Below are 115343 nucleotides of genomic sequence, written 5' to 3'. Positions count from 1 at the left end.
TTCGCCGCGGCGTTCGACCGCGCACTGGCCTACGCCGACCGCGAACAGCGGCCCGCGCTGCTGGAAATCCGCTACGACGCAGACGGCATCGCGCCCGGCCAGACGCTTACCTCCATCCGCACCGCGGCCCTGGCACGCCACGCCGCCGCGCCCTCCCACTGACCCGAACGAGGCTCATCCATGACTTCTTCCCTGTCCGTCAACGGCAACCGTCTCTGGCAATCCCTGATGGATCTGGCGCAGATCGGCGCCACCCCCAAGGGCGGCAACTGCCGCCTGGCCCTGACCGCGCTGGACGGCCAGGGCCGCGACCTGGTCACTGGCTGGATGCGCGACGCCGGCCTGACGGTGCGCGTGGACCAGGTGGGCAACATCTTCGCCCGCCGCGCCGGCCGCAACGACGCGCTGCCGCCGGTCATGACCGGCAGCCACATCGACACGCAGCCCACCGGCGGCAAGTTCGATGGCTGCTACGGCGTGCTGGCCGGGCTGGAAGTGATGCGCACGCTGAACGACGCGGGCGTGCAGACCGAGGCGCCGCTGGAAGTGGCCATCTGGACCAACGAGGAAGGTTCGCGCTTCGTGCCGGTGATGATGGGATCGGGCGTGTTCGCCGGCAAGTTCCCGCTGGAAACGGCGCTGAACGCGCGCGACGCCAAGGGCATCGCGGTGCGCGACGAACTGCAGGCCATCGGCTATGCCGGAACGGACCCGGTGGGTGGTCGCCCGGTGGATGCCTATTTCGAGGCCCACATCGAACAGGGCCCGATTCTGGAACATGAAGAAAAAGTCATCGGCGTGGTGACCGGGTCGCTGGGCCTGCGGTGGTACGACGTGACGGTGACCGGCATGGAAATGCATGCCGGCCCCACGCCGATGGGCATCCGCCGCGACGCGCTGTTCGCCGCCAGCTACCTGCTGCAGGCCGTGGTCAACATCGCCAACGCCAACCAGCCGCACGGCCGCGGCACCGTGGGCGAGATCCATGCCCACCCCGGTTCGCGCAACGTCATTCCCGGCCAGGTGCGCTTCACCACCGACCTGCGCCACGAAGACGAAGCCACGCTGACCCGCATGGATACCGCCTGGCGCGATGCCTGCCGCGAGATCGCCGACAAGCATGGCGTGACGGTCGACGTGAAGGACGTGCAGTACTTCCGCCCCACCCCGTTCGATCCGGACCTGGTGGACAAGGTGCGCCAGGGCGCCGCCCAGCGAGGCCTCGCGGCCATGAACATCGTGACGGGCGCCGGCCACGACGCCGTCTACATGGCGGCGGTGGCGCCCACGGCCATGATCTTCGTGCCGTGCAAAGACGGCATCAGCCACAACGAAATCGAAGACGCCCAGCCCGGCCACCTGGAAGCCGGCTGCAACGTGCTGCTGGACGCCATGGTGGCGCGCGCCAACAGCCCGCGCTGACTCGACAAGGACACCGCCATGACCCATTACACCTTTGACGACTGGCAGGCCCGGGCCCGCTCGCTGACCTTGCGCGGCCAGGCCTACATCGACGGCGCCTATGCCGATGCCGCCGACGGCGCCACGTTCGTCGCCACCAGCCCCATCGACGGCCGCAAGCTGGCCGACGTGGCCGCCTGCGGCCAGGCCGACGTCGACCGCGCCGTCGCCGCGGCCCGCCGCGCCTTCGACAGCGGCGTCTGGTCCGGCCTGCCGCCGCGAGAACGCAAGGCGCGCTTGCTCAAGCTGGCGCAGCTCATCACCGACCACAGCGAAGAGCTGGCCCTGATCGAAACGCTGGACATGGGCAAGCCGATCCGCGACGCGCTGGCCTTCGACCTGCCCGAAACCGCGCAGTGCTATGCCTGGTATGGCGAGGCCATCGACAAGGTCTACGACGAAATCGCCCCCACCGGCCAGAACGTGCTGGCCACGATGACGCGCGAACCGGTCGGCGTGGTGGCTGCGGTGGTGCCCTGGAACTACCCGCTACTGATGGCCGCCTGGAAAGTGGCGCCGGCGCTGGCCGCCGGCAACAGCGTCATTCTCAAGCCGGCCGAACAGTCGTCGCTGAGCGCGTTGCGGCTGGCGGCGCTGGCCGAACATGCCGGCATACCCGCCGGGGTCTTCAACGTCGTGCCCGGCACCGGCCCCATCGCGGGCCAGGCGCTGGGCCTGCATCCGGACGTGGATTGCGTGGCATTCACCGGGTCCACCGCCACCGGCAAGCGCTTCATGACCTATTCGGGCGAATCGAACCTGAAGCGGGTCTGGCTGGAATGCGGCGGCAAGTCGCCGCACATCGTGTTCGAAGACTGCCCCGACCTGGACCGCGCCGCGCTGATCGCCGCGCTGGCGATCTTCTCGAACCAGGGCGAAGTGTGCATCGCCGGCTCGCGCCTGTACGTGCACGACGCCATCTACGACACCTTCATGGAAAAAGTGGCGCGCCACGCCGCCGACATGCGGCCCGGCAATCCGCTGGACCCGGACACCACGCTGGGCGCCATGGTCGACGAGCGCCAGACGCGTTCGGTGATGGCGCGCATTGCGGCCGGCCAGGCCGACGGCGCCACGCTGCGCATCGGCGGCCGTCAGGTGCGCACAGACAGCGGCGGCTTCTACATCGAGCCCACCATCTTCGACTGCGTTGACGCCACCCACGCGCTGGTCCGCGAAGAGATCTTCGGGCCGGTGCTGACCGCGCAACGCTTTCGCAGCGAAGACGAAGCCATCGCGCTGGCCAACGATTCGGCCTACGGCCTGGGTGCGGGGCTGTGGACCGCCAACCTGGGCCGCGCGCATCGCCTGTCGCGGCGGCTGCGCGCCGGCCTGGTCTGGGTCAATTGCTATGCCGACGGCGACATCACCGTGCCGTTCGGCGGTGTCAAGCAATCGGGCTTTGGACGCGACAAGTCGCTGCATGCGCTGGACAAGTACAGCGACCTGAAGACCACCTGGATCGACATCAGCCTGTAAGCCCCGGGCCGTGCACTGTTTTCGCCGCATTGGTGCGCGGCGCCGTACTTGCACCTGAACGAAGCATTGTTGTAGCAGCTCCACCCGCAGTTCCCTGAGAAACCCAGGTGGCACGAGGTTTGCTTGTCATAGCCGGCACGCGCCGCGTAAACAGGCGCCCACCTGATTGACACTCTTCCAGCCCGGAGGCTCGCAGTGAAATCGAAGAAATGGTTCTCCCTCAGCATCGGCGCCCTGCTCCTGGCCGCCGCCTTGCCCGCCACCCAGGCCCTGGCCCAGACCAAGGGCGGCACGCTGAACATGATCGTCCAGCCCGAACCGCCCGTGATCGTCACGGCCATCAACCAGCAGGGCCCGACCCAGTTCGTCGCCGGCAAGATCTATGAAAGCCTGCTGACCTACTCGACCGACCTGAAACCGCAGCCTGGCCTGGCCAAATCGTGGGAAGCGTCGCCTGACGGCCTGACCTACACCTTCCACCTGCAGGACAACGTCAAATGGCATGACGGCAAGCCCTTCACCGCCGACGACGTCGTCTTCACGCTGTCGGACATGCTGCCCAAGACCCATGCGCGGGCCCGCGTGATCCTGAACAAGTTCGTCGATTCGGTGCAGGCGCCCGACCCCAAGACCGTGGTCATCAAGCTGAAGTCGCCCTTCCCGGCCTTCATGCTGATGTTCGAGCCGGGCTTTGCGCCGATGATGCCCAAGCACATCTACGCCGGCACCGACTACATGACCAACCCGGCCAACCAGAAGCCCATCGGCACCGGCCCCTTCATGTTCAAGGAATGGAAGCGCGGCGAATACATCAAGCTGGTGCGCAACCCCGACTACTGGAAGCCGGGCATGCCCTACCTGGATGAACTGGTGTTCAACGTGATCCCGGATGCGGCCTCGCGCGCGGTGGCGTTCGAGCGCGGCAGCGTGGACGTGCTGCGCGGCGGCGACGTCGACAACGTCGACATCAAGCGCCTGCGCGCCCTGCCCAAGGTGGAATACACCACGGCCGGCTGGGAGATGTTTTCGCCCCAGGCCTACCTGATCTTCAACATGCGCAAGCCGCCGTTCGACAACCTGAAGGTGCGCCAGGCCGTCATGGCCGCGATGAACCGCAACATGGTGGTCAACAACATCTTCTTCGGCCTGGGCAAGGTGTCCACCAGCCCGTTCGTGACGACCGAGATGTTCTATGACAAGAACATGCCGCCCATGGCCTTCGACATGAAGAAGGCGCGCGAGCTGATCAAGGAATCGGGCATCAAGCCCGGCGACTACACCATCCGCCAGTTGAGCTTCCCGTACGGCTCGACCTGGGACCGCCTGGGCGAATACACCAAGCAGGCGCTTGAGCAGCTGGGCTTCAAGGTCAACCTGGAATCGACCGATGCGGGCGGCTGGGCCAGCCGCACCGGCAACTGGGACTTCGACCTGACCACCAACTTCACCTACCAGTACGGCGACCCCGCGCTGGGCGTGCAGCGCCTGTACATCTCGTCCAACATCGTCAAGGGTTCGCCGTTTGCCAACGTGCAGGGCTACAGCAACCCCGAGACCGACAAGCAGTGGGAAGCGGCGGCGTCCGAAGTCGACCCGTCCAAGCGCCAGGCGCTTTACACGCAGCTGCAGACCACGCTGGTCAACGAGGTCGCCAACGGCTTCCTGGTGGACATGGAATTTCCCACGCTGTATCGCGCCAACGTCAAGAACCTGGTCAAGACCGCCATCGGCCTGAACGAGTCGTTCGACGACGTCTACATCGAGAAGTAAGCGCCGCACACCGCCACCGGGGCCGGCACCCCGGCGGCGGCGCCCGGCCGCGCGACGGACACCCGCGCCCGTCCACGGAGGACCTTGAGCATGAAATTCCTGTCTTTCCTCGTATCCCGCATCGGCAAGGCCCTGGTGGTCGTGCTGGGCGTGGTGATCATCAATTTCTTCCTGATCCGCCTGGCGCCCGGCGACCCCGCCGCCGTGCTGGCGGGCCAGGCGGGCGCGGGCGATGCCGCCTATGTCGAACAGTTGCGCGTGGCGTTCGGGCTGGACAAGCCCGTGCTGACGCAGCTGTTCCTGTACCTGAAAGGCGTGGTCCAGCTGGACCTGGGCTTTTCCTACCGCAACCACGTGCCGGTGCTGGACCTGATCGTCGAGCGCCTGCCCGCCACCTTCCTGCTGATGTCCTGCGCCTTCGTGTTCTCGATCGTGCTGGGCGTGCTGCTGGGCGTGGTGGCCGCCAAGGCGCGCTACCGCAACAAGCGCCGCTGGATCGACAGCTCGGTCATGACCGGCGCCCTGCTGCTCTACGCGACGCCGCTGTTCTGGCTGTCGCTGATGGGCATCCTGCTGTTCTCGGTGGTGCTGGGCTGGCTGCCGGCCTTCGGCATGGAAACCGTGGGCGCCGGCCTGACCGGCTGGGCCCGCGCGGCCGACATCGCGCAGCACCTGATCCTGCCGACCGTCACGCTGGGCTGCTTCTTCATGGCCGTCTATGTGCGGCTGACCCGGGCGTCGATGCTGGAAGTCATCGGCATGGACTTCGTCAAGACGGCGCGCGCCAAGGGCGTCAGCCCCAGCCGCGTCATCCGCGCCCACGTGCTGCGCAACGCGCTGTTGCCCGTCATTACGTTTGCCGGCATCCAGCTGGGCCAGATGGCCGGCGGCGCGGTGCTGACCGAGACGGTGTTCGCGTGGCCCGGCATCGGCCGGCTGATGTTCGATGCGCTGCTGCAGCGTGACTACCAGCTGCTGCTGGGCATTTTCCTGGTGACCTCGATCATGGTGGTGGTGTTCAACCTGCTGACCGACGTGCTGTACCGGCTGATCGATCCGCGCATCGGCGCGGGCGCGCAACAAGGAGCCGCCGCATGAGCCCCTTTGCCCGACGCTATATGCGCAACTACGGCGCGGTGGCCGGCCTGGCCATCATGCTGGTCGTCGTCATCGTGGCCCTGGCCGCGCCGCTCCTGTACCCGGATTCGCCGTGGATGATGGTGGCCGACCCGCTGATCCCGCCGTTCACCGACGCGGCCTACCCGTTCGGCACCGACATGCTGGGCCGCGACATCACCGCCGGCCTGGTGTGGGGCGCCCGCGTGTCGCTGATGGTGGGCTTGCTGTCCACCACCGTGGCGCTGGTGTTCGGCATCGTGGTGGGGTCCATCGCCGGCTATTGCGGCGGCCGCGTGGACGATGCGCTGATGCGCTTCACCGAGTTCTTCCAGACCATTCCGCAACTGGCCATGGCCGTGGTGCTGGTGGCCATCCTGAGCCCGTCGGTGTATTCCATCATGGGCGCCATCGCGGTGGTGTCCTGGCCCCCGGCGGCGCGCCTGGTGCGGTCTGAATTCATGACCCTCAAGCAGCGCGAGTTCGTGCAGGCGGCCATCGTCATCGGCCAGACGCCGGCCCGCATCGTGGGCACGCAGATCCTGCCCAACGCCATGTCGCCCATCATCGTGTCGGCCTCGTTCATGGTGGCGACCGCCATCCTGACCGAATCGTCGCTGTCCTTCCTGGGCCTGGGCGACCGCAACCTGATGAGCTGGGGCTTCATGATCGGCGCGGCCCGCACCATGATCCGCGAAGCCTGGTGGATGAGCGTGTGGCCGGGCGTGGCCATCCTGCTGACCGTGCTGGCCATCAACCTGATCGGCGAAGGCCTGAACGACGCCCTCAACCCGCAACTGCGCAAGCGCGGCGAATAGGAGACCGGCATGAACGCATCCACGCCCCTGCTTTCCATCCAGAACCTCAGCATTGCGCTGCCCAGCGGCGGCGACCGCCCGTTCGCGGTGCAGGACGTCTCGTACGACATCCATGCCGGTGAAATCCTGTGCATCGTCGGCGAATCCGGCTCGGGCAAGTCCATGAGCGCCAACGCCATTATGGGCCTTCTGCCCGACTACCTGACGCCGCAGCAAGGCCGCATCCTGTTCCGCGGCACCGACCTGCTGCGACAGGACGAAGCCACCCTGCAGGCCATGCGCGGCAAGGACATGGCCATGATCTTCCAGGAACCGCTGTCGGCCCTGAACCCGCTGATGACGGTGGGCGAACAGATCAGCGAAGTCATGCGCGTGCACAACGCCTACCCCGGCGCTGAGCGCATGAAACGCACGCTGGACCTGCTGGCGTTCGTCGGCCTGCCGGACCCGGCCACGCTCTATCACGTGTACCCGTTCCGGCTGTCCGGCGGCCAGCGCCAGCGCGTCATGATCGCCATGGCCCTGGCGCTGGAGCCCGCGCTGCTGATCGCCGACGAGCCCACCACCGCGCTGGACGTCACCACCCAGGCCCAGATCCTGGCGCTGATCGCCCGCATCCAGAAGGAAAAGGGCATGGGGGTGATGTTCGTCACCCATGACTTCGGCGTGGTGGCCGAGATCGCGCACCGGGTGGCCGTCATGGAAAAGGGCATACTGGTCGAACAGGGGCCGGCCGACGAGGTGCTGAACCGGCCGCGTCATCCGTACACCCAGCGCCTGATCGCCGCCGTGCCGCACCGCCGCGGCGAAGAGCGCGCCGCGGCCGCCGACGACGCGCCTGTGCTGGAAGTCAAAGACCTGAAGAAGACCTACGTCATCGGCCACGGCTGGCTGGGCAACAAGCGCGAAGTGCACGCGGTGGACGGCGTGAGCTTTACTGTGCGCCGCGGCGAAACGCTGGGCATCGTGGGCGAATCCGGGTCGGGCAAGTCCACCATCGGCAAATGCCTGCTCAAGCTGGTCGGCATCAATGGCGGCCAGCTGATCTTCAACGGCCAGGACATCGCCACCCTGCCCGAGTCGCGCTTTCGGCCGCTGCGCAAAGATATCCAGATGATCTTCCAGGACCCCTTTGCGTCGCTCAACCCGCGCCACACCGTGGGCCGCATCATCAGCGATGGCCCGGTAGCCAATGGCGTGCCGCGAGCCCAGGCCGAGGCCCGGGTGCGCGAGCTGCTGTCGCTGGTGGGGCTGGACCCGTCGGCGTTCGACCGCTATCCCAACCAGTTCTCGGGCGGCCAGCGCCAGCGCATCGGCATCGCGCGCGCGCTGGCGCTGGAACCCAAGGTGCTGGTGGCCGACGAATCCGTGTCGGCGCTGGACGTATCCGTGCAGGCCCAGGTGCTGCAACTGCTGCACGACCTGCAGCAGCGCCTGAAGATCGCGCTGGTGTTCATCACCCATGACCTGCGCGTGGCCGCCCAGATCTGCAATTCGGTGCTGGTCATGCATCGCGGCAAGGTGGTGGAATACGGCTCACCCAGCCAGATCTTCGACAACCCGCAACACGCCTATACGCAACAACTCATCGCCGCGGTGCCCGGCCAGCACTGGGATCCCACCCAGGCGCAGGCCGCCGCCTGAAAGCGGCATCAACCAGGAGACTCGACCATGCAACGCCCCGCTGCCATCCCGACCGTCCAGATCGACAACGCCCAGGTCACCGTGACCGAATGGCGCTTTCCGCCGGGCGGCGAGACCGGCTGGCACCGTCACGGCATGAACTACGTGGTCGTGCCGCAGACCACCGGCCCGCTGCTGCTGGACACCCCCGACGGCCCCATCACCAGCCAGCTCACCACCGGCGTAGCCTACTACCGGCCGGTGGGCGTCGAGCACAACGTCATCAACCCCAGCGACACCGAATTCGTGTTCGTCGAAATCGAAATCAAGCAGGCGGCCTGACGCCCCCTCGACAAGGATCATCATGAAGGCGTTTTTCTCGGAAGAACAGCTGCTGCACTCGCCCCAGCAGTTCATGCGGCTGGGACGCATCAGCGCGCCGACCGACCTGCCAGCGCGCGCCGAAAGCCTGCAAAGCGCCCTGGCGGCGCGCGGCATCACGGTCCAGGCGCCGTCGGATTACGGCCGCAAGCCGCTGGAAGGCATCCACAGCCAGGACTACCTGGACTACCTGGAAACCGCGTATGCCCGCTGGCAGGCCTTGAAGGCACCCGGCGTGGACCCCGGCCCGGAGGTGCTGCCGAACCTGTCGCCCTACTACAACGGCCGCGTCGAAACGGCCGGGCGCGGCCCCTGCCCGTCGCCGTCCATCGTGGCGCAGACGGGGTATTACCTGAGCGACCTGTCGTGCCCCATCGGCCCGCAGACCTGGCGATCGGCGCTGCGCTCGACCCACAGCGCCGTGGCCGCGGCCGATCACGTTGCCGCGGGCGGCAAGCTGGCCTATGCGCTGTGCCGGCCGTCGGGCCACCACGCCCACCGCGACCGCGCCGGCGGCTTCTGCTACCTGAACAGCAGCGCCGCGGCCGCCAGCCGCCTGCTGCAGACCTGGTCCAAGGTGGCGGTGCTGGACGTGGACGCCCACCACGGCGACGGCACCCAGAACATCTTCTACCAGCGCGCCGACGTCATGACCGTGTCGCTGCACGCCGATCCCACCGGCTATTACCCGTTCTACACGGGCTATGCGCACGAACGCGGCCACGGCCCGGGTGAAGGCTACAACCTGAACCTGCCGCTGCCGCACGGGTCGGGCAACGACGTCTTCCTGAAGGCGCTGGACACGGCCCTGGCCGCGCTGGCCGGGTACGCGCCCGAGGCCCTGGTGCTGGCACTGGGGTTCGACACCTACAAGGACGACCCCATCAGCGTGCTCAAGCTGGACATCGGCGCCTACCGCGACATCGGCGCCCGCGTGGCCAGCCTGGGCGTGCCGACGGCGGTGGTCCAGGAAGGCGGCTACATGGTCCAGGCGATCGGCCCGGCGCTGGACGCTTTCCTGCAAGGCATGAGCCAAGGCGGCGCCTGAGCGGACCATGACCCTTCCTTCATCGGCGGCGCCCGTGCCGGGCGCCGGGGCGGCCGCGGTGTCGCCCGCCGCAGCATCGGCTGCCGCCGCAACGCGGGCTGCCGCCACGCCGGGCGGATCGCGCCGCGCCGGCATCCTGCTGTTCTTCGCCGCGCTCATGGCCTTCGCCACGTTCGACGCGGGGTCCAAGCAGCTGCTGGCCTACTACCCGGCGCCGTTCCTGAACGTCATGCGCTACATCGCCGTGGCCACGCTGGCGCTGGCGATGCTGTGGCGCCACCGCGGCCAGCGCCTGCGCGATGCGCCGCAAAAACCACTGCTGGTACTGCGCGGCGTCATGTTGGCCACGGTGGCCAGCTGCTTCATGACGGCGCTGATCTGGATGCCGCTGTCCGAGGCCACGGCGATCTACTTCACCTCGCCGCTCATCATGGTGGCGCTGTCGCCCTGGCTGCTGGGCGAGCGGGTCAAGGCGGCGCAATGGACGGCCGTGGCGGCGGGCTTTGCGGGCATGCTGCTGATCGTGCGGCCGGGGTCCGACCTGCCGGTCCTGGGCACCGTGCTGATGGCGATATCGGCCGTCAGCTATGCCTTTTTCCAGGTGCTGACCCGCAAGCTGTCGGGCAAGGTCGCCGGGCCAGTGCAGTATGCCTACACCGCCTTCATCTGCCTCATCGCCACGGCGCTGCCCGCGCCGTTCTTCCTGCCCGATCCCTGGCCTCCCGCCATCGACATGACGCTGATCGTGGCCCTGGGCGCGTGCAGCGGTCTGGCGCAGATTCTGCTGATTGCCGCGTTCCAGCGTGTGTCGGCTGCGACCCTGGCGCCGCTGAACTACTTCCAGCTGCTGCTGGCCGTAGGTTTCAGCACGTTCTGGTTCCAGCGTCCGCCTGACGGCCTGGCGCTGGCCGGCATGGGCCTGATCATGGCGTCGGGCGTGTTCCTGGCGTTACGGCGGGCGGCCTAGGAGGCACGGATCGCCGCCGCGCAGATCAGGTGGTTTCGCGCTGGACCAGCGTGAAGCCCAGGTCCACGTGAGGCTGTTCGATGTCCTGCCCCGCCAGTTGCCGCAAGAGCAGTTGCGCGGCCTCTCGGCCGATCTCGTAGCGTGGCGTGGCGATGGTGGACAGGGGCGGCGTGGTCCACGCCGTGCCTGCCAGATCGTGAAACCCCACGATCGCCACCTGTGCCGGCACGCTCACCCCCAGGCGCCCGCATTGAAACACCGCGCCCTGCGCCAGGTCGTCGTTGCAGAAGAACACCGCATCGCAATCGGGATGCGTCGCCAGCAAGGTCTGCAACAGCGTCGCGCCCAGGCCGATGGACGATTTCTCGGGCGTCATGATTTCCAGCGACGCGTCGTACAGGCCAGCATCGCGCAGCGCCTGGCGGCCGCCTTCGCAGCGGCGCAGCGAACGCGGGTCCAGTTGCGCACCGACGATGGCAATGCGCCGGTAACCGCGATCCACCAGATGCCGGCACGCCGCGTAGCCCGAATCGGCCTGCGAGAAGCCCACGCTCATGCCGTCGTCCGCGGCCAGCGTTTCGATCGTGTGGACGGTGGGCATGCCCTGCGCCCGCAGCAGGTCCCACACGCCCGGATTGTGATCGATGCCGGTCAGGATCAGGCCGTCGGGCAGATGCTGCAGGTACTTGCGCAGCAGCGCTTCCTCGGCGTCGGGCGAATAGCCGGTCACGCCGATCAGCAGGTGGTAGCCCTGCGCGTCCAGCACGTCCTTGATGCCCGTGATGATGTCGATGAACACCACGTTGCTGAGCGAAGGGATCAGCACCACGATGGTCTGCGAACGCGACGACGCCAACGCGCTGGCCGCGTGGTTGGGCACGTAACCCAATTCCTGGCAGACCTGGGCGATGCGCAGGCGCAACCCCTCGGCCACCTTGTCGGGCGTGCGCAGCGCGCGGGACACCGTGATGGCGCTGACCCCGGCGCGGTCCGCGACCTCTTGCATGGTCACTCGCCCGGCTCGGGTGCTGCGCGGCTTTCGGATGGACATCGATCTTTCTGACCCAGTTGGCGAGCCCGTAGTCTGACGCAAAGCGGGGGGCTTGCCAAACCAAAAATGTTAGCGCTAACATCAGCACCGCACGACCTCATAAAAATCCGGAAGACGGAAACTGGAGACAAGAATGCATGGTTCCCCCAAGGGGCGGCCTGGCGGCACGCCGCTGGCCCGCGCCGCAGACTGGTGCGCCCGCCTGCAGACGTGGCTGATGGTCGCCTGCCTGGCCGTCATGGTGGTGCTGCTGTTCGGCAACGTCGCCATGCGCTATCTGTTCAATTCCGGCATCAACGCGTCCGACGAAGTGTCGCGCCTGGCGTTCGTCTGGATGATCTTCCTGGGGTCGGTGCTGGCGCTGCGCGATCACCAGCACATCGGCGTCACGATGCTGATGGACCGCTTCGGCCCCGCCGCCCGCCGCGTCTCGCACATCTTCTGTCAGTTGCTGATCCTGTGGGTGCTGTGGCTGATGGCCGAAGGCAGCTGGGTGCAGACCGTGATCGGCCTGGACACCCGCCTGCCCGTCACGGCCATGTCGCTGGCCGTCTTCAACGCCGCGGCGCTGTATGCGGCCGTGGCGATGGGCCTGTTGACCCTGGTCGACCTGATACGCGTGCTGACCGGCGGTCCATTGCCGGCGGAATCCAGCCCCGAAGACCCGTCGGTCTGACCGGCCGCCCCTTCTCCCTTTCCGCCCTCCCGCCCGGACCCGCGCCATGATCCTGACCGTCTTCCTGCTCGTGCTGCTGGGGCTGATCGCCCTGGGCATGCCGATTGCCTTCGCGCTGCTGCTCAGCGCGATCGCCATGATGTTCCAGCTTGATTTCTTCGATACCCAGATCCTGGCGCAGAACATGCTGTCGGGCGCCAACAGCTTCACGCTGATGGCGGTACCGCTGTTCATGCTGGCCGGCGAACTGATGAACGCCGGCGGCATCTCGCGCCGCATCGTCAACCTGGCCAGCATGTTCGTGGGCCACATCCAGGGCGGCCTGGGCTACGTGGCGATCTTCGCCAGCGTGCTGCTCGCGGCCCTGTCCGGTTCGGCCGTGGCGGACGCCGCCGCCCTCGGTTCCCTGTTGATCCCCATGCTGCGCGAAAAAGGCTACGACGCCGGCCAGGCCTCGGGCCTGATCGCCGCGGGCGGCATCATCGCGCCCATCATTCCCCCGTCCATCTCGTTCATCATCTTCGGCGTCGCCACCAACGTCTCCATCACCAAGCTGTTCTTCGCCGGCATCGCCCCCGGGCTGATGATGGGCCTGACGCTGGTGGCGGTATGGACCTGGGTGGCGCGCAAGCATGGCGCCATCAAGCCCGCGCCGCGCCAGCCGTGGCGGGCCCGCCTGCGCGCCCTGCGCGAATCCGCCTGGGCGCTGATGCTGCCGGTCATCATCATCGGCGGCCTGCGCGGCGGCATCTTCACGCCCACCGAAGCCGCCGTGGTCGCCGCCGTGTATGCGCTGCTGGTCAGCCTGTTCGTCTACCGCGAGATCGGCGTGCGCGACCTGCTGCCGCTGTTCGTCAACGCCGCGCGCACCACCGCCATCGTCATGTTCCTGGTGGCTGCCGCCATGGTCTCGTCATACATGATCACCCTGGCCGACATGCCGCAGGACCTGATTGCGCTGCTGGAACCCGTGCTGGACCAGCCCAAGCTCTTGATGTTCGCCCTGCTGGTGCTGCTGACGCTGGTGGGCACCGTCATGGACCTGACGCCCACCATCCTGATCCTGGCGCCGGTGCTGATGCCCGTCGTCACCAAGGCCGGTATCGACCCCGTCTACTTCGGCGTCATGTTCGTCATGGTCGGCTGCGTGGGCCTGTTGACGCCGCCGGTGGGCACGGTGCTGAACGTGGTCTGCGGCGTTGCCCGCATCAATATGGAAACCATCTGCAGGGGCGTGTGGCGCTACGTCGTGGCCTACACGCTGCTGCTGGTTCTGCTGGTGATCTTCCCCGAGCTGATCACCGTTCCCGCAAGCTGGATGCACTAGGGTCCGCGACGCACGCCCGCGCGCCCCTGACAAGAAACCAAGGAGGAACACCATGTACAAGCCTTTGAAGACCCGCCTCATCGTGCTGGCCGCCGTACTGTCCTGCACCGTTGCCGGCGTCGCGGCCGCCGCCGACGTCAAGCCGCGGCTGATCCGCTTCGGCTACGGCCTGAACGACGAAAGCGTCCAGGGCCGCGCTGCCCGTTACCTGGCGCAGGAACTGGAAAAGATCAGCGGCGGCAAACTCAAGATGAAGACGTTCGGCTCGGCCAACCTGGGGTCGGACGAGCAGATGCAGGGCGCGCTGGCCGGCGGCGTGCAGGAAATGATGGTCGGGTCCACCGCGCCGCTGGCCGGCATGGTCAAGGAATTCGGCGTCTTCGACCTGCCGTTCCTGTTCAACAGCGAAAAAGAGGCCGACGCCGTGCTCGACGGCCAACTGGGCCAGGACCTGCTCAAGAAGCTGGAAGCCAAGGGCCTGGTCGGCCTGGTGTACTGGGAAAACGGCTTTCGCAACATGACCAATTCCAAGCGCCCCATCGTGCGCGCCGAAGACATGCAGGGCATCAAGCTGCGCGTGATGCAGAACCAGATCGCGCTGGGCGTCTTCAACACGCTGGGCGCCAACGCCGTGCCCATGCCGTTCTCGGAACTGTTCACCGCGCTGGAAACCCGCACGGTGGACGGCCAGGAAAACCCCATCACCACCATCCAGAGCAGCAAGTTCTACGAAGTGCAGCCCTACCTGACGATCACGCGGCACGTCTACACGCCCTGGGTGGTGCTGGCGTCCAAGAAATGGTGGGACAAGCTCTCGCCCGACGAACAGCGCCTGGTGCGCCAGGCCGCCGAGGCCTCGCGCGATTTCGAGCGCCAGGACAGCCGGGCCGATTCGCTGAAAGCCATGGGCACGCTGGAGCAGGCCGGCATGAAGATCAACACGGTGTCGCCCGAGGAAGTGGCCCGCATGCGCGAAAAAGTGCAGCCGGTGGTCGACAAGTACACGCAGGAGCTGGGGCCTGACCTGATCCGGCAACTGAACACGGAAATCGGCAAGGCGCGCAACTAGCCCCCCGGCCCTCTGGCTTACCGCGCGCCCGCCGCGCCGCAAGCCTTCGAAGCACACGAGACGCATCCATGACCGACACTCCCCGCAAGCTGCGCAGCCAGAAATGGTTCGACGACCCCGCCCATGCCGACATGACGGCCATCTACGTCGAGCGCTACCTGAACTACGGCCTGACCCGCGAGGAACTGCAATCCGGACGGCCCGTCATCGGCATTGCGCAAACGGGCAGCGACCTGGCGCCCTGCAATCGCCACCACCTGGCCCTGGCCGAGCGCATCAAGGCCGGCATCCGCGACGCGGGCGGCATCCCCATGGAATTCCCGGTGCATCCGCTGGCCGAACAGGGCCGCCGCCCGACCGCCGCGCTGGACCGCAACCTGGCCTACCTGGGCCTGGTCGAGATCCTGCACGGCTATCCGCTGGACGGCGTGGTGCTCACCACCGGCTGCGACAAGACCACGCCCGCCTGCCTGATGGCGGCCGCCACCGTCGACATCCCCGCCATCGTGCTGTCGGGCGGCCCCATGCTGGACGGCTGGCACGACGGCCAGCGCGTGGGTTCCGGCACCGTCATCTGGCACGCCCGCAACCTGATGGCCGCGGGCAAGCTGGACTACGAAGGCTTCATGACCCTGGCCACGGCGTCGTCGCCGTCGGTGGGCCACTGCAACACCATGGGCACCGCGCTGTCCATGAACTCGCTGGCTGAAGCGCTGGGCATGTCGCTGCCCACCTGCGCCAGCATTCCCGCGCCCTACCGTGAACGCGGCCAGATGGCCTACGCCACCGGCCTGCGCATCTGCGACATGGTGCGCGAAGACCTGCGGCCGTCCCACATCCTGACCCGCCAGGCCTTCGAAAACGCCATCGTCGTCGCGTCCGCCCTGGGTGCATCCAGCAACTGCCCGCCGCATTTGATCGCCATGGCGCGCCACGCCGGCATCGACCTCAGCCTGGACGACTGGCAGCGCCTGGGCGAAGACGTGCCGCTGCTGGTGAACTGCGTGCCAGCCGGCGAGCACCTGGGTGAAGGCTTTCACCGCGCCGGCGGCGTGCCGGCCGTGCTGCACGAATTGCTGGCCGCCGGACGGTTGCATGCCGACTGCCCCACGGTATCCGGCAAGACCATCGGCGACATCGCCGCCAGTGCCAAGACCCGCGACGCCGATGTCATCCGCAGTTGCGCGGCGCCGCTCAAGCACCGCGCCGGCTTCATCGTGCTGTCGGGTAATTTCTTCGACAGCGCCGTCATCAAGATGTCGGTGGTGGGCGAGGCGTTCCGCCGCACCTACCTGTCCACCGAGGGCGACGAAAATGCCTTCGAGGCCCGCGCCATCGTGTTCGACGGCCCCGAGGACTACCACGCCCGCATCGAAGACCCGTCGCTGGACATCGACGAACACTGCATCCTGGTCATACGCGGTGCCGGCACCGTCGGCTACCCCGGCAGCGCCGAAGTCGTGAACATGGCGCCCCCGTCGCACCTGATCAAGCGCGGCATCGACTCCTTGCCCTGCCTGGGCGATGGCCGCCAGAGCGGCACGTCGGGCAGCCCGTCGATCCTGAACATGTCGCCCGAGGCTGCGGTGGGTGGCGGCCTGGCGCTGCTGCGCACCGGCGACCGGATACGGGTCGACCTGAACCAGCGCAGCGTCATCGCGCTGGTGGACGATGCAGAAATGGAACGGCGCCGGCAAGCGCCCGGCTACCAGCCCCCGGCGTCGCAGACGCCCTGGCAAGCGTTGTATCGCCAATTGGTGGGCCAGCTATCCACCGGCGGCTGCCTGGAGCCAGCCACGCTCTACCTGAAGGTGGTGGAGACGCGCGGCGATCCCAGGCACTCGCACTGAACGCGAGCGACGGGGCGGTGGATCAGGCTTGGGCGATCACGGGCGAAAGATCAGGCCTTGAGGGCAAGGCCTGCAACATCACGCCTTGAAGAACTGATTGAAGGCCGCCCATTTGGCGAACAGCTCGGGCCAGGCCTGTACCAGCGAACCCGGCTTGCCCATGCCCCAGCCGTGCTTGCCGGCCGCGAAGATGTGCATCTCGGCCGGCACGCCCAGGCGGCGCAGCGCCCCGAACATCAACAGGCTGTTGTCCACCGGCGAAATCGGATCGTCCTGCGCCTGCGCCAGGAACGTGGGCGGCATCTGCGCCGTGACCAGGTGGTCCACGGAAAACGCCGCGCTTTCCTCGGCCGTGGGGTGCTCGCCGACGATCTCGCGACGCGCATGGGTGTGGTCGAACGGCGGCATGAACGTCAGCACGGGATAGATCAGCGCCGCGAAGTCCGGCCGCGAAGATTGTTTGTCGGTCTCGTCCAGCAACGGGTAGCGGGCCACGCCCGGCGTGGCCGCGGTGATGCCGGCCAGGTGCCCACCCGCCGAAAACCCCATCACGCCGATATGGCCGGTATCCAGCCCGAATTCCTGGGCCGACGCGCGGATCACCCGCATCGCACGCTGTCCATCCTGCAGGGGCGCCACCGCGGGCCAATGCTCGCCCGGCAGGCGATACACCAGCTCAAACGCCGTCACCCCTTGCGATTGCAGCCACAGGCAGGCCGGCGTGCTTTCCGTGCCACGCTCGATGTGGGCATAGCCGCCACCGGCAATCACCAGCATGGCCGTGCCGTTGGGGCGTTCGGGCCGGTAGACCACCAGGCGCGGCCGCGACACCTGCGTGACCGAGCCCTTGGCGCTGACCTTCTCGGCCTCTTTCGGGCCGGGTCCCCCCGGGGCCCGGTTGCCCGGCCACAGATCGAGGGTGGGTTGGCCCGTGGGCGCGGCAATCGCCATCGCGGGCTCGGTCATCAGCCCCAGCGCGGCGCTGGACAGGCCGGCGAACAGGAGTTCTCGTCGTTTGATATGCATGGGTCGTCCTCGCGGGCCGAAATGTCAGGGCGGACGAGGCGACCGCCGGACAGGGCCTGGCAACAAAGACCATGGCCGCGCTGCAGGCAATTTAAGCAGAGATTTGCAGGCCCGGCGGCGACAAAATGGACACGCCCGTTTCGGTGCGTTACGCGCGATGCGCGGCGTTCAAGCTGGCGTCAGGCGCCTGGCGCGGGATCATCCGGTTGCGCCGATGCGGCAACGGCCGGATCACGGATTTGCGGGCTGGGCCGGCTCAACACATAGGCAGCGCTTGCCAGGAAAAACACCCCCACGCCCAGCGCCAGCCAGAACGACGGATGCGCCCCCCACCAGAACAGGCCATACCCCACCGCCATGCCCAGTGACGCATACAGCTTGCCCTTGCGCGACACCGCGCCCTGCTCACGCCAGGCGCGCAGCGACGGACCGTAAGTGGGGCTGTCCAGCAGCCAGCGCTCCAGCCGGGGCGACGAGCGCGAAAAGCAGCCCACCGCCAGAATCAGGAAAATCGTGGTCGGCATCACCGGCAGAAAAGCGCCGATCACGCCCAACGCCAGCATCACGCAACCCAGGATCAGCCACAGTACTCTCATCATGATGGGGTGCAGGATAACGCACGCGGACGGGCGCGCCTGCGCCGCCCTTTACCTGAGCGGCACAATCTGCCAATTGCTGCCATCCTGGTACACCCGGAAATCAGCCACCTCGCCCGCTCGGGTCGTCACATCCAGATAGGTCACGGGATAAGAGGCATTGAACGCCTGCATCCCGACCTTGTGCGCGCCCGGCGGCACCCAGATCTGCAAGACGCGATTGGCGTTGATGCTGGCAATATGCCTGCCGTCGAGGTAGATCAGAATGTCGATCGCGCTGCCCCAGGTGCCCGAATCGCGCACCACCCGGATCGAACTCTTTTCCGTCGACGATTGCAGCAACGAGGGGTCCATGACAAATGACGATTCCAACTGCGGCGCCCGATTGGGATCGACGGGCGTGGTGCCGCAGGCCGCCAGCATCGACGCGAGCAGTCCGGCCACAAGGATTCTGGACATAGACACCTACTTGATGGGTTCGAAAATCGTCATGGTTGCGCCCACATACGCGCGCAGCCCTACGGGTTGGCCGTCCTTGACCTGGACGTCGAGATAAACGATCGGGTGCGCCCGGTCCACCATCTGCAGGCCCACTTCGTGCGGCCCCACGGGCAGATTCAGTTCAAGCACCGTATTTTCGAGAACATTCGCCACATGCCGGCCGTCGACATAGATCAATGCCGGCTGATACTTGCCCCAGCCGCCCTTGTCCCTGGCAACACGCACCAAACCCTTGCCCGGGCCACTTTCGCTGACCTGCGGATCCAGATAATAGTTCTGCGCCGCGCGCGGCGCGGTCGTGGCATCGATGGGCACGCCCATGCACCCCGCAAGCAGCGATATCGCCAGGCAACACCCCAACATTTTCAACACGATCAGCTCCCGGATTCTGGCTTGGACCAGCCGCAATATACCGTGGACTAACCAGGACTAGACCGGCTCCGGCATTTTCTCGCGCAGCATTTGCAGGAACCGCGCACCGGGTTGTCCGCCGGCCCTGCGCGCCTTGGCCACCATCGCCCAGGCATCCGCATACTGGCCGTTCCAGTAATACGCGCTGGCCCACGCGTTATACAGATAGGCCTTGTCCGGCTCGACAGCTTCGCCATTGCGGAACAAGGCGTCGGAACGCGTGATCATCGCGGCGCGTTCCGGGCCCGACAAGGTCTGGTCCGCGGCGGCACAACGTGCGGCAATACGGCCCGCATCGGCATAAATGCCCTGGAATGACGGTGGCTTCAGGCTCAGCGCCGTCTCCATCATTTTCATGGCGTCGCAATACTTGCCCTGGTCATGCAGCACCGCGGCAAAACCGGTATAGACCTCGGGATTATGCGTATCCATCAGCCATGCCTGATTGAATCGCCGCGTCGCCATGCCGAGTTGATCCGCGCGGTAAAAGCGATAGCCCTGCTCGATCCAGGCCTGCGCTGCGCGGGCCGGCGACCCAAACGCGCGGCTCGCGTCCGCCGTGAGCTTGTCGTCGGCGGCCTTGATGTCAGGGGCCGACCGATCCATGCCCCCGTACATCGGAATCTCGTCCACCCGCGACTGCGGCGCAACCGGCGCGGTCGCCAGACAGCCGGCAAGCGCCAGGCAGGCAATCAGGGGAGCAACGCTAAGGGGCAGTCTGTGCATGAATCATCCCGGGTGAAGCCCAAGACTATCATCGATAGTGGTCGCGCCAGGGCGGGCAGGCTCGGTCTACATGACGTGATCTCATAACGTGCTCTAGTCATCTAGATGTCACCACCAAGCGCTATCGTCTCGTGCAACTTCCCAACGCCGAGGCTGTTCCATGCTGACCCTGCCCACTATCGAAAACCTGTTCGCCCATCACGGCGCCGCCTACTACGGCGGCGAAGCCATCAGCCAGACCGAACACGCGCTGCAATGCGCGCAATTGGCCGAACAGGCCGGCGAATCCGAGGCCGTGATCGTCGCCGCCTTCCTGCACGACGTCGGCCACCTCATGCTGGCCGAGAGCATCACCACCGACATGCGCCACCAGGAAGTCGCCGCCGACGCCCTGGGCACGCTGTTCAGCGACGACGTCACCACGCCCGTGCGCCTGCACGTCGCCGCCAAACGCTACCTGGGCGCGATCGAACCGGCCTACCTGGACACCTTGTCGCCCGCCTCGGTGCAGAGCCTGGCGTTGCAAGGCGGCGTATTCACCGCCGAACAAGCCGAGGCGTTCTCCTGTCAGCCGCACGCGCTGGCCGCGGTGCGGCTGCGCCGGTATGACGATCTGGCGAAGGTGGTGGGATTGGATACGCCGCCGATTGCGCACTATATGGAGATGGCGCGGCGGTGTTTGCGGGTGGAATAAGGCGACGTCGCCGCCGGGCGCCATCAGTACTGAAGACCGCTGATTCCAGCTCGCCCTGATCGAAGGAATCAGCGTCAGAGATATACCGTTGGCAGTTGACAGATCGCCACGACACATAATGCCTTCATACTTGCCGAATGATGGTTTCTCTACGCGGCAGGAGTATCTATCTGCCTGTGGGCAACGCTTTACCTGATCAGCAGGTATGCAAGCAAAACCAGAACCGCGAAAACAAAAAGCACCGCCGCAGCCTTCACCCACTTGTTTGTATTCTTCGGCCACGGCAGTATGCCCAAGTCGCCGGACAGCAGACCCAGCCCGACGGCGACAATCAGGCCCAGGCCGGCCGTCACAATCGCAATACCGCCAAAAAACACTTCCACTAGGCGGGTTTGCCAGGAAGGCCGCTGCGGATGTGGCACGGGATCGGACGGTGGATTTGGGCGTAACCCCATGCTTGAATGCTCTCCAGGCGACGTAGAAAGCAAAAAGCCGCGAAGTCTTAGACTGTCGCGGCTTTTTTGGGCGGTGCTTGACTAGCTCTATCAAGCACCACTTTGCAGGAATTTGGTAGGCGGTATTGGAATCGAACCAACGACCTCCACGATGTCAACGTGGCGCTCTAACCAGCTGAGCTAACCGCCTGCAAAGAAGAAGAATTATATAGTGCTTTTTTAAACTGTGCAAATCGTCTTTTCAAACTTTTTGCTGTTTTTGTTGCGTTCCAGAATCTTCGCTTTGGTATTCACCTGCGCCTGATTCTTCATCTGCAACGACCTGCCCAAGGGCACGCCAAGCACTAAAAAACCTTCCTACTTTTTCGCGTCTGCGGCATGCACCGCAGCAACGAAGAACGAGATTCTATCAGAACTTTTTATTCCTTGCTCGACCTCGACGCCGCTGCTCACATCAACGGCCCACGGACGCACGGATTGGACCGCGGCGGCGACGTTGTCGGGGGTCAATCCGCCGGACAGGATGAGCGGGCGCGACACAGGATCGGCCTTCACGTCGGACAGCAGCGCGTGGTCAAAGCCGTGGCCGCTGCCGCCGTAGCCGGCGCTGTAGCTGTCGAACAGCCAGCCAGCGGCTTCGCCGTAGGCGCGGCAGTAGGATGCCAGGTCTTCGGCGGTGGCCAGGCCCGGGGCGCCAGCGCGAAAGGCGCGCAGGTAGCGGTGGTGGTAGCGCGCGCAGTCTTGCGGGGATTCGTCGCCATGGAACTGCAGCAGTTCCGGGCCGACCTGGTCCAGCACGGCCTGCACGTCGGCGGGATCAGGGTTCACGAACAGAGCCACCACGTCGACAAACGCCGGCACCGTGCGGCGCAGCTGCGCGGCGCGGGTGGGCGTCAGGCAGCGCTTGCTCTTGGGGTAGAAGACAAAGCCGATGGCGTCGACGCCGGCCGAGACGGCGGCGTCGATGTCTTCTTCGCGGGTCAGGCCGCAGATCTTGATGCGTGTGCGCATGGAGTTCATTGCTTGCGTCGCCCAGCGCGACGGATGCAGTCAGTATATATAAGAGCGCGCCGTCAGCCGGCCGGCTGGCCCGCCGTCGCCATGAAGCTGTCGAAACTGCCTTCGGCCACGCGGAACCACGGGATTTCCTTGTCGCGAAAGGCCGTCATGCTCTCGTACAGCTTCTTGAACATGGGGTCTTTGGCGCTCAGTTCCTGGTAGAGCTTCAGCGACGCTTCATAGGCGGCCTGCAGCATGGGCCGCGGAAAGGCCTTGAGCTGCGCGCCGCGCTGCACCAGCCGGCGCAGCGCATCGGGATTGCCGGCGTCATACTTGGCGATCATGTTGGCCGTTGCCATGCGGCTGGCCAGGCCCAGCGCCGCCTGGTAGGGCTTGGGCAGTTCGTCGTGCGCGTCCTGGTTGACGTACAGCGACAGTTGCAGCGTGCCCGCCCACCAACCGGGAAAGTAGTAGTTGCGAGCGACCTTGTAGAGCGCCAGGCTTTCGTCGTCATGCGGACCGATCCAGGCCACGGCATCCACCCCGCCCTGCTCCAGCGCCGCGTAGGTATCGGCGATGGACAGGTCCACAGGTTCAGCGCCCAGGCGGGCCAGCACCTGGCGCGCAAAGCCGCCTGCCTTGATCTTCAGGCCACGCAGGTCGTCGACCGACTTGACCTCGCCGCGGAACCAGCCGCCCATCTGGGCGCCCGTGAAGCCGCAGGGGTAGTTGACGATGTTGTACTTGTCGAACAGCACGCGGGTCAGCGCCAACCCTTCGCCCTGGATCATCCAGGCGTTCATCTGGCGGGTGTTCAGGCCGAACGGCAGGCCGGCGTCAAAGCATAGCGCGGGGTCGGTATCGAAAAAGCGGGTGGATGCCGTATGGCCGCATTCGACGATGCGGTGCTGCACGGCGTCCAGCACCTGGCCGGCGTCGACCAGGTCGCCGGCCGAGAAAATCTCGATGCGGAACTTGCCGTCGGTGACGTCGCTGACGTAGCGGGCCACGTCTTCGGCGCCGGCAAACAGGGTGGGCGACTCGTTGGGGAAACTGGAGGCCAGCTTCCAGGACACGGCCGGCGCCTCTTGCGCATAGACCGGGGCGGCGATGGCGGCCCCGCCGGCGGCGGCGCCCAGGGCGGTTCGCTTCAAAAACGCGCGGCGTTGCATGAGACTGGCCTCCTTGGGTGCCGACGGCCGCCGGGCTATGGCGGGTTGCCCGACGGTTGCGTGGCGTATTGCGTGAAGGGCGACAGCAAGAGCGCCCCGCCATCCAACTCGTCCAGGCCGAACTCGTCGGGGTATTCGATGGCCGACAGGTATAGGCCGTCGGGGGAAAACGTGGGCGCGCCGCGCTTGCGGTCGCGCCAGGACAGCAGCTGCGCCATCCAGTCGACGGATTCGCGGCCCTGGCCGATCTGCAGCAGCGCACCCATGATGTTGCGCACCATATGATGCAGGAAAGCGTTGGCCCGAAGCGTAAACACTAGAAACGGACCGCGCTCTTCGATGTCCAGCCGGTGCATGACGCGCACCGGATGCTTGGCCTGGCACTGCGACGAACGAAAGCTGGAGAAATCGTGTTCCCCCAGCAAGGCGCGTGCGGCCGCGCGCATGGCATCGACATCCAGCGGCTGGTAGCACCACCCTGCCCGGCCGGCCCACAGCGCCGGTCGCACCCTGCCCCGCCACAGCAGATAGACATAGGTACGGGCCCGGGCGGAAAAACGGGCATGGAAATCATCCGAGACCGGCTTGGCCCACTGCACGGAAATGCTGGGCGGCAGGAAGGCGTTGACGCCTCGCACCCAGGATTCCATGCGACGGTCCAGCGAGGTATCCAGATGGATGACCTGCATTGCGCCATGCACACCGGTATCGGTGCGGCCGGCGCAGAGGGTGGCCACCGGTTCCTTTACGTCGCAGAAGCGCGCCAGCGCGGCTTCCAAAGTGTCTTGCACCGTCTGCCGGTGCGGCTGGGTTTGCCAACCCTGCCAGGCGGAGCCGTCGTAGGCCAGCCCCATTGCAACTCTGGACATCTGTCAGACCCGTGGACCGCCGACCCGGCGCGGTTCGTCCGTGGGCGGTTCGTCCAGGTCGAGATTGATCGAATCGAGCTTGCGGTTCAGCGCTGCGGTATCCAGCGCGGGCTCGTTGTAGGCGTAGGTTTCCTCGTCGTCGTCGCCACGGCGCGCACCCGCGCGGCGCAGCACCCAGGCGATGGCGAACGCGATCAGCGCCAGCACCGCGGTGACGATCACCAGAAGATTGTCGGCCAGCCAGGCCGGCATGGAAGAAGTCAAATCCTTATCCTTGTTGTTGCTTGCCGCCGCATCCGCGGCGGCCTTGTCTTGTGCGGCGGCGGCCGTCGGCGCCGTGGCACCGGGGGTACCGGCTGCGCCAGGGCTGCCTGGCGCACCTGCTGCGCCTTGTGCGCCCGCTGCGCCGGCAACGCCAGGCGTTCCGGTGGCGCCTGCCGCGCCTGTGGCACCTGGTGCGCCAGCGGCGCCCTGAGTACCTGGAGTTCCTGCCGATCCGGCGGCGCCAGGCGTGCCGGTCAAGCCTGCGGCGCCGGTGGCGCCCTGTGTTCCTGATGCCCCGGTCGAGCCTGCGGCACCGGCAGCGCCTGGCGTACCCGCAGCGCCGGTTGCCCCTGCGGCTCCCGTTGCGCCTGCAGCCCCGGCGGCACCCGGCGTACCGGATGCCCCGCTGCCCCCCGTGGCGCCGGCAGCGCCCGGCGTGCCCGATGCCCCATTTGCTCCTGCGGCGCCCGCGGCACCTGGCGTGCCCGCAGCGCCCGCCGCACCGGGTGCACCCGGCGTACCGGATGCCCCTGCCGCGCCCGCAGTACCCGCGGCCCCGGCAGCTCCGGCCACGCCCGGCTTACCCGTTCCGCCCGCCGCGCCCTCGGCACCGGGCGCACCAGCCCCCGACGCCCCCTGCCCGGCCACGGCCTTGTTCAATTCGTCGACGTTGCTTTGCAACTGGTTCACGCGGCCCTCGGCATCGGCGATGGCGCGTTCGTTGGACGTGCGTTGATCCGCCTGGGCTTCGGCTTGCGCCGCCGCGCCGCCGGCCGCCTGGCCGGACGACAGGCGCACCCGGTCTTGCGGCGGCGATGCCGTCGCCACCCCGGTGTCGCCCGGTCGGGCCACGGTGCCGGAAGACGCGTCCTGGCCCTTGACCACGGACGGGTTCGCGCCGGCCGCGGCGCCGATGCGGGCACGGTAACGGGCGAAGGCTTCGGCGTGTTCGTTGAAGATGCGGCGCGCTTCGGCCGGATCCACGGCCCGCACGGTGGCGGCGTCGGGAATCGTGAGCGTCTGGCCGGCGCGCACCAGGTTCATGTTGTTCTGGATGAAGGCTTCGGGGTTGGCGCGCCACAGCGCCACCAGCATCTGGTACACCGAGGCGTTGGGCACTGCGTTGCGCTGGGCGATGGCAAAGAGGTTGTCGCCCGACTTGACGTTGACACTGCCCGCGCTGCCGCCCGTGCGGCCCGGCGTGCCCACGGCGGCCGGCGTGACGTCGGCGCCCGCGCCCCGCAGCGGTACAAGAATGCTGACCTGCACCTGCCGCTGGCCCGAACTGGAGCTGATATCCAGCAGCAGGTCGACGGCCCCGCTGGCCGGCGCTTGCGCCGACCGTACCCGCAGGTTCTTGCGAGTGGCATCCATGCCGTCTTCCACCCTGACCACCATGCCGGCCAAGGGCGCGGGCGGCTTCAGGCCCGCGCGTTGCCAGGCGGCTTCGTCCGCGATCGAGACCCGCAGCGACGACACTTCGTCGGGGGTCAGTTCCTGCAGCCCGACCAGCGCCTGCAGCGGCGCGCCCGGCGCCGACACCACGCGTGAATGCCCCACCCGCATCGCCAGCGCCTGGCTGCTGATGCTCGCGCCCAGCGCCAATGCGATCGCCCACTGGAGGGCCTTCAAACGGCGGGCATGCTTCACTTGGCGCGAACGCTGGGTCATAAGCTGGAATTCCGTTCTTGTAGTCGAATTACGGGCTAGGGCTTGTTCATGGCGATCTTGTGATAACAAGCCTCAATTCACCCGAAAAGTGTAATAGATGCAGCGCGTTTCACAAACCTGAAAGGCGCATCGGCGTTGGCTGGCGGGCACATTGCCCAGCCCCGCGGCCGCGGCGCAAATGACAAAGGCACCCGAAGGTGCCTTTGCAGGGACTGCCCTGGCGGATCGGGCGGCTTGCGCCGCCCGCCGGGCATCAGGCTTCGGCCAGCGCGATGCGCAGCATGCGGCGCAGCGGTTCGGCGGCGCCCCACAGCAGCTGGTCACCGACGGTGAAGGCGCTGAGGTACTGCGGGCCCATCGACATCTTGCGCAGGCGGCCCACCGGAATGTCCAGCGTGCCGGTCACGGCCACGGGGGTCAGGTCGCGGATGGTGGCTTCCTTGGTGTTGGGAATGACCTTGGCCCATTGCGTGCCCTGGGCGATCAGCGATTCGATCTCGTCCAGCGGCAGGTCGCGCTTGAGCTTGATGGTCAGGGCCTGGCTGTGGCAGCGCATCGCGCCGATGCGCACGCACAGGCCGTCGATGGGCGTGGGAGCCGAACCGAAGGCCGCGCCGCGGCCGAGGATCTTGTTGGTCTCGACCTCGCCCTTCCATTCTTCCTTGGTCATGCCGTTGCCCAGGTCTTTGTCGATCCAGGGAATCAGGCTGCCGCCCAGCGGCACGCCGAAGTGGTCGCGGGGCAGCGCGTCGTCTTTCTGCTTGGCCAGCACGCCGCGGTCGATTTCCAGGATGGCCGAGGCGGGGTCGTCCAGCAGCGGCTTGACGGCGTGGTTCAGTTCGCCGAACTGGGTCAGCAGTTCGCGCATGTGCTGCGCGCCGCCGCCCGATGCCGCCTGGTACGTCATGGTGGTCATCCACTCGACCAGGTCGTTGTTGAACAGGCCGGCCAGGCCCATCAGCATGCAGCTGACGGTGCAGTTGCCGCCGATGAAGTTGCGCACGCCGCGCTTGAGCGCCGCGTCGATGACCGGACGGTTGACCGGGTCCAGCACGATGATGGCGTCGTCGGCCATGCGCAGGGTGCTGGCCGCGTCGATCCAGATGCCGTTCCAGCCCGCGCCGCGCAGCTTCGGATAGACCTCGGACGTGTAGTCGCCGCCTTGGGCCGTCACGATGATCGGCAGTTTTTTCAGAGCATCAATGTTGTAGGCATCTTGCAGCGGGCCTGCGCCAGTCGCCCAAGTGGGGGCGGCGCCGCCAGCGTTGCTGGTGGAGAAGAACACCGGTTCGATCAGTGCGAAGTCGTTCTCGTCGCGCATGCGTTGCATGAGCACCGAGCCGACCATACCGCGCCAGCCGACAAGGCCTACTGCTTGATTCATTTCAATCGCTCTTTAAAGGTGGGGACAAGGTCTGGTGAATAAAAACGTGCAAGAACCCAACAATTTATCAGAATGCACGCGCAGATGTTGCGGCGCAGCTTGAAAAAACGGGGCCACAAGCAACGCCGCCCCGCTTTCGCGGCGCGGCGGCAACAACCTATATGGAAAAGGGCCGCCCCACGGGCGGCCCCAGGCGCCGGGGCCGCGCCGCCAGGGCGCGCCCGCAGCGACATCGATCAGGCCAGGGCCTTGAGGACGGCGTCGCCCATGCCCGAGGTGCTGACTTTGGTGGTGCCGGGTTCGAAGATGTCGGCGGTGCGCAGGCCATCGGCCAGCACGCGGCGCACGGCGGCTTCGATGCGGTCGGCCTGCGGCGCCAGGTTCAGCGAATAGCGCAGCAGCATGGCGGCCGACAGGATGGTCGCCAGCGGATTGGCGATGCCCTGGCCGGCGATGTCGGGGGCCGAACCGTGGCTGGGCTCGTACAGGCCCTGGCCACCGGCGTTCAGCGACGCCGACGGCAGCATGCCGATCGAACCGGTCAGCATGGCGGCTTCGTCGGACAGGATGTCGCCGAACAGGTTGCCGGTCACGATGACGTCGAACTGGCGCGGGTTGCGCACCAGCTGCATGGCGGCGTTGTCGACGTACATGTGCGAGAGCTCGACGTCCGGATATTCGCGGGCCACTTCGATGACGATGTCGCGCCAGAACTGCGAGGTTTCCAGCACGTTGGCCTTGTCGACGCTGCACAGCTTCTTGTTGCGCTTGCGAGCCGATTCGAAGCCGATGCGCGCGATGCGGCGCACTTCGGATTCGGCATAGCGCATCGTGTCGTAGCCTTCGCGTTCACCGGCGAAGACGCCGTCCGGCGACGAACGCACGCCGCGCGGCGTGCCGAAATAGATGTCGCCGGTCAGTTCGCGGATGATCAGGATATCCAGGCCGGAGACGATCTCGGGCTTGAGCGACGAGGCGCTGGCCAGCTCGGGATACAGGATGGCCGGGCGCAGGTTGGCGAACAGGCCCAGCGCCTTGCGCAGGCCCAGGATGGCCTGTTCGGGGCGGAATTCGCGCGGCAGGCTGTCGTACTTCCAGTCGCCTACGGCGCCGAACAGCACGGCGTGGGATTCCTTGGCCAGGTTCAGGGTGGCCGGGGGCAGCGGGTGTTCGAAGGCATCGAACGCGGCGCCGCCGACAGCGGCCTCTTTGATGTCGAAGGGCACGTCCAGCGCCTTCAGGACGCGCACGGCCTGTTCGACGATTTCGGGGCCGATGCCGTCGCCCGGCAAGACTGCGATGTTATGGGTCATGGAATGAAACGGTCCTGTGGTCGGTATGGGAATGCGGTCAGGCGATGGGCCGGCTTTCGAGCCAGGGGTGGCGAGCCAGGCGTTCGGCCTCGAAGGCGCGGATCTTGTCGGCATGGCGCAGGGTCAGGCCGATGTCGTCAAAGCCGTTGAACAGGCAATACTTGCGGAAGGGTTCGATGTCGAAACCCATTTCGCGCCCGTCGGCGGCCACGACCACCTGGCGTTCCAGGTCGATGCGCAGCTTGTAGTTGGGGAACGCCTTCACTTCGTCGAACAGGCGGGCCACTTCCAATTCAGACAGCACGATCGGCAGCAAGCCGTTCTTGAAGCTGTTGTTGAAGAAGATGTCGGCGTAGGACGGGGCGATGATGGCGCGGAAACCATATTGCGTCAGGGCCCAGGGCGCGTGCTCGCGGCTGGAGCCGCAGCCGAAGTTCTTGCGCGCCAGCAGCACCGAGGCACCTTGGTAGCGTGGCTGGTTCAGCACGAAATCCGGGTTCAGCGGACGCTTGCTGTTGTCCATGCCGGGTTCGCCGTGGTCCAGGTAGCGCAATTCGTCGAACAGGTTCGGGCCGAAGCCGGTGCGCTTGATGGACTTGAGGAACTGCTTGGGGATGATGAGGTCCGTGTCGACGTTTTCGCGGTCGAGCGGAGCCACCAGGCCTTCGTGAGTGGTAAATGCTTGCATGATGTGTACTCGGTGCGCGTTGCTTAACGGAAGGTGCGGACGTCGACGAAATGGCCTGCCACGGCGGCGGCCGCGGCCATGGCCGGGCTGACCAGGTGCGTGCGACCGCCCTGGCCCTGGCGGCCTTCGAAGTTGCGGTTCGAGGTCGAGGCGCAGCGTTCGCCCGGTTCAAGACGGTCGGCGTTCATGGCCAGGCACATCGAGCAGCCCGGCTCGCGCCATTCGAAGCCGGCCTCGATGAAGATCTTGTCCAGCCCTTCGCGTTCGGCCTGTTGCTTGACCAGGCCCGAGCCCGGCACAACCATGGCCTGGCGCACATTGGACGCCACGTGCTTGCCACGCGCCACGACGGCGGCGGCGCGCAGGTCTTCGATGCGCGAGTTGGTGCACGAACCGATGAACACGCGGTCCACGCGGATGTCGGTCAGCGGGGTGTTGGGCTTCAGGCCCATGTATTCCAGCGCACGCTCCATGCCGCTGCGGCGCACGTCGTCTTTTTCGCGATCGGGGTCCGGCACGCGGGAATCGACCGGCAGGACCATCTCGGGCGAGGTGCCCCAGGTGACTTGCGGCTTGATGTCGCGGGCGTTGACTTCGACCACGGTGTCGAACTTGGCGCCTTCGTCGGTGTGCAGCGTGCGCCAGTAGGTAACCGCGTGGTCCCAGAGCACGCCGGACGGCGCGAACGGACGGCCGCGGAAGTATTCGACGGTCTTGTCGTCGACGGCGACCATGCCGGACCGGGCGCCGGCTTCGATGGCCATGTTGCAGACGGTCATGCGGCCTTCGACGGACAGCGAACGGATCGTGCTGCCGGCGAATTCGATGGCGTGGCCGGTACCGCCGGCGGTGCCGATGATGCCGATGATGTGCAGGACGACGTCCTTGGCCGTACAGCCGAAGGGCAGTTCGCCTTCGACCTTGATGAGCATGCTCTTGGCTTTCTTCATGAGCAGCGTCTGGGTAGCCAGCACGTGCTCGACTTCGGACGTACCGATGCCGAAGGCCAGTGCGCCCAGCGCGCCGTGCGTGCTGGTGTGCGAGTCGCCACAGACGACCGTCATGCCCGGCAGGGTAGCGCCCTGCTCCGGCCCGATCACGTGGACGATGCCCTGGCGCAGGTCGTTCATTCGGAATTCGGTGATGCCGTGCTTGTCGCAGTTGGCGTCCAGCGTGTCGACCTGCAGGCGCGAGACCGGATCGTCGATGCCCTGGGCGCGGTTCAGCGTGGGCACGTTGTGGTCGGCCACGGCCAGGTTGGCGCCGACTCGCCACGGCTTGCGGCCGGCAATCGCCAGGCCCTCGAACGCCTGCGGGCTGGTGACTTCATGCAGCAGGTGGCGGTCGATATACAGCAGACAGGTGCCGTCGGATTCCTGGTGAACGATGTGGGCGTTCCAGAGTTTGTCGTAAAGGGTTTGGGCCATGGATGCGCTCTGCAAATAGACAGTCCGGCTTGGGCCTCGCACGCTTGAAGGCAAATCGCCCCACGCGCCGGCCACTGCGGCATGAGGGGAATTATGCACAGCCTCTGAACCTAGTACAACCACACCAAAGATACTAGTACCAGAACTACCATGGAACCTGGCACCGGGCTGCCTGCCGGGTCCATTCCCGGCGTTGCGCCGCAGCCTCGCCCAGATAATCAAAAGTTGACGAACTTAAAAACAATTTAGATACAGAAGTCGCAAACGGATATAATCGAGTTTCAATGTGGCAAAGCAGAAACCGACATAATGCGCAATAAATCGCATTAATAGTTTTTGATTAATCCGTCCATATTGAATTTCGCCTAAATCACGTAATTTTCCGACATTTTTCGTGATTTTATTCGAAATAAATCCGACGGGCCGGTAAGTTTGGTCAAGACTTTACAAATCTTGAATCGCCAATTCGGGCGACTGCAAACAATATGCCGGCCACTAATCCAAAACTCGACTCGCGAATAATCCCTATGGCTTCGTTTCTGCTTAAAACCACGGTTTCGGCCCTGGCCTTGGCATTCGTTCCTGCCGCATTTGCACAGCCCGCGACTGCGGAATCCCCTGCCCCGGCCACCGCACCGGGCGCCACCACCCTGAACCAGATCGTCGAGCAGACCCTGCTCAGCAATCCCGAGATCCAGGCCAAATACCACGACTTCCAGGCGTCCCTGGAAGGCCAGGCAGTGGCTCGCGGCGCCTTCTTCCCGCAAGTCAACGCCCTGGGCTATGTCGGCCGCGAATACCGCAACAACGTGCCCGGCGCGGGCTCGCAGAACTGGAACCGCCCCGGCTACAACTTCGAACTGCGCCAGCTGATTTTCGACGGCTTCCGCACCAGCAACGACGTCAAGCAGGCCGGCTTCGACAAGCTGGCGCGCTTCTATGACGTGTTGGCCACCAGCGACACCACCGCCCTGGCGGCCGTGCAGGCCTACATCGACCTGCAGCGCTACCGCGACATGGAATTGCTGGCCCGCCAGAACTATTCGCTGCACGAGGAGACCCTCAAGCAGATCGGCCAGCGTGCCGAGTCCGGCGTCGGCCGGCGCGTCGACCTGGAACAGGCCGGCGGCCGCCTGTCGCTGGCCCAGACCAACCTGATGACCGAAACCGCCAACCTGCTGGACGTGCAGCAGCGCTTCCAGCGCGTCACCGGCGCGTTCCCGCCCGAAGCGATGCAGCCCGTGCCCGACGTGTCGGACAAGCTGCCGGTCAAGCCCGGCAACTTCAACGAGTCGCTGCGCCGCAACCCCACCTTCCTGTCCAAGCAGGCCGCCCTGCAGGGCGCCGAAGCCGGCGTGGCCTCGTCCAAGGGCGCGTTTTCGCCCAAGTTCGAATTCGTGGCCGCCACCGGCCGCGACCAGAACGACCCCACGCCCGAGAACCGCAACATCCGCAGTTCCAGCGTGCAGGTGGTGATGAACTACAACCTGTACCGCGGCGGCGCCGATTCGGCGCGCGTGCGCCAGACGGCCGCCCAGTCGTATGCAGCGCGCGACGTGCGCGACTACACCTGCCGCAACGTGCAGCAGGAACTGGCCGTGGCCTGGAACAACATCTCCAGCCTGCAGGAAAAGCTGCCCTTCCTGCGTGACCACGAACTGGCCACGTCCAAGGTGCGTGACGCCTACCGCCAGCAATTCCAGATCGGCCAGCGCACGCTGCTGGACCTGCTGAACACCGAGAACGAGCTGTTCGAATCGCGCCGCGCGCTGACCAACGCCACTTATGACCTCAAGCTGGCGCAGTACCGCTGGCTGGCCCTGTCGCACAAGCTGCTGCCGGCGCTGACGCTGCAACCGGCGCGCAACGAGATGCCCGAGGAAAACGGCAAGCTGGTGGTGTCGGACGACGTCATCAAGCTGTGTAATTCCACGGTGCCCGATTCGGCCCGCCTGACGCCGGTGCGCGTGCAATACAACGAAGGCACACTGCCGCCGACGTTCGTGCCGGTGAACGCGCCGGCCAACCAGCCGCGCTCCTGATCGGACATCGGGATTCGGGCGCACGGAGGCCGCATGGCGAACCAGAACAACGATTTCTCGCAGTTGGATGCGGACTTTGTCCGCGTATTGGAAGACTTGATCGACGCGTTGATCGCCAATGGCACCTTGCGCCTGACCGATTTGCCGATACAGGCCCAGCAAAAGCTCAACCAGCGCAAGCAACAGCGTGCGCGCCTCTCGGAACATCTGGACCTGCTGGATGACGAAGATGGACAAGTTATCTGACATGGAACAGGCGTCCCGGGAATGGCGCGCCGACGCGCGCGCCGCGCATGACGACCCGCTGCTGGACTGCCTGGTCGAGATCACACGCCTGCACGGCGTGGCCTCGACCGCGCAGGCCCTGTCGGCCGGCCTGCCGCTGGAAGCCCACAAGCTGACGCCCGCGCTGCTGCCCCGGGCGGCGGCGCGCGCCCAGCTGTCGGCGCGCGTGGTCAAGCGATCGCTGGACAGCCTGCCGTCCGACCTGTTGCCGGCCATCCTGCTGCTCAATGGCGAGCGGGCCTGCCTGTTGCTGAAAAGAGACGGCGACAGCTATGTGGTCAGCCACCCCGAGCTGGGCGGCAGCGCGGTCACGCTCAGCGCCGACGAGCTCGCCCGCCAGTACACCGGCCTGGTGTGCTTCGTGCGGCCGCAGTTCCGCTTTGACGCCCGCGCCCCGGAAGTCGCCAAGGTGCGCGAACGCCATTGGTTCTGGGCCGCCATCATGGAAAACCGGCGGCTGTACCGCGACGCGCTGGTCGCCGCCCTGCTGATCAACGTGTTCGCCATGGCGATGCCGCTGTTCACCATGAACGTGTATGACCGCGTGGTGCCCAACAACGCGGTGGAAACCCTGTGGGTGCTGGCCATCGGCATCACCCTGGTGGTGATCTTCAACATGATCCTGAGCACGGCGCGGTCCCATGTGGTGGACAGTGCCAGCAAGCGGGTGGACGTGCGCCTGTCGGCCCAGATCATGGAACGCGTGCTGGACCTGCGGCTGGAAGGCCGGCCGGTGTCGGTCGGGTCGTTCGCCGCCAACCTGCGTTCGTTCGAGTCGATCCGCGACTTCATCGCGTCGGCCACCATCACCGCCCTGGTGGACCTGCCCTTCATCCTGCTGTTCCTGGCCGCGCTGGCCTGGATCTCGCCGTGGATGGTGCTGCCGCCGGTGGTCGCCATCGTGCTGATCCTGCTGGTGTCGCTGGCCGCCCAGGCGCGGATGGAAGCGCTGACGATGGCCACGTTCCAGGCGTCGTCGCAGCGCAACGCCACGCTGGTCGAGGCCCTGACGGGGCTGGAAGCCGTCAAGACCCTGAACGCCCAGGGCGCCATCCAGCGCAACTGGGAACGCGCCACCGAATTCATTGCCCAGAACGGCGGCAAGCTCAAGCTGATCTCGTCGTCCACCGTGGGCTTCGTGCAGGCGATTCAACAGCTGGTGTCCATCTCGGTGGTCATCATCGGCGTGTACCTGGTGCAGGACGCGGCGCTGTCGATGGGCGGCATCATTGCCGCGTCGATGATCGCCGGGCGCTGCCTGGCGCCGCTGGGCCAGGTGGCCGGCCTGCTGATGCAATACCAGAACGCGCGCACCTCGCTGGGCTCGATCGACAGCTATATGAAGCTGCCGATCGAACGCCCGCCCGAGGCCGAATTCCTGCACCGGCCGGTGTTCCATGGCGCGCTGGAATTCCGCGACGTAAGCTTCACCTACCCCGGCGCCACCCAGCCCGTGCTCAAGAAGGTGTCGTTCAAGCTCAAGCCGGGCGAGAAAGTCGGCATCATCGGCCGTATCGGCTCGGGCAAGACCACGCTGGAAAAGCTGGCCCTGGCCCTGTACCAGCCGACCGAAGGCGCGGTGCTGCTGGACGGCGTGGACGTGCGCCAGATCGATCCGGCCGACGTGCGCCGCGCCATCGGCCACGTGCCGCAGGACCCGATCCTGTTCTACGGCAGCCTGAAGCACAACCTGGCCATGGGCGCGCCCTATGCCGACGACGCCAGCATCCTGGCCGCCGCCAATCTGGCCGGGGTGACCGAATTCGCCAACCTGCACCCCAACGGCTTTGACATGATCATCGGCGAGCGCGGCGAGTCGCTGTCGGGCGGCCAGCGCCAGTCGGTTGCCGTGGCGCGCGCCCTGATCAACGACCCGCCCATCCTGCTGCTGGACGAACCCAGCAGCAACATGGACCACCAGAGCGAGGCCCAGTTGCGCCGCCGCCTGGGCGAAGCCAGCGCCAGCAAGACCATCCTGCTGGTGACCCACCGCACGGCCCTCTTGGACCTGGTCGATCGACTGATCGTCATCGACAACGGCCACATCGTGGCCGACGGCCCCAAGGAACAGGTCGTCGAAGCGCTGCGCCAAGGGCGCGTCGGACGGGGAAGCTGAGGCAAGCATGCAGAAAATTCCAGGTCAAAAACGGCCGAGCCTGCTCGGCGCGCCGTGGCGCAAGCTGCGCGGCGTCTTCATCTTCTTCTTCGACCGGCTGCTGGACGGCGCCGAAAAGGGCAAGCCCGAACAGCGTACGGACTACGTCGGCAACGCCGAATGGGTCATCCATGAATCCCAGGCCCGCGGCGCGCGCATCCTGCTGTGGATGAGCCTGCTGGCGCTGGCCGCCCTGCTGGTCTGGGCCGCGATCGGCAACATCGATGAAGTCGTGCGGGGCGAAGGCAAGGTCGTGCCGTCGCGCCAGGTGCAGATCATCCAGAGCCTGGACGGCGGCATCGTCCAGGAACTGCTGGTGCGCCCGGGGCAGGAAGTCGAGGCCGGCCAGACGCTGCTCAAGATCGACAACACGCGCTTTGCCTCGTCGCTGGGCGAGAACAACGCCGAATACCTGTCGCTGCTGGCCAAGTCCGCCCGCCTGCACGCGTTGGCGACCGGCGAGCCGTTCGTGGCGCCCGAGGAAGTACTGGCCCAGGCCCCCGGCCTGGTCGAGATGGAGCGCAACGCCTGGCAGGCCCGCACCACCGAGCTGAACGCCACCATCAACGTGGCGCGCGAACAGCTCAAGCAGCGCCAGGAAGACCTGCGCGAAACCATCGCCAAGCGTGACCAGGCGTCGGCCAGCTGCAGCCTGACCTCGCGCGAACTGCAGGTGACGCGGCCCTTGCTCAAGAGCGGCGCGGTGTCCGAAGTGGACTTGCTGCGCCTGCAACGCGACGTGGCCCGCTATTGCGGCGAGCAGAAAGGCGCCGAAGCCCAGATCGACCGCTTCCAGGCGTCCATCAAGGAAGCCCAGAGCAAGCTGGAAGAGTCCGAGCTGAACATCCGCAACCTGGCCCGCAACGAGTTGTCGGAAACCAACACCAAGCTGGCCACGCTGCGCGAAGGCAAGCTGGCGCTGGCCGACAGGGTGAAGCTGGCCGAAGTGCGGGCGCCGGTGCGCGGCACGGTCAAGACGCTGTTCAACAACACCGTCGGCGGCGTCGTGCAGCCAGGCAAGGACATCATCGAGATCGTGCCCAAGGACGACACCCTGCTGCTGGAAGTGCGCATCCTGCCGCGCGACATCGGCTTCCTGCATCCGGCACAGAAGGCGGAAGTGAAGTTCACCGCCTACGACTTCGCCATCTACGGCGGGCTGGAGGGCAAGGTCGAGCAGATCGGCGCCGACACGGTCACCGACGAAAAGGGCAATTCCTATTACGTGGTGCGGGTGCGCACCGACCGCAGCACCGTGGGCGAAAAGCTGTTGCCGATCATCCCCGGGATGGTGGCCGAGGTTCATATCCTGACCGGCAAGCGGACCGTGCTGCAGTACCTGCTCAAGCCGATCCTGCGGGCCAAGGCCAATGCCTTTACCGAACGTTGAGGAGTGCTGGAAGGCGTTATGAAATCCGTTCCTGTCTTGTTGGTTACGCACGACGACCTGCTCTGGCAGCACTGGCGCGCCCTGGACCCCACGCGCTGGCTGGCCGCCCGCGGCCGCGGCCTGGCGGATCTGCAGCGCTGGCGCGAACAGGGCCGCATGCTGGCGGTGGTGGACACCGGCCTGCCGCGCCTGCCTTCCTGGCAGGACCCGTCCTGGCTGCCGCTGCTGTCCGGCCTGCAGGTCGTGGTGGCCAGCCCCAGCCCCAATGACGAGCAAGGCGCCCAGGCCCTGGGCGCCGGCGCCCTGGGTTACTGCCATGGCTATGCGCCGGCCCAGGCGCTGGCCCAGGCGCTGGAAGTCGTGGCGTCCGGCGGCATCTGGATGGGCCGTTCGCTGGTGACCCGCCTGCTGCGGCTGGTGACCGAGCGCGCCCAGGACGCCTCGACCTGGGACAACGGCATCCTGACCGAACGCGAAACCACGGTGGCGCGCTACGCGGCCAGCGGCCAGTCCAACGCCCAGATCGCCGAGGCGCTGGGCATCACCGAGCGCACGGTCAAGGCGCACCTGTCGGCGGTGTTCGAGAAACTGGGCGTGACCGACCGCCTGCAATTGGCGCTGCGGGTGCATGGCATTTCGGCGCCCGTCGACGCGCGCGGCAAAGTTCCTTCGTGAACCTGTCCTTGAGGACAATACCGCCGCCCGCGCGCCCTCTCTAGTATCTGGCCATCTTGGATAAATCCCTGAAACGGAACCGACATGGCCAACTCCTCTCCCGCAGTCGTCACTGAACTCACCGGTCGCGCGTGGATACGCAATAGCGACGGATCCCTGACCGAACTGCGTCAAGGCAGCAACGTCCCCGCCGGCAGCGACATCGTCACCGCCTCCGGTGCGACGGTGGCCCTGCAGGTCGAGAACGGCATGCCGATCGTGATCGGGGAAAGCCGTGAAGTCGCCGTTAACGGGGACATGGCTGGCCCGCTGGCCGACCCGTCCGAAGCCGCGGTGGCCGCGCCCAAGGGCACCGATTCCGACCGCCTGCTGGCGGCCCTGCAAGCCGGCCAGGACCCGTTCGAGGTACTGGACCCCACCGCAGCCACCCTGACCGGCGGCAGCGGCGATGACGGCGGCGGCAGCTTCGTGCGCCTGGCCCGCATCCTGGAATCCACCAGCCCGCTGGACCTGGCCTACCCCAACCCCGGCCGCGGCGCCGACACGATAGACCGTGCATCCAGCGGCACCGGCACCGGCGACGGCACGGGTGACGGCACTGGCACCGGCACCGGCCCGACCACGCCCACCAACAATGCCCCCATCGCGGTCAATGACACGGCCCGCGTCGGCGAAAAGGCCACCGCCAGCGGCAACCTGCTGGCCAACGACCGTGACCCCGACGGCGATCCCCTGACCATCGCCTCGGTCAGCGGCCGCCCCATGACCCCGGGCGGCGTCACCGTCACCGGCTCGAACGGCGGCACTTTCGTGGTGCAGCCGGACGGCAGCTATACGTTCGTGCCGGGCACCAGCTTCCAGCACCTGCCCGAAGGGCAGACCGCCACCACCACGATTTCCTACGTGGTCACCGACCCCAGCGGCGCGACGTCGACCGCCACCGTCGAAATCACGGTCGTGGGCGCCAATGACCCCGCCCAGATCACCGCGTCCAAGCCGGGCGACGACGCCGGCACGGTCACGGAAGATGATGTCTCCACCGCCAACGGCAAGCTCAACGTGGTGGACCCGGACGACGGCCAGTCGTTCTTCGTGGCCGTGGCCGACCGCCCGGGCACCTACGGCACGTTCTCGATCGATGCCAACGGCAACTGGGTCTACAGCCTGAACCAGACCGATCCGCGCGTGCAGGCCCTGGCCGCGGGCGAAAAGCTGACCGAGACCTTCACCGTCACCACCGCCGACGGCACCACCGGCCAGGTCGTCATCACGATCAACGGCACCAACGACGCGCCGACCATCACCGGCGCCGCGACCGGCGACGTGACGGAAGATGCGACCGTCGCGACCGTGTCCGGCCAGCTGACGCAACACGACGTCGACACCAGCGACACCCACACCTGGTCCGTCAACAACGACGGCAAGGGCACCTACGGCACGTTCACCGTCGACCAGAACGGCAAGTGGACGTATACGCTGGACAACGGCAGCGACAAGGTCCAGGCCCTGGCCGAAGGCACGAAGGTCACCGACACCATCACCGTCACGGTCGATGACGGCCACGGCGGCACCGCCACCCAGGTCATCACCATCGAGATCACCGGCACCAACGACGCGCCGACCATCACCGGTGAAGCCACCGGCGGCGTCAAGGAAGACGCGGCCGACACGACCGTGTCCGGCCAGCTGACGCCGCACGACGTGGATGCGACCGACACGCACACGTGGTCGGTCACCGACGGTGGCAAGGGCCAGTATGGTTCGCTGACGATCGACGAGAACGGCAAGTGGACCTATACGCTGGACAACACCAGCGCCAGCGTCCAGGCCCTGGCCGAAGGCCAGAAGGTCACCGACACCATCACGGTCAAGGTCGATGACGGCCACGGCGGCACGGCCCTCCAGACCATCACCATCGAGATCACCGGCACGAACGACGCCCCGACCATCACCGGTGAAGCCACCGGCGGCGTCACGGAAGACGCCGTATCCAATTCGGTGACCGGCCAATTGGCCCAGCACGACGTCGACACGACCGACACCCACACCTGGTCGGTCAACGACGAAGGCAAGGGTACGTACGGCACGTTCAGCGTAGACCAGAACGGCAAGTGGACCTACACGCTGGACAACACCCGCGCCAACGTCCAGGCGCTGGCCGAAGGCCAGAAGGTCACCGACACCATCACCGTGACGGTCGATGACGGCCACGGCGGCAAGGCCACCCAGACCATCACGATCGACATCACGGGCACCAACGACGCCCCGACCATCACCGGCGAGGCCACCGGCGGTGTCAAGGAAGACGCGGCCGACACCACCGTGTCCGGCCAGCTGACGCAGCATGACGTCGACGCCACCGATAAGCACGCCTGGTCCGTCGACAACGACGGCAAGGGTACCTACGGCACGTTCACCGTCGACCAGAACGGCAAGTGGACCTACGTGCTGGACAATGACAGCAAGAACGTCCAGGCCCTGGCCGAAGGCCAGAAGGTCACCGACACCATCACCGTCACGGTCGACGACGGCCACGGCGGCAAGGCGACCCAGACCATCACCGTCGACATCACCGGCACCAACGACGCCCCGACGCTGTCGGGCACGGCCACCGGCAATGTGACCGAAGACGGCACCACCACCGCCACCGGCAAGCTCGACGTCGCCGACGTCGACACCAAGGACACGCACACCTGGACCGTCGGCAACGACGGCAAGGGCGAATACGGCACGCTGAAGGTCGACCAGAACGGCAACTGGACGTACGAGCTGAACAACGACGACCCCAAGGTCCAGGCCCTGAAGGCCGGCGAAAAGGTCGTGGACACCATCACCGTGACCGTCGACGACGGCCATGGCGGCAAGGTCACCCAGGAAATCAAGGTCACCGTCACCGGCACCAATGACGCCGCCGGGATCACCCCGCACGAAACGGGCGACGACGCGGGCAGCGTCACCGAAGACGGTACCCTGGTCACCGGCGGCAAGCTGGACGTGACCGACAAGGATGCGGGCGAAGCGAACTTCAAGCCGCAGACGGGCGTCGTGACCGAACACGGCACGTTCTCCATCGATGCCAATGGCACCTGGACGTACGAGCTGAACAACAAGGACCCGAAGGTCCAGGCGCTGGGCCAAGGCGAAAAGCTGACCGAGACCATCACGGTCACCACCGCTGACGGCACCACCAGCATCGTCACCATCACGATCAACGGCACCAACGACGATCCGACGATCACCGGCGAAGCCAAGGGCGGTGTCAAGGAAGATGCCACCGACACCACCGTGTCCGGCCAGCTGACGCAGCACGACATCGACACGACCGACAAGCACACCTGGTCCGTCAACGATGACGGCAAGGGCACGTACGGCACCTTCACCGTCGACCAGAACGGCAAGTGGACCTACACGCTGGACAACGCCAGCAAGGACGTCCAGGCCCTGGCCGAAGGCCAGAAGGTCACCGACACCATCACCGTCACGGTCGATGACGGTCACGGCGGCGAGGCCACCCAGACCATCACCATCGAGATCACGGGCACCAACGACGCCCCGACCATCACTGGCGAGGCCACCGGCGGCGTCAAGGAAGACGCCACCGACACCACGGTGTCCGGTCAACTGACGCAGCACGACGTCGACACCAACGACACCCACACCTGGTCCGTCAACAACGACGGCAAGGGCACCTACGGCACGTTCACCGTCGACCAGAACGGCAAGTGGACCTACGTGCTGGACAATGCCAGCAAGGACGTCCAGGCCCTGGCCGAAGGCCAGAAGGTTACCGACACCATCACCGTCACGGTCGATGATGGCCACGGCGGCAAGGCCACCCAGACCATCACCATCGACATCACGGGCACCAACGACGCCCCGACCCTCACGGGCGCCACCACCGGCAGCGTCAAGGAAGACGCGGCCGACACCACCGTGTCCGGCCAGCTGACGCAGCATGACGTCGACGCCACCGATAAGCACACCTGGTCCGTCAACAACGACGGCAAGGGTACCTACGGCACGTTCACCGTCGACCAGAACGGCAAGTGGACCTACACGCTGGACAACGACAGCAAGAACGTCCAGGCCCTGGCCGAAGGCCAGAAGGTCACCGACACCATCACGGTCACGGTGGACGACGGCCATGGCGGCAAGGCGACCGAGACCATCACCGTCGAGATCACCGGCACCAACGACAAGCCGACGCTGTCGGGCACGGCGACGGGCAACGTGGCCGAAGACGGCGCCACCACCGCCACCGGCAAGCTGGTCGTCACCGACATCGACACCAACGATACGCACACCTGGACAGCCAACAATGGCGGCAAGGGCGAGTACGGCACGCTGACTGTCGACCAGAACGGCAACTGGAAGTACGAGCTGGACAACGCCAGCGACAAGGTCCAGGCCCTGAAGGGCGGCGAGAAGGTCACCGACACCATCACCGTGACGGTCGACGACGGCCACGGCGGCACTGCCACCAAGACGATCGTCATCGACATCACCGGCACCAACGACGCCGCTGTGATCACGCCGCACGAAACAGGTGACGACAAGGGCAACGTCACGGAAGACGGCACCCTGGTCACCGGCGGCAAGCTGGACGTGACCGACAAGGACGCGGGCGAAGCCAACTTCAAGCCCCAGACCGGCGTCGTGACCGAACACGGCACGTTCTCCATCGATGCCAATGGCACCTGGACGTACGAGCTGAACAACAAGGACCCGAAGGTCCAGGCGCTGGCTCAAGGCGAAAAGCTGACCGAAACCATCACGGTCACCACCGCTGACGGCACCACCAGCCAGGTGGTCATCACGATCAACGGCACCAACGATGCGCCCACCATCACCGGCGAAGCCAAGGGCGGGGTCACGGAAGATGCCGTGTCCAACACGGTGTCCGGCCAGCTGACCCAGCACGACGTCGACACCAACGACACCCACACCTGGTCCGTCAACAACGACGGCAAGGGTACTTACGGCAGCTTCACCGTCGACCAGAACGGCAAGTGGACCTACACGCTGGACAATACCCGCGCCAGCGTCCAGGCCCTGGCCGAAGGCCAAAAGGTCACCGACACCATCACCGTCACGGTCGATGATGGCCACGGCGGCAAGGCCACCCAGACCATCACCATCGACATCACGGGCACCAACGACGCCCCGACCCTCACGGGCACCACCACCGGCAGCGTCAAGGAAGACGCGGTCGACACCACGGTGTCTGGCCAGCTGACGCAGCACGACGTCGACACCAACGACAAACACACCTGGTCCGTCAACAACGACGGCAAGGGCACCTACGGCAGCTTCACCGTCGACCAGAACGGCAAGTGGACCTACACGCTGGACAATGACAGCAAGAACGTCCAGGCCCTGGCCGAAGGCCAGAAGGTCACCGACACCATCACGGTCACGGTCGATGATGGCCACGGCGGCAAGGCGACCGAGACCATCACTGTCGAGATCACCGGCACCAACGACAAGCCGACGCTGTCCGGTACGGTTACCGGCAATGTCACCGAGGACGGCACCACCACCGCCGCCGGCAAGCTCGACGTCGCCGACGTGGACGTGAACGACAAGCACACCTGGACCGTCAACAATGACGGCAAGGGCGCGTACGGCAAGTTCACCGTCGACCAGAACGGCAACTGGAAGTACGAGCTGGACAACGCCAGCGACAAGGTCCAGGCCCTGAAGGGCGGCGAGAAGGTCACCGATACCATCACGGTCACGGTCGACGACGGCCATGGCGGCACGGCCACCAAGGACATCACCGTCACCATCACCGGCACCAACGATGCCGCCGTCGTGACCCCGAGCAAGCCGGGCGCCGACGCGGGCATCGTCACCGAAGACGTCACCGAGACGGCCTCGGGCAAGCTGAATGTGACGGACAAGGATGCCGGCGAAGCCGTCTTCAAGCCGCAGACCGACTTCCAGGGCAAGTACGGCACGTTCTCGATCGACGCCAACGGCAACTGGTCGTTCAAGCTGGACAACAACGCCACGGCCATTCAGCAGCTGGGCGCCAAGGACAGCCTGAGCGAAACGTTCACGGTCACCACCGCCGACGGCACCACCAGCAAGGTCGTCATCACGATCAACGGCACCAACGACGTCCCGACCATCACCGGCGCCACCACCGGCAACGTCAAGGAAGACGGCACGCAGACCGCCAACGGCCAGCTGACCCAGCACGACATCGATGCGACCGACAAGCACACCTGGTCGTTCGATAACGTCGGCAACAGCGGCAAGGGCCAGTACGGCACCTTCACGCTCGACCAGAGCGGCAAGTGGACCTACACGCTGGACAATGACAGCGCCAAGGTCCAGGCCCTGACCGAAGGCCAGAAGGTCACCGACACCATCACGGTGCTGGTGGACGACGGCAACGGCGGCAAGGCCACCACCACCATCGTCGTCGACATCACGGGCACCAACGATACCGCCGTGATCACGCCCAGCAAGCCGGGCGACGACAAGGGCACGGTCAAGGAAGACTCCACGCTGACCGCCGTGGGCAAGCTGAACGTGACGGACAAGGACGCGGGCGAAGCGGTCTTCAAGCCGCAGACCGACTTCCAGGGCCAGTACGGCAAGTTCTCGATCGACGCCAACGGCAACTGGTCGTTCAAGCTGGACAACAACGCCGCGGCCATCCAGCAGCTGGGCGCCAAGGACAGCCTGACCGAAACGTTCACGGTCACCACCGCCGACGGCACCACCGGCAAGGTCGTCATCACCATCAACGGCACCAACGACGACCCGACCATCACCGGCCAGGCCACGGGTGACGTGAAGGAAGACGCAACCAGCACCACCGTGTCCGGCCAGTTGGCCAAGCACGACGTCGACGCGACCGACAAGCACACCTGGTCCGTCAACAACGACGGCAAGGGCACGTACGGCACCTTCACTGTCGACCAGACCGGCAAGTGGACCTATGTGCTGGACAACAACAGCGCCAAGGTCCAGGCCCTGGCCGAAGGCCAGAAGGTCACCGACACCATCACGGTCACGGTGGACGACGGCAACGGCGGCAAGGCCACCCAGACCATCGTCGTCAACGTCACCGGCACCAACGACGCCCCGACCCTGAGCGGCGCCACCACCGGCAACGTCAAGGAAGACGGTACGCTGACTGCGACCGGCCAGCTGACGAAGTCGGACGTCGACACGAACGACACCCACACCTGGTCCGTCAACAATGAAGGCAAGGGCGCGTACGGCACGTTCACCGTCGACCAGAACGGCAAGTGGACCTATGTGCTGGACAACAACAGTGCCAAGGTCCAGGCGCTGACCGAAGGCCAGAAGGTCACCGACAGCATCACGGTCACGGTGGACGACGGCCATGGCGGCACGGCCACCAAGACGATCGTCATCGACATCACCGGCACCAACGACGCCGCCGTCATCACCCCCAGCACGCCGGGGGCCGACAAGGGCACCGTCAAGGAAGACACGATCGACACGGCCAGCGGCAAGCTGAACGTGACGGACAAGGATGCCGGCGAAGCGGTCTTCAAGCCGCAGACCGACTTCCAGGGCCAATACGGCAAGTTCTCGATCGACGCCAACGGCAACTGGTCCTTCAAGCTGGACAACACCGCCACGGTGGTGCAACAGCTGGGCGCCAAGGACAGCGTGAGCGAGACCTTCACGGTCACCACCGCGGATGGCACCACCAGCAAGGTGGTCATCACCATCAACGGCACCAACGACGCCCCGACCATTACCGGCCTGGTCACCGGCAACGTCAAGGAAGACGGCACGCTGACCACGAGCGGCCAGCTGACCAAGCAGGACATCGACGCCACCGACAAGCACACCTGGACGGTCAACAACGGCGGCCAGGGCACGTACGGCACCTTCACCGTCGACCAGACCGGCAAGTGGACCTATGTGCTGGACAACAACAGCGCCAAGGTGCAAGCCCTGACCGAAGGCCAGACGGTGAACGACGTCATCCGGGTCACGGTGGACGACGGCAACGGCGGCACCGCGTACAAGGACATCACCGTCACCATCACCGGCACCAACGACATTGCCAAGATCTCCGGCCAGACCTCCGGCACGGTGATCGAGGACAACACGCTGCTGACCTCGGGCAAGCTGACCGTGTCCGATGCCGACGCCGGCCAGAGCAGTGTCATCGCCCAGAACAGCGTGGCAGGCAAGTACGGCACGTTCTCGATCGACGCCAACGGCAACTGGACCTACTCGCTGAACAACAGCCTGAAGGCCGTGCAGGACCTGGCCCCCGGCAAGGTGCTCAAGGAAAGCTTCGAGGTCACGTCCGCCGACGGTTCGGCCAAGCAGACCATCACGGTCGACGTGGTGGGCACCAACGACGCCCCGACCGCGGCCGACAACGCCACCACCGTCAGCGCGGGCGCCGGCCATGCATTCACCACGGCCGAGTTCAACTTCAATGACGGCGCCGAAGGCAATTCGCTGCAAAGCGTGATCATCACCCGCCTGCCGACCGACGGCACGCTGACCCTGAACGGCCAGCCCGTGACGGTGAACGCCGTGATCTCGGCAGCGGACATTGCGTCGGGCAAGCTGGTCTACACCCCGTCGGCCGCCGGCCAGGACACCTCGTTCGGCTTCCAGGTCCGCGACAACGGCGGCACGGCCTACGGCGGCAAGGACACGTCGGGCGAATACAACTTCGCCATCAAGACCAACAACTTCATCTCGGGCGACAACGACGGCAGCGGCACCGGCACCAAGCCGCCCATCAACGGCGGCAGCGGCGACGACATCATCCTGGGCGACAAGGGCGGCACCGTCACCACGGTGGAACCGGGCAAGAACTACAACATCGCGATCGTCGTCGATACCTCGGGCAGCATGTCGGACCCGTCGGGCACGAAGGGCCTGTCGCGCATGCAGCTGACGATCGACGCGCTCAAGAACCTGGCCAACAGCCTGAAGGGCCACGACGGCATCGTCAACGTGGCGCTGATCGGCTTCGAGTCGTCGGCCAGCACCAAGTACACGATCAACGGCCTGAACTCGACCAACGTCAATGACCTGATCAAGGCCATCGAGAAGCTGAGCGCCAGCGGCGGCACGAACTACGAAGGCGCCTTCAAGGAAGCGCTGACCTGGTTCAACAAGCAGCCCACGACGTCCAACGGCAAGACGTTCGAGAACGTCACGTACTTCCTGACCGACGGCGACCCCACGTTCAGCAACAACGGCAGCAACGGCAGCGGCAGCAGCACCGACTACCGTGACATGAAGGACGCCGTCGACGCCTTCAAGGGCCTGAGCGGCAAGAGCACGGTGCATGCCATCGGCATCGGCACCGGCGTGAACGAGGGCTACCTGAAGTTCTTCGACAACTCCAGCGTCACCGGATCGGGCACTGTCTCGTTCCCGGGCGACTACTGGTGGAGCCCCAACCAGACCGTCACGGGTTCGGTTGGCCAGCCCCAGATCGTCAACACCGCCAAGGACCTGGCCGCTGCGCTGCAAGGCGGCTCGTCCAGCACGGACCCGGCCGCCGTCGGCAACGACATCATCAACGGCGGCGCCGGCAACGACATCATCTTCGGCGACACGCTGAACACGGATGGCGCGGTGCTGAACTGGAGTTCCGTGGGCGGCCGCCCCAGCGACCTGCTGCAGGGTTCGGGCCTGAAGGCGCTGCAGGTGTTCCTGGAAATGCGTGACGGGCACCCGCCGACCAACAGCGACCTGTACGACTACATCAAGGACCATCACGCCGACTTCAACCTGGCCGATGACCCGCGCGGTGGCAGCGACACCATCCACGGCGGCACGGGCGACGACATCATCTACGGCCAGGGCGGCGACGACATCCTGTACGGCGACGATGGCAACGACATCATCTACGGTGGCGCGGGCGACGACAAACTGTACGGCGGCGACGGCAACGACCTGCTGCACGGCGGTTCGGGCAACGACACGCTGGAAGGCGGCAACGGCAACGACATCCTGATCGGCGGCAAGGGCGATGACATCCTCATCGGCGGCGCCGGCAGCGATACCTTCAAGTGGGAACTGGGCGACCAGGGCACCACTGCCAAGCCGGCGGTCGACACCATCAAGGACTTCTCGCTGGGCAAGCCTGCGGACGGCGGCGACATCCTGGACCTGAAGGACCTGCTGGTCGGCGAAAAGGACGGCACCCTGACCCAGTACCTGAACTTCCACAAGGAAGGCAACAACACGGTCATCGACGTCAACACGCAAGGCAAGCTGGGCACGCAGGGCGCGGACCAGAAGATCGTGCTGGAAAACATCGACCTGACGCAAGGCGGGCAGATGAACAACCAGGCGATCATCAACGACCTGCTGCAAAAGGGGAAGCTGAACGTCGACCACAGCTAAGGCCGTACCCGGTCAGGGCCGCCCGCGGCCCTGACCGGTCTGAAGCACAGGGCGCGGCGCGTTGGCGGCGCGGGGGATTTTTTCCGGATGACACCTGAATCATCCGGAAAAATGTGAAAATCCGTTTCATGCCATCAACCCGCCGTTTCCGCGTCACGCTGAACCTGTGCCGATGGGTTTTGCTTTGCCTGGCGTGCGGCTGGGGCGGCAGTTTCGCCCTGGAGATCAATGCCGACAAATTGCAGAGCCTGTCGGCCAGCCGCTATGGCGCCAAGGGCGCCAAGGCGGTGTCGAACTGGCTGCAACTGCTGCACACCCCGCCCCCCGCGCTTGAGAAAGACAGGCTGACGGTGGCGAACGATTTCTGGAACCGCGCCCTGCTGTCGGGTGACGACATCACGATCTGGGGCAAGGACGATTACTGGGCCACCCCGCTCGAATCGCTGGGCAAGGGCGCGGGCGACTGCGAAGACTACGTCATCGGCAAGTACTTCACCCTGCTGTCCATGGGCGTGCCGGCGAACAAGCTGCGTTTCATCTATGTGCGGGCACGGGTCGGCGGCCCGGCCAGCAGCAGCCAGATCGCCCACATGGTGCTGGGCTACTACGACACCCCGAACGCGGTGCCGCTGGTGCTGGACAGCCTGATTTCCACCATCCTGCCGGCATCGCAACGGCGCGACCTGACGCCGGTCTTCAGCTTCAACGCCGACGGCGTGTACGTCGACGGCAAACCCGCCGCACCGGTTGACCGCCTCAGCCGCTGGCGCGATCTACTTCAACGCATGGAACGGGAAGGCATACGCCCCTGATGTCCGGAACCAAGACTATGTCCATACTTCGACAGCTCCTGCTCAGCGTCACCCTGGCAATCGTGGTGATCCTGCTGGGGACCCTGGCGCTCAGCGTCAACGCCGCCCGTGAATACCTGTCGGGCCAGTTGCAGGTGCAAAGCACCGATGCCGCCGTGTCGCTGGCCCTGTCGCTGTCGCAACCGGCCAACAACGACCCGGTGGTGCAGGAACTGCTGGTGTCGGCGCTGTTCGACGGCGGCCATTTTTCGCTGGTGCGCCTGGCCGACCCCGAAGGCAAGGTGCTGATCGAGCGCCGGGCCGCCGCCACCGGGGCGTCCGTGCCGCGCTGGTTCCAGGCCCTGGCGCCGCTGGACGCGCAGTCGGCCTCGCACGCGGTCAGCGACGGCTGGCGCCAGATCGGCGAAGTGACGCTGGTAGCCAACGACGCCTATGCCTGGGAAGCCCTGTGGCGCAGCAGCTTGCGCATGATTGCGCTGGTGGTGGGCGCGGGCCTGATCTGGGCGCTGTTCGCCTTTGCCCTGGTCGGCTGGATCAAGAACCGGTTGCTGCGCGAGATCAGCGACCACGTCCGCAGCATCGGCCAGGACACGCCGCCGCAGCAGATGCAGGCGCGCGTGTCGGAATTGACCGACGTGGTGCAGGCGCTGAACCAGACCCGCGAACGCGTCTACGCCAGCGTCGAGGAGCAGAACGCCAAGATCGAATCGCTGGAACTGGAACTGAACCAGGACCCGGTCACGCGCCTGCCCAATCGCAAATACTTCGTCAACGAATTCCGCCGCGCGCTCGAAGCCGGCCCGGTCCAGGGCGGCTCGCCAACCCGCGCGCCCATCGACGGCGGCCATGTGCTGGTGTTCCGCCAACGTGACCTGGCCGACCTGAACCGCCACATGCCGCGCGAATTCATCGACCAGTGGCTGCGCGCGGCCTGCGAGCGCATCCAGGGGTCACTCAAGTCGCTGCACGTGGCCAACCCCCTGCTGGCGCGCCTGAACGGGTCCGACTTCGCCCTGCTGCTGCCGGGTTGCGCGGCGCCGCAGGCGATGATGATCGCCGAACAGCTGCGCGCCGACCTGCATGCCTCGCGCATCCCCGTCGGCGAAGGCCACCTGTGCCGCTGGGCCCAGGCCATGGCCGACTACAGCCACGGCAATCCGGCCGGCCCGGTGCTGGCGCGGCTGGATTTCGGGCTGATGCGGGCGGAAAGCGCCGGCAACGACCAGGTCGTCATCGCAGGCGCCGCCGATGCGCAGTCGCCGTCCGAATCCGGCGAACGCGCCTGGAAGGACGCCATCCTGTCGGCCCTGGAAGGCCGCCGCTTCGAACTGGCCACCGAACCGCTGCGCGCCGCCGATGGCACCGTCCTGCGCACCGAAGCCATGCTGATGCTGCGCACCGCCCCCGACCAGGCGCCTATCCCCGCCACCCTGTTCATTCCGCCCGCGGTGCGGCTGGACCTGGTGGCCGAATGCGACCTGCAGGCCGTGGAACTCGGCCTGGACTGGCTGGCCGCCCACGAGGGCGAACTGGCCCTGCGCGTGGCCCTGCCCTCGCTGCGCGGCCAGAAATACCTGCGCCAGCTGGCCCTGCTGCTGACCGAACGCCGCGCGCTGGCTCGCCGCCTGTTCCTGGAAATCGACGCGCACGGCCTGGTCGAATGCCACGAGCAGATCGCGGCGCTGGCACGGGTGGCCTCGGAATTCGGCGCGCATATCGGCGTGCGCCGCCTGGCGCAGCAATTCGGCGCGGTGGCGCAGTTGCACACCCTGCCGCTGTCGTACGTGAAGCTGGGCGGCGGCTTCGTGGGCGGCATGTCGCAAAGCCCGGGCAGCCAGCAACTGACCGCATCGGTACTGGAAACCGCCCGCAAGCTGCACATCGCCGTGTACGCCGAAGACGTGCCGGACAGCGAAACGCGCCGCATCCTGGCCGACCTGGGCATCACCGTCATGCGCGGGCCCGGCGTCAAGCTGTCCGCCTAGCCATCCGCAGCAGGCGCAAAAAAAGGGCATCCGCGGCAACGCGGATGCCCTTTTTCTCTGTCAGGTCAGCGAGCCGCGCGGCCCTTGGACTGTTCGTACAACGGCAGCACTTGCTGCGCAGCGGCCTGCAGATCGGTGATGCGCGACGCGGCCGACGGGTGCGTCGACAGGATTTCAGGCGGCGCATTGCCGCTGTCGGCCGCCCCCATCTTCTGCCACAGCGTCACGGCGGCGCGCGGATCGAAACCGGCCCGCGCCGCCAGCTCGACGCCCATGCGGTCGGCTTCGGTTTCGTGGGTGCGGCTGTTGGGCAACGTGAACATCACGCTGGTGAGCTGTCCGCCCAGGTCCGACGCGGCGCTGGACCCGGTAGCGATGGACAGCACCTGCAAACCCAGGCTGGTGGCCATCTGCTGCGACACGCGCTCACGAGCGTGTTCGCGCAGCGCATGCGAGATTTCATGGCCCAGCACGGCAGCCAGTTCGTCGTCGGTAGGCTTGATCTTGTTGATGAGACCCGTGTAGACCGCGATCTTGCCGCCGGGCATGCACCAGGCGTTGATCTCGTCGCTGGTCAGCACGTGCACTTCCCATTTCCAGCCGGAGGCATCCGGACGGAACACGCCCGCCTGCGCGATCAGGCGCTGCGAGATGGCCCGCACCCGCGCAACCTGCTGGGCATCGCGGTCCAGCAGGTTCTTGGCCTGGGCCTGCTTGAGGATGTCGGCGTATTGCTGGTTGGCCTCCTGCTCAAGCGCCTGCGAGGGCACCATGCTGGACATGTACTGCGTCCGGTTGACGCCGATGGCGCCCGACTGGGTGGTGTTCATGCCCGTGCAGCCGGCCAATACGGCCAGGCCCAGGACGGCCGCCAGGCGGCGCAGCGGATAGCGGTTACGGCTCAATGTCGGCCTCCAACAGTGGCTGAAATCGGGGTCCCGACGGGCCTCAGGCGCGATCGCCGCACTGCCCGCGGTGGCGCAGGGCGTGGTCGATCAGCACCAGGGCCAGCATGGCTTCGGCGATGGGCGTGGCGCGGATGCCGACGCACGGATCGTGGCGACCCAGCGTCTGCACCGTCACCGGCTCGTTGGCGCGATTGACCGAACGGCGCTCGACCCGGATGCTGGACGTGGGCTTGATGGCCAGCGACACCGTCACCGGCTGGCCAGTGGAAATGCCGCCCAGCACGCCGCCAGCGTGGTTGGTCAGGAAACCGTCGGGCGTGATTTCGTCGCCGTGCTCGGAACCGCGCTGCGCGATGCAGTCAAAGCCGGCGCCAATGGACACGCCCTTGACGGCGTTCAGGCCCATCATCACGTGGGCGATGTCGGCATCCAGGCGGTCGTAGATGGGTTCGCCCCAGCCGGCCGGCAGGTTTTCGGCCACGACCTCGATGCGCGCGCCGACCGAATCGCCGTCGCGGCGCAACTGGTCCATGTAGGCTTCCAGTTCGGGCACGACATCGGCGTTGGGCGCGTAGAACGGGTTGTTCGGCACTTCGTCCCACGACACGAACGGAATCGGGATGGGGCCCAACTGGCTCATGTAGCCGCGCACCTTCACGCCGTACTGTTCGGCCAACCACTTCTTGGCCACGGCGCCTGCGGCCACGGTGGGCGCGGTCAGGCGGGCCGACGAACGGCCGCCGCCGCGCGGGTCGCGCAGGCCGAACTTGCGCCAGTAGGCGTAGTCGGCGTGGCCCGGCCGGAACGTATCGGCGATGTTCGAATAGTCTTTGCTGCGCGCATCGGTGTTGCGGATGAGCAGGCCGATGGGCGTGCCGGTGGTCAGGCCTTCGTAGACCCCCGACAGGATTTCGACCTGGTCGGCTTCCTGGCGCTGGGTGACGTGGCGCGACGTGCCGGGGCGGCGGCGGTCCAGTTCAAGCTGGATATCGGCGGCATCCAGGGACAGTCCCGGCGGACAGCCATCGATGACGCAACCGATGGCCGGCCCGTGGGATTCGCCAAAATTCGTGACGGTGAACAAGGTACCGAGGGTATTGCCGGGCATAGGAAGTCAACAGGTCGTGAGGTTGCAAGCAACCCCGATTATGACACCGCCGAGGCCAAAGCCTGAATCTCGGCGGCCGGCGCGGGTCGGCCCAGCAGGAACCCCTGCATCACGCGGCAGCCCAGCGACTTGAGGATTTCGCGCTGGCCCTCGGTTTCGACGCCTTCGGCCACGACCGGCAGGTGCATGGCCTGGCACAGCCCGAACAGGGCGGACACCACTTCGCGGCTGCCGGCATCGGATTCCAGCGCGGAAATGAAGCTGCGGTCGATCTTGACCCAGTCGATCGGCAGGTGGCGCAGGTGGTTCAGGCTGGAATAGCCGCAACCGAAATCGTCCAGCGCCACGCCGATGCCCTTGGCGCGCAACGTGTTCAGGATCTTCACGTGGCGGTCGTAGTGCATGATGAAAATGGACTCGGTGATCTCCAGCACCAGCTTGCGCGGCGCCAGGCGGGTCGAGGCCAGCACGTCGGACACCAGCTGCACCAGGCTGTCCTCGTTCATCTGCTTGACCGACAGGTTCACGTGCACCCGCCAGGCCGCCGGCCACAGCGCGGCCTGCGAGCAGGCCCGTTCAAGTATCCAGGCGCCCAGCGGCACGATCAGGCCACTGCGCTCGGCCAGCTCGATCGTCACGGCGGGCGACACGCTGCCCAGTTCCGGGTGGTGCCAGCGCAGCAGCGCCTCGCAGCCCTGCACCACGCCCGTGCCGCTATCGCAGACCGGCTGGTAATACAGTTCGAACTGATCCATGGACGCGGTGGTCAGTGCCAGCCGCAGGTCATTTTCCAGGCCTTGCTGGTCACGCTGGCGGGCCAGCATGCGAAAGTCGAACATGTTCCAGCCCGGACCGCCCCGCTCTTTCAGCGGCACCATCGCGACCTGCACGCAGCGTTGCAATTCTTCCACACTGCGGCCGTGGTCCGGATACAACGCCGCCCCCACGCGAAACACCGCGATCAGGGGCCGGCCGCCCAACTCGTAGGGCACCGACAGGTCTTCGAGCAGCTTGGCCGACACCTGCGCCGCACCTTCTTCGTCGACCTCGGGGATGCACACCGTGAACGTATCGGTGCCGCTGCGGGCCACCATGCCGCCCAGCGCGCGCGTGATCAGGCTTAGCCGGTCGGCCACCATCACCAGCAGGGTCTGGTCTTCGCCCGCCCGCAGCATCGCGCTGATCTCGGCGTACTGGTCAAAACTGACCAGGAAGAACGCACCAATGCCGCGCGCGCCCGTGCGGGTGCGCGCGATGTCCTGGGGCTCGCGGTCCGCCTGCGCGGCGCCGCCCGGCCCGAAGGCGCCCCGGCCGGACTGCTTGTCGGCCTGGTTCAGCCAGGCACGGGCGCGCCGATGCAGCTCTCGCTGGCTCAGCACGCCGGTCAATTCGTCACGCGTCAGTCGACCGCGCAGGACGCGTTCCCTGCGGACGAAAAACAAACTTATCGCTGCAAGTGCGCCCGCGAGCGTCAGGCACAGTGCGAGCAGGTAACTCTCACGCACGGAGCCCCCTATCTAGAAACCCTTGGCGTTGTGGTCCGGAAAGAAACCCAAGGGCTGTAACATTTTTTAAATTATGCATTATTTTCGCAAAAAAACGCCACACTTCAGGAGCAACGCGCTCCTTTTCCTTCGATTCCTGCACTGATCTGATTGCTCGCGTGGGGTCATGACGGTCCTTGGATAGCAGTCGCTGGCCGGTCCCTTGCGCCATGCCGTGCCCTTACTACGACAGCCAGAGCCGGAAAATTAATACGGCCTGTCTCAATAGTTATCATCCGGGCAATTATCACGAACGAAATAATTGCACAGGTTGTCTGATATCGCAGGTGATTTCGTAATATTCTGTATGTTCTGTGACATGCGGAATTACAGCGTACGCGACGACACTGAGGTATTAGTAACGTGTGTCACGTTTCCTATCCAGCATTTTTCCCGATCGGGCACTTTCGCTGCCTGACGTTCCCCCTTTTACTGGCAGGCCGGCATTGCACGGCACCGGCAACGGTGCGGGCCACGAAGGGAACCTTTATTACATGTCCACATTACGCCGGCTGATCCTCTGCACCGCCCTCCTGATTGCCTTCATTTTGCTCGGTGCACAGGCGCTGGGGATGCTGGCCGCCCATCGTTACCTGAACACGCAGCTGGCCCAACAGGGTCAGGCCGGCGCCAGCGCCCTGGCCTGGGCCCTGTCGCACGATGCCGGTGGCACGCAGGACAAGACTCGGCTGGCCGATGACCTCTTCGGGGCCGGCCTGTATTCGTTGGTGCGCATTGCCGCAGCCAATGGGGACACAGTCGTGGAGCGCCGCAACCCGCCCGCCGACGCGCCTGCCCAGGCGCGCGACTGGCGCGACAGCTGGCTGACGATGACCGCCCCCGCCGCCACCCGACCCATTGTTTCGGCAGACGGCCGCCCCCTGGGCAGCGTCACTGTCCAGGCCGATTCCCGGCTGGCCCGCGACACGCTCTGGCAAGGCGGCGTGCGTGTGATCGGCCTGGTGCTGGCCGCCGGCGTCTTCTGGACGCTGTTTGCCGTCAACCTGCTGCGCTGGATCGAAGCACGCACCTCGCGCGACATCTGCGAACGGGTTCGGGCGCTGGCCCCGGGCGGCGACCCCACCCCCGGCCACGCCTGCGAACTGGCCGGCGTGGACCAGGCCCTGGTCGATGCCCAGCGCAAAGTGGCCGCCACGGTGCAGGAACAGAACGCGCGTATTGAATCGCTGCAAAGCGAGATCTCGCGCGATGCCGTCACCCGCCTGCCCAACCGCAAGTACTTCATCGACCATTTCCGGCTGGCGCTGGCCGACCAGGCGCCCGACGCGGGCGGCCACGTGCTGCTGTTTCGCCAACGTGACCTGGCGCAGATCAACCGCCACCTGTCGCGCGCCTTCACCGACCAATGGCTGCGATCGGCCTCCGACCGCCTGCGCAAGCTGGTGGACGGCTCGGGCGGCCCGACCGCCGTGCTGGCCCGCATCGGCGGCTCGGACTTCGCGCTGTTGATGCCCCGCACCTCGGCCCCCCAGGCCGGCCTACTGGCCGAGCGCGTCCGCCGGGAACTGCGCTCGCTGCGCGTACCGATGGACAAGCGCGGCTGGTGCCGCTGGGCGTTGGCGATGGCCGCCTATGCCCCCGGCGACAACATGAGCGACACGCTGGCGCGGTTGGACCACGCCCTGATGTGCGCGGAAAGCGGCGATGACGACCAGATCGCCCCGGCCAGCCAGGCCGCCGACAGCACCCGCATCGGCGAATACAGCTGGCACGATGCCCTGTCCACCGCCCTGGAGCAGCACCGGTTTTCGCTGTCGGTGCAGCCCCTGGCGGACGTCTCGGGCGACCTGCTGCACCACGAAGCCAGCCTGACCCTGCACGACGCCGCGGATGCGGACCCGGTGCCGGCTTCGATCTTCATGCCGCCCGCCGTGCGCCTGGGCTTGTCGGCCGAATGCGACATCCAGGCCATCCGCCTGGGCCTGGACTGGCTGTACACCCACACGGATGCGCTCACGGTGCATCTGTCGCGCGCCTCGCTGGCCCAGGCGGCGTTCCTGTCCCGGCTGGAACGCATGCTGGCCGATCGCCCCGCCCTCACGGCGCGGCTGATCGTCGAAGTGGATGCCGCCGCGCTGGTGGAACACGGCGCCGAAATGCGCCAGCTCTGCCATATCGTCACCCAGGCCGGCGGCCGGGTTGGCCTGTCGCGCCTGTCACAGCAGTTCGGCGCCATGGAACACCTGCATGAATGCCCCCTGTCATACGTCAAGCTGTGCGGCGGGTTCATCACCGGCATCCTGCACAGCCCCGGCAGCCAGCACCTGGCGGCCACCGTCGTGGCCACGGCCGTTTCCCTGAACATGGCCGTGTACGCCGAAGACGTGCCCGATGCCGCCACCCGCGACATCCTCGAGAAAATCGGCATCCGCGCGATTCGCGGCGCTGTCGTAAACTTCGCCCGCGCACACGACCTCGCGCCTGACCAACAATGGGTTCCTAGTTGACGGAAGGATTGTTTCTTCGCACCCTCTGGCGCGTGCGCCATCGCCGCGCTAGCCGCGCCCGCCTTCAGCGCCCGGTGCGATCAAGCTGGCCGGCCTGGCTGATGGCGGCCCTGTCCTGGCCCGGCCCGTTGCTGGCCGCCAGCCCCGCCAACCCCTACCCCGACCTGCACGCCGGCCTCGTTGCCGGCGTCGCGCTGGCATGTGCGGCGGCATTTGCCGCCGCCTGGGCCTACACGCGCACCGCCCGCTATGGCGCCGCGCTGGCATTCGTGGTGGTGGAAGGCGTGCTGCGCGTGCAGCCCCAATTGTTTCCCGCCGGCGCCTTGCAGGCCGGCTCGTTCGCCGCACTGCTGGCCTTGACCGTCCCGCTCATGGCCGGCAGCCCTGCCGCCGCCCGGTTGGCCGCCGCCTGCCGTTGGGCCTGCATCGGGCTGACGGGCCTGGCAGCGCTGGCGCTGATCTTCGTCTATGACGCCGATGGCGGCCCGCTGCCCGGCCTGATCGCCGCCGTCTGCGCGGCGGCCAGCGCGGCGCTGGCCGCGTGGTTCCTGGCGGCCGCAGCCAGGCGCGGCCCGCACCGGGCCTCTGCGCTCGCGCTGGGCGCTGCCTACGCGCTATCGGCCTGGGTGCTGGCGCAGGACGCCTGGTCCCCCACCGTCGGCGGGGCGCTCGCGCCCGAACTGGCCCGACTGCTGCTGGTGCTGGCCGCCCTGTTGCTGGCCAGCCTGGAACACCAGCCGCGCCAGGACCCGGCCCGCACCGATCCCGCCGGGGTCGACCATCAGATCGAAGGCGAATTGCGGCTGGTGGAAATGGCCGGCGCCCTCGACACCCAGCGCCAGATGAACGCCCTGATCTCGCACGAACTGCGCGCGCCGCTGGCCACCATCAGCGCGGCGGCCCAGTCGCTGGACATGATTCTGTCCGGCAGCGGCGAAGCGGTCGACAACCGCCTGGCCCGCATCCACCGGTCCGTCACCCGCATGACCGAATTGATGGAACAGTTGCTGAATCAGGACCGCCTGGGCGGCGAGGCCTGGACGCCGCGCGGTGAACTGACCGACATGTCGGAACTGGTGAGCGACGTGGTGGCCGCCATGCAGCCGGACACGGCGCACGCCCTGTTGCTGCAGACCGACGCCGACACCCTGCCCGTCTATTGCGATCGTCCGCTCACCAGCGTCGTCGTGCGCAACCTCATCCACAACGCCATCAAGTATTCGCCGGCCAGCGAACCCATCCGCATCGACACTGGTCGCACCCTGGAAAACGGCGTACTCATGGCCTGGATGGCGGTCACCGACAGCGGCCCCGGCATCGGCCAGGACGAACAGGCGCGCATCTTCGAGCCGCATTTCCGCCGATCGGCGCACCGCGAAACACAGGGAATGGGGATTGGCCTGTACCTGGCCCGGCGCATCTGCCAGACCCAGGGCGGCTCGCTGACCATGCAAAGCCAGGTCGGCGTGGGCACGCGCTTTGTCATCACCCTGCCCGCCCGGCCGCCGGCAGCGGCCGACATGGATCAGGCCGCGAACACGTAGCCCTGGCCGCGCACGGACAGCACGGGCAACTTCAGGCCCGCGCTTTGCGCCTTGGCGCGCAGGCGGCTCACCAGCACGTCGATACGGCGCAATTCGAAGCCGCCGGGGCTGTCCGGCAGGAACAATTCCGCCAGCGCCTGACGGCTGACCGCCGACCCCGCCGCATCCATCAGGGCCATCAGGAACGTGCGTTCCTGGGCGCTCAGGTGCAACGACGCGCCATCCGGCGCCACCAGGATCCAGCCGCCATCCTGCAGCGACCAGGCGGTATCGGCCGATGCGCGCGTCTCGGCGTCGGCCGGACGCGGCACTTTGGCCAGACGCATGCGACGCGCCAGGCTGCGGATGACCGAACTGAGTTCCAGCAGGTCCACCGGCTTGGTCATGTAGACGTCAGCGCCGCCTTCCAGGCCGCGCACCCGGTCTTCGAGCGCGCTGCGGCCCGTCAGCATCACGATGCCGACGGGGCTCAGCGCGCGCAGGCGCGTAGCCACCGAGAAGCCGTCTTCGCCAGGAAGATGCGCATCAAGAATCACGATATCGCAGGGCTGCTCCTGCAGGCGACGGTAAAAGGCCGCGGCGTTGTCACAGGCAAACGCCACTCGGAAACCGTACCCGCCCAGGCCCAACGCCAACTCCTCCCGGAAGTCCGCATCATCCTCAAGCAGGCCGATACACAGCAAACCATCTGCGCCAGGCATATTTAGAGTGCTTTATATTGAAAATTGTCGACAAATGCCCCAAGGACGGGCGTACCGTCCTGAGTGTCCCGCAGGCGACAATCTTACGACTTTTACAATGGAAACGAATGATTGCAGAGAAAAAAACCGCGATTTTTCGTCTCAATGCGCCAATTTTCTACGGTATCCACCTCTAAAAAGACGTTTTGTCGTCAAGAATCGCTCAAAACGAACATCAAGACGAACAACTGACTTCAATGCCATTGGCCCAATCCGGTGGCAGGCTGGCATATTTTTCGTAGCCAGCCTGTTCCGTGAACGGCGCACGCAACAGTTTCATCAGCGTATCGATCTCGCCGGCGTCCCCCGTCTTCGCAGCACGGATCGCCTCTTCGGCCAGATGATTGCGCAATACATATAGCGGGTTGACCCGGTTCATGGCCTGCGCGACTTCGCCAGCCGGCCGGCCATCCTGCGCGTGGCGCGCCAACAGCCGATCCAGCCAGGCCGCGGCGGCGGGCCGGTCGATGAACAAGTCTTCGAACGGCGCGCGGCGGCCCGACACCGCATCGGCCAGACGGCGCCAGGTCAGGGTGAAGTCCGCCTGGTTGGCGTCCATCAGCTTGAGCAGGTCGTCCAGCAGCGGTTCGTCTGCCGGACGCCACGCCGCCAAGCCCAGCTTGGCGCCCATGCGGTCATGGAAGGCGCGCGTGAACACGCCTTCATACTCGTCCAGCACGGCGCGCAGGCCGTCGACGTCCTGCACCAGCGTGTGCAGGCTGCCGCCCAGGCGATACAGGTTCCACAGGGCTACCGACGGCTGGCGGTTCCAGGAATAACGGCCTTCGGAATCGGAATGGTTGCAAACGTGCCCCAGGCGGAAGCCGTCCATGAAGCCATAGGGGCCGTAGTCCAGTGTCAGCCCCAGGATCGACATGTTGTCGGTGTTCATGACCCCATGGCAAAAGCCCACCGCCTGCCAATCCGCCATCAATACCGCCGTGCGGCGGGTCACTTCGCGCAGCAGGCCCATGAAGGGTGCGGCGGCATCCTGCGGCTCGCCCGCCGGCGCGGCCCGGCATTCGGGATAGAAGCGGTCGATCACATAGTCGGCCAGCGCCTTGAGCATGTCCGGCTGGCGGCGCGACGACCAATGTTCGAAGGAACCAAAGCGCACGAAGCTGGGCGACATCCGGGTGACGATGGCCGCAGTTTCCACGGTTTCGCGCCACACCGGGTCGTCCGAGGTCACCAGCGCCAATGCACGCGTGGTCGGCACGCCCAGGCCGTGCATGGCCTCGCTGGCCAGGTACTCGCGCACCGACGAGCGCAGCACCGCCCGGCCATCGCCCATGCGCGAATACGGCGTCAGGCCCGCCCCTTTAAGCTGCAATTCCCAAGCGCCCGACGGCCCCTGGATCTCGCCCAGCAGGTGGGCGCGGCCATCGCCCAACTGGCCCGCCCAGACGCCGAACTGGTGGCCGCTGTACACCGCGGCCAGGGTATCGCCGCCCGGCAGCGGATCGGCCCCGGAAAAGACACGCAGGAATTCCGGCGTCTGCAGCACCGACGGGTCCAGCCCGATCAGGGCGGCGGCCTCGGCGTTGGCGTGCAGCAAACGGGGATGGTTCAGCGGCTGCGGCGCCAGCCGCGTGTAGAACGCCTCTGGCAAGGCCGCGAACGAGTTGACGGCCTGCAATTCGGACAAGGAATGGGCGCTCATGCGCGTTGGCTCCTGGCGGCCCGCTTGGCCGGCCGCACGTAGAAAATGGCGCTAAGGAAAAACACGGTGGACAGCACGATCTCGCCCCAGGCCATCAGGACCGACAGCCGCGACGGGTCCGACATCGCCCGCACCGCGCCTTCCATCAGGTACAGCAGCGACAGCATCGAGGCCCACTGGTACGTATAGAGATTGCCGCGCAGGATGCCCCGCAGCGGCAACACCAGCGGCAAGGCCTTGAGCAGCATCCAGGAACCGCCCGGGCGCAGCGGCGCCACGACCGTTTCCCAGGTCACGCACAACACGATCAAGGCGAACAGCGACACCGATGCCGCCAGGCGCAAGCGGGGGTTGAGTTCAGGGTTCATGCTGCTATTATCGCCTGATGAACCGCCCCGCCGAGCCTGCCGCCGCCGCGCCGGCGGCCACCGAGCCCCCGCCCCCACGCGCTTCGTGGGGTGCCCGCGTGGGCCGCGCCTTCCTGTTCACCGCCCAGCGCGCCGACGAAGAAAAGCTGCTGCAGGTCGCCTCCAGCCTCACCTTCACCACGGTGCTGGCCATCGTGCCGATGCTGGCCGTGGTGCTGTCGCTGTTCACCGCCTTTCCCGTCTTCCAGGAATTCCGGGTCGCCCTCGAAGACTTCCTGACCAACAGCCTGATGCCGCCGTCCGTGTCGGACAACATCATGGAATACCTGAACCAGTTCGCCCGCCAGGCCTCGCGCCTGACCGCGATCGGCGGCGGCTTCCTGCTGGTCACGTCGCTGCTGCTCATCATGACCATCGACAAGGCCTTCAACGACATCTGGCACGTTACCCGGCAGCGGCCGCTGCCGCAGCGCGCCCTGGTGTACTGGGCCGTCATCACGCTGGGGCCCGTGGTGGCCGGCGCCAGCCTGTGGGCCACCTCGTTCGTGGCCCGGGAATCGCTGGGGCTGGTGCGCGACGTGCCCGAGATCGTCAGCGTCGCCGTCTCGTTCATCCCGCTGGTGCTCACCGGCCTGGGGTTCGCGGCGCTGTTCGTGGTGGTGCCGAACCGCGACGTGCTGTGGCGAGACGCCTTGGTGGGCGGCTGCGTCACCGCCGTGGCGCTGGAAGTCATGAAATCGGCGTTCGCCTACTATCTGACCCGCTTCCCGACCTATACCGTCATCTACGGCGCATTCGCCACGCTGCCGATCTTCCTGCTGTGGATCTACCTGTCGTGGCTGGCCGTGCTGCTGGGGGCCACCCTGGCCGCCAGCGCCCCCCTCATCCGGCTGGGCCGCTGGGAATTCAACCGTTACCCCGGCGCGCCGTTCGTGGACGCCCTGGACGTGCTGCGCGTATTGCGCCGGGCCCAGTCCGAAAGCCCGCCCGGCCTGCCCGCCAACCGGCTGGCTTCCGGCCTGAAACTGCACCAGGACGAACTGAACGAGGTCCTGGAACGGCTCAGCGACATGGGCCTGATCACCCGCAGCCCGGACGACCTCTGGGTGCTGACCTGCGACGCCCGCGAGACGTCCCTGGCGCCGGTCGTGGACCGTTTCCTGCTGGACCGCAGCCAGCCGCGGGTCCGCGACGACGCCGAAATCCTCAAGGTCGCCTCGGCCGTGATTTCCCAGCAAAACACGCCGACGCTGGAAGAACTTTGCGGAGAGGCGCAAAATACCGCAAATGGCATCGCCCCGGTCTTGCAGCTGGAAGCGAACAAGAAATAGCAAATAGCATCAGGGCGCGCGGCGCCCAGGAGAAACCGATGTTGAAGGTCAGCGAGATTCTGCGCGTCAAAGGAGACACGCTTTACACGGCATCGCCGGACATGCCCGTGTCCCAGGCCGTGCAAACCATGAGCGAGCAGGATATCGGCTCGCTCGTCATCATGGAATTCGGCACCCTGACGGGCATGCTGACGTTCCGCGAGATCATCCGCCACATGCACGCGCATGGCGGCGCAGGCGAAACCACCATCCGGTCCATCATGGACGACGCGCCGGTCAGCGTGTCGCCCAACACCAGCGCCGACGAAGTGCAGCGCCTGATGCTCGAAAAGCATGCGCGCTACATTCCGGTCATGGACGGCCCGACCCTGATGGGCGTGATTTCGTTCTACGACATGGCCCAGGCCATCGTGGCGGCCCAGCAGTTCGAAAACAACATGCTCAAGGCCTACATCCGCGACTGGCCCGCCGAAAGCGCCGAACCGGCCAAGTCCTGAGTCCGGCCCGCGGACACTTACCGCGGACAGAGACGGCCCCTGCTCAGGGGCCGTTATTTTTTGCCTGGATGCCTGGGTTGAGTATCTGGCTTGGATATCCGGATCAGATACCCGCCGGCGCCGCCGTCAACGCGGCGCCGCGCATGTCCGGCGCGTGCCGTTGGCTGCGCCAGGCGTCATAGATCAGCGCCGGATTGTTCGCGGCCAACAAGGCCGGGTCCGACAGCATGCGGCGCCAGCGGCGCGCGCCCGATTGGCCATTCACCAGGCCCAGCATGGGCCGCGTCATGACGCGCAGCGGCACGCCCTGCGCCACCTGGCGCGCGGCATATTCCATCATGGCGTCGACCACCTGCGCATCGCTGGGCAGCCGCACCGAAGGCCACAGCTGCAACGACACTTCGGACAGCACGCGCGGCGTGTGCCAGGCGGCGCGACCCAGCATGACGCCGTCGAAATCGGCGGCGGCGGCCACGGACTGGTCGGCATCGGCCAGCCCGCCGTTCAGCACGAACACGCAATCCGGGAAGTCCTGCTTGAGCTGGCGCACCACGTCATAGCGCAGCGGCGGAATTTCTCGGTTGTCCTTGGGCGACAGCCCCTTGAGCACCGCATTGCGGGCATGGGCCACGAACACCCGGCAGCCAGCGTCGTAGATCTTGCCGACGAAATCGCGTACGAAGGAATAGGACTCGTCGTAGTCCAGCCCCAACCGGTGCTTGACGGTGACAGGGATATCCACGGCGTCCTGCATGGCCTTGATGCAATCGGCGACCAGGTCCGGTTCGGCCATCAGGCAGGCGCCGAAAGCCCCTTTTTGCACGCGTTCCGACGGACAGCCGCAATTCAGGTTGATTTCGTCGTAGCCCCACTGGCGCCCCAGCTTGGCCGACTGCGCCAATGCGTCCGGCTCGCTACCGCCCAGTTGCAGGGCAACCGGGTGTTCGGCCTCGTCGAAGTCCAGGTGGCGGGCGACATTGCCATACAGCAGCGCGCCGGTCGTGATCATTTCGGTGTACAGACGTGCACGCGGGGCCAGCAGCCGGTGGAAATAGCGGCAATGCCGGTCGGTCACGTCAATCATCGGGGCGACGCACAGCCGCCAGTCGGGGGAGTCCAAGAATCGCTCAGTAAAACAAGGGGATGCGGTATTTTACGGTGCTTGGCCGGTTTGTGTCCGGCAAGCGGATTGCGCGGGCAGTGAACCCCTGCCCGCCATGTGGTCTAAAATTGCGCCGCCGCCGCGTACAGCCATGTCCGCCCGCCCGTTAACTCCCCCTCTTTCCGTACATCAATGGCCGTATTCACCCCCGTATCCGACGACGACGCGCGCGCCCTGTTGGCGCATTTCGACCTGGGCGAGTTCGTCTCGCTGCGAGGGATCACGGCGGGCATCGAAAACACCAATTATTTCCTGTACACCAGCCGCGGCGAGTACGTGCTGACGCTGTTCGAAGTGCTGACGCAGGCGCAATTGCCGTTCTACATCGAGCTGATGTACCACCTGGCCAGCCGCGGCATCCCCGTGCCGCAGCCGCAGACGCTGCGCGACGGCACCCGCCTGACCACCCTGCACGGCAAACCCTGCGCGATCGTTTCGCGCCTGCCCGGCGGCTACGAGCCCGCGCCCGGCGCCGCGCATTGCGCCCTGATCGGCGCTACCCTGGCCCGCGCCCACCTGGCCGGGCAGGACTTCCCGATCCAGCAGCCCAACCTGCGCGGCCTGTCCTGGTGGGTCGAGACCGCCCCCAAGGTCATGCCCTTCCTGGAAGCCGGCCAGGCCCAACTGCTGCAGACCGAACTGGCCGACCAGCAAGCCGCCGCCGCCACCCCGGCATGGCAGACGCTGCCCGCGGGCCCGGCTCACTGCGACCTGTTCCGCGACAACGTGCTGTTCGCCGGCACGTTCGAAGATCCGCTCATGGGCGGCATCATCGATTTCTATTTCGCCGGCTGCGACACCTGGCTGTTCGATGTGGCCGTCAGCGTCAACGACTGGTGCATCGAACGCGATACCGGCGAATTCATCCCCGAGCTGGTCCAGGCCTGGCTGGCCGCCTACGCCCAGGTCCGGCCGTTCACCGACGCCGAACGCCAGGCCTGGCCGCTGATGCTGCGCGCGGCGGCCCTGCGTTTCTGGTTGTCCCGCCTGTACGACTATTTCCTGCCGCGGCCGGCCCAGACGCTCAAGCCGCACGACCCCCGCCATTTCGAAAGAGTGTTGCAGGCGCGCCACCGCGCGGGCCTGCCAGTATTGCCGTAACCGTTACGCCCCCCATAATGGGGGTAGCACGTCCCTTATTGAGAGATCACTCCCCAAGAGAGCCATGCAAGCAGCATTCCTACCCGCGTCCTCCGGCTGGCAATGGGTCCGAGACGGCTTCCGTCTGTTCCGCAAGCAACCCCTGGCCATGTACACCTGGGCGCTGGCCAACAGTCTCCTGGTCATCTTCGCTTTTGCCGCACAGATCGTCGGCCCCATCCTGTTCATTGCCCTGATGCCGTCCGTCACGCTGATGAGCCTGGCGGCCTGCAAGCACGTCGAGGCAGACCGCGTGATGCTGCCCTCGATGTGGGCCAAGCCCCTGAAACAGCCTGGCGTCTTCAGGAAACTGTTTCTGATGGGCCTGCTGTACGCCGCCGTCAGCCTGATCGCCGGCCTGGCCACCTTCCTGCCCTTCTCGGCCGCCTTCGCCGAAGGCATGCGCATCGCGTCCATCGAAAACAGCATGGAACCCATCTTGCAGGCGTTGCGCACGCCGCTCATCATCTTCACGGTGCTGTACGTGATCATCGCGGCGCTGTTCTGGTATGCGCCCGTGCTGGTGGCCTGGCATGGACTGCGCCTGATGCAGGCCCTGTTCTTCTCCGGCATTGCCTGCTGGCGCAACAAATGGGCCTTCCTGGTGTACGCCGCCACCTGGGTGCTGATCGCCCTGTTCCTCGATCTTTGCTCGGGCCTGCTCGTCTACATCGGATTGTCACCGCAGCTTGCCAGCACGCTGCAGATTCCGTTCACGATCGCGGCGGCCGGCGTGTTCTATTGCAGCTTCTATCCGTCGTACACCGCCGTGTTCGGCATCAATAACGCCAGCCCGAACCTCGACAACGGCCACAGCGCCCAGGCATGACGCCAGCCTGCGGGGCGCCAGCGCCCTGCAGACCTTCATCACCCGCCCCTCGCGCGACACGAAGGCCACGTCAATGGCGTGGCGCATGCCGAAGGTGTGCACCGCCCAGCAAGGCGCCAGCAAAATGCCCGACCGCGGCCCCGGCGGGCGACGTCCCAACAGGCCGCGCATCCTGCCCATCCAGCCCGACACCCGCAAGAGGCGCAGCCGCGTGCGCGGCAAAGGCGTGCGGCCGGTCACTGCGTCCCCTGCAGCAGTTCAATGGCGATGGGAAATGCCAGCACGATGAACGTGCACGGGAAGATGCAGGCAATCAGCGGCAGCAGCATCTTCACGGGCGCCTGCATCGCCAGTTGTTCGGCGCGCACCTGACGATCATTGCGGCTTTGCGCCGCCTGGGCCCGCAGCACCGGCCCCAGGCTGATACCCAGGGCGTCCGCCTGGGCCAGCGCCGCGGCCCAATTGCGCGCCAGCGGGCTGTCGCAACGATCCGCCAACGCCTGGATGGCGGCCGTGCGGGAAACGCCCGCGCGCATGTCGGCCAACGCCCCAGCCAGCGCATCGCGAAGCGGCCCCTTGGGCCCATTGGCCGCGGCCAGCTGCAAGGCGCCATGCATGCTCAGGCCGGCCTCGACGCAAAGCGTCATCATGTCGAAAACGAACGGCAGGTCGCGCTCGACACTGCGGCGCCGCTTCGCACCCAGCCCCCTCAACCACAGGCCAGGCACACTGCCGGCCACCGCTGCGGCGCCCCCGGCCCACGGCGCCCAGGCCAGCAGGCCGCCGTCCGTCAAGGCCCACGCCAATGCGGCCGCCGCCCCTGCCCCCGCCAGCGCAGCGGTCACCCCAAAGGCGGCCATATGTTCGTAGCGAATCTCCGCGGGCAAGGCGGCCCGCTCGATGGCCCGGTCCAGGCGGCGCCGCCACCGCCAGGAACACAGCGGTGCCGCCAAGGGCGCCACCGCGCTGATCCAGGGCCAGGCCATGCGCCACCACCATGGCATGGCGCTGGCCACCGCCGGTTCGTCCAGCAACAAGGGGCGAAGCACAATCCAGGCCCACCAGGCCGCGCCCAACGCCGCCAATACCATTCCCAGATACAGCCACATGGCGCGCCTCTCAGAAATCAATCCGGACGATGCGCCGGATCAATAGCACGCCCGCGGTTTCCAGCACCGCCACGATGGCCAGCACCGCCCACCCCAGCGGGGTACGCCACAACAGCCCCATGATCTCCGGCTCCATCCGGTCCAGCACCGCCAGCAGCAACAAGGGCAAGGCGCCCACGATCCAGGCCTGCATGCGCCCTTGCGACGTCAAGGCCCGCAACTTGGCCTGCAGTTGCAGCCTGGCGCGCACCGTCTGGGCGATGCTTTCCAGCGCTTCGGCCAGGTTGCCGCCCGTCTGTGCGGCGATGCGCATCGCGGCCACGACCAGCGCGGTGGAATCGGCCGCCATGCGCACATTCAGGTTCTCGAGCGCCTGGTCCCACGGCACGCCCAGCCGTTGCTCGCGCAGCATCAGGCCGAATTCCTGGGCCAGCGGCGCAGCGCCCTGATCCACCATATGGCGCAAGCCGGTCGTCAACGCCACGCCCGCCCGCAGCGCCGACGCCAGCATCAGCAGCGCCATCGGCAACTGCTGCTCGAACCGGCTGGCACGCCGGCGCCGCAGGCCGTCCACCAGCATGCGCGGCACGCGCAGCGCGGCCAGGCCGACCACGGCGGCAATGAGGCCGCTGGCGGTCGCGGCGAACGCCAGCAACGCCGCCAGGGTCGCGCCGACCATCGCCCCCACCCACAGCTGCGCCGGATCGATGAACAGGAACAGCTCACCCAGCTTGACGCCGGCTTCCTGCGTGTAGATCGCGCGGTACCGCCGCAGCGCCGGTGCGAACCAGCCCTGTGCCCACCAGGCCAGCACCATGACGCACACCATTGCCCCGCCTGCGGCCAGCCAGATCATGCCAGGCCCGCCGGATAGCCGGGCGCCGCAGTGCCCGAATTGCCCATCTCGCCCACACCGCAGAACCAGGCGGGGTCCAGTCCCGCGGCGGCGTCCCGCCATTCCTGTGCGAAGCTGGGCACCGCCCCACACCCGACGAAGCCGCCCGACCGCTCGTGCCGGAACAGCTCCTGCAACTGGATGCGGCCGCTTTCCATGCCGGTCACTTCGGCCACCGAGGTCACCACGCGACGTCCGTCCGCCAGGCGCGCCTGCTGCACGATGATGTCGATGCTGGCCGCGATGTGTTCGCGCACCACCGCCAAGGGCAGATCCATCCCGGCCATCAGAATCATCGATTCCAGGCGGGCAAGCGCATCGCGTGTGGAATTGGCATGCAACGTGGTCAATGACCCCTCGTGCCCCGTATTCATGGCGGTCAACATGTCAAAGGCCTCGGCGCCACGGCATTCGCCCACCACGATACGGTCGGGACGCATGCGCAGGGCATTGCGCACCAGTTCGCGGATGTCGATGCGGCCCCGTCCTTCCTGGTTGGCCGGCCGCGCCTCCAGCGCCACCAGGTGTTCGTGGTTCAGCCGCAGCTCGGCAGCATCTTCGATGGTGACCACGCGTTCGCCGTCCGGGATCTCGTTGGACAGGATGTTCAGAAGCGTGGTCTTGCCCGAGCCCGTCCCGCCGGAGACCACCACGTTCTTGCGCATGCGCACGCACAGCGCCAGAAACCGCGCCATGGCCTCGCTCAACGAGCCTGCCGCCAGCAGGTCGGGCATGCCGGGCCGGCGCTGCGGAAACTTGCGGATGGTCAGGCTGGCGCCTTTCAGCGCGACCGGCGGAATGATGGCGTGCACCCGCGAACCGTCCGGCAAGCGGGCATCCACCATCGGCGAACTTTCGTCGATGCGGCGCCCCAGCGGCGTCACGATGCGTTCAATGACCCAGCGCACGGACTGCTCGCTGGTAAAGGCGCCTGCGTGCCGCCAGAGCCGGCCTTCGCGTTCGATGTAGATCTCGTCGTACCGGTTGACCATGATCTCGGTCACGCCCGGCGCCGCCAGCAAGGGTTCGAGCGGCCCCAGCCCCACGGCCTCGTCCAGCACATCGCGACAAAGCGCGACGCGATCAGCACCGGGCGGCAAATCGACGTCGTCGGCCACGATCTGCGTCAACAGCCGCTCGGCCTCGGCGCGCAGCATCGCATCGCTCATGCCGGCGACATCGCGCCGACGCAAATCCAGCGCGCCCAACAACGCCGCATGCAATCGTCGGCGTTGCTGCAGGGACGGCAGCGCCGCCACGACCAAGGGCGCAGGCATGCCTGCATCCGGAACCAGCGCCGTGACAGGCTGCGCCAATGTGGCGGCATCGGCCGGCTCGCCCTCCGCCCCACCCGGCTGCGCCCACGCCACACGCAGGCGGCATGGCCCGATCAGAATCTCGTCGTCAGGCATGACAGGCGAATGGCGCACCACCCGCTGGCCATTGACGAGCGTGCCGCCCAGCGTACCCAGATCCTCGAGGACGATCATCGACGCCTCGTGCAGCAGCCGCGCGTGTTGGCGCCCGACCCGCCAGTTGGCGATGCGCAGCCCGCACTGCGTGCCCCGGCCGATCAGAATCGGGGCGGCCACGGTGATCTTGCGCGTCGCCGCGTCTTCATAGGTCATTTCGATTTCAAGCATGGCGCTATTCCTGGTTGATCGCGGTCACACCGCGGCTGCCATCGGCCCACTGCGAACCGGCCCCCGCATAGGGGTCCCATCCCCCCGCCGTCGGAACCGCCGTCCCCAGCCGCGGGGATTCGGGAAACGCGGCATCCACCACTTCACGGCCACGCCGCACCCGGTCCGCCATGGCGGGTTCGTGGCGCGAGACGATCTTGGGCGTGACGAAAATGGCCAGTTCGGTTTCGCGCAGTTGATAGCGGCGCGATGAAAACAGCGCGCCGAGAATCGGGATGTCTTTCAGTCCGGGCAGACCGGTGTGCTCGTCGGAACGCTCGCGCGACAGGAAGCCGCCGATGACCAGCGTGTCACCCGACCGCACGTTGAACTCGGTGGATGCGCGGCGGGTGCGCAATGCCGGCCCGCTGGGCGACGTCAGCGCCATATCGACGGAACTTGCCTCGACCTCGATCAACGAACGGATGACACCGTTGCGATCGATGCGCGGCGTGATCCGCAGGGACACACCATAGGGCTTGAACAGCGTCGTGGGATTGCCGCGCGAATCAGTGGACGTATAAGGCACCTCGCCCCCGGCCAGGAAGGTCGCGCTGGCGCCGCTGCGCGCCAGCAACTGGGGCTGCGCCAGCATGACGGCCTCGCCGTTCTGGGCCAGGGCGGCAATGCGCGCCGACAGCAGCGCATTGACGCCGAAATAGCCCGCCGCCGACGACACCGGCGCCGGGGTCTCGATCACCTGTTCTCCAGGGCGGCTCATCCTGCCGCGCGACCCGCCATCCCAAGCCAGGCCGGCATTCACGCCCCCCTGCGTCATGCCGTCCCAGCGCACGCCAAACTCGCGCAGCCTGGAACTGGGAATCTCGACCACCTGCACGTCCAGCAACACCATGCTGTCCCAACCGACCTGCCCGGTGAAATCCAGCACATCCGGATAACGATCCGCCAAGGCGGCAATGCGGGCGCGGTCATCATCGGACAGATCGTCGCCTTCGATGACGATGCGGCCGCCCACCAAGGTGCTGCGAGTTCCCGGAATGCGCGCCAGCAGGGATTCGACCTCGGCCCGCAAGCGCGGCGCCCCCGCCGGCACCACCCGCACGTCGTAGGCCTTGACTTGCCCCGCCGCCCAAAGATGCACCGAAGACACGCCCTCGGCACGCGCAAAGACGACAACCTCGCGGCCTTCGGTCGCGACGGCGCTGAGCACCTGGCCATTGCCGATGGCGACGCGCGTCACGCCCGGCTGTGACAGCACGCGGGTATCACCGACCTGCATTTCCAGCGCCTCGTCGGCAGGCCAGGCCGGTGCACAGACCAGTCCCAGGCACAGCGCGGACACTGCCGTCACGTATCGAATGATCATGGATGCTCCGATTCGAAACGGGCTGCGCCAGCGCCCTGCACGCTGCTCTGCGCGCCCAGCTGGTCGCCGTACAAGATGACCACGCCCGGCTTGCGGCGAGGTTCACGGTTCAGGCCGATCAACGAAGCCAGGTCGCTTTGCGGCGCCGCACTGACGGCCGCGTCGTCGTCGCGGCTGCGCAGCATCGCCGTCAGCGTTCCGGCCTGCCTGGCCGCGATGTATCGCATGGCTTCGTCCGGACTGGCGGCCAGCGTGACATGGGCCGCCCCATCCCCCCCAGCCGTGTCCACCGCCGTCAGCACCCGCATGCCTTGCAACAGCGGCACCGTCACCTCGCGATCGCGATACGAGAAGGACACGTAGATGTCGATGGCGTCTCCTGCCCTCAGCATGTCCGACAGACCGCCCAGGTCGCCCGCGGCAACCATCAGCGCACGCTGTCCGGGTTTGAGCCGCGAGGCCAGCGCTGGCACAGGCAGGGTGAAAGCCAGATAGGCCTTGAGCACCGGTTCGCCCTGGGCCAGGTCGGCAGTCAGCTGGGCGCCCAGCACGCCGTCGATGTCCGATGGCTCGACGCTGGCGGCGGGCGCCCATTGCGCCGGGATGTCTCGTATCGCCAGATGCGATTCGTCCAGCGTCGTGCCGGCGGGCAGATCGTAGGCCGCCACCAACCGGCTGACCTGCGGCGTGCGCGCCTCGGCTTCAAGCGCCAGCACGCGTTGCTGCACGTGCTCGCGCACGGCCCAGGCGGACAACAGGCCCGCCGCCAGCGCCAGCAGATACACGGCGGCCTTGCGCAAGCGCCGCAGACCTTGCGTGAAGAAGCCGTTCATGGCGTCCACCGCCTGACCCACAAGCCGCTGCCTGCATCCAACGGCACCAGCAACCATTGCAATTGGCCCCCCTGACGCCGCCACGACTGCCGCCCAGCGCCGGCCGGCTCGCTTTCAACACGACGCCATCCATCTCGTAGCAGCCCCTGCTGCAACAGCAACGCCAGGCGTGCGGGTGGCAGAGGATGCTGCCAAATATGTTCAGACACCTTCATGCCCCCTTCCAATACGGTGAAATCCAATCTGAGACGGGCGTTGGCCGGCAACCAGGCCGGCGGGACCGAGGCGGGCAACGGTTGCGCATGAATCGCGGAAATGCTGCCGACACAGCGTCCGGCTTCGGGACTTTCCATCTGCGCCACCCACCAGGCATCGCCGACCTGGCCGGACAAGATGGCCTGCCCCGGCAGCACCTGAAGATCGCCCAGCGCCGGCTGCTGGCGTGACAGCTCGCGAATCAATTCAGGCGCATTGACCGGCGCATCAAATACGACCACCTGAACGGGTGCACCGCTCAGCCACATGCGGTCGGCCAATGGCTCGACTCGCGAACCCGGCGGAAAGCGCAGCGCCGACAAGGACGCCACGCCGGAAGCCACGTGTAGCCCCGTTGCCTGCGGTACGGCGCCCGCGGCCACGCCAGACCCGGCAGGCCAGGCCAGCCAGGCAGCGGCGATCCACACACGCCATGAACGACGGGTGCAGCCCCCCGCCATTGGGCCGCCACGCCAACCGCATCGCGTCAGGGAAGGCGTGCTCATGGCGTCATCCTGCCGCGCTTGCCCAGGCGATCGGCGGGAACCAGATCCGCCCAGGACGACAGCCAATCCGTGGTGATCGCAGGCCGCCCCCAGGGCGCATCCACGCGTCCCACCTTGCCCCCGATGCTGCGAGCCAAGGGCAACGAACGATCAGCCGCCCGCCTCCAGGCCGTCGGGGCGGCCCCGATGCGACGCTGCGCATCGTCATCGCCATGCGCGTATCCCGCCCCCGCGGCGACACTGGTGCGGCGCGCGATACGCGCGGCATCCCAGCGCGCCGAACCGGGCAATGCCGTCCGCGCCGTGATGGCCAACAGTTGCAGGTCTGCCCCGAACCATTCCGCTTGCAGCCCGGCGTTGCCGGACGCTGCGACGCCCGGCATCGATTGCGAGCGGCCCGCCTGCCCCCCGGGCCCATTCGGGCGTGCCAGGGGCGCCCCGGCCGCCGATGCCATCACTGCCCGGCGGCTGGCCTGCGCCATTTCCTGGGCGGCGAACTGCAACTTGCCCACCCACGCCACGGCCAGGAAGGCCATCGTCAGCAACGGCAACATGAGCAGCGCCTCGACCAGAGCCTGGCCGCGCTGACGAAGATAGGCGGGCATCATGGCGCCCCCTTGGCCGCCAGGGCCTCGGCCGGGGTGACGGCTGACAGCCTTGCCTGCCAGTACGGACGGAACAGCGTGGCCCATTCGCCACGCCCGTCGCCCCGGGCCTGCGGACGCGCGAAATAGGTTTCGGCGGCACTGGTGACCGTCAGCGTTCCGCCCCCGCCCAAAGCGGCATGACGAAACCGGCCGACAGGCGCAGCGACCGTACTGGCGGCGTCAGTGGTGGGCAACGCACGCCCTGCAAGGCTGACCGCCACGGCAAAGCGCAAGGGCGCCTCGCGACGCGTGAATGCGACTTCGCGATACCCGGGCAGCCCCAGTCCGGGCCAGCGCTGCACCTGCGCCATGGCATAGGAATTGGCCATGGGATTGGTTGCGCCATCGAAGATGTTCCAGTTCGTGGACAGTTCCACCCAGCGCCAGAAATCCTGCGCGGAAAAATCCTCGGGTGGCGATTCCACGTAATCAAGATCGGGCGGGGGCCTGGATTTCTGGCCTTGAGCCGTGCCCCAGCCCATGGCGTATTCACGGTAATAACACCCGACCCACCGGTTGGACCGCAAGGCATGAAACGACTGCGTGTCCAGCGCCCCCCACCGGCCGTCCGGCCCCAGCCAGGTCGATCCACGCCGCCGCAGTTCATGGCGCAAGATCGGGCAATACATGCTGACCGGCCAGAGGTTGCGGCGCGTCTCGTTGCGGCGATCCAGGAAGCCGAAGCGTCCTGCTGCCTGCTCCACCGCCGGACGCAAGCCACCCTGACGCGTGGCGGCGTGGCGCGCAACGAATCCCGGCCAGCCGTCGCTCAGCAGCCGGATGACGGGCTCAGCTCGCGCCGACGAAGACAGGCCAAAGCTGCCGGCCGCATCGGCGTAGTTGTCGCGCAGCACGGCGCGCATGAGCCGGTCACGCGATGCCGGCAGATGCTTCACCGCCACGGCCGCGCCGGCATCCAGCACCCGGTGCACGATGCGGTCGTGCTCGGCATAGGCGCGCGCCAGATCGGCCTCTGCCCCAGGCTGACCCCGAGCCATCGCGTAGGCCAGCCCGGCATCGGGGCCGAACAGCATGGATATCAGCGCCATGGGCGGGTTGTTGCGGGTGCGCTGGTCCGCCAGCGTGCGCAGGTACTGCGCCCCCGCCCCCAGGGTGACCAGGTGCGCCATCGCCACCTGGTGGGCGATCTGGGTACGATTGACGTAGGCCAGGAAATTCAGCTGGCGCGCCTGTTCCAGCGCACCGCTGTAAGCTGCCGCGTCCGCGGCGTGGGTCAGGCTCGAGCGCGATTCCACCGTGCGCCCCAGGTTGTAGAGCATGACCAGCGACACCGATACCGCAGCCGCCAGCAGCAAGCCCAGCACCAATACCTGGCCTTGCTGCGAGGCGAATGGCGCAACGCGCTCGAGCCTGGCGTTCACTTGTCGGCCGCGGCGTTGCCGGTAAAGGACTTGAGCGACCGCGCCTTGGTCTGCGCGGCGGCCTTTTGCGCGGCCTTCTGTGCATCGCCCGACTGCTTGGTGCCGTCTTCGCCGGCCAGCTCGCGCGCCATTGCCGCGGTCTGCGACCGCACGACCTGTCCGAAGTACTGGTACACGGCGATAGCCGCCACCGCCACCAGGGCCACGACCACGATGTATTCGGTCATGCCCTGCCCTGTCTGACGCCTGCGAAATGCCAACATTTTCAACCTCTGCTCGCTGTGAATGAGGGTCTCAGTGTCGGCTTGGCCGCAGGGGCCAACAATTCGCGGATGCCGAGGCGGACAAATGCGGCGCGACGGCCTTGACGAACTCGCCGCGCGAGTCGCCCGCCTCGGGGCCACACTGAAAAAAATGTTGTAACCCCCTAATTTCACTGGGGTTTTCCCTATTGCTCGAGCATAGGGGCAGCAGTAGATTGGACTTGCCGGGCTGTCTGACACCCATCGCGTGCGAAGCCGGGCAGGAGCGCCTCAGACTCATCTCGAGCTGAGGCGCTCTTCCATTTCCAGGGCTGGCAAACATGCTCCGGCCCCTGCCGCGGCATTACAAAATCTATACACAGTCGCCCAATTCCCTGACAGGCCCGTGGCTAGCATGGCGGTTTTCCCCTGAACAGACCGACTCATGCCCGCCTACGCCCCAATGCCCAGGGCCAAACGCCCCGAGCCGGGCGAACCCCGCAACCCCGCCATCGATGCCTTGCGCGGCCTCGCCATCCTGTGCGTCGTGCTGCTGCACGTGCAGATTCACATTCCGCAAGAACAAAGCCTGCTGGGCAAGGTGTTGCCCGCGCCGCTGTTCAACATCGTCTTTCGCAGCGGTTACTACGGCGTCATCATTTTCTTCGTCATCTCGGGCTTTCTGATCACACGCACTTGCCTGGCCCGCTGGGGCAGCTTGGCCGCTGTGCCGTGGGCGCCTTTTCTGTGGCGCCGGTTCGCCCGCATCTATCCCTGCCTGCTGTTGCTGCTGCTGGTGCTGGCGGGCCTGCATTGGGCACAGATGCCCGGCTTCGTGATCGAAGACACGTCCCTGGCACGCGCCACCGCCGCCGCACTGACGCTGCACCTGAATTGGCTGGAGGCCCAGGTCGGCTATCTGCCCGCGGCCTGGAACGTGCTGTGGTCGCTATCCATCGAAGAGGCCTTCTATCTGGCCTTTCCGCTGCTTTGCCTCGTGTCGCTGGCGGTGGGGCCGCGCGCGTTGCGGTTGACGCTGCTCCTGTTCGTCGTGCTCGGCCCGTTTGCCCGCGTTGCCTTTACCCAGAACGAGATCTGGGCCGATCACTCGTATCTCTCCGGTATGGACGGCATCGCCATCGGTTGTCTGGCCGCGCTGGCCGCAGCCCGCCTGAACCGCGCTCGCCACTCGTACCGCCGCGGCCTGCTGCTCACGGGCATCGCCTTGTTCGCGCTGGTGTTCCTGCTTAGAAAGACGACGTCCTGGCTGGGGCTGACCGCCTTGGGACTGAACGTCACGCTGCTGGAAATCGGCGTGGCCTGCCTGCTGATCGGCTGGAGCCTGCGCACATCCCACCCGCCACGGCACAACCCCGCGATGGCCGCGCTGCGCTGGATCGGTCACAACAGCTACGAGATCTACCTGACGCACATGTTCCCGGTGCTGCTCTTGGCGGCCGCTTCGTGCCGCAATTCCGGTGGCGCCGTATCGACCTGGTGGCGCGCGGGCGCACTGACGGCGGCCAGCGTGCTGGCGATCCTGCTGGCCGCCATGCTGGGCGGCCTGGTAGCCCGCTATTACTCGGCCCCCATGCGGCGCTGGCTGATGCGGCCCGCGTGGGTTGCCCTGCGGTGAAATCACCGCCGCGCCATCGCGAGCAGTCGTCAGCCGGCTGCGGCGCGGCCGCCCGCAGAGCCGTTCAGGCGGTCGGCATCCAGGCGCCTGAACACCAGCGCCGACAGCAACGTGATCGCGCCCACGCACAGGAAGGTCAGCGTGAATGCCCAGCCCAACGCGGCATTGCCCGGCCCGGAAAACACGCCCACCAGGCCACCGCCGATCGTCACGCCCAAGCCGATGGCCAGCATCTGCACCATCGAAAACAGGCTGTTGCCGCTGCCCGCGTCGCGCGTGCTCAGTCCCTTGAGGGTGACGCTGTTCATGGCCGCGAACTGCATCGAGTTGGCCGCGCCGAACAGGGCCAATTGCGCCACTTGCAGCGCCATGGGCCAGCCGTGCGAGATGGCCGCGAACGACATGATGGACGCCCCCACGAGCACCGTGTTGGCAAGCAGGAACGTGTCATAGCCGAACCGCCGCACCAGCGGCGCGATCCAGGGCTTGGACACCGTGCCGGCAATCGCGGCCGGCAGCATCATCAGGCCGGACTGCAGCGGCGTATAACCCAGCTGCAACTGCAGCAGCAGCGGCAACAGGAAGGGCACGGCGCTGCTGCCGATGCGGCACACCAGGTTGCCGATCAGCCCCACGCTGAAATTGGGTTCACGAAACAGGCGCAGTTGAAACAGCGGGTTGTCGCGCCGCCGAGCATGCGCCACATACAGCGCCACCGTCAGCGCGCTCAGCGCGAACAGCCCGGTCGACCAGGCCGCCCGCCCCTCACCCGCAGGCAGGTCCAGCGCCAACGAAAACGCCACCATGCACAACGACAGCAAACCGCAGCCCAGCACATCGAACGGCGCGACATCGGCCAACGCGTCCTCCGGCAGATAGCGACGCACGGCGAACAGGCCCACCAGGCCGATCGGCACATTGATCATGAAAATCCAATGCCAGCTGGCCACCTGCACCAGCAGCCCCCCCAGCGTCGGCCCGAAGATCGGCCCGACCTGCCCCGCGATGGACACGAAGGCCAGGGCCGAGATGTACTGGTCGCCCGGCACCCGCCGCAGCACCGCCAGGCGCCCGATGGGCAACAGCATCGATCCGCCGACGCCCTGCACCACGCGGGCGATCGTCAGTTGCGTCAGGCTCTGCGCCAGGCCGCAAAACACGGACCCCACCGCAAACACCAGGATCGCCGCCAGATAGACGCGGCGCGTGCCGTAGCGGTCCGCCAGCCAACCCGATGCCGGCGTCAGCATGGCCATCGTCAGCGTGTACGCCACCACCACGGGCTTGAGCGCCAGCACGTCCTCGCCCAGGCTGCGCGCCATGGCGGGCAAGGCGGTATTGACGATGGTGGTGTCCAGCGTCTGCATGAAAAAACAGGCGGCGACCACCCAGAGCAGGGCGCGTTGCGAAGAAGGTGCAGGCATGCCTGAATCGTACTCCCGGGCAGCCAACGCGCCGCTGACAGCGCCGAGGCGTGCAAGCCGGTCCAGGCCCGGCCGACGATCGGTTATCCTCCGGGTCATCGAAAAATTGGAAGACTTGCCGTGAGCCACGCTCATCCCCTCCCGGCCGAAAAAACGGCCCTGGTGCTGTCCAACCGGCTGGGCGATTCGCTGTACCAGATGACCATCGCCAACAACCTGCGCAAGGCAGGTCGGGATATCTCCGTCTATGGCGTCCACGGCTATGCCCTGCGGGAATGGTTTCCCGATTTCGACATCCAGCCCCTGCCGCCGGACATCAACGACCTGGCGGGCTACGACACTATCGTGCAGATGGATCCGGACAGCCCGTTCGACGGTCTCGGCCGCGTCTGCAAGCGCTTTCTCAGTACCAAGGCGTGGGGCCAGGCCCAACCGACGCCGCGCAAGCACAGCTCGCCCAACGGCATCCTCGATGAATTCCGCAGATTCTCTTTCGATGCCTTCGGCCTGACCCACTGGAGCGACGACAACGGGCTGCAGGCCCCTGCCCGCTTCAAGGCGCGCCATCACCCCAAGCGGGTGATCCTGCATCCGACCTCCAGCGAGGCGGAACGCTGCTGGACGCCCGGCAAGTACGTCATCGTCGCCAAGCGCCTGCGCGCCATGGGTTACGAACCGGTGTTCGTGCTGGCCCCGTCCGAACGTGAATATTGGTTGCCGCTGTTGGAGCCCGCGCATGCCGGGCACGTCCAGGCGCCCTCCATCGATGGCGTCGCGGCGGAAATCTATGAATCCGGCTGGTTCATCGGCACCGACTCCGGCATCGGCCACCTGGCCTCATGCTGCGGCCTGCCTACCGTCACCATCGTTGACCGCCCCCGCAACATGCCGCGCTGGCGCCCGGCATGGGCCGCCAACATCATCGTCAAGCCGTGGTGGCTGCCCTTGCGCACCATGCGCCGCAAGTACTGGCGCGAAGCCACCACCGTCTCGGCCGTCATGCGCTGTTTTGGCCGCATGGTGCACCGCCAGCACCCCTGAGCCACAACGCGACAAGGCCGGCTGCCGAATCATCGGCAAGCCGGCCTTGTTGTCTACGCACAAGCCGCTACGACTATCGACGCGGCGTCAGGCAACCGCCTCGACATTACGAGCGAGCTTCGCGTGTTCCATCGCGACCTGATACGCCCCCAGCGTTTCCGCCATTTTCTGAGGCAGCATGAAATGCCGGTCGGCATACCGGCGCGCCTGTTCCGCAATCTGGGCCGCCTGCCCCGGATTGGCCCAGATCCAGGCCAGATGATCTGCAAAGCCCACCACGTCGCCTGCCGGCGCCAGCCAGCCGGTCTCGCCGGGGTGCACGATCTCGGGCAAGCCGCCCACCGCACTGGCCACCACGGGGCAGCGCGACGCATAGGCTTCCGGCACGACTCGCGACCAGGCCTCGTTCACGGACGGCACCAGTATGGCGTCAGCGGCATGCAGAACATTGGCGACGTCTTCGCGATGGCCAGCAAAGGTCACGTGGTCACCCATCCCGAGCTCGGCCACCAGGTTGCGCAGCTGCTGCCCGTAGGCCGCCGTCGCCCCCGTGGGCATGCCCACGACCAACGCGTGCGCCGGAATGCCGCGGTGCCTCAACGCGTTCACGACGCGCAGCAGATCTTCCTGGCGCTTGTCGGGCCGCAGCATGCCGATGGTCGCCACCACGAACGCGGCGGGGCTCACGGCCAGTTCCTTGCGCAGGGATTGGCGCACAGCGGGCTTGTCGGTGTCAGAGAAAAAACCGTGCTCGGCCCACTCGCCCACGACGCTGATCCGCTCACGTCCCGCGAAGCCCGCCGTGACGATATCCTGCGCGCCGCCTTCGCTGGTGGTGATCACGCGATGGCAACCCAGGCGCCATTCCAGCCGGCGGCGCCATGACGTGCGCAACGGCCGGGAGAAATGCCAGGTCCTGACCAGCGAGCACAGATCGCGGCACAGCGCGCTGGCCTTGGCATCAGGCGTGCCATGGGCATCGATGACCTGGATACGCAGGTCTTTCACGATCTGACGCAACGACATGACGCCAGACCACGAATACGGCGCACTGAAATCCATGCCGATCGTCGCCAGCCCCCAACTGCGAGCCAGTTTCAGCGTCTCGCTGGCCGGCGGCGCGGCGATCGCCACGGCATGGCCATGCTCGCGCAGCCAGCGCGCCTGATCCAGAACGCGAAACTCCATACCGCCCAGATTGGGGCCGGAAAGGGTGTGCAGGATTTGCATGGGGGACCTACGGGTACAAAGACAAGCGACCGGCATGACCCGGCCGAGATAGCGACAGCAGCGCCTGTCCCATTCCCCGCTGCATGGCAATCGATAGCAATGCACCGCGGCAAAGACCGCAGAAGAACCGAGGGAATCGCAACAACATGGGTGGGCGCGCTTGGTAAACTGCGTTCCTGCTGTCCGTCTCGGAAGGCCGCAACCTTCTCGAAATCGACTGAAACGCCATTTTTGTTAAATTCAGCAATAAGCCAGGAATATAGGCGCGCCCCCAGGCCCAAGTTGGAGTACTTGTTTAAGCTTTGTTAAGTTTTTTGCTGTTTTTGTAACTTTTTAATTCTGAAACAGACAAAATTAGCACTTTGATGGAAATGGGCTGGGGTCTGGGCACTCGGTCACCTGCCGAACGCCCGACATGCTGAATCAGGCCGCAATCGGACCCTCAGAAAATGCACGCCTTCTGCGAGCATTCATACAGAAAGCCCACCACCCGAGCCGCCGGGTAAAGCACCGCAACTGCCGTGACCAGCACCCACCAGCGTCGCTGCCGGCGAATGACCAGCCCCACGCAGACAAGCCATGCCAGGACGGCAGCCCAATACGCCGGAAAGTACGGCCCCAACCCCAGCATCAGCCAATCGATACGAACCAACGCCGCCCCTACCGCCGCCGCGATCAGCAAGATAACGAGCGTCAGCCGGTTGCCGGATCGATACACCGAACGGAACATGCGTGACCTCGCGCAGGTTGGGAGTGGGAAGCCGCTGATATTAGCCGACGCCCAAAATAAAACAGCCGCCCGTAATGGCGGCTGTCGGTACCTGATTTCGCAGGATTTCTTTGGTAGGCCCCCCGAGAGTCGAACTCGGCACCAACGGATTATGAGTCCTACCAAACTCTCCTAAGCTATTGTTTTTAGGAGATAAAGTTGACTTGTGCTATCGAATTCCTTTCGGATCAAATGGATACGGTGGACGCACTACAGGACACACCCCTCAGTCTGCCCACGCCTGTTGGTATCCGCGACTACAAGGCCCAACGCGAGTGGGAACGGCACCAGGTGCAGCGTGGTATTGAGCGCTACCGCGCCTCGCTCCAGAAGCTCCACGAGGACGGCAGCATTCGCCGCCGCGCCTTGGCTGAACTGGAACCTGGACAGGTAATCGCCCAGGACCTAATCGAGCCGGTCACCGAGCGCATCAAGGTCCTCCAGGCCGAATACCTCAGCGCCTACCAGGACCCGAAGCTCAAGCGAGTACCCGAGGCCTCCTGGCCGATCACCGCCCTTCCCCCCGAACGGCTGGCCGCCTGCGCCGTCCTGACCGCGCTCGCCCGGCCGGACCCGTGCAGCTTCACCGTGGTCGGCCGCGACTGCGGGACTCGCGTGATGCACGAGATTGAATACGAGACCTGGAAAGCCAACGAGGCCGCCGCCGCCAAAGAGCGGAAGGGGAAGGCCAAGGCCGGCCAGGACGTCCCGTTCGTCCCCGACCTCTTCAAGCTCATGCTGCACCGTAATGAAACGGTGGACATGCGCGTGTTCAAGAAGTGGTCCAACAAGGCGCCGCACTTCGTGAAGGGCGAATGGACACAGGAGATGAAGTTCCACGTCGGGTCGGTCCTGATGACCCTGCTGGTCGAGGCGGCCAGTTGGTTCCGCGTCGACAACGAGTGGGGCGAGGTAAAGAACCAGCGGAAGCTGGTGTTCTCCATGTCCGACGAAGGCCGGGCATTCGTGTCCTGCCGGCACAACCAGAACGAGTTGATGCGGCCTTTCCTGCTCCCCATGATCGCGGAGCCGAAGGATTACGAGTATCCCCCGGAACCCGAAGCGCCCGCCGCCGAAGCCTCATTTGGCGATGACTAGCACGAGTCACCTAGATTAAATCGACATAGGGTGACGACCCAATCGGGCCGTCGCCTTTTCTTTTCACCTCAACTAGCACAAGTTGCCTATGCACTGGACTACCCCCGAACTCGAACGCGCAATGGCGCACTTGGCAGCGGGCAATCGCAAGTTGCCTCTCGAACTCGTCAAGGAACTGCAAGAGCAGGGCTTTGACCCCGAATCCCTCGTCCAACACTACAAGAAGGCCCGCGCATGAAGAAGCAAACCATCCTGACCTGGACCGCCGCCCTGACCCTGGGCCTCGCCCTGTCTGCGACCTCGAACGACGCCGGTGCCCGTGGCAGCTTCTCGGGCGGCCGGAGCTACAGCGCACCTCGCAGCTACAGCGCCCCCAAACCTGCCCCGCGTGTCGTGAACAAGACGACGAACAACACCACGATCATCCAGCAGTCCGCCCCGGCCTCGGGCGGCGGCTTCTGGTCCACGTTCTTCGGCGCCGCGGCCGGCGGCGCTGTCGGTTCAGTCATCGGCAACGAACTGAGCAAGGACGACCCGCAGCCCCAGGCGGCCCCGGCGCCCGCCGAAACCCCGAAGCAATAAGCAGTACGGCTGACCCACGCACGGGTCCCTCTCAAGCTCCCCCATCGCTGACTGCTCGCTGACTATCCGAAGGACTGAACTATGACGCAACTGAAAGGCGGCTACCTCTCCCTGCGCACCCGTGCCGTGAAATCCATGGAACACGGTAACGCCCACACCGCAGCCATCGCCCGGCCCATGGCCGGCGCGTCGCTGGAAGCCCTTAACTGGATTCAGAAAACCCAGTGGGCCATCAACACAGACGTGTTGGAAGTGGCGCTGCATGTACGAGAGCGTGGCTTGGACCTCGCCGGGTTTCCCGCCGCAGAGAACGAGCAACTGCCCGCCCCCATCCCCGACGCCCAATGGGCGCTGTTCACCGACGACGAGCGCAAAGCGCACATGAAGGTGATCTCCGCCGTTCACGACAAGAACGCAAAGCTGGAGGGGATGCGGGCCAGGACGTACCGTATGCTCGAACTCGCCAAGGACATGGCACAGTTTCCCCGCATCTGGTTCCCGCACTACGCGGATTTCCGTGGCCGGTTCTATCCGCGCCCCCAGGACTTGCACACGCAAGGCGACTCGCTCATCAAGGGTCTCCTGACTTTTGCCGAGACGCAAAAGGCCGGCGTGAATGGCCAATTCTGGCTGCTGGTCGCCACGGCAAACGCCTTCGGTGAAGACAAGCTCCCGCTTGAAGCCCGGGCCGACTGGGCCGAGGACCACATGAAGTGGATTCTCCGTACAGCCCAGGACCCCATGGCGAACTTGGACTTCTGGGCCGACACCGACTCCCCCTGGGAGTTCCTGGCCCTGTGTTTCGAGGTCGCCCGCTTCGCGGACTTCGTCGCCAAACACGGTGAAGCAGCGATGGGGGAGTTCGACTCCCGCATTCCCGTCCGCCTGGACGCAACTTGCTCGGGTATTCAACACCTGAGCGCGATGATGAAGGACCCGTTGTCCGCCGCCGCCGTCAACGTGCTGCCCACCGGCAAGCGCGAGGACATCTACGGAGAGGTGGCCCGCATCGTCCAGCAGCGCATTGCACTGGACGCCGCGAACGGCAACCCCATCGCAGTGAAGTGGCTCGGTCACGTCGAGCGTAAGACCGTCAAGCGTGCGGTCATGACGACCCCTTACGGCGTGACCGAGCCAGGCATCCTGGCCCAGCTGATATCCGATGGCTTCTGCAAGCATTTCGAGAACGGAAAGGAGCGCTACGCCGCCGCCGGCTACCTCACGGAAGCGATCGTGTCCTCCCTAGACGCCAACATCGGTCAGCCGCGTGCCGCCATGAAGTTCTTCCAGGCAACGGCGCGGCACCTGGGCGAGCAGAACAAGCCCCTCGTGTGGACCACGCCCGCCGGGTTCACCGTTCGCCAGGCTTACTACCCATCCGACATGAAGCGGGTCAGCACCCTCGGTGGAACCGTTGCCATGTACCGAGAGAACACCGAAGCGCCCATGAAGCTTGACAAGCAAGCCAACGCCGCCGCACCCAACGTGGTCCATAGCTACGACGCGGCACACTTGGCGCTCACCTGCGTCGAGATGAAGCGCGAGGGAATCCGCGACCTCGCCTTCGTTCACGACTCATTCGGCACCCACGCCGGGCACATCGACACGCTGAACCGTCACATCCGCGAGCAGTTTGTGGGCATGTACGACGGCCCCGCGCTGGAGCAGTGGCGCGACAACGTAGCGACGCACACGGGGTGCCTAGACCTTCCGCCGGTCCCCCGCCTAGGCGACGACTCGGAAGCAATCCTGGACGTTACCGCTGTCTTGAAGTCCGAGTTCTTTTTCTCCTGAACTAGCATAAGTCACCCACGTAACTTAATTCTACAAAGGGTGACGACCCTATCGCTCGTCCCTCTCAACTCAATCCCAAGGATCACCATGAACACCTTCGCTGCCCTCGCCTTCTCCAACATCCTGCAACTGATCGCCGCCTTCAAGAATGGTGCGGTGTTCCAGATCGTCTTCAAAAGTGGCCACGTGCCGTACCCGGTCACGGATATCAGCGAGGAATCCTCCGGGAAACTGCGCGTCACTTACAAGACTGCCAACCTCGGCACCTTCACGGATGACGGCTTCCAGGCTGACGGCCGCCACGAAAGCAGCGCAAGCTGCTGGCTCCGAATGGTCAAGGGCGCGGACCCGCAGCCCTTCCTGAAGCAGTTCGTCAACGGCACGCCCGCCTACAACCCGAAGACCCGCGAGACTGTCAAGTCCATCGAATTCGTCAGCGGCGCCATCAAGGTCACCCTGACCGACGAAGCCGGGAACTGGCGCGTCTCGGACCGCTACGACCACGAAGGACGTCACCGCTGGGTGAAGGAACGCTCGCTGGTCCTGGGCGACCTGCCGCCCAAGCCGGTGGTCATGAAGGAAGTGACGCTGGAAGTTTTCCATTCGGCCATTGGCGTCGGCAACCACCTCGCCCACACCGCAGGTTCGCCAGGCGCACGTCTCAAGCGGCAAGGTGGCGCAATGCCTCTCGCCACCGTGACCGTCCAGGTCCCCGCCTGACCCCTCCACCCTCCCTATGACCCCGGCTAACCCCGGGGTCTTTTCATTTCTACCTATCTCTGCAAGGAAGCTCTCCCAATGGCTGACAAGAAGCCCGTCAAAGTCGTGTTCAAAGGCCGCACCCCCGCCGGCATCGCCGCCTGGGCCTGGGTGGACAAGCCCGACAACTCGGAATACGGCAAGGGCAAATACAAGTGCGCCCTGAAGTTGGAGAAAGGCGTCGAGGCCAACGACACCTTCGCCCGCAAGCTCATCGACCTGCACAAGGCCGCCAAGGGCAAGAAGGACACCTGCCCGGTCAAGGATGGCGACGCCCTGGCCGAGGACAACGAGAAGCGCGAGAACATGCGCGGCTTCTGGGTCTTGACCGCCAAGTCCAAGAACAAGCCCGAGCAGGTTGATGCCAAGAAGCAACCGCTGAAGGCCACGGCCAAGTCCGGCGACCTGGTCAAGCTGTCCATCGCCGCCGCCGAGTTCGACACCGGCGCGAACAAGGGCGTGACGCTGTACCTGAACGCCCTGCAACTGCTGGAGCGCCGCGCCGCCTCGGCCACCGACGACTTCGATGACGAGGACGACTACGAAGGCGACTCGGCCCGCGCCGAAACGCCGGACACCCGCGACGAAGACCAGGACACCTCGCAGTCGGATGACGACGAGGACTTCTAACCACACGCTGGTCGTGGTGCCCAAACCGGCACCGCGTCCTCGTGCGGCAACGATCCGGGGACATGCAGTCATGTATGACCCCGCTGATTACAAGGCCCACAAGCTGGCGCTGAAGTCCCTCCTGCCCACGCTGGATGCCCCGGCCCTCGCCGGAGAACTCCGCATGGACATCGAGTTCGTCTGCGAACCCATCAAGAAGTCCAAGTTCACCACGCCCAAGGGTGACCTGGACAACCTTGCCAAGCCCCTCATGGACGTGCTGACGCAAGAAGGATGGTATGGCGACGACCGCCAGATCACCGCGCTTCACCTCACCAAGCGCTTCCCGGCTCTCGGCGAAGCCCCCCAAATCAACTTCAAGCTCACCGAACTCACATGATCCTGACCATCATCAAGCTGACCACGAAGCTCGCCAAGGTGCTGGACTCGCTGGCGCAACGCGAAACCCTGAAGACCCAGAAGGCCCTGACGGAAGCGAGCGAACTGGTCGCCAAGGCCAACAAGCACCGCGCCACGGCGGCCACGGGCCGCAAGGTCGCCTCGGCCCTGCGCGATCTCGTGGACGCCGACGCGCAGAAGAAGACCTCGGAATAACTCCAGGCATCTCGGGGCTTCGGCCCCGCCTCTCCCTTACCAGACACACACCATGCACGTTGCCATCAAGCAGACCATCCTCGACAAAATCCTGAAGCGCATTCACGAAATCAAACGCGACAACCGCGAGCCGGAGTACATCGTGGTGACGCCGGAAGAGTACTGCGAACTGCGGGGCGACCGCCGCGTTTACGGTTACCTCAACTCGGACCGCTATGTGTGCCCCCCGTCTGAGCCAGTCGCTGACCTTTGCGTAGACACACGCGAATTCAAGTTGCGTGACAAGCACCTGGGATGGCTCGGCGCCCGTCCTTTCCTCCGCACCTACAGCCGCGAAAAGTTCATGGGCCTCCCGCTCTACGTGGTGCCCTCCGAATACATGCCCGCATAACCTGGAACCATTATGACCAACCGCCAAACCATTCGCATCACCACGCAACTCCGGACCATCGCCAAGCACTTCAAGCACCACGGCTCGATCACGAACGTCGAGGCCCATGCGGTCTACGGCATCCGTTCGGTCTCCAGCCGCGTCGCAGAACTGCGCAACCTGGGCCTGACGATCAACAAGGATCAGCGCAAGGACGCCACCGGCCAACGATACACCCGCTACGTCATGCCGCAGGGGCAGCGGGACTGCAACTGCAACCTGTGCCGCAGCCTGTTCGGGAGCGCCAACTGATGCGCCGCGCCTTTCGCCTGATCGGCGGTGGCCTGCTGGCCGTGTGGCGCCACGCCATGCTGGTCCCCGTGTTCGCCGGCCTGCTGCTGATGGTGCTGGGCATGTTCCTGGCACGGGGTCCCCGCGAAGCCGGGATTCTGTTCGACCGCCTGACCTACTGAGCCCCGCCTTCCAACACCCAACCCGCCCTAACACGGCGGGTATTTTTTTGGACCTCTCAAATGAACAAGACCTCCCCCGCCACCTTCACCGTCAAGGCCCGTGGTTACTTCGCGCAGTCCCGCCCGGACGGCAAGGTCGTCGTCAAGGGCCGTGGCCCCCGCCGCGTCATGACGCTCGAAGAGTTCGCTGCGCTGCTGCAACCCAAGCCGAAGGCCGCGTAATGGGGCGGATCACGCGATACCACGTCGAGCATCCCGAGACGGGCTTCGTCTCAGGTCCCTATGACAACTCAGCGCCGGCCACTACCCGCGTGAACCAAGGACGAAAGTCGCGCTGGGATGTCGAACGTGCCCGCGCCGCCGCCTACTACATCGTCGCCACGACCTACGAGGAAGTGGAACGGACGATGTACATCCCGAAGTCCTGGCAGAAAGGACGCAATGACCGAGCATGACAGCGACTCCACCCTGATCGAAAAGGGTGAATGCCCTGATTGCGGGAGTAGTGACGCATGCGCAACCTACGACGACGGCCACCGCTTCTGCTTCAGCTGCAACACCTACTTCCCCGCAGACGGCGAAGCCCGTCCGTCCACCCCGAAGGGTCCCTCGGACCTAATCCGCAACGGGAAGTACCAGGAACTCAAGAAGCGCGGCATCTTTGAAGAGACCTGCCGCCGCTACGGCTACACCGTGGCGGAGCGGGACGGACGCAAGGTGCAGGTCGCAACCTATGGCGACCCCGTGACCGGCGAGCCGGTGGCGCAAAAGGTCCGCACGCCGGACAAGGACTTCTACTCCACGGGTAGCTTGAAGAAGGCGGGTCTCTACGGACAGCACCTGTGGCGCACGGGCGGCAACAAGCTGGTCATCACCGAAGGTGAGATCGACTGCCTCTCCGTGGCCCAGGCGCAAGCCCTGAAGTGGCCTGTGGTCTCCCTGCCCACCGGGGCCGCCGGGGCCGCCCGCGCCATCGCTGCCCAGCTGGAATGGGTCAGCAGCTACAAGGAAGTGATCCTCTGGTTTGACAACGACGAGCCGGGCCGCGCCGCCGTGGAGGAAGTCGTCAAGCTCTTGCCTGCCGGCAAGGTCAAGGTGATCTTCTGCCAGGACGGGATGAAGGATGCCAACGACATGCTGCGCGAGAAAGGCGCGAGCGCCGTCGTCCAAGCCATCTGGGACGCCAAGACCTACCGGCCTGACGGCGTGATCGCGGGCGAGGACCTGACGGTCGAACGGCTCAAAGCCAAGACCGCGCCGGGCTGGCAGACCCCGTACCCCATCCTGAACGAGATGACCAAGGGCATCCGCCCCCGGCAGCTTTGGTTGTTCACGGCGGGCACGGGTGTCGGCAAGTCCACGGACGCCCGGGAGTTCATGTACGCCGCGCTGTGCGAAGGGATTCATGTGGGCGCTGTGTACCTGGAAGAGTCCGTCGAGGACACGGCCAAGTATCTTGTCGCCCTGGACAATGACACCCCCGCCGAAGAACTGGAGGACAACCCGGAACTCCTGACTGACGCGCAGTGGTCCACCAGCGTGGCGAAATTGCTGCACAGTGGCCACTACCAGGCATACGACCACTTCGGGGCCACGGACTCCGCTGGACTCCTGGCGAAGATGGAGTTCATGGCGGCCAACGGGGCGACCCTGTTGTTCCTGGACCACCTGACCATCGCCGCCACCGGCCTAGACAACGAGGGCCAGGATGAACTGCTGGTCAAGCTCCGATCCCTCATCGAACGCACGGGTTGCAGTGTCGTCGCCATCGCCCACGTCCGCAAGGAGCCTCCCGGTTCCAGGTCGGCCGAGGAAGGCGCATCCCTGTCACTGAGTTCCATCAAAGGCTCCGGCTCGCTGAAGCAAATCCCCGACGTCATCGTGGCGAAGGAACGCAACCAGCAGGCCGAGAACCCCGAGGACCGCGACGTGGCAATGCTGCGCGTGCTGAAGGTTCGACGCGGCGGCAAGACCGGCCCAGCCGACTACCTCCGTTACGACCCGAAGACCGGCCGCGTGAAGCCCTGCGAGGCCCCGCAGCGGCGCAGTAAGAGTGACGACTTTGATGACGAAAGCGGCAACAACGACTTCTAAGTCGGTCGCCCGCCTCCTACTCAAGTCCAGCAGATACCGCGCCAAGCAAGCAGCCATCCCGCACACCCTGAAGCTCGAAGACATCCGAGTACCCGAGCGATGCCCAGTTCTGGGCATGCGCCTGCGACCAACCCTGGGCCGTCAAGGTCCCAACTCCCCCTCGCTAGATCGCATCAACCCGCGCAAAGGCTACGTGCCGAGCAACGTGGTTGTCGTGTCCTGGCGAGCCAACTCCATCAAGAAGGACGCGACCCCAGCCGAACTGGATCGGGTCGCGTCTTTCTACCGCCAAATCGCACACGAATGTCCGGAACCCAGCATCCCGCTACGACCACGGAAGTCGTAGACCCCCGCGCCACCATCACTGGCTTCGCCATGGTCGCAGCCCACGACGGGAATCCGTTGAAGGCTGTCCAGGCCGCGTACAACAGCGCAGCCGCACGCGCCGCTGGCGTGAACCGCAAGCCCGTGATGATCTCCGTGATCGTTCACGTCGCCCCCGAAGCATGACCCAGGACCACACCGACGACCTGTTGGTGTGGGACTTGGAGTCCGATGGGTTGCTGAAGGAACTGACTCGCATCTGGGTCATGTCCATCGGTAACGTCCGCACGGGCGAAGTCATCACCTACACCGATCACGACCCGCTCTACCCCCCTTTGATGGAAGGTGTGAAGCGCCTCTCAACCCACGTATTCAACAACCCTGGTCGCCGCTGCCTCGTTGCCCACAATGGCATCGGCTTCGACCGCAAGGCGCTCCTGAAAGTCACGGGCGTCAACATCCCCGCCGAGGTCATCTACGACACGATGATCATGGGTCGTCTCCGCGACCCGGAACGTCTCGGCGGCCACAAGCTGGAGTCCTACGGCGTCGAACTCGGCGTCCTCAAAGGTTCCTACGACGGGGGTTGGGATCACTACAACGAGCCGATGCGCGACTACTGCGGCCAGGACTCCGTAGTGACCATCGCCCTGTTCAAAAAGCTGCAACACGTCACGACGTGGGGCCAGGCCTGCGAACTGGAACACAAGGTCTCGTACCTCGTGGACCTCCAAATGGAGAACGGCTTCAAGCTGGACGTCAAGGCAGGCATCCTGCTGGCCGCCCAGCTGAACGACTCGCGGCAGGGCCTCGTGGCCGAGCTTCAGCGCACGTTCCCGCCGCGCTTCCTGCCGACCGAGACCAAGAACCCCAAGCGCACGATGACCCGCCAAGGCGTCGGGTACACCCAGGGCGCTCAGTACACCGCGATCAAGCTGGTGGACTTCAACCCTGGCAGCGAGTACCACGTCGCCCGGGAACTCAAGGCCCGCCACGACTGGACCGCGCCCCTGACCGACAAGGGCAACCCCAACATCACCGAGGCGGTCCTGAAGAAGCTGGACTTCCCAGAGGCCCAACTGCTGATCCGCTTCGCTCGTGAAGAGAAGCGGTGGACTCAACTGGCAGGCCCCCCGAAGATCGCCAAGAAGACTGGCAAGCAGACCGGGGGTGGCTGGCTGCACCACGCTGACGAAGAGGATCGTGTCCACGGCTACGTGAACTCGAACGGCGCGGTGACGGGCCGCATGACTCACCGGATGCCCAACTCCGCGAACATCGACAAGGACCCGCTGATGCGGGCGCTGTGGATTCCGCGAGAAGGCTGGAAGCTGGTGGGCTGCGACGCCGAAGGCCTGGAGCTTCGTGTCCTGGCGCACTACCTGTCGCGCTACGACGACGGCATCCTGACCCGCGCCCTCCTGGAAGGCGACAAGTCCAACGGGACCGACGCGCACTCCATGAACCGGAAGAACACCGACCTGTTCTCCCGAGACGGCGCGAAGACCCTGCTGTACGGCGCACTGTACGGCGCTGGGGACGAGAAGGCCGGGTCCATCTGGATCGCGGACTGGCGCTCCAGCGGCAAGCCCCTGGAAGAGTGGCCGAAGTGGGCCATTGAGTGGAACAAGGCACGCACCCGCTGCCGCCTGCGCTCCACCATCGCCATCGGCCGCATCGTCAAGTCGCGGCTGATCGACGGTATCAAGGGTTTCAAGGAACTCAAGAACGCCATCGCAGCCAAGGCCAAGGCCCAGGGCTGGATCAAGGGGATCGACGGTCGCCGCATTCGCATCCGCCACGCTCATGCCGCGCTCAACACCCTGCTGCAAGGCACGGGCGCAATCATCATGAAGCAAGCCCTGGTCATGTACCACGAAGAGATCACGACCAAACATGGTCTGGTCCACGGCAAGGACTTCGGCTACTGCGCCAACGTCCACGACGAAGTTCAGCAGGAAACCCTCCCCGAATACGCCGACCTCTGCGGCTCCACGTTCAAGCAGGCCATTACGGATGCTGGGACTCACTTCAATTTCAGGTGCCGTCTCGACGGTGCCTACGACATCGGAAGCAACTGGCATGAAACCCACTGACATGATGGGCGCGGAACTCGCCGTGGGCGATACCGTCGTCACCGACGTGACCGCCTACAAGAGCACCCGCTTGCAGGCTGCGACGATCACGAAGATCGGCGAGAAGTACCTGACGCTGGCGTACACAACGCCCGCCGACTGGCGTGGTCGCCCTGGTCGTCCGCAGTCCGTCTGCCGCAGCCCGAGTGGCGTGGCAAAGGTGGCCGGATGAAACTGACCCTCCTGCAACTCCAAGCCCTCGCCCAAATCGCAGTCAAGTTCTTCCCGACTTGCGTGATCGGCGGCGGTGCCCCGCGTGACGCGGCGGCGGACGTGGACATCAAGGACATCGACCTGTTCATCGACATCCGCTTGATGGGCCACGACGACTACGAGAAGGCCGTCGAGGCTTTCCGTCTCGCCCTCGGCGGCACCGTGCGGCCCACGTCCACCCCGAGCGTCGAGGCGGAACGCAGCTACGACCTGGACGCCCCGGGCTACCCGGTGATCCAACTACTTCCGGTCTACCGCTGTGTGTACCGCGACGTCTTCGACTACGACTTCGGCTTCTCGCAGATTGCGATGACGGAGCATGGGCTGCTGGTGTCGCATAAGTGGGTGAAGGATGGCGTCAACGACACGATCACCTACACGAAGAAGTCCCCGGACCCCAAGTCCGCCGCCCGACTCCAGCGGCTCAAGGCCAAGTACCCCGACCGGCGCTTCGTGAACTGCGAGGAACTGGAGGGTTGAGGGGTCTGATCGACGGCGACGAGGCCATCTACAAGGCCTGCGTCATCAAGGTCTCCGAGACGGATTGGGATAGCGACGACGGCGAAGACGTCGAACGCCTCCCCACTCTCCGGGAAGCCAAGCGAAAGCTGGTGGACCTTGTGGACTCCTGGTTAGCCGCGGCTGGCTGCGACGAGTCCACCTTCGTTATCTCCCCTCCCACCCGTGGCCTGTTCCGGCGCGGCCTGTTCCCGGCGTACAAGTCGGGTCGCAGCGCAAAGCCGGACATCTACGCAGACCTCGAAGCCTGGGCCATCAAGCGCTGGGATGCCGTCTGGTATCCCGGCCTGGAGGCCGACGACACCCTGGGCGTCCTGTCCGGTAAGGGCACGACCATCCTGTCCACCGACAAGGACATGAAGACCGTACCAGGCCGCCTGTACATCCCCAAGGCCGACAAGATCATGACGATCAGTCAGGACCGCGCCGACCATTGGTGGATGATGCAGACCCTCATGGGCGACACCACGGACGGCTTCGACGGCTGCGTGGGCTGCGGCCCCAAGGGTGCCGAGGACGTCCTTCTGGGCGGCTCCACCATGAAGCATTGGTGGCCTGCCGTCGAGAGGCGCTTCGAGGAACCCAAGAAGGGCAAGTACAGGGCGGTCGTTCAGACCCGCCAGGACGCCCTGGTCCAAGCACAACTCTCCCGCATCCTCCGGCCCGGCGAATACGACCCCCAAGGTGGCGGCGTTTTCTACCGGATCGGCAACCACGACATCTCTTTCAATGCCCATGACATCTCAAGGTAAACAACTGAACCTCGTCGGCATCGCCGCGAAGGCGCAGTCCGGGAAAAGCACGGTCGCCGGGTTTCTCAAGGAGGCTGGCGCATACACCGAACTCTCCTTCGCGTCCCCGATCCGCGAGTTCGTCGCGGGCCTCCTGGGCTGCACGGTGCCGGAACTCGAACCCATCAAGGAGGACGTGATCCCCTGGTGCGGCAAGAGCCCGCGTCAGCTGATGCAGACGCTGGGGACCGAGTGGGGCCGCAAGATGGTCTCCGAGACCTTCTGGATCGACCAAGCCATGCAGCGCATCCAGCGCGAATGGGCGCGGGGCCAGATGGTAGTCATCAGCGACGTCCGGTTCGACAACGAGGCCGAGGCCATCCGCAATGCGGGCGGCTGCATCCTGCACCTGAGTCGCCCGGACGGTGCCCGCACCGTGGCCCAGCACCTGAGCGAAGCGGGCGTCGAGCGCAAGCCCGGCGACTACTCCATCATCAACGACGGCTCCCTCCGGGCGCTGCGCTCCATGGTCGGCGCGTGGCACTACGGGGTCTGGGACGGTCAAGTTGACCCGGAGTTTGTGGTTTGAACCTCGCCGCCCTCAAGGCTCTCTGGGCCAACAAGCCCCTCCGGTATGTCCTGGCCGCCGCCGTGATTCTCGTGGCAGGCCTGGTGTACCGGGGACACCTGATCGACTACGGGGCAGCACAGGAGCGCACCGCCGCCCAAGTCCGCCAGGACAAAGCGGTGTCTGCTGCCCGAGACGCCGACGCCCTCGTGACCGCCCGCGTCACCACTGACCTCACCCAGCGCCTCCGCGCTCAACAGGAATCCCATGATCGCGTTACCTCTGAACTCCAGACTGCACTCGCTGATTCTGATCTCCGCCGCCGCCGCGCTGATGATCGCATTGTCGGGCTGCTCAACGAAGCCGCCGGCCTACGTTCGCGGCTTGCCAGCGCTGCCGCCCGAACTCGCGGCGCCGCCGGAACCGCTCCGCCCGATTCGGCCGACCCTGCACCCGGCCCCGTCGTCTCCGACGCCGACGTCCTCGTATCCGTAACGGAGAACTATGCGATTTGTAACCGCAATTCGGAGCGCCTGGCGGCGCTTCAGACTTGGTACGAGGGCGTCCGTACCGGCAAGGTCCGGGCCACGGATTAATTCGACAGAGGGTAGTAGCCAGCCTATCTCTTTACCTCTACGAGACGCCGCCCCCCTGGACGGCGAGCTTCCCCGGGACCTCCCCGGCTCCGGCGAAATCCGCAGGCTGGCGGATTACCTGTCCGCCCTGGTCCCGCCTGAATCGGCGCTCTCCCTGGTTCGCGCCAAGGACTACACGGCGGCCCACGAACTCGGTGGCTACCATGAAGCGATCCAAGCACTCCGCGACGTCGCGGACAACGTGGATGCGGCTAACGAGGAAGCCCAAGCGCAAGCAACGCAAGGAACAAGCCTGTGAGTTATCACGCTTCCTCCGGCGCACCGGCTACCCCTTCGCTGCCGAATGGTCGCCAGCTTCCCTGGCGTCGTGTCAAACGCACGTACTCCGTGGTCCTGGCGGCTATCTCGGCGCGGTATGGCTCCAGCCAGTATCGCCCTCTCGAACGAACCTCCACATCCACATCGCGCCCGCCCTTCGTGGCCGGTGGCTCACTCCCCGAGCCTTTCGCTACCTAGTCGAAGCGGCGCGGTCCACGGGAGCGCAGGAAGTCTTGGCGCTCCCCCTCCCCACGCATGTCCAGTACGTTCTCCGTGTCGGCTTTCTGCCTATCGGGGACGGCTGGTATTCCCTGGACCTCCGAAACCCATGAGTTCCCCCAAACCTCCCAAGGCCCCGCCGCCCCCGCAGCCCGATCCTCCGGCCGCTAAGGCGGTGTTCGGGGCTGAGGACTCGCCCGTGGCGGCCTCTAAGAAGCGGTCCGCCCAGCGACAATCCCTGGCCGCCTCGTACCTCACCGCCCCGCCCTCGGCCGCACCGGGGGTCGGCGTCCAGCTGTGAAACTGGCTGATCGGTACAACGAACTAACCAGCGACCGCCAGCCCTACCTCACCCGAGCGCGGGCTTGCGCATCGCTGACCGTGCCGAGCGTCTGCCCCCCCGAGGGCCAGTCACCCAGCGCGGTACTGCCCCAGACCTACCAGTCCTTTGGCGCCCGGGCGACGGTCAATCTGGCCGCGAAGCTCCTGATGGCACTCCTGCCTCCCGGCACTTCGTCGTTCAACCTGAAGGTCCCGACCAAGCTCCTGATCGAACAGGGCACCCTGACGCCCCCGACCGACGTAACCCTGGGTCTAGCCAAGTGCGAGAAGCTGGTCAACGACCGAATCGAGACCCTGCAATGGCGGCGCCCCACTTATACCTCCCTGCTTCATCTGATCGTCGCAGGCAACATCGCCGAGTACATCACGCCGGAAGGCAAGATCAAGCAGTTCCGCCTGGAGCAGTACGTCTGCGTCCGGGATTGGAACGGCAAAGTGGTCGAAGTGGTCACCGCCGAAAAGCTGAAGGTCCGGGCGCTTCCCCAAGAACTCCGGGGCAAGACGGAGAAGAAGGAAGACGCAAGTTGCGTCCTATACACCCGCTTCGTCTACCACGACGAGGATTCATACTCGATCCAGCAAGACCTGGACAACGTTTCGGTGCAGGCAGAGCAGAAGCACCACGGCATCATGCCGTGCAACGCCTTGGCCTGGGAACTCGTTCCTGGCGAGAACTATGGCCGCTCCCATGCTGAGGCGAACTACGCCGACCTCATGGGTCTCGATGCGACCGCCCAGCAGATTCGGGAGATGGGGGCCATCGCGGCCCGCAACCTGATCTTCGTGCGGCCCAACGCGGCCGGCGGCAACCTGCGCAAGCGGATTGCTGAAGCCCGCAACGGCTCAGTCCTCTCAGGAAACGGCGGCGACAGCGGCGACGTGCAGCCCTTCCAGTTCAATAACTCCGCCGCGATCCAAACGCTGAGTGCGGAGAAGCAGGACCTTCAGCGCGGGTTGGCGCAAGCCTTCCTACTGACGGGCGACCTGCGCCGCGACGCCGAGCGCGTGACGGCCTACGAGCTTCAAATGCTGGCGTCGGAGATCGAACAAGCGCTGGGCGGCACCTACTCCCTGCTCTCCGTCGAACTTCAGGCCTGGCGCATCCGCAAGCTCATTGCGCAAATGCAATCCCGCCAAGAGCTTCCCCCGATTGCCGACAAGATCGCTATCGAAGTCACCACGGGTCTCGAAGCCCTCGGCAAAGACGCCCAGGTCAACAAGGCCCGGACCCTCTTCGGACTGTTCAACGAAGTGCCCCAGGCCTTCCAGCAGCAGGCCGCTGCGAAGATCGACTTCGACGTGATCCTCACCCCGACCATCGCAGCCCTCGGCTTCCCTGGAGGCGTCAAATCCGACGCGCAAGTCCAGCAGGAGCAGGCGGCACTCCAACAACAGGCCCTGGCCGGTGACGTAATGAAGGCAGCAGCCGGACCCGTCGCTGGCGCAGTGGCCCAGAACCAACTTGGACAATGAGCGACACCGCGCAATCCCCAGCAACACCCCCGGCGGCGCCGGACACATCGGCCGCTCCGGCCGCACAGCCGGCCCCGGGGTCTCCCGAGCATCGCGCCGCAATGATCGCCGCCTACGACGCCCAGTTCGCTAAGCACGCGCCCGCCACGGGCGCTGCCAGCGAGCAACCGGCGACGCAGGCGCAGACTGCACAGCAGCAGCAACTGCCGAGCGATCAAAGCGCCTCCCCCAAACTCACCGACACGCCGGCCGATGAAGCGGCGAAGCCTACGGCCGAAGATCCGAAGAAAGGCGACGAAGCAGGAGCCAAGAGTCTTGGCGACCTCTACGCCTCCGGTGATCTCGTCACCGGCTTCAACGCCGAGAAGGTGCCGGACACCGTGGCCGCCGCGTTCAAGGCCGCTGGCCTGGACGACGATGCCATCACCGCGATGCACTCGCAATTCCGTGCGGGTCAGCTCGCGCTACAGCGCGAACAAGCGACCAACCTGCACCAAGCGGCAGGCGGCAAGGGCCAGTTCGACGCCCTGGTTGCCTGGGGCCAGAAGAACCTGACGCAAGAGCAGCGCGAGTTTTACGACATGCAGCTGAACGGCCCGAACGCCGCCGAGGCCATCGCGGTCCTGAAGCAGCGCATGGTCGCAGGTCAAGACCCCAAGGTCGTGCTGGCGAACGCCAACGCGGCTCCGGCCGCCGAGGGCTTCCGCGACAAGTCGGAAATGATGGCCGCCATGAACGACCCTCGTTACAAGACCTCCGAAGCCTTCCGTCAGGACGTCCGCGCAAAGCTGGCCGTCTCGCGCTTCCAGTAACGCCTCCCTCTTCAAGCCCTGCCTTTCTGCGTCCCTTTCCCAAGGGACCGGGCGGGGCTTCTCACATCCCCAATAAGGAAAAGACGCAATGTCTTTCACGAACGACAACGGCAATCCCATCGCTTTCGGCACTGGCGCCTCCGGCACCGACGACCGCGCCCTCTTCCTGAAGCAGTTCGGCGGCGAAGTATTGACCGCCCTGACGGCCAACACCCTGACCGCCGGCAAGACCCGCGAGAAGTCCATCGGCGCCGGCAAGTCGTGGCAGTTCCCGCGCACCGGCGTGTCGAAGGCCGAATACATCACTCGCGGCCAGGAGATGCTGGGTAACGGCTTCATGACGGACGAAGTGACCATCACGGTCGACGCGCCGCTGACGGCCTCGCACTCGCTGTGGGACCTGGACGTCCTGATGTCGCACTTCGACATCTCGTCGCCGATCTCTACGGAAATGGGCGCCGTCCTCGCCCGTACCGTGGATCAGAACGTCTTCCGCTCTATCGCCCTGGCGGCCCGCACCGCACCGTCCTCGGCCATCCCTGGTTCCGGCGGCACGAAGATTCTGCGGCCGGGCCTGACGGCCACAGACGGCACCAAGGGCACCGACTGGATGGACGGCATCCGTGAGGCAAAGCGTGCCCTTTACGCGAAGAATGTCCCGGTCGGCGCCGCCATCTACATGGCCGTCAACTACACGGTCTTCGACGCGATCAAGTACGCGCAGGACGCCGGGGGTCACTACATCAACCTGAACTCCATGATCAACCTGGCTGCGGCCGGCCTGGGTTCGGCAGTGTCGGAAGCCATCCGCTTCGAGGGCGTGACCATCATGCCGTCGAACCTGCTGCCGAACACCGACGAGACCGCCAAGACCGACGTGTTTTCCAAGTACCGCTCGGACTACTCGAAGACCACCGGCGTCATGTGGTTGTCGGACGCCGTCGCCACGCTGTCGCTGCTGGACGTGACGGTCGAGACGACCCGAGACGTGCGGCGCCAGGAAGACTTCATGGTCGCTAAGACCGTGAAGGGCCACGGCACCCTGCGCAGCGAGTTCGCTGTGGAGTTTGGTCTGCCGGCGTAAGCCTCAACCCGCCCTCTCCCCTCATGGGGAGGGGGCATTTTTTTCATCTCTTTCCCAATGCTCACTCGACTCGAAGCTGTAAACCAGATGCTTGTCGCCGTTGGCGAAAGCGTGATCCTCGTGCTTGAAGAAGGCGCGGGCGATTACGCGAATTGCTCCGCCATCCTGGACGCCGAGACCAAGAAGGTATTGGCAAAGGGGTGGTACTTCAACACCGACAAGGGGATCGTCATGGTCCCCGATACAACTGGGAAAATCCTGGTCCCACCGAACGTGCTGTCCCTGGACCCCACGGACCCCAAGGCGGACATCACGCAGCGCGACGGTTACCTCTACGACCTCAAGAACCATACCGACATCTTCGCGGCCCCCGTTTCGGTGGACCGCATTGTCAACCTCGCTTTCGAGGGTTGCCCCTACCACGTCCAGCGGGAAATTGTGGGCAAGGCCGCGCAGGCATACCAGCGCGGATACGTCGGCTCCGACACTCTCGACAAGTACGCAACCGAAGAACGGGCCGAGGCAACCGCTGACGCCCGCGACGCCGAGGTGGACGAGGACGACTACAACATTCTGAATAACCCCGACCTGGCCTACCTGTGGCGCCAGTCCCACCGGCGAGGCATCTAATGGACGGACTACTCCAGCCGCGAATCGGCGGTCTCTACCACGGTGTCAGCCGCCAGGCAGACCTCCAGCGGTCGCCAAGCCAGATGCAGGTGCTGGACAACTTTCTACCCTCGGTTGACTACGCGGGCTTCGTGGATCGCAGCGGCACCAAGCTGATCAATGCCCTCGCGGGTCCGAACTACGCAGATACCGGGCACCACTTCTTCCGCACTACTGACGGGCGACGCTGGGTCCTGCTGCGTCGCATGGAGCCGGGTGCCATCGAGGTCCGAAGCCTCGACACCGGCATTCTAGCGAGTCTCACGCTCGGTCCGTATGTGCAGGGTTACATCGGGACGTCCACGGATTCCCTGCGGTTCCTGACAATCTCGGACACCACCCTGATCCTCAACACTTCAGTGGCCGCCCAGGCGAGCGCCCCGCCGAAGCCGCCGCTAACGTCCGCATACCTCGTGATCAAGCGGACCTCCACCGCCGCGCAGTCGTTCACCGCGACATCGTCGGCGGGGTCGGGACAGGTGGTCCTGCGTCAGAACTCCGACACCACCAGAGACTTCATCGCGCTCCAACTGGCGCAGAACATTGCCACAGGGATGCCGGGTGTGAACACCTTCCGGGTGGCCCCCAATGTAATCCGGGTCTCGGGCACGGCCGCCGTAATCGGCTCGCTGGTCTTCACCAACGACTGGGACGACGGAGCCGTCGTAAACATCAAGGGGCGCGTAGGCGCACTGGCCGACCTGCCGCCCACGTTCGAGGCGGGCGTCCCCGTGATGGTTGACCTGGGACAAGGCGACGCAAAGTCTTCCTACTACGTCCAATATGACGCCAGCCGGAATGCCTGGGTGGAGTGCAGCTACGCTGTCCCGGTCACTGCCCCCACCGGCCAGTACCTCCCGTCTACGATGCCCATCCGGCTACACCAGACAGGTCCTGCCGCGTTTGAACTTCAACCTTGCGACTGGGAACAGCGAAAGGTCGGGGACGACGGCAGCAATCCGATGGCCGGCTTTGTTGGCAAGCGTATCTCGGCGATGGCTCAGTGGAAGGGGCGGCTATGGTTCGGGGCTGGCGACACGATCTACTCGTCCCAGGCCGACGACCTCTTCAACTTCTGGCGTTCCAGCGCCCGCGAAGTTCTCCCGGCCGACCCTATCACCCTGCCCATCGAAACGGATGATGTGTCCGACGTCGAGTGGCTGGTGGGTTTTCGGTCCAAGCTGATGGTCCTGTGCGACAACGCGCAGCTGGAAGTGCCTGGCGAGGACGCGGTAACCCCAACATCCGCAGTGATAGGCGTGGCTACGCGCTACCAGCTGGACGGGGCGTGCGAACCCAAAGTTATTGGGGATGCGCTCTACTACACCGGCCCCATGCCGGACAGGTCGGCCATCTGGGAGTACCAATACGAGCAGCAGACGTCGAACAACGCCGCCGAGGACCTGAGCAAACACGTTCCCGGGTATGTGCCAGGACACGTCAGGCGTATCCGTGGCGCCGCGCAGGCCGGGCGCATCTTCATGCAGGCCACCGGCGATCCGGGCGCCCTATACGTTCAGACATCCTTCTGGAAAGACGGCCAGCGCCAGCAGAACGCCTGGAGCCGCCTCGTCTTCGCAGGGGTCGCCCGCATCCTCACCTTTTGGGTGTATGCAGACACCCTGTTCCTGGCGGGCACTGCTGATGGCCAACTGAAGCTCCTGTCGCTTCCAGTAGAAGCCGGCTTGGGCCGCGATCCGCAGGTCGACGTCCGGCTCGACTACCGCGCCCCTGTTCAGCTGACATGGAACGTCCAGCGCAATCGAACGGAGCTTGTGCTTCCCCCAGGATACAGCCAGTACTCCGACGTAATCGTCTTAGTGGACATGGGTGACGGCTGGTTCCGTGAGTACGCCGGCTCCGTCGTAAACGACGGTTCGCAGTGGCTCGCCCACTTTGCCGAGAACACCGGCAAGACCACCGGGCTTGTCGGGCTGCGCTACACCCGCACTGCGACCTTTTCGCCCTTCTACCCTACCGTGGGAGAAAAGACGACACCACTGGGGCGTCTCCAGGTCGCCCGCGTCACCGTGGACTGCATGGTGTCCTGCGACTTCAAAGCAACGGTCACCCGTGCTGACAGAGTGCCTATGGTGAAGGCTGTTGGCCCCCGTGTCATCGGGGAGGCCCTGATCCCCCGGATCGTCCGAGATACCTCCATGACCGTCCCCTTCAATTCTCAGGGACACAAGGCGGAACTGACGCTCACCTCCACCAGCACCGGACCTCTGTGTGTCACAGGACTGACCCTTCAAGCCCGATACACGAACCCGAGGCTCCAATGAACCGCGACAACACCGCCCCCGCCGACATCCCCGTCCTAGCCAGGAATCTCCGCAGCCCTGACCGCGAGGAACTATTTCTCGCCACCGGCCAGCCGGACCCCAAGGACAGCCTGCGGGATGCGGTGTTCGCCTCGACATTCTGCGAGTCCCTGCGCTTCAACGACGGGGAACTCGCCGCCATCTGGGGCGTGGTTCCCCTCCCAGCCGCCGCTGGTTCAATCTGGATGCTCTGCACCGAAGCGGTCGAGCGGCGGCCCTCTCAATTCCTACGTTCGTGTCCTGGTCTCGTCCAGTATGCGCACGTCAGCTACCCAACATTGCTCTGCGCCCCGTGGCGCGGCAATGCCCTCCACCTTCGCTGGCTCGAATGGCTGGGCTTCGAGCCTGGCGCGATCCACGATAAATTCCAAATCTACTCACATGTGCGGTCCACTTGTAGTGCCCATCTTGATGCTGGCGGTATCGGCGGCCGGCGCAATGATGCAGAAGAACGCGGCCGACAACGCCGCTGAGGCAAACGCCAAAGCCCAAGAGAACAACACCCGCGAGGGCTACCGCGTCTCCCAGGAAAATGCCCGCAACGCTGATGCTCAGGCGTTCGAGGCCCAAACCGACCGCGCCCGCAAGGCCCAACAGCAGCTGTCAATGGCCCGCGTCATTGCAGCGCAGGGTGGCGGCTCCCTAGCTGCCCGGGCGATCAACATCAATGCCGGGGCCGCCGAGGATTACTCCCGCATCGACGCGGGCCTGTCCAACCAGCAGTCCTCCGTGCGCGGCCAACTGGCGGCGCTCCAAACACAAAGCCAGGATGCGGTGTCGCAATCCAACGCAACCTTCTCCGCAAACCGAACCAGCTTCCTTTCCAACGTGGGTTCTGCCGCAGTCGGCGCCGCTGGCATGGCGTACTCGAACATGTCCGCAATTGAGGCCGCCAAGAACAAGACGGCGGATTACCAACTCCCTAAGAGGTAGTCAATGGCCGAAGGCCCTCAGCAACAACGAAGGCTCGATGCCACCCCTGGCCGCTTTGCGGCAGTTGGGGATTTGGCTGACGCGCCCGGAACCAAGACGGCGCTATATTCGCCTACGGCAGCACAGACGCGTGGGGAGGGTCAGCAGATCGCCGCACTGGGCGAGGCGCTAGGCTCCTTCTTCAACGCATCTGCCCGCACGCTGGCCCACGTCAACCAAGCCAGCCAACGCGAAGAACTCGTCCAGATCGAGCGTGAGAACCACGCACTATCCCTACAAGCCGGCGTGGACCATGCGGCCGGGAAACAGAAGGACCCGAGGTATCTTGATCGGCAAGCTTACGCCGGTGCCTACGAGACAGCAGCGGCCGACGACCATGCCCTGGACCTCAACGAAGGGCTTCGCGCAAAATTTGCCACCCTGGACCTATCCGACCCAAACCTCAACCTTCACGGCATCGCCGAGGAATACTACCGCGAGAATGTCGGTAAAGGCACGGGTCAAGGGCAGTATGATGCCCGGCTACTCCAGCGGTATACCTCCGCCTCGCAGTCGCTCATTCAGCAGTATGCCGAGGGGCAGCGCTCGACCATCCAGTCAAATGCCCGAGCCGAACTCATTCAGAGCGCGACCCGGCAGGTACTGAGTCCGACTGGCATCACTGCCCCGCAGCTGGCAGACCTACGTGAGCGGCTGACCTACCTGACCCATGGCGACCGCTCGGCCGCCGACAAGCTGCTGATGACATCACTATCTGGGCAGCAGAACGCTTTCCAGGGTGACGCGATCCTCCGATCCATGCAGGAACTCGGGATGGACGCCAGCGAGCCGGAATTGTTCAACAATATCTCCGGCCAGGTCTGGAAAAATCAATCCACAATCAAGACACGCGACGCTGGGGTGGCGCTCCAGAACTGGCGTATGGACTTGGCGGCCGAGCAGATGAAGTACCCGCACGGAGTCCTACCGCTGAACCGAGTTTCCGAGTTTGCTCAGCGTGCCCTCGCCATTGACGGCGTCCACGGGGTCGGCCTTGATCGGTTCAACATCGACCAACTCATGGTGCAGTCAGCCAAGCAAAAAGTCCGCGTGAACGTCCTTTCCGGGATTGATCGGGGGGCCTACGGTAATGCCGACCTGGCGGCGGCATCCCGCGCCAATGGGGACTCGTCGCCCGTGGAGACCGTCAAGAAAGACTTCCAGGCGTACATGAATGAATCCCTGGGTGGCGACCCGGACTTTAATGCCACCCGAGACGACCTGGGCAACGTAAGGCCGCTACTGACAGCCGAGTCCAGCACGCGCTTTGGTATCTGGACCGCCCAACGCTTCGGCCGATTCGGCATGTCCCCCTGGGACAAGGAGACCGAGCAGCGTGTCGCGGCAGGTCTAACCGGCAACAGCATCGACGGGATCAGGAACTCCTACCTCGCGCTCCGTGCGGCGCGGGACGCTGGGGTATCCCGGGACAATGCCTCGCAGTTCTTCGGGGGCAACGCCGCCGCCGAGGCCCACTTCAACGGGCTGGACATGCTCGTTCGCGCTGGCATCCCCATTGAGCAGGCTGCGAAGGCCCAGGTCGAGCATTACTACGATCAGCGGGAGCTTGACGACGCCGCCAAGAGCGGCGACATCACGGGCATGATCGCCCGCGTCCTGGGGCCAGCAGCAGGCAAGAACCGAGAGGAAATTGCCAAGGAGCTTGCCGAAGCGCAGAAGGCTGCCATCCTAGACAGCACCGACCGCAAGAAATTCTGGGGGTCCGTGAACATCGCGGTTGCGGAACAGGACCGAGTGCCGCTCCAAGGGGCGATGCTCAAGACCGCCATGCTCTGGCGAGATGCCGGCTACAGCGGGAATCTCAAAGACCTGGCCAAGTCCGCAGTTGGCGGCGCCGGCAAGTGGGTCGTTTACCCCGGCGCTGGCGGCGGCCTCACGGCATATCGGAATTCCTTCGGGGACCTCGGGTTGTCCTTGGCCGCCCCGATCAACCACACTGGCCAGCTGTCCACCGAGAAGGGCTACCGCCCCATCATGGCCTTCGGGGCCAAGGTGATTAATGCTGCCGGCGAGGTCGAGGACACCCTGGCAACTTTCCGCGAGGACAGCGAACGCGCCCTCAAGACCTTCCCTGGGAAGTTCACTGGCGACGCCGACAAGTTCTACGTGGATCGCCAAGGCCCCGATGGCCTCGCGCTTCTCCATGACTCAAATGGCATGGTCCCCATGTTCCGGCCGGGCGAGCCGATCACCCTGGGCGGCAAGGCGGTCAAAGTCCCTGTGGACCCAAGCGCCGCCGCCGACTTCTTCCGCGACCACTTCCAAGACTCCGGATTCATGTTCAAGCAGGACGGCGCCCCCGGCCCTGATGGACAGACGTGGCAGGCGTATTACGCGCCCCGCGTAAAGATGGACGAGCGTGCCCGCGACAAGGCCATCCGTAATCGCAGCCCCCACGCCTCTGGGCCTTGGTGGCGCGGGAACGACTCGATGGCGCCGGACATCCCCGGAGTCCCTGAACAACAGCCCAACATTGAGTAGGACATGACCCCCACCGCAGTCCCTGAGCGGGTTCTCCCGCCGACGCAAGCGATGCCCGCAGAACTGGATCACCGCCAGGTAGCCAGCGAGGCATGGCAGCGCCAGCTGGACGGGATGCAGTCCCGCGGCGAACTCAACTTCACATCCTGGACCGGATCGTCCCGCCCCTCCCGGGGCTGGGACTTTGCGGCCATCTCCAACAACATCAAGATGAACACACCCTCCGTACCCAAGTTTGAAGGCGCGAACGTTGCGATGCCTTGGCTGGCGCAAGCCACCAACATTATTCGTGGGGCCGAAGGCTTCGAGCCGGCGGCGTACCACGGCTTCGGCAGCGCAGCCCGCAATACCGGCAAGTTCCGCGTCACACCCGGAGACGCCATCGGGGCCGATGAGGTCTCAGTGGGCTATGGGTTCAACCTGACCCAGAAGGGCGCCCGCCAGATGTACGCCGCCGCGCTCGCCGGCCAAGGCGCACCGAACTTCGACGACGTCTTGAACGGTCGTAAGCCGATCTCCCGTGCGAACGCCGACAGCCTCCAGGAATACATGATCCTGGAGAAGTCGCGCATCCTGGACTCGCTGAATCGCAGGGCCGGCAACGTGCCCCTGCGGGATCACCAGCGTGCCGCCCTGGTCTCGATGCTGTATCAGGGCTACAGCCCCAAAGCACTCCTGGACGCGATGGCTCGCGGGGATTCCGACGAGCAGGTGGCCGATCTCCTGCGCGGCACAGGCAACCCCAAGTTCAAGTCCCGCCGCAGCCTGGAAGCCGCCCTGTTTCTCGGCGCCAAGGCCGAAAGCTACTTCGACAACTCAACCAACCAACTGCAAGGCCGAACAGGCTGACGCATAGCCCGGAACCCTATGGACCTCTCGAATCAACCCGAAGCCTCGGGTTCCCCTCTCGACACCGCGCCTCCTGCGGTCGCCCCTGGCAACCAAATGGTTGCTGCTCTGCCCTCGGCACCGGCCATCAACGACGGCTGGAAGGCCGACGAGTCGGTGGCCCACCTGGACGACCCAGACTGGGTGGATGCCTTCAAGGCCAACTGGATGGTCAGCACTATCGCCGGACAGCTTGCGCGTCACGCGGGCTTGGACGACGCGGACCCGAACGACCCCACGCGAGGGGAGAACTTCAGCCCCTTCCAGCATTACGCCGCGGTCAAGGACATCCTGCCCGAGGAAATCAAGCAGGCGGTCCTGGACGGGCAGTTCGATCACGTCCGCTCCGAATCCGAATGGAACCGCCAGCAAACGCTGATTTCAATGAACCTTGCCGACCGCAGAACTGCCGCCAGTCACAACGCCTCTGGCGTGGCGAACTTCATGGGGTCGCTGCTGGACATCCCGACGCTCCTGAGCTTCGGTGTGCTGATGCCCTCTGTGGCAGGCGGCACTATCGTAGCCCGCGCAGCGCAAGGTGCGGCCATCGGGTTACTGGACGCCGGAGCATCAGAGGCCGCGCTGCAAAACCTGGACCCCACCCGCACCAAGGAAGAGGCCCTGCTGTCCATCGGCGGCGGGGTATTCATTGGCGCGGGGCTAGGCACCGCCGCTGCGCTAATCTCCAAGAAGTTCCACCCTGGCTCCGCGGACAACCCGCTGAACGAGGGCGCCCCAGCGATGGACACTTTCGAGCAGCGGGTCGGTCAAGCCTATCCAGAGGGGGACGCCCGCTCCACGGTTGACTCCGCGACAGGCGGTTCCATCGGCGCCGCCGCAGTGCGTCACGATGACTTCGCCATCGCCGTGGGGGACTCCAAGTCCGCTCGGCTGGTCGATGCCGCCTTGAGTGCCCCGACCCCCATCGGACGCCTGAACGGCTACATGGGCAACGCCCAGGAAGCCATCGTCAAGTTGTTCGACCTGGGCGGCCTGGCCACCAAGCGCAACATGCGCGGCCAGGCGCACGGGGTTGAGGCTGAGGCATGGCTTCGCCACTACCAGCACATGGGCGAAGCCACCATCCGCGACATCGACACGCATATGCGCGAGGCGATGGTCGACGTGAACGGGTGGGCCGGTTCCAAGTTGGGAGGCGCTGCCGACCAAATTACGCAAGGTCTCTGGGACCCGCGCAAACTGACCCGGGAGGTCTACATCGACCTTCTGCGCAACCAGCGTGCCGCCATTGTCACCGGTAACACCAAAGTGGACGCCGAGGCACTGAAGACCCTGACCGGCCTGGGACTTCACCAGGAGCAGGCCGCCATGGTGCTGGGCAAGGTGAAAGCCTCCAGTAAAGCCTACGGCGAACACCTGGACTCCATGTGGGCCGAGGCCGAGCGCATTGGCCTGGCGACTGCCGAGATGCGTAAAGAGAACTATGGGATGCCGGTGATCTACAACACCCAGGCCCTCGCTGAGAAGCGCGGGGTCGCCCGTGCCTTGCTCATGCGCAACCGGGCGGACAACCCGTCCGAAGAGTTCCTAATCGAACACGGCTACATCAAGGACCCCAATGCGAAGGTCCCCGCAGGAGAGACCGAAGCCGCTGGCCCTACCTACTCATCCTGGCAACAGATCGTAGACGCTAAAGACCACGGGATGCAGGACGATATCCTGACCCACTACCGCGGGGCGCTGGAAGACCTCCGCATGGAGGAAGCACACCAGCGTGTGATGAGCGCCCAACAGGCGCAGCTGAAGGCCACCGAGGAATTCGCTGACTTGGCCTCCGGCCTCTCGGACGCCAAGAAGGACCTGAAGAACGCATCGCTCAAGATGATGCGTGCCGAGGTCCGAAGCTCCGAGGCGAACTGGCATGGCCGCTCCTTGGCCGCAGCCACCCGCACCGCCGAGAAAGCCGAGGCGAAGGTCCACGCGGTCCTCCGCAAGATCGATGACCCCGACGCCCTGTCGGCAGACCTCCGTGCCCAACTGGAAGCCGATGGCTTCAAGCTGGACGCTCAAGGGGCAGCGGAGCGGGCCGCGGCCCAGCGGGTTGGCGAAGTCCAGGAAACGATCGACGCCCTCAAGATGGAGAAGGTCGAGGCCGGGCCGATGAGCCGCGACGACTCAGTCCTGGCGAACGCCGGACTGCGGGAGGCCCTTCAGGCCCGCCGCGAGGCCCAGGCCGCCCTCAAGGCCGCCAAGGCTGACTTCGACGCCACCGCCGCCCGCATGGGAAACACCCGTGATTGGCAGGCCACCGTGGACAAAGAGGTCCGCCGGCTGATCGCCAACGAGGACGACGCCCTGAACGCCCCAGGCCTGCGCTCCACGCTCCTGTCCCAACGGGAGCGCCTGGATGCCATGGCCGAGGCGTACGAACGGGCCTCCGCCAAGTGGCGCGAGGCAAGCGGCATCTATCGCGAGGCCCGCACGGCCAACAAGCTGGGCAAGATTGAACTGGCCCAGTCTGCCAAGGAACTGCGCCGCGCCATTCGCGCCCGCACCCGTGTCGAGAGCCGCAGCCCGCTCTCCCACGAGGTGGACGACTGGCTCGACCGGATGTCTGGTGCCGATTCCCGTCGCCCTGGTGGCCTTCTGCTTGACGCAGACCCCATCACGGGTCGCCTGCGCGAGCGGACGATCCAGTGGCGACCCGACGAGTTCAAGGAACTCATGGACCAGGGCCTGCTGCAAAGCGATCCTATCTATGGACTCCAGCGCTACTCGAAGGACATGGGGGCCGAGATTGCCCTGCACAAAGCCTTCGACGGTCAGGGCAACGTGGACATCATGAAGGGAATTCGTGACGAGTACCACGCCCAGATCGAAAAGGCCCGTGCCGCTGGCGATACTAAGTGGGTCGAGCGTCTGAACCATTCCCTCCAGAAAGCGGAGAAGGACGTGGCCCAGGGATTCGACCGAATCCGGGGCATCGCCTACGAGAACACGGACCGCAACGGCCTGCTCTGGCTCGCCGACACCATCGGCCGCATTGGCCTCCTTCGCTATGTGGGGGGCTTTGTTCAGGGCTTCGTGGGCGAGGTAGCCACCTCGTCCGTCGCAGCTCGTGGCGGCGCCCTGGGCCTTGGCAAGACCATCGCAACGATGGGGCGCGACATTCGGTACATCCTGAAGAACGCAGAGAAGGGGGACCCAGGATTCAAGGAACTTGCCAAGATTCTCGGGACCTTCGAGAACTCCATCCATATGGGTCTGAGTGATCGGGCCTACGGCGGCGGCCCTGGCGACATCGCTGGGATCGGCACGGGGCTGGTGAAGAAGACCACGGCTGCATTCGACCGCGCAACGCACCTCGCCGCCGACAAGATCGCCACCGTGACGCTGCTGAAAGGCTGGTCCGACATGGCGCGTCGAAGCGCCGGGCTGGTGCAGCTGTCGAACATCGCTGAGTGGACGCAGAAGGTCCACGCAGCCAAGGGGTCCTGGGAGTCCGCGCTACCCGAGAAGGTGAGGCTGGACCTGCTGACCTTGGGTATCGGCGAGCAAGAGGCCCGCTCGATGGGGCGCCAGTTCGCCATGCACTCCGAGGTCGTCAACGATCACGGGGGGCTGGTCAAGCCAAACACCCACAAGTGGATCGCCTCGAATAACCCCGAGGGTCGGGAGATGGCAGACCTACTCGCCATAGCGCTGGAGAAGACACAGAACCGTGCCAGCTACGCCAAAGGCATGGGCCACATGCCTCTGCTGATGGACAAATGGTACGGCAAGCTATTCCTCCAGTTCCAGTCCTACGGCCTCCAGTTCTTCAGCAACTTCATGCGGGTCAATGCGCAGCGCATGGCACTCACACCGACCGACTTGAAGGCGTATCAGGCCATGAGCCTCATGCTCGCGGCCGGCGTCATCACTTCCGAGATCGCCTACATCCGCGCCAAGGGCCGCAGTGACCTCCAAGGCACCACCGCATCCATCCCGGAACGCGGGAGTGGCGAACACATCAAGGACGTTGTGATGCGCAGCGGAATGCTCGGCTACATGAGCAGCTATGTGGACGCGGGCCTCACCACAGCCTTCCCCTCACTCAAGGGGGCCGGCTCCAAGTACAGCAATAACTCGAACTGGCTGGTGAACCTACTAGGTCCCGGATACGGCGTCCTCGACACCGTGTCTAGCGCCTCTGCCAACGCAGCTGCCGGCGACTGGAGCAAGGCCGGGCGTCAGCTGAAGACGCTGATCCCTGCGCGACAACCCGTCGACCTCCTGCATGGACTCGGCATAACACTAACCAACTAGGGCGGCCGATGGTCGCCGTTCTCCATGACGACGACCATCTACCAACCCTGGGCCGACTACAAGACAGACGGAACCACCAAGCGCTACACCTTCGGGTTCCCCTACCTCAACCGCGGCCACATCATGGTCACGCGGGACGGCGGGGCGCCCGCCCTCTTCCGCTTCGTTGACGATCACACCATCGAAGCCCACACACTCTTCGGCGACCCGATCCCGAAGGGCGAACCTCTCAAGATTTTTCGTCAGACTCCGGACCTGGATGCCTTCGCCTCTTACAAAGACGGAGCGCTCCTGACCGCTGAGGAACTGAATCGCGCTCGCTTGCAGGTCCTTTACCTGATCCAGGAACGCTCCGGCGGCCTCGCTGGCTCGGTCTCTACAGTAGTAGCCCTTCTTACCAATGAGATCGAAACACTCTCCGGCGCCCTGTCGTCGCTCCAGTACAGCCAGGGGCAGCTTACCGCTGGGCTTCAGACAATCGGGGAACTAAACACCCGAATGGAGTCCATGGAGGACGGCCAGGCCGCCGTGCAAGACCTCATCAACAAGACGGTGGCGGACTTCGACGCGAGTAAAGGCGCCGTAGCGCGTCGCCTGGACGCGGTCGAGACCGAGCAGGGGAACCTCCGCTCAGCGGTGTCATCCCAGATCGCCACATTGACGGGCAACGATATGGCCTTCGCCTCCCGAGTCGATAAGGTCGAAGCCAAAGTCGATGCGATTGACTTGGTCGGTAATGACGGCAAGCGCGAGGACGAAGTGATCGCTGCGGCAGTCATCACCTCCACGATTGCCGAGGCGAAGTCACACTACTCGCAGGCTAAGACCCTCACTACACTGAAGTCCCAATTCGGCGCAGTCGAGGCGATGGTCCAGACCGAAGCGACTACGCGGGCTACGGCGGACTTGGCGCTCGCCAAGCAGATCACAGCCATTCAGGTCGAGATCGGGGAGAACCTGGCCCAAGTCATTCAGGACATGAGCAGCCAGATTACGTCAGTGAATGGGCGCGTGTCCAAGGTGGAGTCGAATTACAGCCTAAAGGTTATGGCCGAACGGGAAGACGGCAAGAAGGTCTTCGCCGGTATTGGCCTCAACGCAACTGCGTCCGACGAGTACACAGGCTCGGAGATTATCCTGGCGGCCGAAAGATTGATGTTTGCCGCGCAGACCGAGCCGGACGGCCCGTTGAAGCCGATGTTCACGGCGGGCAATGTGGACGGCTCCCCGACATTCGTAATCCCCTCTAACGTCATGGGTGATCGAATGTACCCGGGGCGGTTGCTGGTGGATGGCTCTATTGAGGCGAGAAGCATCGCCGCAGGGGCCGTTACCGCTGAGAAGATCAAGGCTGGCGAGATCACGACAGACCTGCTTGCCGTGGGGCTAGGTGCGAACCTGCTCAACGCCTCGGAATTCACCGAACGGCGTGCGGGGTCGGCCGTGCCGATGGGCTGGTTCGTCTCTCAATCTGCTGGAGTACAGCCATCGTGGCTGCAACCCTACTACGACCTTGGCGGATGGGCCCTTCTAGGTGGGCACACGTTCGGTCTGGGACAGACGGGCACCACCGGCGACACCGACATCAATAGCTCCAACCTCATCTTTTACAGCGACCTGATCCCAGTAAGTCCAGGGACGCGCTACGAATACTCCGCTTACGTTGGGGTTCACCGGTGCGCGGCAGACATCACGCTGTACTGGTACGACTCGGCCAGCGCCGGACTGCAAGGTCTCACTCCGACCACGCCCTACGCGGACGCCTACGCGCCTATGGGCGGCCCAATGGGCGGTGTGGCCCTAACGGACTACCGACGCATTGGTGGTATCGCCAAGGCACCGGCGAACGCGGCAGGTATGCGGATAGTCCTGCGTAAGGCCCAGCACGCCGCGGGGACTGCGGATAGCTGGCTATTTGTCACTCGTCCGCTTGTTGCAGAGACGTCGGCGTCGGCCACTCGGTTGTCGCCGTACACGCCGGGTGGCCTGCGCACCCTGATCACTCCTGGTGGCATCTCCACCCCATCGCTATCCGCGATCTCCGCGAACCTAGGGACCTTCGTGAGCGGCAACCCGAACGGGCTGCGGACGGTGATCAGTGGGTCCACAACGCTGGTCTATGACGAGAACAACAGGCTGCGCATGCGTTCGGGGATTTGGTAATGCCCGCAGGTCTCCAAGTCTTTGACGAGAACGGGCGGATCACATTCGACACCAACTACCGCGTCTCCCGAATGCTGGGCGTCGTGCAGCCAGGCTTAGGGACCTACACCTATTACGACGACCGGCTGCTAACCGGCATCCCCTTCGGGTTCTATGTATTTGAGGGGGTCTCCAACGCATTTGGCCCCTACGACGTAATCCCCCAGATGACCGCCCCTCGGATCACCTTCTCAGGAAACTCCATGACTGTCACGAGACCGGCCCCCCCACCGATGGGGGAGTCCAACACCTGCAACGTCTACTTCGGCGTCCGTTAGATGCCGGCGGGACTTCAAGTTTTTGGCGATGAGGGCCAGGTACAAATTGATGGTTCCAGCCCTCATATCACGCTGCTCCGAAAAGGTACGGTAGTCAGCGAGGCCGAGTACGGCGCCACACAAACCAACACGAGCTTCGCGTACATCGGGGTAATGCCCAACGAGATACTGGCTTTCCGCCCTGCCGGGGGCCAGTACGGAAACGTTTTCGGCCGCAACGGCAACACCGTGACGATGATCGTGACGGGAGGGCGGACCCCCATCGACTACTGGGTCTTCTCTCGTCACGTCCCCTCGGGTCTCAACTATGGCATGCAACTCTTCGATGAGAACGAGACCATGATCTACGACACGGGCCGGGCTGTGATGAACGTCCTGGGCACGCACGACGGCACAGGTGGTCCGGTGGCCTGGAGCGCCCAAGGGGTCGCCCTGATCCCATGGCAGACATACGCCGGAATTGAGCGCCGTATTGAATACCTTCCGGCCGGTGCTTTGGGGTCACCGGACTACATGATGTTCATTATTTCTACCCTAGGCATTGCGGCCATCTCGGGCAACATGACCTACAGCACAAACAGCCCAATCGCCGCCAATGCGGCCGGCCCCTATTCCGGGTCAGGCGTCGGGGCGCCAAGCGGTTGGACCTACATCGGCAACAACGGTGTGGACAACAGATTCATGGTCATCTCGACCGACAATTTATAGGAGCAGTAATGGCTGCAAGCTGGTATCGCACCGGGACGCTCACCCTCACGAACGGGTCGGTAGAGGTTGCCGGTGCAGGCACCGCGTTCCTTGCGAACGTGCGGAACGGTGACATGCTCATCGGGCCGGTAATGGATATGTACGAGGTCGCGGAAGTCGTCTCGGACAGCAAGCTCAAACTCGCCCGTCCCTATGGAGGCGCTGGATACAGCGGCGATTCCTGGGAAATCGCGCCGACTACGGCACAACTCAAGCAGCTGGCCCAGCAGATCGCCGATCTCGTGGCGATTTATCAGGACATCCCTGAAGCCGCGGCGACGGCACAAGCCGCTGCGAGCCGGGCGGTGTCGGCAGCACAGAGCGCGACGAATGACGCCACAAGTGCCAAGGCCGATGCAGCCCTAGCGCTTTCCGCGAAATCCGACGCTGAGGGCAGCGCCGCTGCCGCTGTGAGCGCCGCGGCCTCCGCCAGCACATCCCGGGACGAAGCCGGCGCCGCAAATAGCGCAGCAGGGGCCGCTGCGCAGCAAGCTATCTCGGCGGCTGCAACCGCTAACCAGACGGCCGAAGAGGTCCGGGGCATTGCCCAAGACGCAAAGGACAGCGCGACCCATGCGGTCCAGGTAGCAGAAGGGATTGACGGCAAGGCCACACAGGCCCTCGCCGCGTCGCAGGACGCTACGGTCAAAGCCGAGGCTAGTGATGTCAAGGCAAGGCAAGCTCAAACTGAATCAGCAAGCGCAGTGACCAACTCCGAAGCCGCCGTAGCCGAGGCCAGTGAAGCCGTCATCCTGGCTAAGCGCGTGGGCAACGCAGTAGGCTCGGTCGCTTGGTGGCCGCTGCGCTCGTCCCTGCCAGCCGGGCGCGTCCCGGCCGATGGGCAGACTGTCAACCGCGCAACTTACCCAGACCTTGCGCAGATGGTGATCGCAGGGAAAGTACCGGTCGTGGCCGAATCCGATTGGCAGGCAGACCCACTGAAAAGGGGCTGCTACTCCTTGGGCGACGGCGCGACCACCATTCGACTGCCGGACTACAACGGGAGGGCTTCAGGATCTAGCGGGGCGCTGTTCCTGCGGGGGGACGGTGCGCTGTCCTCTGGCACGAATGGCTTAATTCAACGCGATGCACTCCAGAACATCAACGGAACGTTCGACATCGGCTGGGGCGCACTAGTGGGCCGTCTAGCGATGGACCCTGCCCGGCAAGTGTCTGGTCTACTGCGCTACAACCTCGGCCCAGGGGCTGGGCGGGTGATCACTTCTGAGACACGGGGCGGCTACAGCGATTACCTCGAAAGCTACACCTTCGATGCGTCGCTGGTGGCCCGCACTGCTGCCGAGACTCGCCCTTCAAACGTCTCTGGTGTCTGGACGATCCAGGCATTCGGCGCCGTGGTCAACCCGGGCAGTGCCGACGCGGCACAACTGGCCAGCGACTACGCGGTGTTGAACTCCGCGGTTCAATCGTTGCGGGCACGGCCAGTTGCACACGGGCAATGCCGCTTTGTATACGTGAACGCCACAGAATGCCGACTAATGCCCTACAACGGCGACGGCCTAGTCATCAATGACAAACAATATCGTATCGATCAGGCGGGCATCGCGCTTCCGATCGCTGCTGTGACCGGCGCCAACGGGATGGCGAATTATGTCTACGCGAAGGACAACGGGAGCGGGGGGATCGCGTTGGAGGGCGTTACCACCAACCATGCCCGTCATACCAATGGGGTTGAAATCAAATCGGGCGATCCCACGCGGACACTTGTTGGCGTGGCATTCAAGAATGCGTCGGGGCAGTTTCAGTTCGATGGCGTCCTTCCAGGAGTGGCTTCTTGGTTTAACCGTTACAGCAATGTCGGGCGCGGGTCCGCTTATCTCGCGGGGACGTCCTCAACCTCCCCGGTGTCGGTGGCGCCTGCTGTAAATACGTGGGTGTGGGCCGGCGAGTCCTTGGATTTCGGCACAGCT

100 protein-coding genes, 1 tRNA gene and 1 pseudogene (2 of these 102 running past the window's edge) are annotated in these 115343 nt (G+C 65.6%); 66 read left to right on the top strand and 36 right to left on the bottom strand.

The annotated features are described in order from the left end of the window. The 10 genes from U858_RS0101055 to U858_RS0101010 form a co-directional block, all read left to right on the top strand. Positions 1 to 162 carry the final stretch of a thiamine pyrophosphate-binding protein gene (locus U858_RS0101055; protein ID WP_025135341.1) on the top strand. Its footprint begins 1554 nt before the window's first position, so the window shows 162 of its 1716 coding nt (coding positions 1555-1716); its start codon lies off the left edge, out of view; the stop codon is at positions 160 to 162. A gap of 18 nt (positions 163 to 180) precedes the next feature. Beyond that, the gene (locus U858_RS0101050; protein WP_025135340.1) at positions 181 to 1422 is read left to right on the top strand and encodes a Zn-dependent hydrolase; all 1242 of its coding nucleotides are present in this window, start codon (positions 181 to 183) and stop codon (positions 1420 to 1422) included. A gap of 18 nt (positions 1423 to 1440) precedes the next feature. Then, positions 1441 to 2940: an aldehyde dehydrogenase gene (locus tag U858_RS0101045; RefSeq protein WP_025135339.1), complete on the top strand. Its 1500-nt coding sequence runs from the start codon at positions 1441 to 1443 to the stop codon at positions 2938 to 2940. Between the two features lie 195 nt (positions 2941 to 3135). Continuing rightward, positions 3136 to 4710: an ABC transporter substrate-binding protein gene (locus U858_RS0101040; RefSeq protein ID WP_025135338.1), complete on the top strand. Its 1575-nt coding sequence runs from the start codon at positions 3136 to 3138 to the stop codon at positions 4708 to 4710. Positions 4711 to 4800: 90 nt separating this feature from the next. Next, positions 4801 to 5808: an ABC transporter permease gene (locus tag U858_RS0101035; protein ID WP_025135337.1), complete on the top strand. Its 1008-nt coding sequence runs from the start codon at positions 4801 to 4803 to the stop codon at positions 5806 to 5808. After that, positions 5805 to 6644, top strand: coding sequence for an ABC transporter permease (locus U858_RS0101030; RefSeq protein ID WP_025135336.1), 840 nt, complete (start codon positions 5805 to 5807; stop codon positions 6642 to 6644). Before U858_RS0101035 ends, U858_RS0101030 begins: the two co-directional genes overlap by 4 nt. A 9-nt stretch (positions 6645 to 6653) precedes the next feature. Continuing rightward, entirely contained in the window at positions 6654 to 8288 is a 1635-nt protein-coding gene (locus U858_RS0101025; RefSeq protein ID WP_025135335.1) for an ABC transporter ATP-binding protein, read from the top strand. A gap of 27 nt (positions 8289 to 8315) precedes the next feature. Next, positions 8316 to 8609, top strand: coding sequence for a cupin domain-containing protein (locus tag U858_RS0101020; protein ID WP_025135334.1), 294 nt, complete (start codon positions 8316 to 8318; stop codon positions 8607 to 8609). Positions 8610 to 8631: 22 nt separating this feature from the next. Next, complete coding sequence (locus tag U858_RS0101015) at positions 8632 to 9696, top strand: histone deacetylase family protein (RefSeq protein WP_025135333.1); 1065 nt, start codon at positions 8632 to 8634, stop codon at positions 9694 to 9696. A gap of 58 nt (positions 9697 to 9754) precedes the next feature. Then, entirely contained in the window at positions 9755 to 10663 is a 909-nt protein-coding gene (locus U858_RS0101010; protein WP_029953408.1) for an EamA family transporter, read from the top strand. Between the two features lie 25 nt (positions 10664 to 10688). Here the strand turns inward: U858_RS0101010 and U858_RS0101005 are convergent, their stop codons facing one another. Beyond that, positions 10689 to 11714 carry a LacI family DNA-binding transcriptional regulator gene (locus U858_RS0101005; protein ID WP_025135331.1) on the bottom strand — a complete coding sequence of 342 codons (1026 nt, stop codon included), beginning with the start codon at positions 11712 to 11714 and terminating at the stop codon, positions 10689 to 10691. A gap of 133 nt (positions 11715 to 11847) precedes the next feature. On the opposite strand from U858_RS0101005, the gene U858_RS0101000 reads away from it, so the two are divergent. The 4 genes from U858_RS0101000 to U858_RS0100985 all read left to right on the top strand — a co-directional run bounded on the left by U858_RS0101000 (position 11848) and on the right by U858_RS0100985 (position 16636). Continuing rightward, positions 11848 to 12390 carry a TRAP transporter small permease gene (locus tag U858_RS0101000; protein ID WP_025135330.1) on the top strand — a complete coding sequence of 181 codons (543 nt, stop codon included), beginning with the start codon at positions 11848 to 11850 and terminating at the stop codon, positions 12388 to 12390. A 46-nt stretch (positions 12391 to 12436) separates the two neighbouring features. Further along, positions 12437 to 13717 (top strand): TRAP transporter large permease, encoded by a 1281-nt coding sequence (locus U858_RS0100995; protein ID WP_025135329.1) that lies wholly within the window; start codon positions 12437 to 12439, stop codon positions 13715 to 13717. 52 nt (positions 13718 to 13769) lie between these two features. After that, positions 13770 to 14786 (top strand): TRAP transporter substrate-binding protein, encoded by a 1017-nt coding sequence (locus U858_RS0100990; RefSeq protein WP_025135328.1) that lies wholly within the window; start codon positions 13770 to 13772, stop codon positions 14784 to 14786. Positions 14787 to 14854: 68 nt separating this feature from the next. Then, entirely contained in the window at positions 14855 to 16636 is a 1782-nt protein-coding gene (locus U858_RS0100985; RefSeq protein ID WP_025135327.1) for an IlvD/Edd family dehydratase, read from the top strand. Between the two features lie 78 nt (positions 16637 to 16714). On the opposite strand, the gene U858_RS0100980 is transcribed toward U858_RS0100985, so the two are convergent. From U858_RS0100980 to U858_RS0100960, 5 genes are all read right to left on the bottom strand, one after another. Further along, positions 16715 to 17662: an alpha/beta hydrolase gene (locus U858_RS0100980; protein ID WP_025135326.1), complete on the bottom strand. Its 948-nt coding sequence runs from the start codon at positions 17660 to 17662 to the stop codon at positions 16715 to 16717. Positions 17663 to 17841: 179 nt separating this feature from the next. Further along, the gene (locus U858_RS0100975; RefSeq protein ID WP_198529692.1) at positions 17842 to 18261 is read right to left on the bottom strand and encodes a YbaN family protein; all 420 of its coding nucleotides are present in this window, start codon (positions 18259 to 18261) and stop codon (positions 17842 to 17844) included. A 48-nt stretch (positions 18262 to 18309) separates the two neighbouring features. Then, complete coding sequence (locus U858_RS34170; RefSeq protein ID WP_025135324.1) at positions 18310 to 18717, bottom strand: hypothetical protein; 408 nt, start codon at positions 18715 to 18717, stop codon at positions 18310 to 18312. Positions 18718 to 18723: 6 nt separating this feature from the next. Next, positions 18724 to 19131: a hypothetical protein gene (locus tag U858_RS0100965; RefSeq protein WP_157838760.1), complete on the bottom strand. Its 408-nt coding sequence runs from the start codon at positions 19129 to 19131 to the stop codon at positions 18724 to 18726. 57 nt (positions 19132 to 19188) lie between these two features. Next, positions 19189 to 19896, bottom strand: coding sequence for a hypothetical protein (locus U858_RS0100960; RefSeq protein ID WP_025135322.1), 708 nt, complete (start codon positions 19894 to 19896; stop codon positions 19189 to 19191). Between the two features lie 160 nt (positions 19897 to 20056). On the opposite strand from U858_RS0100960, the gene U858_RS0100955 reads away from it, so the two are divergent. Then, on the top strand, positions 20057 to 20590 hold the full coding sequence (locus U858_RS0100955) for a phosphonate degradation HD-domain oxygenase (RefSeq protein WP_025135321.1): 534 nt from the start codon (positions 20057 to 20059) through the stop codon (positions 20588 to 20590). Between the two features lie 188 nt (positions 20591 to 20778). Here the strand turns inward: U858_RS0100955 and U858_RS0100950 are convergent, their stop codons facing one another. From U858_RS0100950 to leuC, 10 genes are all read right to left on the bottom strand, one after another. Continuing rightward, on the bottom strand, positions 20779 to 20973 hold the full coding sequence (locus U858_RS0100950; protein ID WP_025135320.1) for a hypothetical protein: 195 nt from the start codon (positions 20971 to 20973) through the stop codon (positions 20779 to 20781). 185 nt (positions 20974 to 21158) lie between these two features. Next, positions 21159 to 21235, bottom strand: a tRNA-Val gene (locus U858_RS0100945). Positions 21236 to 21402: 167 nt separating this feature from the next. Beyond that, on the bottom strand, positions 21403 to 22065 hold the full coding sequence (locus tag U858_RS0100935; protein ID WP_081821513.1) for a phosphoribosylanthranilate isomerase: 663 nt from the start codon (positions 22063 to 22065) through the stop codon (positions 21403 to 21405). Between the two features lie 53 nt (positions 22066 to 22118). Then, the gene (locus U858_RS0100930; RefSeq protein ID WP_025135318.1) at positions 22119 to 23216 is read right to left on the bottom strand and encodes a TRAP transporter substrate-binding protein; all 1098 of its coding nucleotides are present in this window, start codon (positions 23214 to 23216) and stop codon (positions 22119 to 22121) included. A 35-nt stretch (positions 23217 to 23251) separates the two neighbouring features. Next, the gene (truA, locus tag U858_RS0100925; protein ID WP_025135317.1) at positions 23252 to 24085 is read right to left on the bottom strand and encodes a tRNA pseudouridine(38-40) synthase TruA; all 834 of its coding nucleotides are present in this window, start codon (positions 24083 to 24085) and stop codon (positions 23252 to 23254) included. 3 nt (positions 24086 to 24088) lie between these two features. Then, entirely contained in the window at positions 24089 to 26020 is a 1932-nt protein-coding gene (locus U858_RS0100920) for a FimV family protein (RefSeq protein WP_025135316.1), read from the bottom strand. Between the two features lie 253 nt (positions 26021 to 26273). Then, the gene (asd, locus tag U858_RS0100915; RefSeq protein ID WP_025135315.1) at positions 26274 to 27404 is read right to left on the bottom strand and encodes an aspartate-semialdehyde dehydrogenase; all 1131 of its coding nucleotides are present in this window, start codon (positions 27402 to 27404) and stop codon (positions 26274 to 26276) included. Between the two features lie 236 nt (positions 27405 to 27640). Further along, positions 27641 to 28717, bottom strand: a complete 1077-nt coding sequence (leuB, locus tag U858_RS0100910; protein ID WP_025135314.1) for a 3-isopropylmalate dehydrogenase — start codon at positions 28715 to 28717, stop codon at positions 27641 to 27643. Between the two features lie 37 nt (positions 28718 to 28754). Beyond that, positions 28755 to 29405, bottom strand: a complete 651-nt coding sequence (gene leuD, locus U858_RS0100905) for a 3-isopropylmalate dehydratase small subunit (protein ID WP_025135313.1) — start codon at positions 29403 to 29405, stop codon at positions 28755 to 28757. Positions 29406 to 29428: 23 nt separating this feature from the next. Continuing rightward, entirely contained in the window at positions 29429 to 30832 is a 1404-nt protein-coding gene (gene leuC, locus U858_RS0100900; RefSeq protein WP_025135312.1) for a 3-isopropylmalate dehydratase large subunit, read from the bottom strand. A gap of 527 nt (positions 30833 to 31359) precedes the next feature. Here leuC and U858_RS0100895 point away from each other — a divergent pair. From U858_RS0100895 to U858_RS0100860, 8 genes are all read left to right on the top strand, one after another. After that, the gene (locus tag U858_RS0100895; protein WP_025135311.1) at positions 31360 to 32874 is read left to right on the top strand and encodes a TolC family outer membrane protein; all 1515 of its coding nucleotides are present in this window, start codon (positions 31360 to 31362) and stop codon (positions 32872 to 32874) included. A gap of 33 nt (positions 32875 to 32907) precedes the next feature. Then, entirely contained in the window at positions 32908 to 33120 is a 213-nt protein-coding gene (locus tag U858_RS0100890; protein ID WP_025135310.1) for a hypothetical protein, read from the top strand. Then, a complete protein-coding gene (locus U858_RS0100885; RefSeq protein ID WP_042884060.1) occupies positions 33104 to 35275 on the top strand; it encodes a type I secretion system permease/ATPase in 2172 nt (723 codons plus the stop codon). Before U858_RS0100890 ends, U858_RS0100885 begins: the two co-directional genes overlap by 17 nt. Before the next feature lie 7 nt (positions 35276 to 35282). Further along, positions 35283 to 36704 carry an HlyD family type I secretion periplasmic adaptor subunit gene (locus U858_RS0100880; RefSeq protein WP_025135308.1) on the top strand — a complete coding sequence of 474 codons (1422 nt, stop codon included), beginning with the start codon at positions 35283 to 35285 and terminating at the stop codon, positions 36702 to 36704. An 18-nt stretch (positions 36705 to 36722) separates the two neighbouring features. Continuing rightward, positions 36723 to 37379: a response regulator transcription factor gene (locus tag U858_RS0100875; protein WP_025135307.1), complete on the top strand. Its 657-nt coding sequence runs from the start codon at positions 36723 to 36725 to the stop codon at positions 37377 to 37379. Between the two features lie 84 nt (positions 37380 to 37463). Then, positions 37464 to 47756 (top strand): retention module-containing protein, encoded by a 10293-nt coding sequence (locus U858_RS36055; protein ID WP_025135306.1) that lies wholly within the window; start codon positions 37464 to 37466, stop codon positions 47754 to 47756. A 128-nt stretch (positions 47757 to 47884) separates the two neighbouring features. Then, the gene (locus U858_RS0100865; protein WP_025135305.1) at positions 47885 to 48568 is read left to right on the top strand and encodes a transglutaminase-like cysteine peptidase; all 684 of its coding nucleotides are present in this window, start codon (positions 47885 to 47887) and stop codon (positions 48566 to 48568) included. A 17-nt stretch (positions 48569 to 48585) separates the two neighbouring features. Then, positions 48586 to 50553: a LapD/MoxY N-terminal periplasmic domain-containing protein gene (locus tag U858_RS0100860; protein ID WP_025135304.1), complete on the top strand. Its 1968-nt coding sequence runs from the start codon at positions 48586 to 48588 to the stop codon at positions 50551 to 50553. A gap of 65 nt (positions 50554 to 50618) precedes the next feature. On the opposite strand, the gene U858_RS0100855 is transcribed toward U858_RS0100860, so the two are convergent. From U858_RS0100855 to U858_RS0100845, 3 genes are read right to left on the bottom strand one after another with little or no spacing between them, the layout of a single operon-like run. Then, complete coding sequence (locus tag U858_RS0100855) at positions 50619 to 51458, bottom strand: M48 family metallopeptidase (RefSeq protein WP_025135303.1); 840 nt, start codon at positions 51456 to 51458, stop codon at positions 50619 to 50621. A 43-nt stretch (positions 51459 to 51501) separates the two neighbouring features. Further along, the gene (gene aroC / locus U858_RS0100850) at positions 51502 to 52569 is read right to left on the bottom strand and encodes a chorismate synthase (protein ID WP_025135302.1); all 1068 of its coding nucleotides are present in this window, start codon (positions 52567 to 52569) and stop codon (positions 51502 to 51504) included. Positions 52570 to 52607: 38 nt separating this feature from the next. Beyond that, positions 52608 to 54074, bottom strand: a complete 1467-nt coding sequence (locus U858_RS0100845) for a bifunctional diguanylate cyclase/phosphodiesterase (protein ID WP_025135301.1) — start codon at positions 54072 to 54074, stop codon at positions 52608 to 52610. A gap of 533 nt (positions 54075 to 54607) precedes the next feature. On the opposite strand from U858_RS0100845, the gene U858_RS0100840 reads away from it, so the two are divergent. Continuing rightward, positions 54608 to 56581 carry an EAL domain-containing protein gene (locus U858_RS0100840; RefSeq protein WP_025135300.1) on the top strand — a complete coding sequence of 658 codons (1974 nt, stop codon included), beginning with the start codon at positions 54608 to 54610 and terminating at the stop codon, positions 56579 to 56581. Between the two features lie 101 nt (positions 56582 to 56682). Beyond that, positions 56683 to 58125 (top strand): sensor histidine kinase KdpD, encoded by a 1443-nt coding sequence (locus tag U858_RS0100835; protein WP_232786463.1) that lies wholly within the window; start codon positions 56683 to 56685, stop codon positions 58123 to 58125. On the opposite strand, the gene U858_RS0100830 is transcribed toward U858_RS0100835, so the two are convergent. The 3 genes from U858_RS0100830 to U858_RS0100820 form a co-directional block, all read right to left on the bottom strand. Then, positions 58107 to 58826 (bottom strand): response regulator transcription factor, encoded by a 720-nt coding sequence (locus U858_RS0100830; protein ID WP_025135298.1) that lies wholly within the window; start codon positions 58824 to 58826, stop codon positions 58107 to 58109. The genes U858_RS0100835 and U858_RS0100830 overlap by 19 nt on opposite strands. A gap of 214 nt (positions 58827 to 59040) precedes the next feature. After that, positions 59041 to 60528: a YdiU family protein gene (locus tag U858_RS0100825; protein WP_025135297.1), complete on the bottom strand. Its 1488-nt coding sequence runs from the start codon at positions 60526 to 60528 to the stop codon at positions 59041 to 59043. Next, positions 60525 to 60896, bottom strand: a complete 372-nt coding sequence (locus U858_RS0100820; protein WP_025135296.1) for a DUF2069 domain-containing protein — start codon at positions 60894 to 60896, stop codon at positions 60525 to 60527. Before U858_RS0100820 ends, U858_RS0100825 begins: the two co-directional genes overlap by 4 nt. Before the next feature lie 17 nt (positions 60897 to 60913). Between U858_RS0100820 and U858_RS0100815 the strand changes: the two genes are divergently transcribed. Further along, entirely contained in the window at positions 60914 to 62227 is a 1314-nt protein-coding gene (locus tag U858_RS0100815; protein ID WP_025135295.1) for a YihY family inner membrane protein, read from the top strand. Positions 62228 to 62265: 38 nt separating this feature from the next. Next, positions 62266 to 62724, top strand: coding sequence for a CBS domain-containing protein (locus U858_RS0100810; protein ID WP_025135294.1), 459 nt, complete (start codon positions 62266 to 62268; stop codon positions 62722 to 62724). A 103-nt stretch (positions 62725 to 62827) separates the two neighbouring features. Here U858_RS0100810 and dusA read toward each other — a convergent pair whose 3' ends face one another. Further along, on the bottom strand, positions 62828 to 63844 hold the full coding sequence (gene dusA, locus U858_RS0100805; protein ID WP_025135293.1) for a tRNA dihydrouridine(20/20a) synthase DusA: 1017 nt from the start codon (positions 63842 to 63844) through the stop codon (positions 62828 to 62830). Between the two features lie 174 nt (positions 63845 to 64018). Between dusA and U858_RS0100800 the strand changes: the two genes are divergently transcribed. Further along, on the top strand, positions 64019 to 64987 hold the full coding sequence (locus U858_RS0100800) for a homoserine kinase (RefSeq protein ID WP_025135292.1): 969 nt from the start codon (positions 64019 to 64021) through the stop codon (positions 64985 to 64987). Between the two features lie 64 nt (positions 64988 to 65051). Further along, the gene (locus tag U858_RS36045) at positions 65052 to 65855 is read left to right on the top strand and encodes a BPSS1780 family membrane protein (protein WP_025135291.1); all 804 of its coding nucleotides are present in this window, start codon (positions 65052 to 65054) and stop codon (positions 65853 to 65855) included. A 6-nt stretch (positions 65856 to 65861) separates the two neighbouring features. On the opposite strand, the pseudogene U858_RS36465 reads toward U858_RS36045, so the two are convergent. The 10 genes and pseudogenes from U858_RS36465 to U858_RS0100750 form a co-directional block, all read right to left on the bottom strand. Further along, positions 65862 to 66026 (bottom strand): annotated as a pseudogene (locus U858_RS36465) (DUF192 domain-containing protein); the annotation flags it as partial. A 65-nt stretch (positions 66027 to 66091) separates the two neighbouring features. Beyond that, complete coding sequence (locus U858_RS0100790; RefSeq protein WP_025135290.1) at positions 66092 to 66964, bottom strand: type II secretion system F family protein; 873 nt, start codon at positions 66962 to 66964, stop codon at positions 66092 to 66094. A 10-nt stretch (positions 66965 to 66974) separates the two neighbouring features. Then, positions 66975 to 67820 carry a type II secretion system F family protein gene (locus tag U858_RS0100785; protein ID WP_025135289.1) on the bottom strand — a complete coding sequence of 282 codons (846 nt, stop codon included), beginning with the start codon at positions 67818 to 67820 and terminating at the stop codon, positions 66975 to 66977. Further along, positions 67817 to 69502, bottom strand: a complete 1686-nt coding sequence (locus tag U858_RS0100780) for an ATPase, T2SS/T4P/T4SS family (RefSeq protein ID WP_025135288.1) — start codon at positions 69500 to 69502, stop codon at positions 67817 to 67819. Before U858_RS0100780 ends, U858_RS0100785 begins: the two co-directional genes overlap by 4 nt. A gap of 4 nt (positions 69503 to 69506) precedes the next feature. Further along, positions 69507 to 70868, bottom strand: a complete 1362-nt coding sequence (locus tag U858_RS0100775; RefSeq protein ID WP_025135287.1) for a type II and III secretion system protein family protein — start codon at positions 70866 to 70868, stop codon at positions 69507 to 69509. After that, positions 70865 to 71701: a Flp pilus assembly protein CpaB gene (cpaB, locus tag U858_RS0100770; RefSeq protein ID WP_025135286.1), complete on the bottom strand. Its 837-nt coding sequence runs from the start codon at positions 71699 to 71701 to the stop codon at positions 70865 to 70867. Before cpaB ends, U858_RS0100775 begins: the two co-directional genes overlap by 4 nt. Next, positions 71698 to 72462: a hypothetical protein gene (locus U858_RS0100765; protein WP_232786462.1), complete on the bottom strand. Its 765-nt coding sequence runs from the start codon at positions 72460 to 72462 to the stop codon at positions 71698 to 71700. Before U858_RS0100765 ends, cpaB begins: the two co-directional genes overlap by 4 nt. Next, positions 72459 to 73067 (bottom strand): TadE family protein, encoded by a 609-nt coding sequence (locus tag U858_RS0100760; RefSeq protein WP_232786461.1) that lies wholly within the window; start codon positions 73065 to 73067, stop codon positions 72459 to 72461. The genes U858_RS0100765 and U858_RS0100760 overlap by 4 nt, the downstream gene beginning before the upstream one ends. Continuing rightward, the gene (locus tag U858_RS0100755; protein ID WP_025135283.1) at positions 73067 to 74491 is read right to left on the bottom strand and encodes a pilus assembly protein TadG-related protein; all 1425 of its coding nucleotides are present in this window, start codon (positions 74489 to 74491) and stop codon (positions 73067 to 73069) included. Before U858_RS0100755 ends, U858_RS0100760 begins: the two co-directional genes overlap by 1 nt. After that, complete coding sequence (locus tag U858_RS0100750; RefSeq protein ID WP_042884052.1) at positions 74488 to 74754, bottom strand: hypothetical protein; 267 nt, start codon at positions 74752 to 74754, stop codon at positions 74488 to 74490. The genes U858_RS0100755 and U858_RS0100750 overlap by 4 nt, the downstream gene beginning before the upstream one ends. Positions 74755 to 75196: 442 nt before the next feature. Between U858_RS0100750 and U858_RS0100745 the strand changes: the two genes are divergently transcribed. Beyond that, the gene (locus tag U858_RS0100745; protein WP_232786460.1) at positions 75197 to 76369 is read left to right on the top strand and encodes an acyltransferase; all 1173 of its coding nucleotides are present in this window, start codon (positions 75197 to 75199) and stop codon (positions 76367 to 76369) included. 29 nt (positions 76370 to 76398) lie between these two features. Here U858_RS0100745 and mdtD read toward each other — a convergent pair whose 3' ends face one another. Further along, on the bottom strand, positions 76399 to 77793 hold the full coding sequence (gene mdtD, locus U858_RS0100740) for a multidrug transporter subunit MdtD (protein ID WP_025135280.1): 1395 nt from the start codon (positions 77791 to 77793) through the stop codon (positions 76399 to 76401). A gap of 120 nt (positions 77794 to 77913) precedes the next feature. Between mdtD and U858_RS0100735 the strand changes: the two genes are divergently transcribed. Next, entirely contained in the window at positions 77914 to 78834 is a 921-nt protein-coding gene (locus U858_RS0100735; RefSeq protein ID WP_025135279.1) for a glycosyltransferase family 9 protein, read from the top strand. Between the two features lie 87 nt (positions 78835 to 78921). Here U858_RS0100735 and U858_RS0100730 read toward each other — a convergent pair whose 3' ends face one another. Continuing rightward, positions 78922 to 80064, bottom strand: coding sequence for a glycosyltransferase family 4 protein (locus U858_RS0100730; RefSeq protein WP_025135278.1), 1143 nt, complete (start codon positions 80062 to 80064; stop codon positions 78922 to 78924). Positions 80065 to 80506: 442 nt separating this feature from the next. Then, entirely contained in the window at positions 80507 to 80794 is a 288-nt protein-coding gene (locus U858_RS0100725) for a hypothetical protein (protein WP_025135277.1), read from the bottom strand. Between the two features lie 198 nt (positions 80795 to 80992). On the opposite strand from U858_RS0100725, the gene U858_RS0100720 reads away from it, so the two are divergent. From U858_RS0100720 to U858_RS34145, 35 genes are all read left to right on the top strand, one after another. Beyond that, positions 80993 to 81931: a hypothetical protein gene (locus U858_RS0100720; RefSeq protein WP_025135276.1), complete on the top strand. Its 939-nt coding sequence runs from the start codon at positions 80993 to 80995 to the stop codon at positions 81929 to 81931. An 88-nt stretch (positions 81932 to 82019) separates the two neighbouring features. Then, the gene (locus U858_RS35540) at positions 82020 to 82169 is read left to right on the top strand and encodes a hypothetical protein (RefSeq protein WP_157838758.1); all 150 of its coding nucleotides are present in this window, start codon (positions 82020 to 82022) and stop codon (positions 82167 to 82169) included. Next, positions 82166 to 82513: a hypothetical protein gene (locus U858_RS0100710; RefSeq protein WP_025135275.1), complete on the top strand. Its 348-nt coding sequence runs from the start codon at positions 82166 to 82168 to the stop codon at positions 82511 to 82513. Before U858_RS35540 ends, U858_RS0100710 begins: the two co-directional genes overlap by 4 nt. An 81-nt stretch (positions 82514 to 82594) precedes the next feature. After that, entirely contained in the window at positions 82595 to 84307 is a 1713-nt protein-coding gene (locus tag U858_RS0100705) for a DNA-directed RNA polymerase (RefSeq protein WP_025135274.1), read from the top strand. Between the two features lie 87 nt (positions 84308 to 84394). After that, positions 84395 to 85027 carry a hypothetical protein gene (locus tag U858_RS0100700; protein ID WP_025135273.1) on the top strand — a complete coding sequence of 211 codons (633 nt, stop codon included), beginning with the start codon at positions 84395 to 84397 and terminating at the stop codon, positions 85025 to 85027. 78 nt (positions 85028 to 85105) lie between these two features. Further along, positions 85106 to 85696 (top strand): ssDNA-binding protein, encoded by a 591-nt coding sequence (locus tag U858_RS0100695; protein ID WP_025135272.1) that lies wholly within the window; start codon positions 85106 to 85108, stop codon positions 85694 to 85696. Continuing rightward, positions 85593 to 86075, top strand: a complete 483-nt coding sequence (locus tag U858_RS34555) for a RusA family crossover junction endodeoxyribonuclease (RefSeq protein WP_081821511.1) — start codon at positions 85593 to 85595, stop codon at positions 86073 to 86075. Before U858_RS0100695 ends, U858_RS34555 begins: the two co-directional genes overlap by 104 nt. Continuing rightward, on the top strand, positions 86072 to 86290 hold the full coding sequence (locus tag U858_RS0100685) for a hypothetical protein (protein WP_025135270.1): 219 nt from the start codon (positions 86072 to 86074) through the stop codon (positions 86288 to 86290). The genes U858_RS34555 and U858_RS0100685 overlap by 4 nt, the downstream gene beginning before the upstream one ends. A gap of 52 nt (positions 86291 to 86342) precedes the next feature. After that, positions 86343 to 86681 (top strand): hypothetical protein, encoded by a 339-nt coding sequence (locus U858_RS0100680; protein ID WP_025135269.1) that lies wholly within the window; start codon positions 86343 to 86345, stop codon positions 86679 to 86681. A gap of 12 nt (positions 86682 to 86693) precedes the next feature. Continuing rightward, positions 86694 to 86972, top strand: a complete 279-nt coding sequence (locus U858_RS0100675; protein ID WP_025135268.1) for a helix-turn-helix domain-containing protein — start codon at positions 86694 to 86696, stop codon at positions 86970 to 86972. Then, positions 86972 to 87133 carry a hypothetical protein gene (locus U858_RS35535; protein ID WP_157838756.1) on the top strand — a complete coding sequence of 54 codons (162 nt, stop codon included), beginning with the start codon at positions 86972 to 86974 and terminating at the stop codon, positions 87131 to 87133. Before U858_RS0100675 ends, U858_RS35535 begins: the two co-directional genes overlap by 1 nt. Before the next feature lie 60 nt (positions 87134 to 87193). Continuing rightward, positions 87194 to 87355: a hypothetical protein gene (locus U858_RS35530; RefSeq protein WP_157838755.1), complete on the top strand. Its 162-nt coding sequence runs from the start codon at positions 87194 to 87196 to the stop codon at positions 87353 to 87355. Between the two features lie 89 nt (positions 87356 to 87444). Then, a complete protein-coding gene (locus U858_RS35845; RefSeq protein ID WP_198529691.1) occupies positions 87445 to 87588 on the top strand; it encodes a hypothetical protein in 144 nt (47 codons plus the stop codon). Beyond that, positions 87575 to 89227, top strand: a complete 1653-nt coding sequence (locus U858_RS0100660; RefSeq protein WP_025135267.1) for a toprim domain-containing protein — start codon at positions 87575 to 87577, stop codon at positions 89225 to 89227. Before U858_RS35845 ends, U858_RS0100660 begins: the two co-directional genes overlap by 14 nt. 375 nt (positions 89228 to 89602) lie before the next feature. Continuing rightward, positions 89603 to 89737 (top strand): hypothetical protein, encoded by a 135-nt coding sequence (locus U858_RS36340; RefSeq protein WP_255358760.1) that lies wholly within the window; start codon positions 89603 to 89605, stop codon positions 89735 to 89737. Continuing rightward, complete coding sequence (locus U858_RS34160; RefSeq protein ID WP_051593499.1) at positions 89734 to 91647, top strand: DNA polymerase; 1914 nt, start codon at positions 89734 to 89736, stop codon at positions 91645 to 91647. Before U858_RS36340 ends, U858_RS34160 begins: the two co-directional genes overlap by 4 nt. Further along, positions 91634 to 91858 (top strand): hypothetical protein, encoded by a 225-nt coding sequence (locus tag U858_RS0100635; protein WP_157838754.1) that lies wholly within the window; start codon positions 91634 to 91636, stop codon positions 91856 to 91858. The genes U858_RS34160 and U858_RS0100635 overlap by 14 nt, the downstream gene beginning before the upstream one ends. Then, positions 91855 to 92379 (top strand): hypothetical protein, encoded by a 525-nt coding sequence (locus tag U858_RS35525; RefSeq protein ID WP_025135264.1) that lies wholly within the window; start codon positions 91855 to 91857, stop codon positions 92377 to 92379. Before U858_RS0100635 ends, U858_RS35525 begins: the two co-directional genes overlap by 4 nt. Then, complete coding sequence (locus U858_RS34155; RefSeq protein WP_025135263.1) at positions 92376 to 93170, top strand: hypothetical protein; 795 nt, start codon at positions 92376 to 92378, stop codon at positions 93168 to 93170. The genes U858_RS35525 and U858_RS34155 overlap by 4 nt, the downstream gene beginning before the upstream one ends. Next, positions 93154 to 93738, top strand: a complete 585-nt coding sequence (locus U858_RS0100620) for a hypothetical protein (protein WP_051593498.1) — start codon at positions 93154 to 93156, stop codon at positions 93736 to 93738. Before U858_RS34155 ends, U858_RS0100620 begins: the two co-directional genes overlap by 17 nt. Then, complete coding sequence (locus U858_RS34150; RefSeq protein ID WP_025135261.1) at positions 93735 to 94313, top strand: hypothetical protein; 579 nt, start codon at positions 93735 to 93737, stop codon at positions 94311 to 94313. Before U858_RS0100620 ends, U858_RS34150 begins: the two co-directional genes overlap by 4 nt. Before the next feature lie 834 nt (positions 94314 to 95147). After that, positions 95148 to 96665, top strand: a complete 1518-nt coding sequence (locus U858_RS0100605; protein WP_025135259.1) for a portal protein — start codon at positions 95148 to 95150, stop codon at positions 96663 to 96665. Positions 96666 to 96766: 101 nt separating this feature from the next. Then, positions 96767 to 97477: a hypothetical protein gene (locus tag U858_RS0100600; protein WP_025135258.1), complete on the top strand. Its 711-nt coding sequence runs from the start codon at positions 96767 to 96769 to the stop codon at positions 97475 to 97477. Positions 97478 to 97565: 88 nt separating this feature from the next. Then, a complete protein-coding gene (locus U858_RS33515) occupies positions 97566 to 98561 on the top strand; it encodes a hypothetical protein (protein WP_025135257.1) in 996 nt (331 codons plus the stop codon). A gap of 57 nt (positions 98562 to 98618) precedes the next feature. Next, on the top strand, positions 98619 to 99191 hold the full coding sequence (locus tag U858_RS0100590) for a hypothetical protein (protein ID WP_025135256.1): 573 nt from the start codon (positions 98619 to 98621) through the stop codon (positions 99189 to 99191). Next, entirely contained in the window at positions 99191 to 101515 is a 2325-nt protein-coding gene (locus tag U858_RS0100585; protein ID WP_025135255.1) for a hypothetical protein, read from the top strand. The genes U858_RS0100590 and U858_RS0100585 overlap by 1 nt, the downstream gene beginning before the upstream one ends. After that, complete coding sequence (locus U858_RS35520; protein ID WP_157838752.1) at positions 101512 to 102027, top strand: hypothetical protein; 516 nt, start codon at positions 101512 to 101514, stop codon at positions 102025 to 102027. The genes U858_RS0100585 and U858_RS35520 overlap by 4 nt, the downstream gene beginning before the upstream one ends. Continuing rightward, positions 101993 to 102487: a hypothetical protein gene (locus U858_RS0100580; RefSeq protein ID WP_157838751.1), complete on the top strand. Its 495-nt coding sequence runs from the start codon at positions 101993 to 101995 to the stop codon at positions 102485 to 102487. The genes U858_RS35520 and U858_RS0100580 overlap by 35 nt, the downstream gene beginning before the upstream one ends. A 3-nt stretch (positions 102488 to 102490) precedes the next feature. Further along, on the top strand, positions 102491 to 105028 hold the full coding sequence (locus tag U858_RS0100575) for a hypothetical protein (protein WP_025135253.1): 2538 nt from the start codon (positions 102491 to 102493) through the stop codon (positions 105026 to 105028). Between the two features lie 3 nt (positions 105029 to 105031). After that, a complete protein-coding gene (locus U858_RS0100570) occupies positions 105032 to 105877 on the top strand; it encodes a hypothetical protein (protein ID WP_157838750.1) in 846 nt (281 codons plus the stop codon). Positions 105878 to 105973: 96 nt separating this feature from the next. After that, positions 105974 to 110185: a hypothetical protein gene (locus U858_RS0100565; RefSeq protein ID WP_025135251.1), complete on the top strand. Its 4212-nt coding sequence runs from the start codon at positions 105974 to 105976 to the stop codon at positions 110183 to 110185. Between the two features lie 24 nt (positions 110186 to 110209). Further along, on the top strand, positions 110210 to 112348 hold the full coding sequence (locus tag U858_RS0100560) for a phage tail fiber protein (RefSeq protein ID WP_025135250.1): 2139 nt from the start codon (positions 110210 to 110212) through the stop codon (positions 112346 to 112348). Continuing rightward, positions 112348 to 112665 (top strand): hypothetical protein, encoded by a 318-nt coding sequence (locus U858_RS0100555; protein ID WP_025135249.1) that lies wholly within the window; start codon positions 112348 to 112350, stop codon positions 112663 to 112665. Before U858_RS0100560 ends, U858_RS0100555 begins: the two co-directional genes overlap by 1 nt. Beyond that, positions 112666 to 113373, top strand: coding sequence for a hypothetical protein (locus tag U858_RS0100550; protein WP_025135248.1), 708 nt, complete (start codon positions 112666 to 112668; stop codon positions 113371 to 113373). Positions 113374 to 113381: 8 nt separating this feature from the next. Beyond that, positions 113382 to 115343, top strand: the 5' portion of a protein-coding gene (locus U858_RS34145; protein ID WP_025135247.1) for a phage tail protein. The gene runs 240 nt beyond the window's last position; only the first 1962 of its 2202 coding nucleotides appear in the window; its start codon is at positions 113382 to 113384; the stop codon falls past the right edge of the window.

It is taken from the genome of Achromobacter sp. DH1f (assembly GCF_000633435.1).
Lineage (GTDB): Bacteria > Pseudomonadota > Gammaproteobacteria > Burkholderiales > Burkholderiaceae_B > Achromobacter > Achromobacter deleyi.
Note: the sequence above shows the minus strand (reverse complement) of the source record. Positions and strands in the feature narration are given on the sequence as shown.

Excerpts from the sequence above, each read along its gene's own strand:
- U858_RS0101050 (WP_025135340.1), top strand. The coding sequence starts at position 181 with ATGACTTCTTCCCTGTCCGTCAACGGCAACCGTCTCTGGCAATCCCTG.
- U858_RS0101045 (WP_025135339.1), top strand. The coding sequence starts at position 1,441 with ATGACCCATTACACCTTTGACGACTGGCAGGCCCGGGCCCGCTCGCTG.
- U858_RS0101035 (WP_025135337.1), top strand. The coding sequence starts at position 4,801 with ATGAAATTCCTGTCTTTCCTCGTATCCCGCATCGGCAAGGCCCTGGTG.
- U858_RS0101030 (WP_025135336.1), top strand. The coding sequence starts at position 5,805 with ATGAGCCCCTTTGCCCGACGCTATATGCGCAACTACGGCGCGGTGGCC.
- U858_RS0101025 (WP_025135335.1), top strand. The coding sequence starts at position 6,654 with ATGAACGCATCCACGCCCCTGCTTTCCATCCAGAACCTCAGCATTGCG.
- U858_RS0101020 (WP_025135334.1), top strand. The coding sequence starts at position 8,316 with ATGCAACGCCCCGCTGCCATCCCGACCGTCCAGATCGACAACGCCCAG.
- U858_RS0101015 (WP_025135333.1), top strand. The coding sequence starts at position 8,632 with ATGAAGGCGTTTTTCTCGGAAGAACAGCTGCTGCACTCGCCCCAGCAG.
- U858_RS0101005 (WP_025135331.1), bottom strand. The coding sequence starts at position 11,714 with ATGTCCATCCGAAAGCCGCGCAGCACCCGAGCCGGGCGAGTGACCATG.
- U858_RS0101000 (WP_025135330.1), top strand. The coding sequence starts at position 11,848 with ATGCATGGTTCCCCCAAGGGGCGGCCTGGCGGCACGCCGCTGGCCCGC.
- U858_RS0100995 (WP_025135329.1), top strand. The coding sequence starts at position 12,437 with ATGATCCTGACCGTCTTCCTGCTCGTGCTGCTGGGGCTGATCGCCCTG.
- U858_RS0100990 (WP_025135328.1), top strand. The coding sequence starts at position 13,770 with ATGTACAAGCCTTTGAAGACCCGCCTCATCGTGCTGGCCGCCGTACTG.
- U858_RS0100985 (WP_025135327.1), top strand. The coding sequence starts at position 14,855 with ATGACCGACACTCCCCGCAAGCTGCGCAGCCAGAAATGGTTCGACGAC.
- U858_RS0100980 (WP_025135326.1), bottom strand. The coding sequence starts at position 17,662 with ATGCATATCAAACGACGAGAACTCCTGTTCGCCGGCCTGTCCAGCGCC.
- U858_RS0100975 (WP_198529692.1), bottom strand. The coding sequence starts at position 18,261 with ATGATGAGAGTACTGTGGCTGATCCTGGGTTGCGTGATGCTGGCGTTG.
- U858_RS34170 (WP_025135324.1), bottom strand. The coding sequence starts at position 18,717 with ATGTCCAGAATCCTTGTGGCCGGACTGCTCGCGTCGATGCTGGCGGCC.
- U858_RS0100960 (WP_025135322.1), bottom strand. The coding sequence starts at position 19,896 with ATGCACAGACTGCCCCTTAGCGTTGCTCCCCTGATTGCCTGCCTGGCG.
- U858_RS0100955 (WP_025135321.1), top strand. The coding sequence starts at position 20,057 with ATGCTGACCCTGCCCACTATCGAAAACCTGTTCGCCCATCACGGCGCC.
- U858_RS0100935 (WP_081821513.1), bottom strand. The coding sequence starts at position 22,065 with ATGAACTCCATGCGCACACGCATCAAGATCTGCGGCCTGACCCGCGAA.
- U858_RS0100930 (WP_025135318.1), bottom strand. The coding sequence starts at position 23,216 with ATGCAACGCCGCGCGTTTTTGAAGCGAACCGCCCTGGGCGCCGCCGCC.
- truA (WP_025135317.1), bottom strand. The coding sequence starts at position 24,085 with ATGTCCAGAGTTGCAATGGGGCTGGCCTACGACGGCTCCGCCTGGCAG.
- U858_RS0100920 (WP_025135316.1), bottom strand. The coding sequence starts at position 26,020 with ATGACCCAGCGTTCGCGCCAAGTGAAGCATGCCCGCCGTTTGAAGGCC.
- asd (WP_025135315.1), bottom strand. The coding sequence starts at position 27,404 with ATGAATCAAGCAGTAGGCCTTGTCGGCTGGCGCGGTATGGTCGGCTCG.
- leuB (WP_025135314.1), bottom strand. The coding sequence starts at position 28,717 with ATGACCCATAACATCGCAGTCTTGCCGGGCGACGGCATCGGCCCCGAA.
- leuD (WP_025135313.1), bottom strand. The coding sequence starts at position 29,405 with ATGCAAGCATTTACCACTCACGAAGGCCTGGTGGCTCCGCTCGACCGC.
- leuC (WP_025135312.1), bottom strand. The coding sequence starts at position 30,832 with ATGGCCCAAACCCTTTACGACAAACTCTGGAACGCCCACATCGTTCAC.
- U858_RS0100895 (WP_025135311.1), top strand. The coding sequence starts at position 31,360 with ATGGCTTCGTTTCTGCTTAAAACCACGGTTTCGGCCCTGGCCTTGGCA.
- U858_RS0100890 (WP_025135310.1), top strand. The coding sequence starts at position 32,908 with ATGGCGAACCAGAACAACGATTTCTCGCAGTTGGATGCGGACTTTGTC.
- U858_RS0100885 (WP_042884060.1), top strand. The coding sequence starts at position 33,104 with ATGGACAAGTTATCTGACATGGAACAGGCGTCCCGGGAATGGCGCGCC.
- U858_RS0100880 (WP_025135308.1), top strand. The coding sequence starts at position 35,283 with ATGCAGAAAATTCCAGGTCAAAAACGGCCGAGCCTGCTCGGCGCGCCG.
- U858_RS0100875 (WP_025135307.1), top strand. The coding sequence starts at position 36,723 with ATGAAATCCGTTCCTGTCTTGTTGGTTACGCACGACGACCTGCTCTGG.
- U858_RS36055 (WP_025135306.1), top strand. The coding sequence starts at position 37,464 with ATGGCCAACTCCTCTCCCGCAGTCGTCACTGAACTCACCGGTCGCGCG.
- U858_RS0100865 (WP_025135305.1), top strand. The coding sequence starts at position 47,885 with ATGCCATCAACCCGCCGTTTCCGCGTCACGCTGAACCTGTGCCGATGG.
- U858_RS0100860 (WP_025135304.1), top strand. The coding sequence starts at position 48,586 with ATGTCCATACTTCGACAGCTCCTGCTCAGCGTCACCCTGGCAATCGTG.
- aroC (WP_025135302.1), bottom strand. The coding sequence starts at position 52,569 with ATGCCCGGCAATACCCTCGGTACCTTGTTCACCGTCACGAATTTTGGC.
- U858_RS0100840 (WP_025135300.1), top strand. The coding sequence starts at position 54,608 with ATGTCCACATTACGCCGGCTGATCCTCTGCACCGCCCTCCTGATTGCC.
- U858_RS0100835 (WP_232786463.1), top strand. The coding sequence starts at position 56,683 with ATGGCGGCCCTGTCCTGGCCCGGCCCGTTGCTGGCCGCCAGCCCCGCC.
- U858_RS0100830 (WP_025135298.1), bottom strand. The coding sequence starts at position 58,826 with ATGCCTGGCGCAGATGGTTTGCTGTGTATCGGCCTGCTTGAGGATGAT.
- U858_RS0100825 (WP_025135297.1), bottom strand. The coding sequence starts at position 60,528 with ATGAGCGCCCATTCCTTGTCCGAATTGCAGGCCGTCAACTCGTTCGCG.
- U858_RS0100820 (WP_025135296.1), bottom strand. The coding sequence starts at position 60,896 with ATGAACCCTGAACTCAACCCCCGCTTGCGCCTGGCGGCATCGGTGTCG.
- U858_RS0100815 (WP_025135295.1), top strand. The coding sequence starts at position 60,914 with ATGAACCGCCCCGCCGAGCCTGCCGCCGCCGCGCCGGCGGCCACCGAG.
- U858_RS0100810 (WP_025135294.1), top strand. The coding sequence starts at position 62,266 with ATGTTGAAGGTCAGCGAGATTCTGCGCGTCAAAGGAGACACGCTTTAC.
- U858_RS0100800 (WP_025135292.1), top strand. The coding sequence starts at position 64,019 with ATGGCCGTATTCACCCCCGTATCCGACGACGACGCGCGCGCCCTGTTG.
- U858_RS36045 (WP_025135291.1), top strand. The coding sequence starts at position 65,052 with ATGCAAGCAGCATTCCTACCCGCGTCCTCCGGCTGGCAATGGGTCCGA.
- U858_RS0100790 (WP_025135290.1), bottom strand. The coding sequence starts at position 66,964 with ATGTGGCTGTATCTGGGAATGGTATTGGCGGCGTTGGGCGCGGCCTGG.
- U858_RS0100785 (WP_025135289.1), bottom strand. The coding sequence starts at position 67,820 with ATGATCTGGCTGGCCGCAGGCGGGGCAATGGTGTGCGTCATGGTGCTG.
- U858_RS0100780 (WP_025135288.1), bottom strand. The coding sequence starts at position 69,502 with ATGCTTGAAATCGAAATGACCTATGAAGACGCGGCGACGCGCAAGATC.
- U858_RS0100775 (WP_025135287.1), bottom strand. The coding sequence starts at position 70,868 with ATGATCATTCGATACGTGACGGCAGTGTCCGCGCTGTGCCTGGGACTG.
- cpaB (WP_025135286.1), bottom strand. The coding sequence starts at position 71,701 with ATGAACGGCTTCTTCACGCAAGGTCTGCGGCGCTTGCGCAAGGCCGCC.
- U858_RS0100765 (WP_232786462.1), bottom strand. The coding sequence starts at position 72,462 with ATGAGCACGCCTTCCCTGACGCGATGCGGTTGGCGTGGCGGCCCAATG.
- U858_RS0100760 (WP_232786461.1), bottom strand. The coding sequence starts at position 73,067 with ATGCCCGCCTATCTTCGTCAGCGCGGCCAGGCTCTGGTCGAGGCGCTG.
- U858_RS0100750 (WP_042884052.1), bottom strand. The coding sequence starts at position 74,754 with ATGTTGGCATTTCGCAGGCGTCAGACAGGGCAGGGCATGACCGAATAC.
- U858_RS0100745 (WP_232786460.1), top strand. The coding sequence starts at position 75,197 with ATGCCCAGGGCCAAACGCCCCGAGCCGGGCGAACCCCGCAACCCCGCC.
- mdtD (WP_025135280.1), bottom strand. The coding sequence starts at position 77,793 with ATGCCTGCACCTTCTTCGCAACGCGCCCTGCTCTGGGTGGTCGCCGCC.
- U858_RS0100730 (WP_025135278.1), bottom strand. The coding sequence starts at position 80,064 with ATGCAAATCCTGCACACCCTTTCCGGCCCCAATCTGGGCGGTATGGAG.
- U858_RS0100725 (WP_025135277.1), bottom strand. The coding sequence starts at position 80,794 with ATGTTCCGTTCGGTGTATCGATCCGGCAACCGGCTGACGCTCGTTATC.
- U858_RS35540 (WP_157838758.1), top strand. The coding sequence starts at position 82,020 with ATGCACTGGACTACCCCCGAACTCGAACGCGCAATGGCGCACTTGGCA.
- U858_RS0100710 (WP_025135275.1), top strand. The coding sequence starts at position 82,166 with ATGAAGAAGCAAACCATCCTGACCTGGACCGCCGCCCTGACCCTGGGC.
- U858_RS0100705 (WP_025135274.1), top strand. The coding sequence starts at position 82,595 with ATGACGCAACTGAAAGGCGGCTACCTCTCCCTGCGCACCCGTGCCGTG.
- U858_RS0100700 (WP_025135273.1), top strand. The coding sequence starts at position 84,395 with ATGAACACCTTCGCTGCCCTCGCCTTCTCCAACATCCTGCAACTGATC.
- U858_RS0100695 (WP_025135272.1), top strand. The coding sequence starts at position 85,106 with ATGGCTGACAAGAAGCCCGTCAAAGTCGTGTTCAAAGGCCGCACCCCC.
- U858_RS34555 (WP_081821511.1), top strand. The coding sequence starts at position 85,593 with ATGACGAGGACGACTACGAAGGCGACTCGGCCCGCGCCGAAACGCCGG.
- U858_RS0100685 (WP_025135270.1), top strand. The coding sequence starts at position 86,072 with ATGATCCTGACCATCATCAAGCTGACCACGAAGCTCGCCAAGGTGCTG.
- U858_RS0100680 (WP_025135269.1), top strand. The coding sequence starts at position 86,343 with ATGCACGTTGCCATCAAGCAGACCATCCTCGACAAAATCCTGAAGCGC.
- U858_RS0100675 (WP_025135268.1), top strand. The coding sequence starts at position 86,694 with ATGACCAACCGCCAAACCATTCGCATCACCACGCAACTCCGGACCATC.
- U858_RS35535 (WP_157838756.1), top strand. The coding sequence starts at position 86,972 with ATGCGCCGCGCCTTTCGCCTGATCGGCGGTGGCCTGCTGGCCGTGTGG.
- U858_RS35530 (WP_157838755.1), top strand. The coding sequence starts at position 87,194 with ATGAACAAGACCTCCCCCGCCACCTTCACCGTCAAGGCCCGTGGTTAC.
- U858_RS0100660 (WP_025135267.1), top strand. The coding sequence starts at position 87,575 with ATGACCGAGCATGACAGCGACTCCACCCTGATCGAAAAGGGTGAATGC.
- U858_RS36340 (WP_255358760.1), top strand. The coding sequence starts at position 89,603 with ATGGTCGCAGCCCACGACGGGAATCCGTTGAAGGCTGTCCAGGCCGCG.
- U858_RS34160 (WP_051593499.1), top strand. The coding sequence starts at position 89,734 with ATGACCCAGGACCACACCGACGACCTGTTGGTGTGGGACTTGGAGTCC.
- U858_RS0100635 (WP_157838754.1), top strand. The coding sequence starts at position 91,634 with ATGAAACCCACTGACATGATGGGCGCGGAACTCGCCGTGGGCGATACC.
- U858_RS35525 (WP_025135264.1), top strand. The coding sequence starts at position 91,855 with ATGAAACTGACCCTCCTGCAACTCCAAGCCCTCGCCCAAATCGCAGTC.
- U858_RS0100620 (WP_051593498.1), top strand. The coding sequence starts at position 93,154 with ATGACATCTCAAGGTAAACAACTGAACCTCGTCGGCATCGCCGCGAAG.
- U858_RS0100600 (WP_025135258.1), top strand. The coding sequence starts at position 96,767 with ATGATCGCCGCCTACGACGCCCAGTTCGCTAAGCACGCGCCCGCCACG.
- U858_RS33515 (WP_025135257.1), top strand. The coding sequence starts at position 97,566 with ATGTCTTTCACGAACGACAACGGCAATCCCATCGCTTTCGGCACTGGC.
- U858_RS0100590 (WP_025135256.1), top strand. The coding sequence starts at position 98,619 with ATGCTCACTCGACTCGAAGCTGTAAACCAGATGCTTGTCGCCGTTGGC.
- U858_RS0100585 (WP_025135255.1), top strand. The coding sequence starts at position 99,191 with ATGGACGGACTACTCCAGCCGCGAATCGGCGGTCTCTACCACGGTGTC.
- U858_RS35520 (WP_157838752.1), top strand. The coding sequence starts at position 101,512 with ATGAACCGCGACAACACCGCCCCCGCCGACATCCCCGTCCTAGCCAGG.
- U858_RS0100580 (WP_157838751.1), top strand. The coding sequence starts at position 101,993 with ATGATGCAGAAGAACGCGGCCGACAACGCCGCTGAGGCAAACGCCAAA.
- U858_RS0100575 (WP_025135253.1), top strand. The coding sequence starts at position 102,491 with ATGGCCGAAGGCCCTCAGCAACAACGAAGGCTCGATGCCACCCCTGGC.
- U858_RS0100570 (WP_157838750.1), top strand. The coding sequence starts at position 105,032 with ATGACCCCCACCGCAGTCCCTGAGCGGGTTCTCCCGCCGACGCAAGCG.
- U858_RS0100565 (WP_025135251.1), top strand. The coding sequence starts at position 105,974 with ATGGTTGCTGCTCTGCCCTCGGCACCGGCCATCAACGACGGCTGGAAG.
- U858_RS0100560 (WP_025135250.1), top strand. The coding sequence starts at position 110,210 with ATGACGACGACCATCTACCAACCCTGGGCCGACTACAAGACAGACGGA.
- U858_RS0100555 (WP_025135249.1), top strand. The coding sequence starts at position 112,348 with ATGCCCGCAGGTCTCCAAGTCTTTGACGAGAACGGGCGGATCACATTC.
- U858_RS0100550 (WP_025135248.1), top strand. The coding sequence starts at position 112,666 with ATGCCGGCGGGACTTCAAGTTTTTGGCGATGAGGGCCAGGTACAAATT.